General features: G+C 66.2%; 106 protein-coding genes and 1 pseudogene (1 of these 107 running past the window's edge). 69 read left to right on the top strand and 38 right to left on the bottom strand.

Annotation, left to right across the window (positions count from 1 at the left end; translation table 11 throughout):
- The 7 genes from Q0Q02_RS01955 to Q0Q02_RS01925 all read right to left on the bottom strand — a co-directional run.
- A protein-coding gene (locus tag Q0Q02_RS01955; protein WP_293806403.1) for a branched-chain amino acid ABC transporter permease crosses the window boundary here: on the bottom strand, positions 1-488 show its 5' portion. It extends 424 nt beyond the left edge of the window; only the first 488 of its 912 coding nucleotides appear in the window; its start codon is at positions 486-488; its stop codon lies beyond the left edge, outside the window.
- Positions 488-1,351 carry a branched-chain amino acid ABC transporter permease gene (locus Q0Q02_RS01950; protein WP_293806401.1) on the bottom strand — a complete coding sequence of 288 codons (864 nt, stop codon included), beginning with the start codon at positions 1,349-1,351 and terminating at the stop codon, positions 488-490. Before Q0Q02_RS01950 ends, Q0Q02_RS01955 begins: the two co-directional genes overlap by 1 nt.
- The gene (locus Q0Q02_RS01945) at positions 1,348-2,553 is read right to left on the bottom strand and encodes an ABC transporter substrate-binding protein (RefSeq protein ID WP_293806399.1); all 1,206 of its coding nucleotides are present in this window, start codon (positions 2,551-2,553) and stop codon (positions 1,348-1,350) included. The genes Q0Q02_RS01950 and Q0Q02_RS01945 overlap by 4 nt, the downstream gene beginning before the upstream one ends.
- A gap of 280 nt (positions 2,554-2,833) precedes the next feature.
- Positions 2,834-3,556 carry an ABC transporter ATP-binding protein gene (locus Q0Q02_RS01940; protein WP_293806397.1) on the bottom strand — a complete coding sequence of 241 codons (723 nt, stop codon included), beginning with the start codon at positions 3,554-3,556 and terminating at the stop codon, positions 2,834-2,836.
- Positions 3,553-4,317, bottom strand: a complete 765-nt coding sequence (locus tag Q0Q02_RS01935) for an ABC transporter ATP-binding protein (RefSeq protein WP_293806395.1) — start codon at positions 4,315-4,317, stop codon at positions 3,553-3,555. The genes Q0Q02_RS01940 and Q0Q02_RS01935 overlap by 4 nt, the downstream gene beginning before the upstream one ends.
- Positions 4,314-4,907, bottom strand: a complete 594-nt coding sequence (locus tag Q0Q02_RS01930; protein ID WP_293806393.1) for a helix-turn-helix domain-containing protein — start codon at positions 4,905-4,907, stop codon at positions 4,314-4,316. The genes Q0Q02_RS01935 and Q0Q02_RS01930 overlap by 4 nt, the downstream gene beginning before the upstream one ends.
- 270 nt (positions 4,908-5,177) lie before the next feature.
- Positions 5,178-5,870 (bottom strand): D-Ala-D-Ala carboxypeptidase family metallohydrolase, encoded by a 693-nt coding sequence (locus Q0Q02_RS01925; RefSeq protein WP_293806392.1) that lies wholly within the window; start codon positions 5,868-5,870, stop codon positions 5,178-5,180.
- Positions 5,871-6,225: 355 nt separating this feature from the next.
- On the opposite strand from Q0Q02_RS01925, the gene Q0Q02_RS01920 reads away from it, so the two are divergent.
- The 25 genes from Q0Q02_RS01920 (at position 6,226) to queA (ending at position 30,012) form a co-directional block, all read left to right on the top strand.
- Positions 6,226-6,591, top strand: a complete 366-nt coding sequence (locus Q0Q02_RS01920; protein WP_173049551.1) for an NADH-quinone oxidoreductase subunit A — start codon at positions 6,226-6,228, stop codon at positions 6,589-6,591.
- Between the two features lie 65 nt (positions 6,592-6,656).
- Positions 6,657-7,241, top strand: a complete 585-nt coding sequence (locus Q0Q02_RS01915) for an NADH-quinone oxidoreductase subunit B family protein (RefSeq protein ID WP_173046135.1) — start codon at positions 6,657-6,659, stop codon at positions 7,239-7,241.
- Between the two features lie 41 nt (positions 7,242-7,282).
- Positions 7,283-7,888 carry an NADH-quinone oxidoreductase subunit C gene (locus tag Q0Q02_RS01910; protein ID WP_293806391.1) on the top strand — a complete coding sequence of 202 codons (606 nt, stop codon included), beginning with the start codon at positions 7,283-7,285 and terminating at the stop codon, positions 7,886-7,888.
- Positions 7,888-8,328, top strand: a complete 441-nt coding sequence (locus tag Q0Q02_RS01905) for a GFA family protein (protein WP_293806390.1) — start codon at positions 7,888-7,890, stop codon at positions 8,326-8,328. Before Q0Q02_RS01910 ends, Q0Q02_RS01905 begins: the two co-directional genes overlap by 1 nt.
- Complete coding sequence (locus Q0Q02_RS01900) at positions 8,325-9,515, top strand: NADH-quinone oxidoreductase subunit D (protein WP_199092713.1); 1,191 nt, start codon at positions 8,325-8,327, stop codon at positions 9,513-9,515. The genes Q0Q02_RS01905 and Q0Q02_RS01900 overlap by 4 nt, the downstream gene beginning before the upstream one ends.
- A 399-nt stretch (positions 9,516-9,914) precedes the next feature.
- Positions 9,915-11,111, top strand: a complete 1,197-nt coding sequence (nuoE, locus tag Q0Q02_RS01895) for an NADH-quinone oxidoreductase subunit NuoE (RefSeq protein ID WP_293806389.1) — start codon at positions 9,915-9,917, stop codon at positions 11,109-11,111.
- An 11-nt stretch (positions 11,112-11,122) separates the two neighbouring features.
- Complete coding sequence (gene nuoF, locus Q0Q02_RS01890; RefSeq protein WP_293806387.1) at positions 11,123-12,427, top strand: NADH-quinone oxidoreductase subunit NuoF; 1,305 nt, start codon at positions 11,123-11,125, stop codon at positions 12,425-12,427.
- A gap of 4 nt (positions 12,428-12,431) precedes the next feature.
- On the top strand, positions 12,432-14,495 hold the full coding sequence (gene nuoG, locus Q0Q02_RS01885) for an NADH-quinone oxidoreductase subunit NuoG (protein WP_293806385.1): 2,064 nt from the start codon (positions 12,432-12,434) through the stop codon (positions 14,493-14,495).
- Positions 14,496-14,501: 6 nt separating this feature from the next.
- On the top strand, positions 14,502-15,554 hold the full coding sequence (nuoH, locus tag Q0Q02_RS01880) for an NADH-quinone oxidoreductase subunit NuoH (RefSeq protein ID WP_293806383.1): 1,053 nt from the start codon (positions 14,502-14,504) through the stop codon (positions 15,552-15,554).
- Between the two features lie 190 nt (positions 15,555-15,744).
- A complete protein-coding gene (locus tag Q0Q02_RS01875) occupies positions 15,745-15,981 on the top strand; it encodes a hypothetical protein (protein WP_293806381.1) in 237 nt (78 codons plus the stop codon).
- Between the two features lie 20 nt (positions 15,982-16,001).
- On the top strand, positions 16,002-16,490 hold the full coding sequence (gene nuoI, locus Q0Q02_RS01870; protein WP_038367698.1) for an NADH-quinone oxidoreductase subunit NuoI: 489 nt from the start codon (positions 16,002-16,004) through the stop codon (positions 16,488-16,490).
- 277 nt (positions 16,491-16,767) lie between these two features.
- A complete protein-coding gene (locus Q0Q02_RS01865) occupies positions 16,768-17,391 on the top strand; it encodes an NADH-quinone oxidoreductase subunit J (RefSeq protein ID WP_293806378.1) in 624 nt (207 codons plus the stop codon).
- A complete protein-coding gene (gene nuoK, locus Q0Q02_RS01860) occupies positions 17,391-17,699 on the top strand; it encodes an NADH-quinone oxidoreductase subunit NuoK (protein WP_061968159.1) in 309 nt (102 codons plus the stop codon). Before Q0Q02_RS01865 ends, nuoK begins: the two co-directional genes overlap by 1 nt.
- 29 nt (positions 17,700-17,728) lie before the next feature.
- Positions 17,729-19,756, top strand: a complete 2,028-nt coding sequence (nuoL, locus tag Q0Q02_RS01855) for an NADH-quinone oxidoreductase subunit L (protein WP_293806375.1) — start codon at positions 17,729-17,731, stop codon at positions 19,754-19,756.
- Positions 19,757-19,760: 4 nt separating this feature from the next.
- Positions 19,761-21,272: an NADH-quinone oxidoreductase subunit M gene (locus tag Q0Q02_RS01850; RefSeq protein ID WP_293806622.1), complete on the top strand. Its 1,512-nt coding sequence runs from the start codon at positions 19,761-19,763 to the stop codon at positions 21,270-21,272.
- A 9-nt stretch (positions 21,273-21,281) separates the two neighbouring features.
- Positions 21,282-22,709 (top strand): NADH-quinone oxidoreductase subunit NuoN, encoded by a 1,428-nt coding sequence (gene nuoN, locus Q0Q02_RS01845; RefSeq protein WP_293806374.1) that lies wholly within the window; start codon positions 21,282-21,284, stop codon positions 22,707-22,709.
- A 112-nt stretch (positions 22,710-22,821) separates the two neighbouring features.
- Complete coding sequence (locus Q0Q02_RS01840; RefSeq protein ID WP_293806372.1) at positions 22,822-23,586, top strand: biotin--[acetyl-CoA-carboxylase] ligase; 765 nt, start codon at positions 22,822-22,824, stop codon at positions 23,584-23,586.
- A gap of 235 nt (positions 23,587-23,821) precedes the next feature.
- Positions 23,822-25,492, top strand: a complete 1,671-nt coding sequence (locus Q0Q02_RS01835; RefSeq protein ID WP_293806370.1) for a ribonuclease J — start codon at positions 23,822-23,824, stop codon at positions 25,490-25,492.
- A 169-nt stretch (positions 25,493-25,661) separates the two neighbouring features.
- On the top strand, positions 25,662-26,066 hold the full coding sequence (gene mce, locus Q0Q02_RS01830; protein ID WP_293806368.1) for a methylmalonyl-CoA epimerase: 405 nt from the start codon (positions 25,662-25,664) through the stop codon (positions 26,064-26,066).
- Between the two features lie 5 nt (positions 26,067-26,071).
- On the top strand, positions 26,072-26,479 hold the full coding sequence (locus Q0Q02_RS01825) for a RidA family protein (protein WP_293806367.1): 408 nt from the start codon (positions 26,072-26,074) through the stop codon (positions 26,477-26,479).
- Positions 26,476-26,706: a DUF1467 family protein gene (locus tag Q0Q02_RS01820; RefSeq protein WP_293806366.1), complete on the top strand. Its 231-nt coding sequence runs from the start codon at positions 26,476-26,478 to the stop codon at positions 26,704-26,706. The genes Q0Q02_RS01825 and Q0Q02_RS01820 overlap by 4 nt, the downstream gene beginning before the upstream one ends.
- 385 nt (positions 26,707-27,091) lie before the next feature.
- Complete coding sequence (locus Q0Q02_RS01815; protein ID WP_293806365.1) at positions 27,092-27,643, top strand: peptidylprolyl isomerase; 552 nt, start codon at positions 27,092-27,094, stop codon at positions 27,641-27,643.
- A gap of 61 nt (positions 27,644-27,704) precedes the next feature.
- Positions 27,705-28,349 (top strand): hypothetical protein, encoded by a 645-nt coding sequence (locus Q0Q02_RS01810; protein WP_293806364.1) that lies wholly within the window; start codon positions 27,705-27,707, stop codon positions 28,347-28,349.
- On the top strand, positions 28,349-28,819 hold the full coding sequence (locus Q0Q02_RS01805) for a peptidylprolyl isomerase (protein ID WP_293806363.1): 471 nt from the start codon (positions 28,349-28,351) through the stop codon (positions 28,817-28,819). Before Q0Q02_RS01810 ends, Q0Q02_RS01805 begins: the two co-directional genes overlap by 1 nt.
- Positions 28,820-28,920: 101 nt before the next feature.
- On the top strand, positions 28,921-30,012 hold the full coding sequence (queA, locus tag Q0Q02_RS01800) for a tRNA preQ1(34) S-adenosylmethionine ribosyltransferase-isomerase QueA (protein WP_293806362.1): 1,092 nt from the start codon (positions 28,921-28,923) through the stop codon (positions 30,010-30,012).
- A gap of 75 nt (positions 30,013-30,087) precedes the next feature.
- Here the strand turns inward: queA and Q0Q02_RS01795 are convergent, their stop codons facing one another.
- On the bottom strand, positions 30,088-31,122 hold the full coding sequence (locus Q0Q02_RS01795; RefSeq protein ID WP_293806360.1) for a purine nucleoside permease: 1,035 nt from the start codon (positions 31,120-31,122) through the stop codon (positions 30,088-30,090).
- Positions 31,123-31,305: 183 nt separating this feature from the next.
- On the opposite strand from Q0Q02_RS01795, the gene Q0Q02_RS01790 reads away from it, so the two are divergent.
- The 3 genes from Q0Q02_RS01790 (at position 31,306) to Q0Q02_RS01780 (ending at position 34,546) form a co-directional block, all read left to right on the top strand.
- A complete protein-coding gene (locus Q0Q02_RS01790; RefSeq protein WP_293806358.1) occupies positions 31,306-31,968 on the top strand; it encodes a tetratricopeptide repeat protein in 663 nt (220 codons plus the stop codon).
- Positions 31,969-32,051: 83 nt separating this feature from the next.
- Positions 32,052-33,449 (top strand): ribosome biogenesis GTPase Der, encoded by a 1,398-nt coding sequence (gene der, locus Q0Q02_RS01785; RefSeq protein ID WP_293806357.1) that lies wholly within the window; start codon positions 32,052-32,054, stop codon positions 33,447-33,449.
- Entirely contained in the window at positions 33,449-34,546 is a 1,098-nt protein-coding gene (locus Q0Q02_RS01780) for an FAD-dependent oxidoreductase (protein ID WP_293806355.1), read from the top strand. Before der ends, Q0Q02_RS01780 begins: the two co-directional genes overlap by 1 nt.
- A 70-nt stretch (positions 34,547-34,616) precedes the next feature.
- Here Q0Q02_RS01780 and Q0Q02_RS01775 read toward each other — a convergent pair whose 3' ends face one another.
- From Q0Q02_RS01775 to rpsF, 10 genes are all read right to left on the bottom strand, one after another.
- Complete coding sequence (locus tag Q0Q02_RS01775) at positions 34,617-35,357, bottom strand: SDR family NAD(P)-dependent oxidoreductase (protein WP_293806353.1); 741 nt, start codon at positions 35,355-35,357, stop codon at positions 34,617-34,619.
- Positions 35,358-35,520: 163 nt separating this feature from the next.
- On the bottom strand, positions 35,521-36,993 hold the full coding sequence (purF, locus tag Q0Q02_RS01770) for an amidophosphoribosyltransferase (RefSeq protein WP_293806351.1): 1,473 nt from the start codon (positions 36,991-36,993) through the stop codon (positions 35,521-35,523).
- 45 nt (positions 36,994-37,038) lie between these two features.
- On the bottom strand, positions 37,039-37,653 hold the full coding sequence (locus Q0Q02_RS01765; RefSeq protein WP_293806349.1) for a CvpA family protein: 615 nt from the start codon (positions 37,651-37,653) through the stop codon (positions 37,039-37,041).
- Positions 37,654-37,760: 107 nt separating this feature from the next.
- Entirely contained in the window at positions 37,761-39,161 is a 1,401-nt protein-coding gene (radA, locus tag Q0Q02_RS01760) for a DNA repair protein RadA (RefSeq protein ID WP_293806347.1), read from the bottom strand.
- Positions 39,162-39,324: 163 nt separating this feature from the next.
- A complete protein-coding gene (alr, locus tag Q0Q02_RS01755; RefSeq protein ID WP_293806345.1) occupies positions 39,325-40,452 on the bottom strand; it encodes an alanine racemase in 1,128 nt (375 codons plus the stop codon).
- Positions 40,449-41,936: a replicative DNA helicase gene (locus tag Q0Q02_RS01750; protein WP_293806343.1), complete on the bottom strand. Its 1,488-nt coding sequence runs from the start codon at positions 41,934-41,936 to the stop codon at positions 40,449-40,451. The genes alr and Q0Q02_RS01750 overlap by 4 nt, the downstream gene beginning before the upstream one ends.
- 305 nt (positions 41,937-42,241) lie before the next feature.
- The gene (gene rplI, locus Q0Q02_RS01745) at positions 42,242-42,805 is read right to left on the bottom strand and encodes a 50S ribosomal protein L9 (protein ID WP_293806341.1); all 564 of its coding nucleotides are present in this window, start codon (positions 42,803-42,805) and stop codon (positions 42,242-42,244) included.
- A 35-nt stretch (positions 42,806-42,840) separates the two neighbouring features.
- On the bottom strand, positions 42,841-43,788 hold the full coding sequence (locus Q0Q02_RS01740; RefSeq protein ID WP_293806340.1) for a DUF2232 domain-containing protein: 948 nt from the start codon (positions 43,786-43,788) through the stop codon (positions 42,841-42,843).
- Positions 43,789-43,968: 180 nt separating this feature from the next.
- Positions 43,969-44,214, bottom strand: a complete 246-nt coding sequence (rpsR, locus tag Q0Q02_RS01735; RefSeq protein WP_038367644.1) for a 30S ribosomal protein S18 — start codon at positions 44,212-44,214, stop codon at positions 43,969-43,971.
- Between the two features lie 2 nt (positions 44,215-44,216).
- Positions 44,217-44,648, bottom strand: coding sequence for a 30S ribosomal protein S6 (gene rpsF, locus Q0Q02_RS01730; protein WP_293806327.1), 432 nt, complete (start codon positions 44,646-44,648; stop codon positions 44,217-44,219).
- Positions 44,649-44,991: 343 nt separating this feature from the next.
- On the opposite strand from rpsF, the gene fabD reads away from it, so the two are divergent.
- The 7 genes from fabD (at position 44,992) to gmk (ending at position 51,900) form a co-directional block, all read left to right on the top strand.
- Positions 44,992-45,936, top strand: coding sequence for an ACP S-malonyltransferase (gene fabD / locus Q0Q02_RS01725; protein WP_293806326.1), 945 nt, complete (start codon positions 44,992-44,994; stop codon positions 45,934-45,936).
- Positions 45,937-45,990: 54 nt separating this feature from the next.
- The gene (fabG, locus tag Q0Q02_RS01720) at positions 45,991-46,728 is read left to right on the top strand and encodes a 3-oxoacyl-[acyl-carrier-protein] reductase (RefSeq protein ID WP_293806325.1); all 738 of its coding nucleotides are present in this window, start codon (positions 45,991-45,993) and stop codon (positions 46,726-46,728) included.
- A gap of 265 nt (positions 46,729-46,993) precedes the next feature.
- Complete coding sequence (locus tag Q0Q02_RS01715) at positions 46,994-47,230, top strand: acyl carrier protein (RefSeq protein WP_047578895.1); 237 nt, start codon at positions 46,994-46,996, stop codon at positions 47,228-47,230.
- Positions 47,231-47,285: 55 nt separating this feature from the next.
- The gene (gene fabF / locus Q0Q02_RS01710) at positions 47,286-48,557 is read left to right on the top strand and encodes a beta-ketoacyl-ACP synthase II (protein ID WP_293806621.1); all 1,272 of its coding nucleotides are present in this window, start codon (positions 47,286-47,288) and stop codon (positions 48,555-48,557) included.
- A gap of 208 nt (positions 48,558-48,765) precedes the next feature.
- Entirely contained in the window at positions 48,766-50,118 is a 1,353-nt protein-coding gene (gene mltG / locus Q0Q02_RS01705) for an endolytic transglycosylase MltG (RefSeq protein ID WP_293806324.1), read from the top strand.
- A 247-nt stretch (positions 50,119-50,365) separates the two neighbouring features.
- Entirely contained in the window at positions 50,366-51,247 is an 882-nt protein-coding gene (locus tag Q0Q02_RS01700) for a YicC/YloC family endoribonuclease (protein ID WP_293806323.1), read from the top strand.
- A gap of 5 nt (positions 51,248-51,252) precedes the next feature.
- A complete protein-coding gene (gene gmk, locus Q0Q02_RS01695; protein WP_293806322.1) occupies positions 51,253-51,900 on the top strand; it encodes a guanylate kinase in 648 nt (215 codons plus the stop codon).
- Here the strand turns inward: gmk and rsmA are convergent, their stop codons facing one another.
- From rsmA to lptF, 5 genes are read right to left on the bottom strand one after another with little or no spacing between them, the layout of a single operon-like run.
- Positions 51,901-52,749 carry a 16S rRNA (adenine(1518)-N(6)/adenine(1519)-N(6))-dimethyltransferase RsmA gene (rsmA, locus tag Q0Q02_RS01690; protein ID WP_293806321.1) on the bottom strand — a complete coding sequence of 283 codons (849 nt, stop codon included), beginning with the start codon at positions 52,747-52,749 and terminating at the stop codon, positions 51,901-51,903.
- On the bottom strand, positions 52,746-53,804 hold the full coding sequence (gene pdxA / locus Q0Q02_RS01685) for a 4-hydroxythreonine-4-phosphate dehydrogenase PdxA (protein ID WP_293806320.1): 1,059 nt from the start codon (positions 53,802-53,804) through the stop codon (positions 52,746-52,748). Before pdxA ends, rsmA begins: the two co-directional genes overlap by 4 nt.
- Before the next feature lie 21 nt (positions 53,805-53,825).
- Complete coding sequence (locus tag Q0Q02_RS01680; protein ID WP_293806319.1) at positions 53,826-56,387, bottom strand: LPS-assembly protein LptD; 2,562 nt, start codon at positions 56,385-56,387, stop codon at positions 53,826-53,828.
- A 49-nt stretch (positions 56,388-56,436) separates the two neighbouring features.
- Positions 56,437-57,528 (bottom strand): LPS export ABC transporter permease LptG, encoded by a 1,092-nt coding sequence (gene lptG, locus Q0Q02_RS01675; protein WP_293806318.1) that lies wholly within the window; start codon positions 57,526-57,528, stop codon positions 56,437-56,439.
- On the bottom strand, positions 57,528-58,721 hold the full coding sequence (lptF, locus tag Q0Q02_RS01670) for an LPS export ABC transporter permease LptF (protein ID WP_293806317.1): 1,194 nt from the start codon (positions 58,719-58,721) through the stop codon (positions 57,528-57,530). The genes lptG and lptF overlap by 1 nt, the downstream gene beginning before the upstream one ends.
- Positions 58,722-58,875: 154 nt before the next feature.
- On the opposite strand from lptF, the gene Q0Q02_RS01665 reads away from it, so the two are divergent.
- The 4 genes from Q0Q02_RS01665 to Q0Q02_RS01650 all read left to right on the top strand — a co-directional run bounded on the left by Q0Q02_RS01665 (position 58,876) and on the right by Q0Q02_RS01650 (position 62,116).
- Complete coding sequence (locus Q0Q02_RS01665; protein ID WP_293806316.1) at positions 58,876-60,369, top strand: leucyl aminopeptidase; 1,494 nt, start codon at positions 58,876-58,878, stop codon at positions 60,367-60,369.
- A 140-nt stretch (positions 60,370-60,509) separates the two neighbouring features.
- The gene (locus Q0Q02_RS01660) at positions 60,510-60,962 is read left to right on the top strand and encodes a DNA polymerase III subunit chi (protein ID WP_257731949.1); all 453 of its coding nucleotides are present in this window, start codon (positions 60,510-60,512) and stop codon (positions 60,960-60,962) included.
- Positions 60,959-61,369, top strand: coding sequence for a hypothetical protein (locus Q0Q02_RS01655; protein ID WP_293806315.1), 411 nt, complete (start codon positions 60,959-60,961; stop codon positions 61,367-61,369). Before Q0Q02_RS01660 ends, Q0Q02_RS01655 begins: the two co-directional genes overlap by 4 nt.
- Before the next feature lie 408 nt (positions 61,370-61,777).
- Complete coding sequence (locus Q0Q02_RS01650) at positions 61,778-62,116, top strand: hypothetical protein (RefSeq protein WP_293806314.1); 339 nt, start codon at positions 61,778-61,780, stop codon at positions 62,114-62,116.
- A 163-nt stretch (positions 62,117-62,279) separates the two neighbouring features.
- On the opposite strand, the gene Q0Q02_RS01645 is transcribed toward Q0Q02_RS01650, so the two are convergent.
- Positions 62,280-64,151: an ABC-F family ATP-binding cassette domain-containing protein gene (locus Q0Q02_RS01645; RefSeq protein WP_293806313.1), complete on the bottom strand. Its 1,872-nt coding sequence runs from the start codon at positions 64,149-64,151 to the stop codon at positions 62,280-62,282.
- Between Q0Q02_RS01645 and Q0Q02_RS01640 the strand changes: the two genes are divergently transcribed.
- From Q0Q02_RS01640 to Q0Q02_RS01600, 9 genes are all read left to right on the top strand, one after another.
- Positions 64,132-64,431 carry a hypothetical protein gene (locus tag Q0Q02_RS01640; RefSeq protein WP_293806312.1) on the top strand — a complete coding sequence of 100 codons (300 nt, stop codon included), beginning with the start codon at positions 64,132-64,134 and terminating at the stop codon, positions 64,429-64,431. The two genes, Q0Q02_RS01645 and Q0Q02_RS01640, sit on opposite strands and share 20 nt — an antisense overlap.
- Before the next feature lie 207 nt (positions 64,432-64,638).
- Positions 64,639-65,139 (top strand): pantetheine-phosphate adenylyltransferase, encoded by a 501-nt coding sequence (gene coaD / locus Q0Q02_RS01635; protein ID WP_293806311.1) that lies wholly within the window; start codon positions 64,639-64,641, stop codon positions 65,137-65,139.
- A gap of 299 nt (positions 65,140-65,438) precedes the next feature.
- Entirely contained in the window at positions 65,439-66,770 is a 1,332-nt protein-coding gene (proS, locus tag Q0Q02_RS01630; protein WP_293806310.1) for a proline--tRNA ligase, read from the top strand.
- Positions 66,771-66,927: 157 nt separating this feature from the next.
- Positions 66,928-68,220, top strand: a complete 1,293-nt coding sequence (locus tag Q0Q02_RS01625; protein WP_293806309.1) for a lipoprotein-releasing ABC transporter permease subunit — start codon at positions 66,928-66,930, stop codon at positions 68,218-68,220.
- Between the two features lie 4 nt (positions 68,221-68,224).
- Positions 68,225-68,911: an ABC transporter ATP-binding protein gene (locus Q0Q02_RS01620; RefSeq protein ID WP_293806308.1), complete on the top strand. Its 687-nt coding sequence runs from the start codon at positions 68,225-68,227 to the stop codon at positions 68,909-68,911.
- Between the two features lie 695 nt (positions 68,912-69,606).
- Positions 69,607-73,080 carry a DNA polymerase III subunit alpha gene (gene dnaE / locus Q0Q02_RS01615; RefSeq protein WP_293806307.1) on the top strand — a complete coding sequence of 1,158 codons (3,474 nt, stop codon included), beginning with the start codon at positions 69,607-69,609 and terminating at the stop codon, positions 73,078-73,080.
- 11 nt (positions 73,081-73,091) lie between these two features.
- Positions 73,092-73,718 carry a bifunctional nicotinamidase/pyrazinamidase gene (gene pncA / locus Q0Q02_RS01610; protein WP_293806306.1) on the top strand — a complete coding sequence of 209 codons (627 nt, stop codon included), beginning with the start codon at positions 73,092-73,094 and terminating at the stop codon, positions 73,716-73,718.
- Between the two features lie 7 nt (positions 73,719-73,725).
- On the top strand, positions 73,726-74,421 hold the full coding sequence (locus Q0Q02_RS01605; protein WP_293806305.1) for a YafY family protein: 696 nt from the start codon (positions 73,726-73,728) through the stop codon (positions 74,419-74,421).
- Positions 74,422-74,489: 68 nt separating this feature from the next.
- Complete coding sequence (locus Q0Q02_RS01600) at positions 74,490-74,864, top strand: VOC family protein (RefSeq protein ID WP_293806304.1); 375 nt, start codon at positions 74,490-74,492, stop codon at positions 74,862-74,864.
- Between the two features lie 12 nt (positions 74,865-74,876).
- On the opposite strand, the gene Q0Q02_RS01595 is transcribed toward Q0Q02_RS01600, so the two are convergent.
- Positions 74,877-76,031 carry a GGDEF domain-containing protein gene (locus Q0Q02_RS01595; RefSeq protein WP_293806303.1) on the bottom strand — a complete coding sequence of 385 codons (1,155 nt, stop codon included), beginning with the start codon at positions 76,029-76,031 and terminating at the stop codon, positions 74,877-74,879.
- 215 nt (positions 76,032-76,246) lie between these two features.
- On the opposite strand from Q0Q02_RS01595, the gene Q0Q02_RS01590 reads away from it, so the two are divergent.
- The 4 genes from Q0Q02_RS01590 (at position 76,247) to pyrH (ending at position 79,789) form a co-directional block, all read left to right on the top strand.
- On the top strand, positions 76,247-76,630 hold the full coding sequence (locus tag Q0Q02_RS01590; RefSeq protein ID WP_293806302.1) for a pore-forming ESAT-6 family protein: 384 nt from the start codon (positions 76,247-76,249) through the stop codon (positions 76,628-76,630).
- 246 nt (positions 76,631-76,876) lie between these two features.
- Positions 76,877-77,869 (top strand): 30S ribosomal protein S2, encoded by a 993-nt coding sequence (locus tag Q0Q02_RS01585; RefSeq protein WP_293806301.1) that lies wholly within the window; start codon positions 76,877-76,879, stop codon positions 77,867-77,869.
- A gap of 179 nt (positions 77,870-78,048) precedes the next feature.
- Complete coding sequence (gene tsf / locus Q0Q02_RS01580) at positions 78,049-78,972, top strand: translation elongation factor Ts (RefSeq protein WP_293806300.1); 924 nt, start codon at positions 78,049-78,051, stop codon at positions 78,970-78,972.
- 109 nt (positions 78,973-79,081) lie between these two features.
- Positions 79,082-79,789 (top strand): UMP kinase, encoded by a 708-nt coding sequence (gene pyrH / locus Q0Q02_RS01575; RefSeq protein ID WP_293806299.1) that lies wholly within the window; start codon positions 79,082-79,084, stop codon positions 79,787-79,789.
- A gap of 10 nt (positions 79,790-79,799) precedes the next feature.
- Here the strand turns inward: pyrH and Q0Q02_RS01570 are convergent, their stop codons facing one another.
- Positions 79,800-80,213 (bottom strand): VOC family protein, encoded by a 414-nt coding sequence (locus Q0Q02_RS01570; RefSeq protein WP_293806298.1) that lies wholly within the window; start codon positions 80,211-80,213, stop codon positions 79,800-79,802.
- A gap of 515 nt (positions 80,214-80,728) precedes the next feature.
- Between Q0Q02_RS01570 and frr the strand changes: the two genes are divergently transcribed.
- The 11 genes from frr (at position 80,729) to lpxB (ending at position 92,805) form a co-directional block, all read left to right on the top strand.
- Complete coding sequence (gene frr, locus Q0Q02_RS01565; protein ID WP_293806297.1) at positions 80,729-81,292, top strand: ribosome recycling factor; 564 nt, start codon at positions 80,729-80,731, stop codon at positions 81,290-81,292.
- A 60-nt stretch (positions 81,293-81,352) separates the two neighbouring features.
- Entirely contained in the window at positions 81,353-82,111 is a 759-nt protein-coding gene (locus tag Q0Q02_RS01560) for an isoprenyl transferase (protein WP_293806296.1), read from the top strand.
- Positions 82,108-82,935, top strand: coding sequence for a phosphatidate cytidylyltransferase (locus Q0Q02_RS01555; protein WP_293806295.1), 828 nt, complete (start codon positions 82,108-82,110; stop codon positions 82,933-82,935). Before Q0Q02_RS01560 ends, Q0Q02_RS01555 begins: the two co-directional genes overlap by 4 nt.
- 5 nt (positions 82,936-82,940) lie before the next feature.
- Entirely contained in the window at positions 82,941-84,122 is a 1,182-nt protein-coding gene (gene dxr / locus Q0Q02_RS01550) for a 1-deoxy-D-xylulose-5-phosphate reductoisomerase (RefSeq protein WP_293806294.1), read from the top strand.
- A gap of 80 nt (positions 84,123-84,202) precedes the next feature.
- Positions 84,203-85,351, top strand: coding sequence for an RIP metalloprotease RseP (gene rseP / locus Q0Q02_RS01545; RefSeq protein WP_293806293.1), 1,149 nt, complete (start codon positions 84,203-84,205; stop codon positions 85,349-85,351).
- Positions 85,352-85,600: 249 nt separating this feature from the next.
- On the top strand, positions 85,601-88,081 hold the full coding sequence (gene bamA / locus Q0Q02_RS01540) for an outer membrane protein assembly factor BamA (protein ID WP_293806619.1): 2,481 nt from the start codon (positions 85,601-85,603) through the stop codon (positions 88,079-88,081).
- A 130-nt stretch (positions 88,082-88,211) separates the two neighbouring features.
- Positions 88,212-89,273 carry a UDP-3-O-(3-hydroxymyristoyl)glucosamine N-acyltransferase gene (gene lpxD / locus Q0Q02_RS01535; protein WP_293806292.1) on the top strand — a complete coding sequence of 354 codons (1,062 nt, stop codon included), beginning with the start codon at positions 88,212-88,214 and terminating at the stop codon, positions 89,271-89,273.
- A 193-nt stretch (positions 89,274-89,466) separates the two neighbouring features.
- Entirely contained in the window at positions 89,467-89,925 is a 459-nt protein-coding gene (fabZ, locus tag Q0Q02_RS01530; RefSeq protein WP_293806291.1) for a 3-hydroxyacyl-ACP dehydratase FabZ, read from the top strand.
- Between the two features lie 35 nt (positions 89,926-89,960).
- Positions 89,961-90,770: an acyl-ACP--UDP-N-acetylglucosamine O-acyltransferase gene (gene lpxA, locus Q0Q02_RS01525; RefSeq protein ID WP_293806290.1), complete on the top strand. Its 810-nt coding sequence runs from the start codon at positions 89,961-89,963 to the stop codon at positions 90,768-90,770.
- Between the two features lie 44 nt (positions 90,771-90,814).
- Positions 90,815-91,633, top strand: coding sequence for an LpxI family protein (locus Q0Q02_RS01520; RefSeq protein ID WP_293806289.1), 819 nt, complete (start codon positions 90,815-90,817; stop codon positions 91,631-91,633).
- Complete coding sequence (gene lpxB, locus Q0Q02_RS01515) at positions 91,633-92,805, top strand: lipid-A-disaccharide synthase (protein ID WP_293806288.1); 1,173 nt, start codon at positions 91,633-91,635, stop codon at positions 92,803-92,805. The genes Q0Q02_RS01520 and lpxB overlap by 1 nt, the downstream gene beginning before the upstream one ends.
- 287 nt (positions 92,806-93,092) lie before the next feature.
- Here lpxB and gltA read toward each other — a convergent pair whose 3' ends face one another.
- Both gltA and gltX read right to left on the bottom strand, forming a co-directional pair.
- Entirely contained in the window at positions 93,093-94,382 is a 1,290-nt protein-coding gene (gene gltA, locus Q0Q02_RS01510) for a citrate synthase (protein WP_293806287.1), read from the bottom strand.
- Between the two features lie 370 nt (positions 94,383-94,752).
- The gene (gene gltX / locus Q0Q02_RS01505) at positions 94,753-96,174 is read right to left on the bottom strand and encodes a glutamate--tRNA ligase (protein WP_293806286.1); all 1,422 of its coding nucleotides are present in this window, start codon (positions 96,172-96,174) and stop codon (positions 94,753-94,755) included.
- Between the two features lie 153 nt (positions 96,175-96,327).
- Here gltX and Q0Q02_RS01500 point away from each other — a divergent pair, with 153 nt between their 5' ends.
- The 3 genes from Q0Q02_RS01500 (at position 96,328) to Q0Q02_RS01490 (ending at position 100,136) form a co-directional block, all read left to right on the top strand.
- On the top strand, positions 96,328-97,257 hold the full coding sequence (locus Q0Q02_RS01500) for a DUF4131 domain-containing protein (RefSeq protein WP_293806285.1): 930 nt from the start codon (positions 96,328-96,330) through the stop codon (positions 97,255-97,257).
- A gap of 26 nt (positions 97,258-97,283) precedes the next feature.
- Entirely contained in the window at positions 97,284-98,870 is a 1,587-nt protein-coding gene (locus tag Q0Q02_RS01495; RefSeq protein WP_293806284.1) for a recombinase family protein, read from the top strand.
- Positions 98,871-98,951: 81 nt separating this feature from the next.
- Positions 98,952-100,136 (top strand): AAA family ATPase, encoded by a 1,185-nt coding sequence (locus Q0Q02_RS01490; protein WP_293806283.1) that lies wholly within the window; start codon positions 98,952-98,954, stop codon positions 100,134-100,136.
- Here Q0Q02_RS01490 and Q0Q02_RS01485 read toward each other — a convergent pair.
- From Q0Q02_RS01485 to Q0Q02_RS01460, 6 genes are all read right to left on the bottom strand, one after another.
- Positions 100,116-100,961, bottom strand: a complete 846-nt coding sequence (locus tag Q0Q02_RS01485; protein WP_293806282.1) for a hypothetical protein — start codon at positions 100,959-100,961, stop codon at positions 100,116-100,118. The two genes, Q0Q02_RS01490 and Q0Q02_RS01485, sit on opposite strands and share 21 nt — an antisense overlap.
- Before the next feature lie 68 nt (positions 100,962-101,029).
- Positions 101,030-102,250, bottom strand: coding sequence for an AAA family ATPase (locus Q0Q02_RS01480; protein ID WP_293806281.1), 1,221 nt, complete (start codon positions 102,248-102,250; stop codon positions 101,030-101,032).
- A gap of 8 nt (positions 102,251-102,258) precedes the next feature.
- The gene (locus Q0Q02_RS01475) at positions 102,259-103,200 is read right to left on the bottom strand and encodes a hypothetical protein (protein ID WP_293806280.1); all 942 of its coding nucleotides are present in this window, start codon (positions 103,198-103,200) and stop codon (positions 102,259-102,261) included.
- A 127-nt stretch (positions 103,201-103,327) separates the two neighbouring features.
- On the bottom strand, positions 103,328-104,272 hold the full coding sequence (locus tag Q0Q02_RS01470; RefSeq protein WP_293806279.1) for a hypothetical protein: 945 nt from the start codon (positions 104,270-104,272) through the stop codon (positions 103,328-103,330).
- 162 nt (positions 104,273-104,434) lie between these two features.
- Positions 104,435-104,662 (bottom strand): helix-turn-helix transcriptional regulator, encoded by a 228-nt coding sequence (locus Q0Q02_RS01465; RefSeq protein ID WP_293806278.1) that lies wholly within the window; start codon positions 104,660-104,662, stop codon positions 104,435-104,437.
- A 67-nt stretch (positions 104,663-104,729) separates the two neighbouring features.
- Positions 104,730-104,993, bottom strand: coding sequence for a helix-turn-helix transcriptional regulator (locus Q0Q02_RS01460; protein WP_293806277.1), 264 nt, complete (start codon positions 104,991-104,993; stop codon positions 104,730-104,732).
- A gap of 182 nt (positions 104,994-105,175) precedes the next feature.
- Here Q0Q02_RS01460 and Q0Q02_RS01455 point away from each other — a divergent pair, with 182 nt between their 5' ends.
- Complete coding sequence (locus Q0Q02_RS01455; protein WP_293806276.1) at positions 105,176-106,630, top strand: hypothetical protein; 1,455 nt, start codon at positions 105,176-105,178, stop codon at positions 106,628-106,630.
- The gene (locus Q0Q02_RS01450) at positions 106,627-107,661 is read left to right on the top strand and encodes a hypothetical protein (RefSeq protein ID WP_293806275.1); all 1,035 of its coding nucleotides are present in this window, start codon (positions 106,627-106,629) and stop codon (positions 107,659-107,661) included. Before Q0Q02_RS01455 ends, Q0Q02_RS01450 begins: the two co-directional genes overlap by 4 nt.
- Before the next feature lie 114 nt (positions 107,662-107,775).
- Here Q0Q02_RS01450 and Q0Q02_RS01445 read toward each other — a convergent pair whose 3' ends face one another.
- The 4 genes from Q0Q02_RS01445 to Q0Q02_RS01430 all read right to left on the bottom strand — a co-directional run bounded on the left by Q0Q02_RS01445 (position 107,776) and on the right by Q0Q02_RS01430 (position 111,887).
- Positions 107,776-108,777 (bottom strand): hypothetical protein, encoded by a 1,002-nt coding sequence (locus Q0Q02_RS01445; protein ID WP_293806274.1) that lies wholly within the window; start codon positions 108,775-108,777, stop codon positions 107,776-107,778.
- A 116-nt stretch (positions 108,778-108,893) separates the two neighbouring features.
- Positions 108,894-109,895 carry a hypothetical protein gene (locus Q0Q02_RS01440; RefSeq protein WP_293806273.1) on the bottom strand — a complete coding sequence of 334 codons (1,002 nt, stop codon included), beginning with the start codon at positions 109,893-109,895 and terminating at the stop codon, positions 108,894-108,896.
- A gap of 117 nt (positions 109,896-110,012) precedes the next feature.
- A complete protein-coding gene (locus Q0Q02_RS01435) occupies positions 110,013-111,416 on the bottom strand; it encodes an exonuclease domain-containing protein (protein ID WP_293806272.1) in 1,404 nt (467 codons plus the stop codon).
- Positions 111,417-111,428: 12 nt separating this feature from the next.
- Positions 111,429-111,887, bottom strand: coding sequence for a hypothetical protein (locus Q0Q02_RS01430; protein ID WP_293806271.1), 459 nt, complete (start codon positions 111,885-111,887; stop codon positions 111,429-111,431).
- 164 nt (positions 111,888-112,051) lie between these two features.
- On the opposite strand from Q0Q02_RS01430, the pseudogene Q0Q02_RS01425 reads away from it, so the two are divergent.
- Positions 112,052-112,186, top strand: a pseudogene (locus Q0Q02_RS01425) (integrase); the annotation flags it as partial.
- Between the last annotated feature and the right edge of the window lie 163 nt (positions 112,187-112,349).

Below are 112,349 nucleotides of genomic sequence, written 5' to 3'. Positions count from 1 at the left end.
TTCAGCGCCCGGCCATAGGGCGAGGCATCGAGCCGGCGCAGCAGCGCCCAGACGATCAGCAGAACCAGCGTGGCGAGGCCGAGATAGAAATAGGCGAAATTCTGGGTGCCGAGCTCGGCCTTGAGCGGCGCCTTGATGCCGGAGATGCCGTCCGAGCCATTGGTCAGCCAGCGTTCGTTGAGGGCGACGAGGCGGATGACCTCAGCGAAGCCGAGTGTGACGATGGCGAGATAGTCGTCGCGCAAGCGTAGCGTCGCGAAGGTGACGACGAGGCCGACCGCGGCGCCCACGACGAGCGCAGCCCCCCAGCCGATCAGCACGGGCGCACCGGCCCCGGTCGCCAATGCCGAGGCATAGGCGCCGACGGCGAAGAAGCCGGCGAGGCCGAGATTGACGAGGCCGGCGCTGCCCCAGATCAGGTTCAGGCTGAGCGCGAGCAGGCCATAGATCGCGCAGAGCGTCAGGGTGAAGATCAGATAGGACAGCATCAGGCGGCCCTTTCCCCGAGGAGGCCGCGCGGCCGGAAGGTGAGCATCAGCAGGATCGCGACGAAGCCGACGCCGGTGCGATAGGTCGCGGGCACGACGAGCAGTGCCAGCTCCTCGGCGATGCCGAGCATCAGCGCGCCGGCGACTGCCCCGGGAATCGAGCCCAGGCCACCGAGCACGGCCGCGGCGAAGACCGAGAGCAGCACACGATAGCCGGTCAGCGGGTCGATCGAGGTGTCCAATCCGATCAGCACGCCGCCGACGCCGGTCAGCCCGGCGCCGAGGAAGAGCGTCACGATCGCGATCTTGGCGGGGTCGATGCCCTTGAGCCGGGCAAGGTCGGGATTGTCGGCGACGGCGCGCATCGCCTTGCCGAAGCGGGTATAGCGCAGGAACAGGAACATCGCGGCCATGATCACGACGGCGAGCAGCAGGCTCTGCAACTGCTGCGGGCCGATGCGCAGGTCGCCGAAGCGCATGTCGCGCGCGATCGGCAGGTCGTAGCCGCGCATCTCGTTGCCGAAGATGAAGCGGACGATGTTCTCCAGCACGAGATTGAGCGCGATCGAGGCGATGGCCACGATCAGCGCGCCGTTGTTGCGCAGGCGCTTCAGCGAGGTCTCTTCGGCGACGACCCCGACGACCCCCGTCACCGCGAAGGCGACGATGAGCGCGGCCGGTATCGGCAGCGCCATCACCACATTCGCCCACCAGGCCGCGAAGGCGCCGATGGTGGCATAGGCCGCAATGGCGAAGTTCGGGTAGCGTAGCACCGCGAAGATGGCGGAGAAGCCGATGGCCGGGACGGCGATCAGCGTCCCGGTCATCACCCCGTTGACGAGCGCCTGCAGGAGCTGGCTCACGCGATCTTCACCAGCGTCAGCTTGCCGCCCTGGACCTGCTCGTAGCGGAACTGGCAATCGGCGATGTCTCCGGTCTCGGTGAAATCGCAGGGGCCGCTGGCGCCGTCATAATCGATCGCCTGCTTGGCGGCGATCGCCTTGAGCCCGTCGATGGCGTTGTCGACCTTGGCGCCGCCCGGCGCCTGGCTGACCTTGCGCACCGCATCCTTGATCGCGGTGCCCGACGTATCGCCGGCCAGCGCGATCGCCATCAGGACGAGGTTGATCTGGTCGTAGATCTGGGTGGTGTACGGATCGGGCGAGGCGACGCCGATCATCTTGACCAGCCGCGCATAGGCCTTCGAGCCTTCGGCCGGCGAGGGCGCGATGGTGAAGGTCTTGTCGACCACCTCGGCCGGCACGCTCTCGACCAGCTTCTGGTTGACCGAATAACCGAACGCGACCTTCAGCCCCGAGAAGCCGGCACGGTAGGCATCCTTCAACATCACGGCGGTGTCGGGGGTGTAGCCGCTGAAGATGATCGCGTCGGGCTTGAAGCGCATCGCCTCGTCGATTTCGCTGCGATAGGCCGGCTTCTTGTCGTCATAGATCAGCGAGGCGGTCTCGCCGCCGGCCTTCTTCACGGCCTCGGTGATGTTGTCGAACTGGCTCTTGGCGAAGGGCGTCTGCGGCGAGAGGAAGAAGACACGCTTGGCCTTCTCGGCGACGCAGAACTCGCCGAACTTGCGGCCCTGCAGCGTCGTGTTCGGCTGGGTGCGGACCAGGTAACCCTGATGCGGCAGCTGCGTGATCGAATCGGCGCCGGAGACGGTGGCGAGGAAGGTCTTCGATTCCCAGCACAATGGCGCGACGGCGGTGGTGACCGAGGAGGCCCAGGTGCCGAGGATCGCCGAGACCTTGTCGACATCGATCAGCTTGCGGGCCGCGCGCACGCCGGCTTCCGGATTGGTCTGGTCGTCTTCCGAGATCAGCTCGACCTTGCGGCCGAGCACGCCGCCAGCGGCATTGACCTCGTCGATCACGGCCTTCACCGCCTTGACCATGACCGGGCCATAGGGGCCGCCGGCACCGGTGAGCGGCGTCAGCGTGCCGATCCTGATCGGCGCGCCCTGGGCGAGCGCGCGGCCGGGCAGCGCGGAGAGGCCGGCAAGCGCGGCGGCGCCAGCCAGAAGGGTGCGGCGGTCGGTCGTGAACTGCGTCATGATGTTCCCCTGTTGGTTTTGCTTGATCGTGGCTGTTGGGCTCCGAGACCTCTTGCGGACTCGCTTTAGATATTGAGCGCGGAACCTCCGCCGTCATTCCGGGGCGCCGCGCAGCGGCGAGCCCGGAACCCAGAACCGATGCGCTCTGTCATGAAGCGCGTGGGCTGCGTGAGCCTCGTTTTCGAAACCGCATCGGTTCTGGGTTCCGGGCTCGATCCTTCGGATCGCCCCGGAATGACGATGATGGTTCCCGATGCTATCGACATCGCCACATGGCCTCCTAGCCGCCGAGGAAGAGCCGGCGGATTTCGGGATCGGTGGCGAGCGCGGGGCCCGCGCCCTCGCGGCTGTTGCGGCCGGAGACCAGCACATAGCCGCGCGTCGAGATCTGCAGCGCTTCGAGCGCATGCTGCTCGACCATCAGGATCGGCAGACCGCCCTTGTTGAGCGCGACGATCGCGTCGAACAATTCGTCGGCGGCCTTGGGCGAGAGCCCCGCCGTCGGCTCGTCGAGCAGCAGCAGGGCAGGGGCGTTCATCAGCCCCATCGCCATGGCGAGGATCTGGCGCTGGCCGCCGGAGAGCGTGCGCGCCAGCGCCTTGCGCTTCTCCGCCAGCATCGGATAGCGCGCATACATCTCCTCAGCTCGCGCCCCGACCTTGCCGGGCTCCTGGAAGCCGCTGATCTCGAGATTCTCGGCGACCGTCATCGCGCCGAAGACATTGCGCTCCTGCGGCACGAAGCCGATGCCGGCCTTCGCCCGGCCGAGCGCGTTCTCGCGGGTGACGTCGCCGCCCTTGAGCCGGATCGTGCCGTCGCGCGCCTGGACGAGGCCTGCGATCGTCTTGAGCAGCGTCGACTTGCCGGCGCCGTTCGGGCCGATGATCGAGACGATCTCGCCGGGCGCGACCGTGAGCGAGGTGCCCTTCAGGATCTGCTCGGCCGCGCCATAGCCGGCGACGACGCCCTCGACGGCGAGCAATTCGCCTTGTGTCGCGCTCAATGACGCCTCCCGAGATAGGCTTCCTGCACGCGGGTGTCAGTGGCGACCTCGTCGAACGACCCTTGCGTCAGCGTCTTGCCTTCGGCCATGACGATGACCGGCGCGCAGAGCTTCTTGATCAGCCCCATATCGTGCTCGATCAGGCAGATCGTCAGACCGTCGCGATTGAGCGCGACGAGATGCTCGGCGATCTGCTCGGTCAGGCTCGGATTGACGCCGGCCATCGGCTCGTCGAGCAGCAGGATCTTTGGCTCGGCCATCAGCGCGCGGCCGATCTCCACCAGTTTCTTCTGGCCGCCGGAAAGCGCGGTGACGGGGTTGTCGAGCACATGGTCGAGCTTCAGCCGGCGGGCGATGCCGAAGGCCCGCTCGGAGAGTTCCGCCTCGCGCCGCTTCGCCCCGCCCGTGCCAATCAGCCCGGCCAGCAGGCCCTCGCCCGGCTGATCGGCGCCATAAAGCATCAGGTGCTGGAACACGCTGAGCTTGGGAAAACCGCGCGCGAGCTGGAAGGAGCGCACGAGCCCCGCCGCGACGAGCTTCTCCGGCGGCATCCCCGCCGTCTCGGTCGCGCCAAGCCGGACCGAGCCGGCCTGCGGCCGGTAGAGCCCGGAGACTGCGTTGAATAGGGTCGACTTGCCGGCACCGTTCGGCCCGATCAAGCCGGTGAAGGAGCCTTGCGGCACCGCGAAATCGACGCCGCGCAGCACCTGCACGCCGTAGAAGCCGAGCTTCAGCCCCTGGATGGTCAGTGCCGCCGTCATGCCACCGCCGTCTTGCGCCGGCCGGAGGGGGCGGCGGCTGGTTTCATCGGGAAATGCTGCCTGACCTGCTGCTTCCAGAAGCCGAGCAGGCCCTCGTAATAGGCCGGGTCGTTCGGCCGGAGCACGGTCTGGCTGATCATGCCGCGGACCAGGCACATCGTGGCGTTCATCACGGTGCGGGTATGATCGGGGTCGGTGCCGGCACGGGCCGCGAGCGCGGTCCAGACCGCATCGAGCCCGGCATGGAATTCCTTGACCGTCGGGATGAGATCGGCACGGAACGCCGGATTGTGACGGGCCTCCGGCAGGTATTCCATCGTCACATAGAACAGCCGGTCGTCCATCATCCGCCAGGCGTAGTCGACGATCTCGTCGCTGGAGCCGCCGCGCGCCATGAAATCCTCGGCGAAGCGGTGCAGGTCGCGCGCCGCCTTGCCCAGCAGGTCGGCGACGGAGGCGCTGATGATCGCCTCGCGCCCGGCGAAATGATGGGTCAAGGCGCCGCGCGAGACCCCGGCCATGCGGGCGATCTCCGGGGTGGTGGTGCGCGCAAGCCCCTGGTCGTGCAGCAGGTCGATGGTCGCGTTCATCAGCCGCGCGGATGTCTCCGCGCTGCGTTCCTTCTGCGATCGTCGCTTGCTGGTAACCCTCATGCCGAGCTCGCTCCCCCTTGACGATGGGGCAACGGTGTGGCGCGACTTACAAACAGTCAAGCCTGTTTTTTGAATAAGCGAACCTGGGCCGTCATTCTTGGGCGCAGCGAAGCGTAGACCCGAGAATCTCATGACGAGAAGGCATCGGTTTCCGAGATGCTCGGGTCAAGCCCGAGCATGACGGCGTCTTTCCGTGCCAGGCTAACCCTACCAGGGCCGCCGCGGCCCGGTGTCGATATGGATCAGCCCGTTCCAGTAGACATGGTGGCCGCCGACATCGGACATGGCGCGCACCCATTCGAGGACGACGCGCGGCCTCACGCCGGGGACGCGGAAATCCATGGCCTGGCAGCCCTTGTGATAGGAGCCGCGCCGGGCGCGCCAGGGCGGCCGCCAGGTCGAGGTTACCTTCACCGCCCCGTATTTGTCCGCAATCCTGCCGAGGATCTGCTTCAGTTGCTCCGGCAGGCAGGCGATCGAGGTGCCGGGATCGGTCGAGATGCCCGGCCGTTCCGCCTTCTCGTTCGGGTCGAAATCAGGCTCGGCGCCGGCCTTCTGGCCGGGCGTCAGCTTCGGCCACTCGACACCCTCGTCGTCATCCGGCTCTCCGGGCTGGGGTGGAGTGGCTTCGGCCACCGGGGTTTCCGGTGCCGGCGTCGCAGGCGGCGTTTCCTCGGAAGCAGCCGTCATGGGCGTATCGGGTGCGGAGGCGCGCGGCGTCGGCGGCGGCACCACGATCGGCGGTAGCTTCGGCGTGCCTTCGATGTCGAGATCGAACGGCCGCTGCGGCGGCAGCGGGGCGCGCATCGGCTCGCCCTCCTGGGCGCAGACCGCGGCTGTCGAAAGCAGCAAGGCAAGCGTCGGCATAGCGAGTACGCGTGCGAGGCGGGCCGGGCTCATCGCGCCGTCACGCGTCCGCAGCAGAATGGCTGGCGAACGTGTCGGGGATCACGAAACATGGAAGGCCTTTCGGGAAAAGCGCTCGCGCAGCCGGCAACGATTCGGCACGGTGAACGGATTGCTGCCGCTCCCGCAGGCCGAAAGCAGGCAGTTTTGTCGGATTTTAGCCACAGCAGGACAGAGCGGCGGCAAGACATGGCGGGACTTTGCCGCATTCTGCGCTGGGTTCAACCCGGATACGGCGATTGTGCGGCGCGGCGGAGTCTTGCTTCATTCTAATCGAGGGTCTAAGCGACTGGGACAGCGAGCCGCGCCACGGCCGCCGGAAATGAGTTCGACCATGCAAGCTGCCACGGTGCCTTCCATTCTGAGCGATTACCTGCCGCTGGTGCTGTTCATCGGCGTCTCGGCGGTCATCGGCCTGGCCCTGCTGATCGCGCCCTTCGCGATCGCCTATTCGAAGCCGGACGCGGAGAAGCTCTCGGCCTATGAATGCGGCTTCAACGCTTTCGACGATGCCCGCATGAAGTTCGACGTCCGCTTCTATCTGGTCGCGATTCTCTTCATCATCTTCGATCTCGAGGTCGCGTTCCTGTTCCCCTGGGCCGTCGCCTTCGGCGGGCTCGGCTGGTATGGTTTCTGGTCGATGATGGTCTTTCTCGGCGTGCTCACCGTGGGTTTCATCTACGAGTGGCGCAAGGGCGCGCTGGAGTGGGACTGACTGTCGGGTTGCGAGGCGGCGCTCCGCATCCGGTCCGATAGGCAAAGGTTCACAAGGATTAGATCATGGCAGTCACAGCGATCGATCGTGGTGATCCGCTCGTCGCGCAGGCGCCGAGGGGCTTGCTCGGTCCCGACGGCAAGCCGTTGGGCGCGCGTGATCCGTTCTTCGTCGAGATCAACAACGAGCTCGCCGACAAGGGCTTCCTGGTCACCGCGACCGACGACCTGATCAACTGGGCCCGCACCGGCTCGCTGATGTGGATGACGTTTGGCCTGGCCTGCTGCGCCGTCGAGATGATGCAGCTCTCGATGCCGCGCTACGACGTCGAGCGCTTCGGCTTCGCGCCGCGCGCCTCTCCGCGCCAGTCCGACGTGATGATCGTCGCGGGCACGCTGACCAACAAGATGGCCCCCGCTTTGCGCAAGGTCTACGACCAGATGCCGGAGCCGCGCTACGTCATTTCGATGGGCTCCTGCGCCAATGGCGGCGGCTATTACCACTACAGCTACTCGGTGGTGCGTGGCTGCGACCGCATCGTCCCGATCGACATCTATGTCCCGGGCTGCCCGCCGACGGCCGAGGCGCTGCTTTACGGCGTCCTGCTGCTGCAGAAGAAGATCCGCCGCACCGGCACGATCGAGCGCTGAGCGCTCTTTCGGTCGATGCTGCAGGCGATGAAGGTGAGACGATGAGCGAAGCGCTCGTAAAACTCGGCGAAGAGATCAAGGCTGCGCTGCCCGGCGCGGTGACGGAGGCGGTCGTCGCTTTCGAGGAACTCACGATCCATGCCGAGGCGGCTTCGATCGTCGAGGTCTTGCGCGCGCTCTACAGCGACCCGCGCTTCCGCTTCGTGAACTTCACCGATATCGCCGGCGCCGACTATCCCGGCCGCGAGAAGCGCTTCGACGTCGTCTACCATATGCTGGCGCCGCACCATAACCGCCGCATCCGCGTGAAGGTCCAGACCGACGAGGCGACGCCCGTCCCCTCCGTTGTCGACGTCTTCCCGGCGGCGAACTGGTTCGAACGCGAGGCCTACGACTTCTACGGCATCCTGTTCTCCGGCCATCCGGACCTGCGCCGCATCCTCACCGATTACGGCTTCGAGGGTTATCCGCTGCGCAAGGACTTCCCGCTGACCGGCTTCGTCGAGGTCCGCTACGACGACGAGCAGAAGCGCGTCGTCTACGAGCCGGTGAAGCTCAACCAGGAATTCCGCAACTTCGATTTCCTCTCGCCCTGGGAAGGCACGGATTACGTGCTGCCGGGCGACGAGAAGGCGAAGGGGGCGTGATGGCGTCCGGCCACAAACCTTTGTCCGGCGGCTGTCTCTGCGGCGCGGTGCGCTTCACCGCGAAGCCCGAGAAGGCCGAGATGGACGTTTGCCATTGCGGCATGTGCCGGAAATGGAGCGGTGGCGTCTTCATGGCCGTGTCCTGTGGCGACGTGACCATCGAGGACGACAGCCAGCTCGGCAGCTACGTCTCCTCCGACTGGGCGATGCGACAGTTCTGCCGCAACTGTGGTTCGAGCCTGTTCTGGCGCTTGCGCGAGGGTGAGGGCCATGTTGCCGTGGCCTTCCAGAGCTTCGACGACACTGGGCCGTTCAAGTTCCTCGAAGAGATTTTCATTGATGAAAAGCCGGCGCTCTATGCCTTCGCCGGCGAGCGCCCGCGGCTGACGGGTGCCGAAGTGATGGCGCGCTTCCAGGCGCAGCAGGAAGGCCGGTCATGACCGAGCACAATATCCGCAATTTCTCGATCAATTTCGGCCCGCAGCACCCGGCCGCGCACGGCGTGCTGCGCCTCGTGCTGGAGCTCGACGGCGAGATCGTCGAGCGCGTCGATCCGCATATCGGCCTGCTGCATCGCGGCACCGAGAAACTGATCGAGGCCAAGACCTATCTCCAGGCGGTGCCTTATTTCGACCGGCTCGACTATGTCGCGCCGATGAACCAGGAGCATGCCTATGCGCTGGCGGTCGAGCGCCTCGTCGGCGTGACCGTGCCGCGTCGCGGCCAGCTCATCCGCGTGCTCTATTCCGAGATCGGCCGCATCCTCTCGCATCTCTTGAACGTCACCACGCAGGCGATGGACGTCGGCGCGCTGACGCCTCCGCTCTGGGGCTTCGAGGAGCGCGAGAAGCTGATGATCTTCTACGAGCGGGCCTGCGGCGCGCGCATGCACGCGGCCTATGTCCGTCCCGGCGGCGTGCACCAGGACATCCCGGTCTCGCTGATCCACGACATCGCCGAATGGTGCGATCCGTTCCTCAAGGTCTGCGACGACCTCGAAGGCCTGCTCAGCGACAACCGCATCTTCAAGCAGCGCAACGTCGATATCGGCGTGGTCGATCTCGAAACCTGCTGGAAATGGGGCTTCTCGGGCGTGATGGTGCGCGGCTCCGGCGCGCCTTGGGATCTGCGCAAGTCGCAGCCCTACGAGTGCTACGAGGAGATGGAATTCGACATCCCCGTCGGCAAGAACGGTGACTGCTTCGACCGCTACCACATCCGCATGGAAGAGATGCGCCAGTCGGTGCGCATCATGAAGCAGTGCTGCGACAAGCTGCTAGCGCCCGATGGCGGCGGCCCGGTTTCCTCGCTTGACGGCAAGATGGTGCCGCCCAAGCGCGGCGAGATGAAGCGCTCGATGGAAGCGCTGATCCACCACTTCAAGCTCTATACCGAGGGCTACAAGGTGCCGGCCGGCGAGGTCTATGCCGCGGTCGAGGCGCCGAAGGGCGAATTCGGCGTCTATCTGGTCTCCGACGGCACCAACAAGCCCTATCGCTGCAAGATCAAGGCCCCGGGCTTCGCCCATCTCCAGGCCATGGATTTCATGTGCCGCAAGCACATGCTCGCCGACGTCTCCGCGATCCTCGGCTCCCTCGATATCGTCTTCGGGGAGGTCGATCGGTGATGCCGGCATTCGGCTGCATAGCTCGCGTAGCCCTTATTGGCTTCCTGGCTTGCGCCGGAGCCGGCAGCGGGGCTGCGCAAGGAATTTATGGCAAACTCCAAGAGTTGCAGCAGAAATCGAACGAACCTCCACCGCGTACTGTCTCGCTAGAAGAGCAATGCCGGCAGCGGATAACTGATGACAGATCCACGAAGTGCCAAGGGTTCTATGTGGAGCGTGGGTTCAAGACAAAATGGCTTGGCATCGTTCCTTTATCGCATCCTCCGATTGTTGAGGTCATGGAGTTCGGGGAGATCGGCGTGTTTTGCGTTCATTCAAGCGTGATAGATGCTCGAACTCCTTGTTATAATTTGATGCGCCCTCAGGCTTTTGCGGCTCTAGGGTCTGGTAGGTACTGATATGTCCGTCCGTCGTCTCGCCCCTGATCCGGTTCAGCCCGCTTCCTTCGCCTTCACCGCGGCGAACGAGAACTGGATCGACCAGCAGATCGCCAAGTATCCGGAAGGCCGCCAGGCTTCCGCCGTGATTCCGCTGCTGTGGAAGGCGCAGGAGCAGGAGGGCTGGGTCTCGCGCGCCGTGATCGAGACCGTCGCGAAGCGCTTGGGCATGGCGCCGATGCGGGTGCTGGAGGTCGCGACCTTCTACACCATGTTCAATCTGCAGCCGGTCGGCGAGTTCTTCGTCCAGCTCTGCGGCACGACGCCTTGCGCGTTGCGCGGCGCGGAAGCGCTGAAGAAGGTCTGTGAGGACGTCATCGGCCCGCAATCGACCGTCACCGCCGACGGCAAGCTCTCCTGGCTCGAAGTCGAGTGCCTCGGCGCCTGCTGCAACGCCCCGATGGCGCAGATCAATGTCGACTATTACGAGGACCTGACACCGGCCAATTTCCGCCAGCTCCTCGACGATCTCCGCAACGGCCGCGCCACCAAGCCCGGCCCGCAGAACGGCCGCACCGGCTCCGAGCCGGAAGGTGGCCCGCAGACGCTGACCGACAAGGCACTCTATGATGGCTCGATGATCGGCGCCGGCGACTGGCAGAAGCGCATCGTCGAGCAGCGCAAGGCCGCTGCTGAGGCCGCCGCTGCCAAGGCCGCTGCTGAAGCGGAAGCCAAGAAGGCTGCCGAAGCCGAGGCCACGAAGGCCGAGGCGACCCCGGCCGCCGTAGCCACCAAGCCTGCGACCGAGACGGCCGCTGCCGCTCGCCCGCAGCCTTCGGCGCCGACACAGCCCTCCAGCGCTGCGAACGATACGCCGGCCGCCAAGGGCAAGGTCGATAAGAAGGATGTCGCCGAGGCTTCGAAGCCCGCGACCGACGAGAGCAAGCCCGAACTGCTCACCGCCGCGCGCGGTGGCAAGGGCGACGATCTCGAACTGATCTGGGGCGTCGGGCCGAAGCTCGGCAAGATGCTCAACGAGATGGGCGTCTGGCATTACGACCAGATCGCCAAATGGACACCGGCGGAGCTCGCCTGGGTCGATGCGCGGCTGACCGGCTTCAAGGGGCGGGCGCTGCGTGACGACTGGATTGCTCAGTCGAAGAAGCTCGCGACGGGTTGGCGCCCGGAGTCGAAGCTTGGCGACAAGCCGGCAGAGTGAGGCACTAGGACATGCTCGCAGATCGCGATCGCATCTTCACCAATCTCTACGGCCTGCATGACCGTACCCTGAAGGGTGCGATCCAGCGCGGCGCCTGGGATGGTACCAAGTTCATCCTGGAGCAGGGCCGGGACTGGATCATCGACGAGATGAAGAAGTCCGGCCTGCGTGGCCGCGGCGGCGCCGGCTTCCCAACCGGGCTGAAATGGTCATTCATGCCCAAGGTCAGCGACGGGCGTCCGCATTATCTCGTCGTGAACGCCGACGAGTCGGAGCCGGGCACCTGCAAGGACCGCGAGATCATGCGCAACGACCCGCATACGCTGGTCGAGGGCTGTCTGATCGCGTCCTTCGCGATGGGCGCGCATGCCGCCTATATCTATATCCGCGGCGAATATGTCCGGGAGCGCGAGGCGCTGCAGCGCGCCGTCGACGAGGCCTATGAGGCCAAGCTCATCGGCAAGGACAATGTCCACGGCTATCCCTTTGATCTCTATGTGCATCACGGTGCCGGCGCCTATATCTGCGGCGAAGAGACGGCGCTGCTGGAGAGCCTCGAAGGCAAGAAGGGCATGCCGCGGCTGAAGCCGCCATTCCCGGCCAATATGGGCCTCTATGGCTGCCCGACCACGGTGAACAACGTCGAGTCGATCGCGGTCGCCCCGACCATCCTGCGGCGCGGCGCCGCCTGGTTTTCCTCGATCGGCACGCCGAACAATGTCGGCACCAAGCTCTTCTGCGTCTCGGGCCATGTGAACAAGCCCTGCAACGTCGAAGAGGCGATGGGCCTGACCTTCCGCGAGCTGATCGACAAGCATTGCGGCGGCATCCGGGGCGGCTGGGACAATCTCAAGGCGGTCATCCCCGGCGGTTCCTCGGTGCGCATGGTCCCGGCCGAGCAGATCATCGACACGCCGATGGATTTCGACTCGCTCTCGAAGCTGCGCTCCGGCCTCGGCACAGCGGCGGTGATCGTGATGGACAAGTCGACCGACATCGTCCGCGCCATCGCCCGCATCAGTCATTTCTACAAGCACGAGAGCTGCGGCCAGTGCACGCCCTGCCGAGAGGGCACGGGCTGGATGTGGCGCGTCATGGAGCGCATGGCCGAGGGCCGCGCCCAGAAGCGCGAGATCGACATGCTGCTCGACGTCACCAAGCAGATCGAGGGCCACACGATCTGCGCGCTCGGCGACGCCGCCGCCTGGCCGATCCAGGGCCTGATCGCGCATTTCCGTCACGAGATCGAGCAGCGCATCGACGACTATGCCGCCAACCCGCACAGCGAGCCTGTGCGCCTGATGGCGGCGGAGTGAGACCATGACGAAACTCCTCATCGACGGCATCGAGGTCGACGTTCCCGCCGAGTACACCGTGCTCCAGGCCTGCGAGGCCGCAGGCGTCGAGGTGCCGCGCTTCTGCTTCCACGAGCGCCTCTCGATCGCCGGCAACTGCCGCATGTGCCTCGTCGAGGTGAAGGGTGGCCCGCCGAAGCCGCAGGCCTCCTGCGCCATCGGCGTGCGCGACCTGCGCCCCGGCCCGAACGGCGAGCCGCCGGTCGTGCTGACCAAGTCGCCGATGGTCAAGAAGGCCCGCGAAGGGGTGATGGAGTTCCTGCTCATCAACCACCCGCTCGATTGCCCGATCTGCGACCAGGGCGGCGAGTGCGACCTGCAGGACCAGGCGATGGCCTATGGCGCCGATACCTCGCGCTATGTCGAGAACAAGCGCGCGGTCGAGGACAAGTATATCGGCCCGCTGGTCAAGACGACGATGACGCGTTGCATCCAGTGCACGCGCTGCGTCCGCTTCACCACCGAGGTTGCCGGCGCCTCCGATCTCGGCGCCATCGGCCGCGGCGAGGACATGGAGATCACGACTTATCTCGAGCAGGCGATGTCGTCGGAGCTCCAGAGCAACGTCGTCGATCTCTGCCCGGTCGGAGCGCTGACCTCGAAGCCCTACCAGAACAAGGCCCGTCCCTGGGAGCTCTCCAAGACCGAGAGCATCGACGTGATGGACGCGGTCGGCTCGGCCATCCGCGTCGACTCGCGCGGCAAGGAAGTGATGCGCATCCTGCCCCGCCTCAACGAGGCGGTGAACGAGGAGTGGATCTCCGACAAGACCCGCCATGTCGCCGACGGCCTCAAGACCCAGCGTCTCGACCGGCCCTATATCCGCGAGAACGGCCGCCTGCGTCCCGCGAGCTGGAACGAGGCTTTCGCCGCCATCGCCGCCAAGGTGAAGGCTGCCTCGCCTGAGAAGATCGGTGCCATCGCCGGCGATCTCGCGGCCGTCGAGGACATGTTCGCGCTCAAGGCGCTGATCGCGGCGCTCGGTTCCGCCAATCTCGATGCCCGCCAGGACGGCACGAAGCTGCATCCGAAATTCGGCCGCGCCTCCTATGTCCTCAACGCCGGCATCGCCGGAATCGAGGATGCGACCTCGCTGCTGATCATCGGCTCGAACCCGCGCCGCGAGGCGCCGATCCTGAACGCCCGCATCCGCAAGCGCTGGCTGCGTGGCGACTTCAAGATCAGCCTCATCGGCGAGAAGGTCGACCTGACCTACGCTTACGACTATCTCGGCGCTGGCCCGGAGACGCTGGCCGATGTCGTGAAGTCGGCCCAGGCCGCTGGCGGAAAGCCGATGGTCCTGGTCGGGCAGGGCGCTCTCGCCCGCGCTGACGGCGAGGCCGTGCTCTCGCTCGCCGCCAAGACGGCGCAGGCACTCGGCGCCGTCACCGAAGGCTGGAACGGCTTCGGCGTGATCCATACCGCCGCTGCCCGCGTCGGTGCGCTCGATCTCGGCTTCGTGCCGGGCGAGGGTGGTCTGGACGCCGCTGCGATGGTCAAGCCGGGCGCGCTCGACGTGCTCTTCCTGCTCGGCGTCGACGAGATCGAGGTGCCGGAGGGTGCCTTCGTGATCTATCAGGGCACGCATGGCGACAAGGGCGCCCATCGCGCCGACGTCATCCTGCCGGGCGCCGCCTATACCGAGAAGTCCGGCACCTATGTGAACACGGAAGGCCGTGTGCAGATGGGCGACCGCGCCACCTTCCCGCCGGGCGATGCCCGTGAGGATTGGGCGATCCTGCGTGCGCTCTCGGCGACGCTGGGCAAGACGCTGCCTTTTGACTCGCTGTCCGGCCTGCGCAAGGCGCTCTATGAGGCGCATCCGCATTTCGCGGCGCTCGACGGCCTCCCAGTCAACGATGCCTCGGAGATCGGCAAGCTCGCCGGCCTCGGCGGCAAGACCGACAAGGCGGGCTTCGCGCCCGTCGTTGCCGATTTCTATCAGACCAACCCGATCGCGCGTGCCTCCGCCGTCATGGCGGAATGCTCGGCGCTGGCCTCCGGCCGGCATCAGCAGGCGGCGGAGTAAGCGGCCATGAACTGGGACCTCGTCCTCGATATCGCGATCATCCTCGGCAAGAGCCTGCTGCTGCTGGTCTGCCTGCTGGTCTTCATCGCCTATATCCTGCTCGCCGACCGCAAGGTCTGGGCGGCGGTGCAGCTCCGCCGCGGCCCGAACGTGGTCGGACCCTGGGGCCTGTTCCAGAGCTTCGCGGATCTGATCAAGTTCGCGCTCAAGGAGCCGATCATCCCGTCCGGCGCCAACAAGGGCATCTTCCTGCTGGCGCCCTTCATCTCCTGCCTGCTGGCGCTTGGCGCCTGGGCGGTGATCCCGGTGGCGGAAGGCTGGGCGATCGCCGACATCAATGTCGGCGTGCTCTACATCCTCGCGATCTCCTCGCTCGGCGTCTACGGCATCATCATGGCCGGCTGGGCCTCGAACTCGAAATACCCGTTCATGAGCGCGCTCCGCTCGGCGGCGCAGATGGTGTCCTACGAGGTCTCGATCGGCTTCGTCATCATCACCGTTCTGCTCTGCGTCGGCTCGCTGAACCTTTCGGCCGTGGTCGAGGCTCAAGCGAACCGGGGTCTGGCGCATGCGCTCGGCGTGCCGTGGCTCTCGATCCTGAACTGGTACTTCATCCCGCTCTTCCCGATGTTCGTGGTCTTCTTCGTCTCGGCGCTGGCCGAGACGAACCGGCCGCCCTTCGATCTGGCAGAAGCCGAATCCGAGCTCGTGGCGGGTTTCATGGTCGAGTATTCCTCGACCCCGTACCTGCTGTTCATGCTCGGCGAATACGTGGCGATCATGACCATGTGCTCGCTGACCACGATCCTGTTCCTCGGTGGCTGGGCTCCCCCGGTCGCGCTGCCGCCCTTCACCTGGCTGCCCGGCGTGTTCTGGTTCGCCCTCAAGGTCTGCCTGGTGTTCTTCATGTTCGCGCTGGTGAAGGCCTTCGTGCCGCGCTACCGCTACGACCAGCTGATGCGCCTGGGCTGGAAGGTCTTCCTGCCGCTGTCGATCGGTAGCGTGGTGATCGTGGCACTGGTGCTGCAATTGACGGGCTGGGGCCCGGTCGCTGGATGATCAACCCGGCGATCATGGGCCCGGCAGTGGGTATGATCGTCGGTGGAATAGGTTACGTGGTTTGTGTCGGCTTCGCGTTCAGGCGATGGGGCTACACTCCTACGGATGGGTTTGGTGAACTCGCCATCGCGGCTTTCGTCGGTGGGTTCCTCGGATACAAGAGCGTGGGCTGGCTCAGGCTGGTGGCGCCATGAATAGTGCGGGTTTGGTCGGCGCCGTGATCGGCTTGGGCCTGGGCCTGCTGGAATACCGGCTGATGTCGGCCGTGGTGATCGGGGCGCTCCGGCGCACGGATCGCTCGGTGACCGAGGCCGAGAAGGACGATTACGAGCGCCGCATCCGCATCCTGCGGGCGGTGCTGGTGGTGATGACGATCGGCTTGATGCCGACTTTAGGTTTCGTGATCGGCCGGACGGTGTTCGGCTGAGGATGTAAAGGACGAAGGCGATGTCACTCGCGCAAGCCGCAAGGGGCCTGCTGCTGAAGGAGTTCGTCGGGGCTATCGGCCTGTCGATGCGCTATTTCTTCAAGCCGAAGGCGACGCTGAACTATCCGTTCGAGAAGGGCCAACTCTCGCCGCGCTTCCGTGGCGAGCATGCCTTGCGCCGCTATCCGAACGGCGAGGAACGCTGCATCGCCTGCAAGCTCTGCGAGGCGATCTGCCCGGCGCAGGCCATCACCATCGAGGCCGGCCCGCGCCGCAACGACGGCACGCGCCGCACCACCCGTTACGACATCGACATGACCAAGTGCATCTACTGCGGCTTCTGCCAGGAAGCCTGCCCGGTCGATGCCATCGTCGAGGGGCCGAATTTCGAGTTCGCGACCGAGACCCGCGAGGAGCTGTTCTACGACAAGGACAAGCTGCTCGCGAACGGCGCGCGCTGGGAACGCGAGATCGCGCGCAACATCGCGATGGACGCTCCCTATCGGTGAGATGATTTGCCTCTCCGGCGTCATCCCGGACAAGCCGCGAAGCGGCGCCGATCCGGGATCCATCGGAGGGAACGGCGCTTTACGATGGATCCCGGGTCTGCGCTTCGCTTGCCCGGGATGACGTTGCAGGGCGCGATTGAGTTCACAGACCCGCCGCGCGGTTGTCCCGCCCGGCGGGCCTGATTATAGACGCTCCAAATTGCTCGGGGTCCGTTGAGTCCCGGAGTACGAACCAAACGAGGACCGCGCCGAAAAGGGGCGGGAAGGGCTGGCCGAGATGAATGCCGCAGCGGCTTTCTTCTATCTCTTCGCAGGGGTGACCGTGGCATCCGCCTTCATGGTGGTGACCTCGCGCAACCCCGTGCATTCGGTGCTCTACCTGATCCTGGCCTTCGTCAACGCGGCCGGGCTGTTCATGCTGCTCGGCGCCGAGTTCCTCGCGATGCTGCTGGTCGTCGTCTATGTCGGCGCGGTCGCGGTGCTCTTCCTCTTCGTGGTGATGATGCTCGACGTCGATTTCGCCGAGTTCCGCCAGGGCTTCCTCAACTACCTGCCGATCGGCGCGCTGATCGGCTTCATCTTCGCCGTCGAGCTCCTGATGGTGGTCGGCGCCTGGGTCATCGATCCGCAGATCGTCAAGGCGCCGATCGCCGCGATCCCGGCCAATGTCTCGAACACCGAGGCGCTCGGCCGCGTGCTCTACACCCAGTATGTCTACTACTTCCAGGCGGCCGGCCTCGTGCTGCTCGTCGCCATGATCGGCGCGATCGTGCTGACCCTGCGCGACCGTCCCGGCATCAAGCGCCAGCACGTCCCGACGCAGAACGCCCGCACCAAGGACGCGGCGATGGCGGTCAAGCAGGTGCCTTCGCGCGCCGGCGTTCCCGAGGAGATGGCGTGATGACGATCGGACTGGGCCACTATCTCGCCGTCAGTGCTATCCTGTTCACGCTCGGCGTGCTCGGCATCTTCATCAACCGCAAGAATGTCATCGTCATCCTGATGTCGGTCGAGCTCATCCTGCTCTCCGTCAACCTGAACTTCGTCGCCTTCTCGAGCTTCCTGAACGACATCGTCGGCCAGGTCTTCGCGCTGCTCGTGCTCACGGTGGCGGCGGCTGAGGCCGCGATCGGCCTCGCTATCCTCGTCGTCTACTTCCGCAACCGCGGCACGATCGCGGTGGAAGACATCAACATGATGAAAGGCTGAGCGCGCCCCTGCGCCTGGACCTCACTGCCATGTATCACCTGATCGTCTTCCTCCCTCTCATCGGCTTCCTGATCGCCGGCCTGTTCGGCCGGCTGATCGGCGCGCGCGGCTCCGAGATCGTCACGACCTCGCTGCTGATCGTCTCCGCCGTCTTGTCCTGGGTCGCCTTCATCAATGTCGGCTTCGGCTCCGGCACGACGCGCGTGCAGGTCGCGAGCTGGATTTCGTCCGGCCAGTTGCAGGTCGACTGGGCCTTCCGCATCGACACGCTGACGGCGGTGATGCTGGTCGTGGTCAACACGGTCTCCAGCCTCGTGCACCTCTATTCGATCGGCTATATGAGCGAGGATCCGCATCGTCCGCGCTTCTTCGCCTATCTGTCGCTCTTCACTTTCGCGATGCTGATGCTGGTGACGTCGGACAACCTCGTCCAGATGTTCTTCGGCTGGGAAGGCGTCGGTCTCGCCTCCTATCTGCTGATCGGCTTCTGGTACCAGAAGCCCTCGGCCAATGCGGCCGCGATGAAGGCCTTCATCGTCAACCGCGTCGGCGATTTCGGCTTCTCGCTCGGCATCTTCCTCGTCTTCGTGCTGTTCGGCTCGGTCGCCTTCGACGCGATCTTCCCGCGCGCCGGCGAGCTGGTGAACCAGAGCTTCCGCTTCCTCGGCTATGACTGGAACGCGCTGACGCTGACCTGCCTGCTGCTCTTCATGGGCGCCATGGGCAAGTCGGCGCAGTTCCTGCTGCACACCTGGCTGCCGGACGCGATGGAAGGCCCGACCCCGGTCTCGGCGCTGATCCATGCCGCGACCATGGTCACCGCCGGCGTCTTCATGGTCGCGCGCCTGTCGCCGATCTTCGAGTACGCGCCGGTCGCGCTCGCCGTCGTCGTCGTCATCGGCGCCACCACCGCCTTCTTCGCGGCGACGGTCGGCCTCGTGCAGAACGATATCAAGCGCGTCATCGCCTATTCGACCTGCTCGCAGCTCGGCTACATGTTCGTGGCGCTCGGCGTCGGCAATTACGGCGCTGGCATCTTCCATCTCTTCACGCACGCCTTCTTCAAGGCGCTGCTCTTTTTGGGGGCGGGCTCGGTCATCCACGCGATGCATCACGAGCAGGACATGCGCCATATGGGCGGCCTCAGGAAGCATATCCCGATCACTGCCGCCGCGATGACGATCGGCACGCTGGCCCTGACCGGCGTCGGCATTCCCGGCACGATCTTCGGCTTCGCCGGCTTCTTCTCGAAAGATGCGATCGTCGAGAGCGCCTATGCCTCGGTGGGCCATGGCGGCTTCGCCTCGTCCTATGCCTTCATCCTTCTGGTCGTCGCGGCCTGCATGACCTCGTTCTACTCCTGGCGGCTCTATTTCATGACCTTCGAGGGCGCGCCGCGCTGGGGCCATGGCCACGAATCGCATGGCCACGGCCATGACGATCACGCCCATGCTGCTCACGGTCACGACGATCACGGCCACGGCCATGACCACACGCCGCATGAGAGCCCCTGGGTGATGCTGCTCCCGCTCGTCGTGCTGTCGATCGGCGCGATCTTGGCCGGCGTCGTCTTCAAGGAGGCCTTTATCGGCCACGACTTCGAGCATTTCTGGAAGTCGGCCCTGTTCATGGGCAAGGACAACCACATCCTGCATACCATGCACGAAGTGCCGACCTGGGTCGCATTCTCGCCCTTCGCGGCGATGCTGATCGGCTTCGTGCTGGCCTATCTGATGTATGTCCGCTGGCCGGAGATTCCGGGCAAGCTGGCGGCCGCCAACCCGGCACTCTACCAGTTCCTGCTCAACAAGTGGTATTTCGACGAGCTCTACGACTTCCTGTTCGTGCGTCCGTCGAAATGGCTCGGCCGCTTCCTCTGGAAGAAGGGCGATGGCTTCGTCATCGACGGTTTCGGTCCGGACGGCGTCTCGGCCCGTGTGGTCGACGTCACCAATCGGGTGGTCCGGCTGCAGACCGGCTACCTCTATCACTATGCCTTCGCCATGCTGATCGGCGTCGCTGGGCTCGTGACCTGGTATCTCGTGGCGCGCGGGTGAGATGATGTTGGGTTTCGGTATCCTCACCGGTCTTCTGGTCCTGCCGCTGGTCGGCGCTGCCCTGATCCTGGTGCAGCGCGGCGATCAGTCGGCCGTCGATTCCAATGCACGCTGGATCGCGCTGTTCACGACGGTCCTGACCTTCCTGCTCGCCTGCGTGGCGTGGAATCGCTTCGACGTCGCCAATCCCGGCTTCCAGATGGTCGAGACCCATGGCTGGGTTTCGGACGCCATCAGGTTCAAGCTCGGCGTCGACGGGTTCTCCTTCCCTTTCATCGTGCTGACGGCCTTCCTGATGCCGTTCTGCATCCTCGCCTCCTGGACCTCGGTCGAGAAGCGGGTGCGCGAGTACATGATCGCGTTCCTCGTCCTGGAAGCGCTAATGATCGGCGTCTTCGCGGCGCTCGACCTCGTGCTGTTCTACCTGTTCTTCGAGGCAGGCCTGATCCCGATGTTCCTGATCATCGGCATCTGGGGCGGCAAGCGGCGCGTCTACGCCTCCTACAAGTTCTTCCTCTACACGCTGCTCGGCTCGGTGCTGATGCTGCTGGCCGTGATGGCGATGTACTGGAACGCCGGCACGACCGACATCCCGACGCTGCTGGCGCACAAGTTCCCGTCGCAGATGCAGCTCTGGCTGTGGCTCGCCTTCTTCGCCTCCTTCGCGGTGAAGATGCCGATGTGGCCGGTCCACACCTGGTTGCCGGACGCGCACGTCGAGGCGCCGACGGCGGGTTCTGTCATCCTGGCGGCGATCCTGCTGAAGATGGGTGGCTACGGCTTCATCCGCTTCTCGATCCCGATGTTCCCGGAAGCCTCGGCACTGTTCGCGCCGCTGGTCTTCGCCCTCTCTGTCATCGCCATCGTCTACACCTCGCTGGTGGCGCTGATGCAGGAGGACATGAAGAAGCTGATCGCCTATTCCTCCGTCGCCCATATGGGCTTCGTGACGATGGGCCTCTTCACCCTGACGCCGCAGGGCATCCAGGGCGCGATGTACCAGATGGTCAGCCACGGCCTGGTCTCGGGTGCGCTCTTCCTCTGCGTCGGCGTGATCTACGATCGCATGCATACCCGCGAGATCGCGGCCTATGGCGGCCTGGTGAACCGCATGCCGGCCTATGCCGTGGTCTTCATGGTCTTCACCATGGCGAATGTCGGCCTGCCCGGCACCTCCGGCTTCGTCGGCGAGTTTCTGACGCTGCTCGGCGCCTTCCGTGCCAATCCCTGGGTCGCTTTCTTCGCGACCTCCGGCGTCATCCTCTCGGCTGCCTACGCGCTCTGGCTCTATCGCCGCGTCGTCTTCGGCGAACTCGTCAAGCCGGAGCTGAAGGACATCAAGGACCTGAGCGGCCGTGAGGCCTTGATCCTGGTCCCGCTCGTCCTGCTGACGATCTGGTACGGCGTCCAGCCGCACCAGATCCTCGACGCCTTCGCGGCGCCGACCGAGGCGCTCATCAAGAACTATCAGGCAGCTCTCGCCGTCGCGAAGACGGCGCTGGCGGTCGCGCAGTAAGGTCTCGCCATGGCTCTGCCCGCTCTCGGCCCGGCCCTGCCGGAAATCATCCTCGCCATCGGCGCCATCGCCATGGTGCTGGTCGGCGCGATCCAGGGCGAGCGCGCCACGCGCCTGCTCGAAGGACTGGCGCTGGCGCTGCTCGCGGTCGCGCTGGCGCTGGTCGTCTCAGGCACCGGCAAGCTGCTGACCTTCAATAACGGCTTCATCGCCGACGGCTTCGGCCGCTTCATGAAGGTGCTGACGCTTCTGGGCGCCGGGGCCACGATCCTGCTCTCGGCCGATACGCTGCGCCGCCAGGGCACGATGCGCTTCGAGTTCCCGATCCTCGTCGTGCTTTCGACCATCGGCATGATGATGATGATCTCGGCCAACGATCTCATCAGCCTCTATGTCGGCCTCGAACTGCAGTCGCTGGCGCTCTATGTCGTGGCCGCCTTCGACCGCGACAATGCCAAGTCGACGGAAGCCGGCCTGAAGTATTTCGTGCTCGGCGCGCTCTCTTCCGGCATGCTGCTCTATGGCGGCTCGCTGGTCTATGGCTTCACCGGCACCATCACCTTCCCCGGTATCGCGGCTGCGACGGCCGGCGGCCATGCCGGCATCGGACTGATCTTCGGCATCGTCTTCATCGCGGCCGGCGTCGCCTTCAAGATTTCGGCCGTGCCGTTCCACATGTGGACGCCGGATGTCTACGAGGGCGCGCCCACCCCGGTCGCCGCCTTCTTCGCCTCGGCCCCGAAGATGGCCGCCATGGCGATGGTGATCCGCGTCTTCATCGGCGCCTTCCCGGGCGCGATCCATGACTGGCGCCAGATCATCGTCTTCATCTCGATCGCCTCGATGGCGCTCGGCGCCTTCGCCGCGATCGGCCAGCGCAACATCAAGCGCCTGCTCGCCTATTCCTCGATCGCGAACATGGGTTATGCGCTGGTCGGCCTTGCGGCCGGCACGCCGGACGGCGTGCAGGGCGTGATGACCTATATGGCGATCTATCTCGCCACGACGCTCGCCGCCTTCGCCTGCGTGCTGATGATGCGTCGCGACGGCAAGCTGGTCGAGGACATCTCGGAGCTGGCCGGCCTGTCCCGTACCAATGGCTGGATGGCCTTCGCGATGTCGATGATGATGTTCTCGCTCGCCGGCATCCCGCCGCTCGCCGGCTTCTGGGCGAAATGGTACGTCTTCCTCGCCGCGATCAACGCGAAGCTCTATGTGCTTGCCGTCATCGGCGTGCTGACCAGCGTCGTGGGCGCCTATTATTACCTGCGGCTCGTCAAGGTGATGTATTTCGACGAACCGAAGCCGGCCTTCGAAAAGTCGGATCTCGGCGTGCGCACGGTTCTGCTGGTCTCTGCGATCTTTGTGCTGGTGCTGTCGCTGGTGCCGGCGCCGCTCTTCGACTCGGCGGCCGCCGCGGCCAAGTCGCTGTTCTAAGTGAAGAGCTCCGTCATGCTCGGGCTTGACCCGAGCATCTCCTGCCAGAGATTCTCGGGTCTTCGCTGCGCTCCGCCCGAGAATGACGGCCTGCGTCTGGCAGGGTTTTCCCATGCTCGGTGAGACCGCTCGCGCCGCGGGCTATCGTCTGATCATCCGCGACGAGGTCGGCTCCACCATGGAGGAGGCCCGCCGCGCGCTCGATCAGGGCGAGCCGGGCAAGCTCTGGATCGTCGCCCGCAGCCAGAATGCCGGCCGCGGGCGCCATGGCCGGCAATGGGGCTCTCCGCCCGGCAATCTCTACGCCAGCCTGCTGCTGACTGATCCGTGCGAACCGGCCTTGGCGCCGCAGCTCGGTTTCGTCGTGGGGCTCGCCCTGCACGATGCCGCTTCGAAGCTGCTTGGCGAGGCCGCTTCCGGCCTCAGACTGAAATGGCCGAACGACCTGCTCCTCGACCGAGCCAAGACCTCCGGCCTGCTGCTGGAAGGCGAGAGCCGGGCAGGGCGGCTCAACATCATCGTCGGCTGCGGCGTCAACATCGCGTCCTGCCCGACGGACACGCCGTACCCCGCGACCTTCCTCAAGACCGCGGCGCCGCAAGCTACTGTCGAGGCCATGCTGACGGGGCTGAGCGATGCCTTTGCGCAGCGCTTTGCCATCTGGTCGCAACCCGGTGGCTTCGGGCCGATCCGCGCCGCCTGGCTGGAACGCGCCGCCTTCCTCGGCGAGACCATCACCATCCGCCTGCCCGAAGGGCCGCTCACCGGCATCTTCATCGGCCTCGACCCGACCGGGCGCCTCGAACTCGAAACCGGAACCGGCCGCCGCGTGATCGATGCCGGTGACCTCTTCTTCGGCCCGCCCCGGCAGGGTTGAACCGTCATTGCGAGCCCTCGGGTCTTGCCTTCGGCAAGCCCAAGGACAGGCTCCGCGAAGCAATCCAGGGGGACTTGGCTGATACGTTCAACCTGGTCTCCCTGGATTGCTTCGTCGCTCCGTTCCTCGCAATGACGGGTGAGCTCATGCCAACGGACGGATGAGCTTGCCGCTATGGAGGCGCGCCGCGCGCCATGTTAGGGCTGCAACGCCTGCCGATTATCAAGGATACCCCGTGACCCGCTCCTCCGACCAGCTTGTCTTCGTTCCCCTCGGCGGCCTCGGCGAGATCGGCATGAACGCCGCTCTTTACGGCTTCGGGCCCGAGGGGCGACGAAAGTGGATCCTGGTTGATTGCGGCCTGTCCTTCGCCGGGCCGGAGGCGCCGGGCGTCGATATCGTCCTGCCCGACCTGCGTTACATCATCGAGGAGCGGGCGAACCTCCTCGGCATCGTCATCACCCACGCCCATGAGGATCATATCGGCGCGCTCGCCGCGCTCTGGCCCTCGTTGCGCGCGCCGGTCTACTGCACGCGCTTCGCCGCCGGCCTCCTCGCCACCCGCCGCCTCTCCGAGCCCGGCGCGCCGAATGTCGAGATCAATGTCGTGCCGCAGCGTGGGGCGATCACGCTCGGCCCCTTCGACATCGAGTTTGTGCCGGTGGCCCACTCGATCCCGGAATCGAACGCGCTCGCCATCCGCACGCCGGTCGGCCTTGTCGTCCATACCGGCGACTGGAAGATTGACCCCACGCCGCAGGTTGGCCTGCCGACCGACGAGAAGCGTCTGCGCGAGCTTGGCGAGGAGGGCGTTCTCGCGCTGGTCTGCGACTCGACCAACGTCATGCGCGACGGCATCAGCCCGAGCGAGGCGGATGTCGCCGCAAAGCTGAAGGAGCTGGTTCATTCGGCGCCGGGCCGCGTCGCAGTCACCACCTTCGCTTCGAACGTCGCCCGCTTGCGCGCGGTCGCCGAGGCGGCGATGGCTGATCAGCGCGAGGTCGTGGTCGTCGGCCGCGCCATGGACCGTGTCATCGATGTCGCCCGCGAATGCGGCTATCTCGACGGCATCCCCGGTTTTCGCCCGGTCGATGCCTATGGCTACCTGCCGCGCGACAAGGTCGTGGCGCTGCTCACCGGCAGCCAGGGCGAGCCGCGCGCCGCGCTTTCGCGCATCGCTTCGGACGATCATCCCGAGATCGCGCTCTCGCCCGGCGACCGCGTGATCTTCTCGTCGCGCACCATTCCCGGCAACGAGAAGTCGGTCGGCAACATCCTGAACGCACTCGCCCGCGACAAGATCGAGATCATCACGGACCGGACCCATCTGGTCCATGTCTCCGGCCATCCGCGCCGCGAGGAGATGGCGCGGCTCTATGGCTGGCTGAAGCCGCAGATCGCGATCCCCGCCCATGGCGAGGACCTGCATCTCGCCGAGCACGAAACCTTTGCCCGCAGCCTCGGCGTCAAGCATGTCCTGTGCGCCGGCAATGGCGACGTCGTCGCGATCTCGGCCGAGGGCGCCCGCAAGATCGACGAGGCTCCGCATGGCCGGCTCTATCAGGACGGCTCGCTGCTGGTGAACGCGCTGGAGCGGACGATCCAGGAGCGCCGCCGCCTGTCCTTTGCCGGCGTCGTCTCGATCGCGGTCGCGATCGACGAGAAGGGCGGCATCTCCGGCGAGCCGGAGATCGCCGTGCTCGGCCTGCCGCCGCGCACCCGCGACGGCACCGATTTCGACGAGTTCGTCGCCGACACCGTCGGCGATCTCCTCGACAATATCCCCAAGGCCCGCCGGCGTGATCCCGAGGCCCTGCGCAATGCGCTGGAGCGCGGTGTGCGCAGCGCGGTCAACGAGGAGTGGGGCAAGAAGCCGCTCGTGCATGCGCTGGTGGTCGAGGTGTAGGGTACGCTCCCAAATGAACCACACACTGTCATCCCGGGCGTAGCGAAGCGAAGACCCGGGATCCATGCCGGAACGGTTCAGGCATGGATCACGGATCGGCGCCGCGTCGCGGCTCGTCCGGGATGACGCCGTGTTTCTGTGTTGAACGGATGTGATCGGGAAGAGAGACATGATCGGACGCCTGAACCACGTCGCCATTGCGGTGAAGGACCTCGAAGCCTCGACGGCGCTCTATCGCGACACGCTGGGCGCCCGCGTCTCGCAGCCGCAGGCCGAGCCCGAGCACGGCGTCACCGTTGTCTTCGTCGAATTGCCGAACACCAAGATCGAGTTGCTGGAGCCGCTCGGCGCCGACTCGCCGATCGCCAAGTTCATCGAGCGCAACCCTGATGGCGGCATCCACCACATCTGCTACGAGGTCGACGACATCCTGGCGGCGCGCGATCGGCTGAAGGCGCAGGGTGCCCGCGTGCTCGGCTCCGGTGAGCCGCGCATCGGCGCCCATGGCAAGCCGGTGCTGTTTCTGCACCCCAAGGATTTCCTCGGCACGCTGGTCGAATTGGAACAGGCCTGACGACGATGACCGATATCGCTTCGACCGACATTGCTTTCCTCGGCCAACCGGAAGCCGGCTCGCCGCGCCCCTTCAGTGCCGCGACCGTTGCGGGTGAGCTCGTCTTCGTCTCCGGCCATTCGGCGCCGCATGATCCGTCGCGCGGCATCCATCGCGGCCAGACGCCGGCCGAGGAGGTCCGCAATGCGCTCGGCCGCGTTGCCGAGATCCTGGCGGAGGCCGGTAGTTCGCTCGATCGCGTCGTCCAGATGACGATGCTGATCACCGATCCGGCCGACTATGCCGCCTGCAACGCGGAATACGTCAAGCATTTCCCGGGCGGCCTGCCGGCCAGGCATACCGCGCGCTTCGGCGTACCGACCGAGGCGCGGGTCGCCTTTTCCTGCATTGCTCTGGCAGGAGCGGCCAAATGAACTTCGTCGGCGGTCTTGCGCTGTATTTCGTGATCTGGTGGATCACGCTCTTCGCGGTGCTGCCCTTCGGCATCCGCAGCCAGCATGAGTCAGGCGATGTTGTCGCCGGAACCGAGCCCGGCGCGCCGGTCCTGCCGGGTTTGCTGAAGAAGGCCGTCATCACCTCGCTGATCGCGGCGGTGATCTTTGCCGGCGTCTGGTATGTCTGGGTGACCTACGACATCTGAAACTTGGCGCCCCCGTCCGAGGTACTGCCCAAGAAAAAAGGCAAGGCCGATGCCTTGCCTTTGATAGTTCGCTTTTACCGCTGCATCGGCACACGTCTCGAAAGCGTGCGACTCATTTGCGAGGCGGGCGTTTGTTCCTCCCAAGACCTGGTCCGCAGCGCTTCGACTGGCGAGGCGCTCCCAGCGCCGGAAGGATTAGCCGATTGTGACGGCGCTGTCATCAGTTTAGGCAGATTCAGCCTGGAATTTTTGCAAGATTAGTCTCCATTGCACTTGTGCAGTGCAGCAAGGGCAGGCGGTGCATAGAACCGATGCCTTGTTCCGGTCAAAGGATGGGGCTATCGACCGGCATCCGCCGGGCTCACTGGCGGCCATGGAGATCTTCATGCTGCGCAGCTCGCTCGCCGCCCTTGCCGTCGTCGCCTCGCTCGGTTTCGCCCAGGCCCAGACGCCGAAGCCCGATCCGGAGAACACCGTCATCCTCGAGACCAAGGATGGCCCGGTGACGATCCGCCTGCGGCCGGACCTCGCGCCGAAGCATGTCGCGCAGATCAAGGCGCTGGTGAAGCGCGGCTTCTATGACGGCATCGTCTTCCACCGCGTCATCGACGGCTTCATGGCGCAGACCGGCGACCCGACCGGCACCGGCACCGGCAAGTCCGACCTGCCGAACCTGCCCGCCGAATTCACCCCGACGCCCTACAAGGTCGGCTCGCTCGGCATGGCCCGTTCGTCCTCGCCGGATTCGGCCAATTCGCAGTTCTTCATCTGCTACGAGGGCTGCGGCTCGCTGACCGGCCAGTACACGCTGTTCGGCGAGGTCGTCTCGGGCATGGACGCCGTGCGCAAGATCAAGAAGGGCTCCAGCGCCAATAACGGCCAGGTGAGCAGCCCGGACAAGATCGTCCGCATGCGCATGCAGGCCGACGCCAAGTAAGTCGGTATCGAGCAACCAATCGGCACGATTGCGCTCAGGGCGAGCCGGGGAGGGTGCGGCGATGGTTCGGACGGCCCTGATCGGGATTGCCCTGGCGCTGGGCCTGGGCGGAGCGTCTGCGCAGGATACGCGCGATCTCGGCCTGCCGCCGCCCTCCGGCTCGCAGAATCCCGTCCTGCCTCCGCCTTCGGGCTCGCAGAACCCGATCCTGCCGCCGCAGAGCGGCCAGCGCTACAATCCGGGTGTCGGCGGTCCCTTCAGTGGCGGCGACATCCCGGGTCTGGATCAGCGTCGCCTCGATGCGCCCCGCCTGCTGCGCGGTGGCGGCGAGATCGGCCTGATCGGTTCGGTCACGCCGGACGGCCCGAAGGACGGCACGGAAACCGTCGACCGACTCGACCAGGTCGCCCCGGCGCTCCAGCGTTGCTGGACGCCACCACCTCTGCCCGGCGACCTGACGGGCGCGATGGTCTCGCTCCGCTTCAGCCTCCGGCGCGACGGCAGCCTCTTCGGCCAGCCGCGCGTCACCTGGGCGACCAAGCGCGGCGATGCCGCATTCCAGCAGCGCTTCAGCGATTCCGCCGTCGCCGCCATCCGCTCCTGCACGCCGATGAGGTTGTCGGCGGGCCTCGGAGCGAGTATCGCGGGGCGACCCTTCACCATTCGCTTCCACGGCCGTGCGCGGCTCAATGAAAGGCAGACCTGATGTCGCTGGATCCCGAGAACACCATCGTCATGGAAACCACCAAGGGCAAGGTGGTGATCAAGCTGCGCCCTGACCTGGCGCCCGGCCATGTCGAGCGCATCAAGCTGCTCGCCCGCGAGGGCTTCTATGACGGCATCGTCTTCCACCGCGTCATCGACGGCTTCATGGCCCAGGTCGGCTGCCCGCACGGCACCGGCACCGGCGGCTCGAGCTATCCGGACCTGAAGCAGGAGTTCAACGCCGAGCCGCATGTCCGCGGCATCTGCTCGATGGCCCGCGCCCAGAACCCGAACTCGGCCAACAGCCAGTTCTTCATCGTGTTCGACGATGCCCGCTTCCTCGACAAGCAGTACACCGTCTGGGGCGAAGTCGTCGAAGGCATGGACAATGTCGACAAGATCAAGCGCGGCGAGCCGGTGCGCGACCCCGACTCGATCGTCTCGATGAAGGTGATGGCCGACGCGGCCTGATCTTCGGTAGTCTGAGGCGAGCCCTCATCCCGGGAAGCGAGCGGCGCTCGCAGCCAATGGGGTGAGGGCTCGTTCCGTTTGACGAGAAGGACGCTGCGGTCGTGAACGTCGATCTCTTCGATTTCGATTTGCCCGAGGACCGGATCGCGCTGCGGCCCGCGAGTCCGCGCGATGCGGCGCGTTTGCTCGTGGTTCGTCCGGACGCAGCCGAGTTGCTGGAGGATCGTGGCATCCGCGATCTCGTCGCGCTGCTTCAGCCCGGCGACGCGCTCGTCCTCAACGACACGCGCGTCATCCCGTCCCGCCTGCGCGGACGGCGCTATCGCGGCGAGGATTCGGCCCGCGTCGAGATCATGCTGCACAAGCGCGAGCGAGAGGATCGCTGGCTCGCCTTCGCCCGGCCGGCCAAGAAACTCGCCGTCGGCGAGACCGTGGTGTTCGATTCGGAGGCCGCCAGCAATGCCTGCGAGCTCGGCCGCCTGCAGGCCGAAGTCATCGCCAAGGGCGAGGGCGGCGAGGTCGAATTGCAGTTCAGCCTGACCGGTGCCTATCTCGACGAGGCGATCGAACGGCTCGGCGAATTGCCGCTGCCGCCCTATATCGCCGGCAAGCGCCCGACCGACAGCGCTGATACCGCCGATTACCAGACCAATTTCGCCCGCAAGGACGGCGCCGTCGCCGCGCCGACCGCGGGCCTGCATTTCACGCCGGAGCTATTGGCGGCGCTGGAGGCGCGCGGCGTCAGCAGGCATTTCGTCACGCTCCACGTCGGCGCCGGCACCTTCCTGCCGGTGAAAGCGGACGACACCGACGACCACCGCATGCATGCCGAATGGGGCACGGTCTCCCCCGAGACGGCCGCCGCCCTCAACGCCGTCAAGGCGAAGGGCGGGCGCATCGTCTGCGTCGGCACGACCTCGCTGCGCCTGATCGAGAGCGCGGCGGCTGAGGCTGGCACGATCCGGCCCTTCTCGGGCGACACCGCGATCTTCATCACGCCGGGTTACCGCTTCCGCGCGGTCGACCTCCTGATGACGAATTTCCACCTGCCGCGCTCGACGCTGTTCATGCTCGTCTCCGCCTTCTGCGGACTCGACGTGATGAAACGGGCCTATGCCCATGCGATCGCAGCGAATTACCGCTTCTACTCATATGGCGACGGCAGCCTGCTCTTCCGGGCAGATCGATCGTAGAGCGAACCACCTCTGTCATTCCGGGTTCGCGCCTGCGGCACGCCCCGGAATGACAAAGGGCGTGGAAATCAGCTCCTACTTCGCCGGCTGCGGCGGCACGCCCTTCTGCCAGACCGGCCAGTCCGCGACGATGTGGTCGACCAGCTTCGAGCCGACGGCCTCGATATTGGCGACGGTCTCGGCGAAACCGCCGGCCGTCTGGCCGGGCGCCGGATCGAGATGCTGCAGCGTCGTCTCGTTCGGGTTGCCCTGGTCGAAATTGACCGCGCCGCGCAGGCTCATGATCCGGTCGGTGCCGAACTGGCGCTTGATCACCAGCGTGATCGCGGCGGCCTCCATCTCGGTGATGACATAGTCGTCGGCGCCGTAGAGCTTGGCCATGTACTGCGCCTCCTTCGACAGGCCAGGCCCGTGGAAGAAGGTGTCGCCCGTCATATGCGTACCGGTCTGCACGGAGGGCGCGGCCTGCGCCTTCTTGTCGGGGTAGCGCATGCGGTACTGCTTCGCCGAATCTGAGTCCTGCAGGTTCACGCCGGAGCTGAGCTTCACCGCCCAGTTCACCAGCACGGGGTTGAGCTGGAAGACGCGATAGCTCTCATAGCCCTTGCGCGGCATGAAGACCGGCTCGCCCGGCTTGCCTTCCTCCGGCGCCCAGCGATGGCCGAGATCGTAATCGACCAGCCATGTACCCCAGGAGACGTCGCCGATCGTGCCGCGCGAGGGCGGCGTGCCGGCGACGCCGCTCAGCACGAAATAGGCCTGCGAGAAATCATAGGCCGGATCGAGCAGGATCGCCTGCATCGAGGACGAGGAATTGACCTTGCCCATGCCGAGCACGGCGCCGCAGACGCCGTCATCGTTGCAATAGACTGGCTTGAGCGCGCCTTTGGCCTCATGCGGCTGGCTTTTCATCCAGTAACGCTCGTACCAGTGCTGGAATTCGCCCGCCCGGTCGCCGGTGTTCTGGCCGATCTCGAACATGGCGGCGATGAAGACCTTGACCTTGATCGGCTGGGTTTGCGCCGCTGCGGGCGTCGCCAGCGCGCCAGAGGCGAAGGCGGCGAGGGTGAGGGCGGCGAGGCCGGCCCGTCTTGTGATCGTCTGGTTCATGCAAGCTCTCCACGGCCGAAAGCTGAAGGGGCCGTCCGGATCGGGCGCAGCAAGGGCCGGGCCAAATTTTGCCATGGCGGAAGCGCGCCCGTCCATAACGACGCGACGATCCATGCGCTGAACCGGCTCGCATTCCCCCGCTGAAAATGCTACCGGGCTCCCAACAGGGATTTTGACAGTCAAATGGCCGATATTTTTCGCGAGATCGATGAGGAAGTCCGCCGCGACAAGGCAGCGGAGCTCTGGAAGAAATATGGCTGGGTCGTCACCAGCCTCGCCGTGCTGGCCGTGCTGGCCGTCGCCGGCTGGCAGTTCTGGCTGCATCGCGAGAATCAGGCCTCGCAGGCCGTCGGCGCACGCCTCGAAGCCGCGCTGAAGTCCTCGCGCGATGGCGACGCGACCCAGGCCGAGACCATCCTGAAGGAGCTCTCGACCACGGCGCCCGCCGGCTATCGCCTGATCGCCCGCTTCCGCCTCGCCGCCGAGACGGCCAAGCGCGATCCGGCCGCTGGCGCAGCCGCCTTCGATGCGCTCGCTGGCGACGCCTCGCTGGACCAGACCTATCGCGACCTCGCCAGGCTGCGCGCCGGCATCCTGCGCGTCGACCTCGCCCCCCATGCGGAAGTCAAGGCGGCGCTGGAGCCGCTGGCCACCCCGCAGGGCGTCTGGCGCCATTCGGCCCGCGAATTCCTCGGTATCGCCGCGCTCAAGGCCAATCTCTTCGAGGATGCCGGGCGCTGGTTCGATGCCGCGATCACCGATCCGCAGGCGCCGCAGGCTCTGCGCCAGCGTGTCGAACTCTATCTCGCTCTGGTCCGTGGCGGCCCCGTCACGGTGAAGAACTGAACCGGAGCCTCGCTCCAACGGCGCCGCCGCCCCGGCTTCTCGCTTCGGCGAACCGGGACGACGGCGAAAATGTGTGAAATCTGATGACAGCCATCGTCGCCCTGATCGGGCGCCCCAATGTCGGCAAGTCGACGCTGTTCAACCGGCTGGTCGGCAAGAAGCTCGCGCTGGTCGACGACCGGCCGGGCGTGACGCGCGACCGTCGCGAGGGTGACGCCACCCTCGGCCATCTCCGCTTCAAGGTGATCGATACGGCCGGCCTCGAGGAGGCCGACAAGGATTCGCTCGCCGGCCGCATGCGCGCCCAGACCGAGACCGCGATCGCGCAGGCCGATGTCGTGCTCTTCATGATCGACGCCCGCCTCGGCATCACGCCGATGGACCAGCCTTTCGCCGATCTGGTGCGCCGCTCCGGCAAGCCGGTGATCCTGCTCGCCAACAAGGCCGAGGGGAAAAAAGGCACCGACGGCATCATCGAGTCCTATGGGCTCGGCCTCGGCGACCCCGTGCCGTTCTCGGCCGAGCACGGCGAGGGCACCTCGGACCTGCTGGAGGCGCTCGCGCCTTACATCCCCGACGAACCTGAGGACGACGAGGACGAGACGGCCTGGGCCGACGTTCCCGCCGCCGATTCGGAGGACGAGGAGGAGATCGATCCCGATCGCCCGCTGCGCGTCACCATCATCGGCCGCCCGAACGCCGGCAAGTCGACGCTGGTCAACCGCATGATCGGCGAGGACCGGATGCTGACCGGCCCCGAGGCCGGCATCACCCGCGACACCATCTCGGTCGACTGGGAATGGCGCGGCCGCAAGGTCAAGCTCTTCGACACCGCCGGCATGCGCAAGCGCGCCCGCATCGAGGAAAAGCTGGAGAAGCTCTCGGTTGCGGATTCGCTGCGCGCGATCCGCTTCGCCGAGGTCGTCGTCGTGCTGCTCGATGCGACGATCCCCTTCGAGAAGCAGGACCTGACGCTGGTCGACCTGACCGAGCGCGAGGGCCGGGCGGTCGTGATCGGCCTCAACAAATGGGACCTCGTCGCCGACAAGCAGGGCCTGCTGGCCGAGCTCAAGGAGAAGGCCAACCATCTGCTGGCACAGGTCCGCGGCGTGCCGATCATCCCGCTTTCGGGTTTGGCCGGCGAGGGTATCGACAAGTTGATGCAGGGCGTGTTCTCGGCCTACGGGGTCTGGAACCGTCGCGTCTCGACCGCGCGCATCAACCGCTGGCTCGAAGGCGTGCTCTCGGCGCATCCGCCTCCGGCGGTCGCCGGCCGGCGCATCAAGATCCGCTACATGACGCAGGCCAAGGCTCGGCCGCCGACCTTCGCGCTGTTCGGCAACCAGCTCGACCATCTGCCGGTGTCCTACACGCGCTATCTCGTCAACAACCTGCGGGATGCGTTCGAACTGCCGGGGACGCCGATCCGCCTGCATCGCCGCGGCGGCGCCAATCCCTATGACAAGGAGCGCAAGGGCTGATGAAGGTCGCGGTCGTCGGCGCCGGTATCGCCGGGCTTTCCACCGCTTGGTCGCTGAACAAGCGCGGGCATGAGGTGACGCTGTTCGAGCAGGCGCCGCAGATCCCCAACCCCTATGCGGCCTCCGGCGACCAGCACCGCATCATTCGTCGCGCCTATGGCGGCGCCGACGGCTATGCCCGCACCATCACCGAGGCCTTCGAGGCCTGGGGCGAACTCTGGGCCGATCTCGGCAGGCAGCATTACGCGCCCTGCGGCGTGCTCGGCATCTCCCAGACCGAAGGCGACGAGGGCGAGGAGTACCGCGAAGGCCTCGACCGCATGGCCTCGCCCTACGAGCTCTATGATGCGGCTGAGGCCGCCCGACGCTACCCCTTCATCGATCCGGCGACGATCCGCTACGCCTATCTCAGCCCCGAGGGCGGCGCGCTCTTCCCGGCCCGCATCGCCGCCGACATGGTGCGCCTGCTGCGCGAGCGCGGCGTCACCTTGCGCGAGGGGGCGACGGTCGCATCGATTGATCCCGAGAGCGGCCGCATCGGCTTGGCCGATGGCGAGGCGGCGAGCTTCGACCGTATCGTCGTCAGCTCCGGCGCCTGGGTGCTGAAGCTCCTGCCGGAGCTTGCGGACGTGCTGACGACCTATCGCACGGCCGTCGCCTATCTCGACCCGCCTGATGACCTGAAGGCGGCCTGGGAGGCGGCCCCGGTCATCGTCGATGTCGGCGGCACGGTCGACGGCTATGTCCTGCCGCCTGTGGACGGCACCGGCCTCAAGGTCGGCGCCGGCGTCCACAAGCGCCCGCGCCAGCCCGACGAGGAGCGCGAGCCACGGGCAGGTGAGGGCGAGCAGATCCGCGACTATTTCGCGCCGCCCTTCGCGCGCATCGCCGAGTATCGCGTCGAGCGCGTCGTGACCTGCGCCTACACCTTCACGGCGGACCGCAAGTTCCTGTCGCGGCAGTTCGGCCGCGTGACGGCAGTCTCGGCCTGTTCCGGCCATGGCTACAAGTTCGGCGCGGCGGTCGGCCGGCGCGTCGCGGCTGCGGTGGAGAGCGGCGATCAGGTCGGTCTGCTGCGCTGGCTGCGGGCCGAATAACCAAGAAACAAGTCCGTCATTGCTTCGCCGCTTCGCGCCTCGCAATGACGATGCTGAGGGCGGAGTGGCCTCAAACCGGCAACTGCGGGGTCAGCACCTTGCCTTGCGGGAAGTCGAAGATCTTGCCGCTCTCGTTCCAGTCTGGCGAGGCGAGCCGGACCAGATGCGGCGCCAGCTCCTCCGGCGCCTTCAGCACCTTCGGATCTTCGCCCGGCATCGCCTCGGCCCGCATCCGGGTGCGTAAGGGGCCCGGATTGACCAGCATGAGCTTGACCGGGGTTGTCGCCGTCTCGGCCGCATAGGTGCGCCCCAGAGCCTCCACCGCAGCCTTGGAGACCGAATAGGGACCCCAATAGGCCGTGCATTTGTGCGCGGCGCCGGAAGACATCAGCAGGACACGGCCGGCATCCGAGGCGCGCAGCGCCGGATCGAGCGCCTTAAGCAGGCGCCAGTTGGCTGTGACGTTGATGTCGAGCACCTTGGCCCAGTCCTTTTCGGTCACATGGCCGAGCGGGCTGAGGCCGCCGAGGATACCGGCATTGGCGAGCAGGATGTCGAGCTTGCCCCAGCGCTCCGTCACGGCGAGTCCGAGCTTCTCCAGCCCGCCTGCATCGGCGAGATCGAGCGGCACCAGGGTGGCGCTGCCGCCGAGCTCACGAATCTCGTCGTCGAGTTCCTCGAGCGCGCCGGCGGTGCGAGCAAGCGCGATGACATGCGCGCCGGCCTCAGTGAAGGCCAGGGCCGCAGCGCGGCCGATGCCGCGCGACGCGCCGGTGACGAGCGCGACGCGCCCCTGCAATGGTTTGGTCATGATGAGAGTTGTCCCGGTTCCCTTACGCGCCGTCATCCCGGGCAAGCCGCGATAGCGGCGCCGATCCGGGATCCATGCCGGAGCGCTTCCGATGAAGGTTCAGGCATGGATCCCGGGTCTGCGCTGCGCTTCGCCCGGGATGACAGCCCATTCTTTCGAAAGCTCAGCCGGCTTCGGCCAGCAGCGAGATCTGCTGCTTGGCGCTCTCGCCGATCACGTCGGTCAGCGAGGTCGGATAGTCGCCGGTGAAGCAGTGGTCGGTGAATTGCGGCCGGGTCGGGTCACGGCGCTCGTGGCCCATGGCGCGGTAGAGACCGTCCACCGAGATGAAGGCCAGCGAATCGGCGCCGACGAACTGGCGCATCTCTTCCAGCGAATGGGTCGCGGCGAGCAGCTTCTCCCGGTCCGGCGTGTCGATGCCGTAATAATCGGGGTGGGTGATCGGCGGCGAGGAGATGCGGAAATGCACCTCGCGGGCGCCCGCCTCGCGCATCATCTTCACGATCTTGAACGAGGTCGTGCCGCGCACGATTGAATCGTCGACCAGAATGACCCGCTTGCCCTCGACCACCGAGCGGTTGGCCGAGTGCTTCAGCTTGACGCCGAGCTCGCGGACCTTCTGCGTCGGCTCGATGAAGGTGCGGCCGACATAGTGGTTTCGGATGATGCCGAGCTCGAAGGGGATACCGCTGGCCTGGGCATAGCCCAGCGCGGCCGGCACACCGGAATCCGGCACGGGCACGACGACATCGGCCTCGGCAGGCGATTCCTGCGCCAGCACGGCACCCATCGCCTTGCGGCGCTCGTAGATGCTGCGGCCCTTCACGATGGAATCGGGGCGGGCGAAATAGATGTATTCGAAGATGCAGGGCCGCTCCGGCACGGGCGGGAAGGGCTTGTGGCTCTCGATCCCCGCTTCGGAGATGATCACGACCTCGCCGTTCTCGATCTCGCGGACGAACTTGGCGCCGATGATGTCGAGCGCGCAGGTCTCGGAGGTCAGGATAGGCGCGCCATCGAGCTCGCCGAGCACCAGCGGTCGGATGCCGAGCGGGTCGCGGGCGCCGATCAGTTTCTTGTTGGTGATGCCGACGAAGGCATAGGCGCCTTCGATCTGGCGGATGGCCTCGACGAAGCGGTCGACGAATTGCTGCTTGCGGCTGCGCGCCACGAGATGCAGCAGCACCTCGGTGTCGGAAGTCGATTGGTAGATCGCGCCGTCGCGGACGAGGTTGCGGCGAAGCGTCAGCCCGTTGGTCAGGTTGCCGTTATGCGCCACGGCGAAGCCGCCGCCATGCAGTTCGGAGAAGAGCGGCTGCACGTTGCGCAGGATGGTCTCGCCCGTCGTGGAATAGCGGACATGGCCGATGGCCTGCTTGCCCTTCAGCTTGTCGATGACGCTCGCTTCCGAGAAGGCGTCGCCGACGAGGCCGAGGCGGCGCTCCGAATGGAAGCGCTTGCCGTCGAAGGAGACGATACCCGCCGCCTCCTGGCCGCGATGCTGCAGCGCGTGCAGGCCGAGCGCGGTCAGCGCCGCGGCATCGGCATGGCCATAGATGCCGAAGACGCCGCATTCCTCCCGCAGCCGGTCGGCATTGGGATCGAAGGCGGCATCGCGCTCGGTTTGCGAGATCATGTCTGGCTCCAGGCGAGGGGCTTGAGCGAACTGTCTACGCGCTAATTAGGGACGGGCTGGGGCAGGTGCAACCGGCGCCGGCGTCGCGGGGCTGCGCGGCTCCTCGGCCGGGGCCTCGCTGCCTTCCTCGGGCTTCCGCTTTTTAAGCATTTTATCGACGATGACATTCAGATCCTGCGGCAGCATCGCCTGCAGCGAGCGGCCGGTCTCTTCGAGGATCGGCGTGGCCTTGGCGTCCTTGGCCCAGGCCGGCAGCTTCTCGTTGCCGACCAGCGCCGTGAAGAAGACATAGCCGATCACCGCCAGCAGCAGGCCGCGCGCCGCACCGAAGACGAAGCCGAGCGTGCGGTCGAGCGCGCCGATGCGGGAATCTAGCACGAAGTCGGAAATCCGCGCCGTGATCAGCGAGACGACGATCAGCGTGCCCAGGAACAGCGCCGCGATCGAGGCGACCAGTGCGATCGTGCCCTGCGCCGAGCTTGCCGGAATATATTGCTGGATGAAGGGCACGAGCTGCGGATGGAAGAGCCAGGCGACGGCTGCCGCGGCGATCCAGGAGGCAATCGCCAGCACTTCGCGCGTGAAGCCGCGCACGGCCGCGAGCAAAGCCGAGATCAGAATCACGCCGATGACGACGAGATCGAGAATGGTGACAGGCATTGGGAGGGCCGCTTTGCTGTGGTCAGGTACCGACCGGCTGGAGGCAGGGCGGCCGTTTCGGCTTTGCTATACGCGTTCCAGGCCTCTGCGTCACCCTTTCGGCGCTGTCATTTCACATCTCTGCGAGGAGCGCGCGCGGCGATATCGGCAACGAGTTCCGTGACATGGCCGAAACGGCGCAGGTTCAGGCCGTTGCCGTCGCCGTGGTCGGCGCCGCCGGCTGGCATCAGCGCGGCCTCGAAGCCAAGCTTGGCGGCCTCCCTGAGGCGCGCAGCCGCTACGGCGACCGGTCGAATCGCGCCGGAAAGCGCGATCTCGCCGAAATAGACCGCTTCCTGCGGCAGGGTGGCTCCACTGAGCGATGAGACCAGCGCAGCGGCAACAGCGACATCGGCCGCCGGCTCGTTGACGCGCAGGCCACCCGCGACATTGAGATAGACGTCATGCTGGCCCAGTCGCAGGCCGCCATGCGTCTCGAGCACGGCGAGCACCATCGCGAGCCGGCTGTTCTCCCAGCCGACGACGGCGCGGCGCGGCGTGCCGAGCGCGGTCGGCGCGACCAAAGCCTGGATCTCGACCAGGACCGGCCGCGTGCCCTCCATTCCCGCGAAAACGGCGGCGCCCGGCGCCGGCTGATCACGGCCCGCGAGGAAGAGCGCCGAGGGGTTGGTGACCTCGGACAGGCCCTTGCCGGTCATCTCGAACACGCCGATCTCGTCGGTCGCGCCGAAGCGGTTCTTCTGGCCGCGCAGGATGCGGAAGGAATGCGCGCCTTCGCCCTCGAAGGAGAGCACGGCATCGACCATGTGTTCGACCACGCGAGGGCCGGCGATCTGGCCGTCCTTGGTGACATGGCCGACCAGGATCAGGCAGACGCCTGATGTCTTGGCATAGCGGATCAGGGCTTGCGCCGAGCCGCGCACTTGCGTCACCGTGCCAGGCGCGCTCTCGACCTCGCCCGACCACATGGTCTGGATCGAATCGATCACCACGAGGGCAGGGCGCTCGCCCTGGCCCAGCGTCGCGACGATATCCTCGACATTGGTCTCGGCCGCGAGATCGACCGGCGCCTCGGCCAGCCCCATCCGCTCGGCGCGAAGCCGTACCTGGCCCGTCGACTCCTCGCCCGAGACATAGACGACGCGCTTGCCCGCCTTGGCCAGCGCAGCGCAGGCCTGCATCAGCAAGGTCGACTTGCCGATGCCGGGATCGCCGCCGATCAGCAGCACCGAGCCCGGCACGAAGCCTCCGCCGGTGACGCGATCGAGTTCCCCGATGCCGGATGCGATGCGCGGTGCGTCCTGCGTCTCGCCCTTCAGAGTCTCCAGCGCGAAAACGCGGCCGCGCGCCCGGCCGCCGGAGGAGGGCCGGCCGCCGCCCGGAACGGGCGCGGCCTGCGCATCCTCGACCAGCGAGGACCATGTCCCGCAGGCGTCGCATTTGCCCTGCCAGCGGTGATAGACCGCCCCGCAGGCTTGGCAGTGATAGGTCGGACCGCGCTTGGCCATCAGCCGAGGAACTGCACTTGGAAAGGCGCGAAGGTCATTGCAGCAGCGTCATGCTCGGGCTTGACCCGAGCATCTCTTGCCGAAGGAGGCACCGGAGCCTTCGTGTCTTGAGATTCTCGGGTCTGCGCTGCGCTTCGCCCGAGAATGACGGCCTGATGCACGCTCAAAGCCCCACATACCGCCGGTGATAACGCCGGCCGAGGCTGGTCAGGATCTCGTAGCCGATCGTCTTGGCGCCGCCGCCGACGGTTTCCAGGTCGAGCGGCCCGCCGATCAGCGTCACGCTTCCGCCGCGCCTGGCGGCGTCAGCCGGCGCATCGGTCACGTCGATGATGATCAGGTCCATCGAGACCGTGCCGACGAAGGGGCAGGAGACGCCGCCGATCAGCGCCGAGCCGCCGGTCGAGGTGTCGGTCCAGCTGCCGTTGCGCGGATAGCCGTCGGCATAGCCGAGGCAGATCGTGGCGAGCCTGCGCTTGCCCTTGGCCGTCCAGCGCCCGTTATAGCCGACCTGCGTGCCGTCCTGGACCTCGCGGGTCTGGATGATCGTCGCTTCCAGGCCCACGACTGGCTTCATCGGGTTCGGCTGGCCGGGCGTCGGGTTGCCGCCATAAAGCGCATAGCCCGGCCGGGTGAGCTGGTAGGACGGGCAGTCCTTGAGGAAATGGCCGGACGAGTTCTTGAGCGAGGCCGGCAGGTCGGGCAGCGCCGCCGCGATCTCGGCGAAGGCCGCGATCTGGCGGGCATTGGCCGGGGCGGCCTCGTCCTCGGAGGAGGCGAAATGGCTCATCACCAGCCCGATTCCCGCCGCCGCGATCACGCCGGAGCGCTCGCGGGCGAGATTGAGGCCCTCGCCCGGCCAAAGGCCGAGCCGGTTCATCGCGGTGTCGACATGCAGCGCCGCCGGCCGGACCTGCGCTCCAGTCTGCCGGAACGAGGCCCATTCCAGCAATTCCTCATGCGAGCCTAGAACCGGCGACAGGCCATGCGCGGCGAAGGTCTCGGCGGCGCCGGGCAGCAAGCCGTTCAGCACGTAGATCGTGGCATCCGGCGCGACCTTGCGGGCGCGGATGGCTTCCGAGACATGTGCCACGAAGAAGCTCTTGCAGCCGGCTTTGGCGAGCGCCGTCACGGCAGGCTCGATGCCGATGCCATAGGCGTCGGCCTTGACCACGGCCCCGGCCTCGGTGCCGGCGCGCTTCCCGAGCAGGCGCCAGTTCGAGACCAGCGCGTCGAGATCGATGGTCAGCGTCGCCCCAAAGGCGGGATCAGGCAGGTCGGCAGGCATCATTCACGGTCCGGAAGGCGCAACTCGTCGGCGCGGTCGGAGAAGCGTGTCACATCCGCGTCGAACTGCAAGGCCACGGCGCCGGTCGGGCCGTGGCGCTGCTTGCCGATGATCAGCTCGGCGACGCCATGCATGGCTTCCATCTCGATCTGCCACTTGTTGTGCTCTTCGGTGCCGGGGCGCGGCTCCTTGCCCTTGAGGTAATATTCCTCACGATAGACGAACATCACCACGTCGGCGTCCTGCTCGATCGAGCCGGATTCGCGCAGGTCCGAGAGCTGCGGCCGCTTGTCGTCGCGGTTCTCGACCTGACGCGAGAGCTGCGACAGCGCGATGATCGGGACGTTGAGCTCCTTGGCCAGCGCCTTCAGGCTGGTCGTGATCTCGGTCAGCTCCTGCACGCGGTTCTGGCTGTTCTTGGACGAGCCCGAGAGCAGCTGCAGGTAATCGATGAACAGGACGTCGAGCCCCTTCTGGCGCTTCAGGCGCCGGGCGCGGGCCATCAGTTGCGCGATCGAGATGCCGCCGGTCTGGTCGATATAGAGCGGCAGTTTCTCGATCTGGGCGGCGACATCGGTCAATCGGGCGAAATCGCCCTCGGTGATGCGGCCTTGCCTGATCTTGTAGGAGGAGATGCTCGATTGCTCGGCGACGATACGGGTCGCGAGCTGGTCGGCCGACATTTCGAGCGAGAAGAAACCGACGATGCCGCCATCGACCGACTTGATCGAGCCGTCCTCCTGCCGCTCGCCGCGCCAGGCCTTGGCGATGTTGAAGGCGATATTGGTGGCGAGCGAGGTCTTGCCCATGGCTGGACGGCCGGCGAGCACCAGAAGGTCCGAGCGCTGCAGGCCGCCCATGCGCTGGTCGACATCGCGCAGGCCGGTCGAGATGCCCGAGAGGCCGCCGGCGCGCTGGTAGGCACTGGCCGCCATGTCGATCGCAAGGCGCAGCGCCCCGTCGAATTTCTGGAAGCCGCCCTCGTAGCGGCCCTTTTCGGCGAGCTCGTAGAGCCGGCGTTCGGCATCCTCGATCTGCTCGCGCGGCGCCATTTCGACCGGCGCGTCATAGGCGACGTTGACGAGGTCCTCGCCGACGCCGATCAGCTGGCGGCGCACCGCGAGGTCGTAGATCGTGCGGCCGTAATCGGCGGCGTTGATGACCGTCGTCGCCTCGGCGGCGAGGCGGGCGAGATACTGGCTCGGCGTGATCTCGCCGAGATCGATGTCGTTGACGAAGGTCTTGAGCGTGATCGGCGTCGCGATCTTGCCGGCCCGAATCATGCTCGACACGAGCTCGTAGACGCGCGTATGGACCGGCTCGAAGAAATGGTCCGGCTGCAGGAAGTCGGAGACGCGGTAGAAGGCGTCGTTATTGACCAGGATCGCGCCCAGCAATGCCTGCTCCGCCTCGATATTGTGAGGCTGGACGCGGTATTCCGGCTCGCGGTTGTCGAGGCGGGCAACGAGGGCTGTAGCGGTGGCCATGGGCTCTTGTAAGTCAGTCGTGACGGATCGCTTGTGTCGCGGCGGAGACGCTCTCGCGGTGACGACGCGTTATCTCGGCTATGCCCGCATTTCACAAGCGCGAATCGAAAAGGCGCCGCATGAGCATGCGACGCCTTGACTTCGTCGAGGGATGTCAGGAGCGGTCTGTAGAGGCGCCTGAAACACCGTCGCCGTCATTCCGGGCTTGACCCGGAATCCATCATAGAGCGTTGGCGCCCCTCGATGGATTCCGGATCGGCGCCGCTACGCGGCTTGTCCGGAATGACGGCGCGCTTCTTCGGATATTAGAGCTCGACGTCGCCGGCCTCGGCCAGCGCCGCGCCGACCTCGAGGCCGAGATCGTCGAGATCGAACTCCTCGCGGGCCGTGACGTTCTCGCCGGCGGCCTGGCGCTCGGCCTCTTCAGCCGAACGGGCGACGTTGACGGTGATCGAGACCGCGACTTCCGGATGCAGAACGACCGGGACGGTGTGCAGGCCGAGCGTCTTGATCGGGGTGTTCAGGGTCACCTGGCCGCGCGAGACGTTGAAGCCGTCCTTGGTCAGGGCCTCGGCGATGTCACGGGTCGAGACCGAACCGTAGAGCACGCCGGACTCGCCCGACTGGCGCAGGATGGTGACGCTCTGACCGTTCAGGCGCTCGGCGACGGCATCGGCCTCGGACTTCAGCTCGAGGTTGCGGGTCTCGAGCTCGAGCTTCTGGCTCTCGAAGCGCTTCTTGTTGTCCTCGGTGGCGCGCAGCGCCTTGCCGCGGGCGAGCAGGTAGTTGCGGCCGAAGCCGTCGCGGACGCGGACGATGTCGCCCATCTGGCCGAGCTTGGCGACGCGTTCGAGCAGGATCACTTCCATGGGTCTTCTCCTTGATCAGTCTGTTGGTCAGGGTTTCAGGAACGGGTAGGCGGAGGCGGCAGCGCGGCCCGCTTGCGCAGGCCGAGAAGCGTGTCGATGACGCCCGCGATCGTGAGCAGCGGCGTCAGCACGGCCTGCATCAGGATGAGGGCGACATAGATCGAGATCAGCATCGGCATCCGCCAGGAACGGCCGCGCGAGAGGTCGTGCAGGGCGGCGAGCCCGCTGAACATGAAGGCGGCGAGCAGCGCGCCGGCAAAGGCCATAGCGGCGACGCCGATGAAGCCGCCCATCGTCGCGGCGAAACTGGCGGCGATCAGCAAGAGCAGCGCCTGCCGCGGCAGCGTGGTCGACGGGATGAAGGGCCAGGGGCGCGGCAAACGGTCCGACATCTTCACGGCGCGGGCCGCGAGCCAGAGATTGGCGGTGATGGTGGTGACGAAGGAGGCGCCGATGCCGAGCGGCACGGCGGGGGCCAGGCTCTGCGCGAGGTCCTTGACCTGGATGTCGCCGGGCAGCGCGATCAGCTTGCCGCGTACCATCTCGTTCAGCAGGGTCTCGATCATGCGCGCGATCACCGCGCGATAGGTCTCGTAATCGGTGGTCATCACCAGAGCGCTGCCGACGGTGGCGAGCGCGGCGGTGGCAGCGATCCAGAGCAGCAGGTTGCCGAGCGGATACCACTCGACGTGACCGTCAGCGTCGGCACGGGCAAGAAGCGCGAGATAGGCGATCCACCAGGCCGGCAGGCCGATGATCAGGGCAAACGCGATGCCGCCAGTCGGGGCGAGCGCAACCGCGACGGCGAGCGCACCGGCAACCGTGGCGAACAGCCCGGAGCGGTGGTTCCAGCCCAAAGATGCGATGAAGATCGGGAGCGGGGCGGCCGAATACAGCAAAGCGGCCAGCGGCGATCCGGTGATCACCACTGAGAAGAGCAGGGCCGAAACGAGGCCCGCGCCGATGCCGACAATCGGAATCATTAATCCGTCCTGCTGTCCCGCTGCTCACACACCATCCGGTGCGGCAGGGTGAGAGGCCCCTTGGCCTCAACGAACCCGATGGAGTTTCACCGCCGGGCGACTGGTTGATCTTGAAAGCGAGAACCGGAGGCGCGGGAGGCGCCTCCGGAATTTAGTGTCTGCCGGATCCGAAGGAACGGATCAGCGGATGACGTAGGGCAGCAGGCCGAGGAAGCGGGCGCGCTTGATCGCCTGGGCGAGCTCGCGCTGCTTCTTGGCGGAGACCGCCGTGATGCGGGACGGAACGATCTTGCCGCGCTCGGAGATGTAGCGCGAGAGCAGACGCACGTCCTTGTAGTCGATCTTCGGAGCGCCTTCGCCCGAGAACGGGCAGGATTTGCGGCGGCGGAAGAAGGGGCGGCGAGCGCCAGCGGATGCAGTCGACATTCTCAGGCCTCCGCTTCGGCGGTTTCGGTCGCTTCGTCGTCACGACGCGGACGGTCACGGCGCGGGCCGCGCTCGAAACGGTCGCCGCCACGCTCCGGACGGTCCTCGCGGTCACGCTTCTGCAGCATGGCCGACGGACCTTCCTCGAGCTCCTCGACCTTGACGGTCATGAAGCGCAGGATGTCCTCGTTGATGCGCATCTGGCGCTCCATCTCCAGCACGGCGGCGGAGGGAGCCTCGATGTTCAGCAGCGTGTAGTGAGCCTTGCGGTTCTTCTTGATGCGGTAGCCGAGGGACTTGACGCCCCAGTACTCGACCTTGCGGATGGCGCCGCCATTCGCTTCGATCACGCCCTTGAACTGCTCGACAAGAGCTTCGACCTGCTGCGCGCTGACATCCTGCCGCGCGAGCAGCACATGCTCGTACAATGCCATATGTGGCCTTCCTTGTTTCACCCTGCTTCGCCCGGCGCGGAGCCCTCCGAGCCCTGGATAAGGCCCGACAGGATTTCATCGAAGGCGGAGACACGGGATGACGGTTCGGGAAACGAACCTGCGCAGGCCCAAGCGGGCGAGCACCATCCGTTCAGCCTCCGGCCGAACAAGCAGGATGCGGTCGTTACAGTGTCCGATACGTCATGGCAACCGGAATCTGCCGGAAAACGCGGCTTCGGGGGCAGAAAATTCGGGCGCTGCGCTTGACTTGGCGGCGGAAGCGATGTGACAGCCGCGTCATATAAGACGAATGACTGATAATGAAGACCGGGACATTCATAGCATGACCACTGCGTTCATCTTTCCGGGCCAGGGCTCTCAGGCAGTTGGCATGGGCAAGAGCCTGGCCGAGAACTTCCCCGTCGCGAAAGCGGTCTTCGACGAGGTCGATGCGGCGCTGTCGCAGAAGCTGTCGGCGGTGATGTGGGAAGGTCCTTCCGAGGAGCTGACCCTGACGGCCAACGCCCAGCCGGCGCTGATGGCGGTCAGCCTCGCGGTCGTGCGCGTGCTCGAAAGTGAAGCCGGGCTCGACCTGAAGCGCGATGCCGCCTTCGTCGCCGGCCATTCGCTCGGCGAATATTCGGCGCTTGCCGCTGCCGGCACCTTCTCGATCAGCGACGCCGCCCGCCTGCTGCGTATCCGCGGCGACGCCATGCAGAAGGCCGTTCCGGCCGGGCAGGGCGCAATGGCGGCCCTGCTTGGCGCCGAGCTCGATCTCGCCCGCGAGATCGCTGTGGCCGCGGCCCAGGGCGAGGTCTGCGAGGCCGCCAACGACAATGGCGGCGGTCAGGTCGTGCTCTCCGGCGCCAAGGCCGCGATCGAGCGCGCCATCGTGCTTGCCGGCGAGCGCGGCGTGAAGCGCGCCATGCTCCTGCCGGTTTCCGCGCCCTTCCATTGCGCCCTGATGCAGCCGGCGGCCGACGCGATGCACGATGCCCTCGCCAAGGTCTCGATGCAGGCGCCGGTGGTGCCGGTCGTCGCCAATGTCGGCGCCGCGCCGCTGAGCGACCCGGATGCGATCCGGGCCTCGCTGGTCGCCCAGGTCACCGGCACGGTGCGCTGGCGCGAATGCGTGCAGGCGATGGCTGCCGCCGGCGTCACCGATTTCGTCGAGCTGGGCAGCGGCAAGGTGCTGGCCGGTCTCGTCAAGCGTATCGTCGTGGGCGCGGCGCCGGTCTCGATCGGCACGGCCGAGGATATTGCAGCCTATAAGGCCCGCGGCGCGTGACGACGCGGGCCCGGAACGGGCAAAGACGGCAGAATGCCGGAAAAGGGAGCGAACATGTTTGATCTGACCGGCCGCAAGGCCCTGGTCACCGGCGCGACCGGCGGCCTCGGCGGAGCCATCGCCCGGACGCTGCATGCGCAAGGCGCCAGCGTCGCGATTTCCGGAACGCGCGCTGAAGCACTGGAAGCGCTGGCAGCCGAGCTCGGCGAGCGCGTCGTGATCGCGCCCTGCAATCTCTCCGACAAGGATTCGGTCGAGGCTCTGGTGCCGACCGCCGAGGAGAAGCTCGGTGGGCTCGACATCCTCGTCAACAATGCCGGCATCACCCGTGACAACCTGTTCATGCGCCTCAAGGACGAGGACTGGGACAGCGTGCTCGCGGTCAACCTGACGGCGGCCTTCCGCCTGTCGCGCGCCGCCGTGAAGTCGATGATGCGCCGGCGCTACGGCCGAATCGTCGCGATCGGCTCGGTGGTCGGCACCACCGGTAATCCCGGCCAGGGCAATTACGCTGCCGCCAAGGCCGGCTTGATCGGCATGTCCAAGGCGCTGGCCGCCGAGGTCGCGAGCCGCAACATCACCGTCAACGTCGTGGCGCCGGGCTTCATCGAGTCGCCGATGACGCAGGCCCTCAACGAGAAGCAGCGCGAGGGCATCCTCTCCGGCGTGCCGATGGGCCGCTTGGGCGAGGGCGCGGATGTGGCCGCGGCCGTGGCTTTTCTCGCCAGCACGGAAGCCGGTTACGTGACTGGGCAGACCCTGCACGTCAACGGCGGAATGGCAATGATCTAGGCGCGTTAGCGCCTGTTCCAGATCGGTTTTGATAAGTCTGCGGCGCACTCGCCAGCCTGTAAAGGGTGTGTTAACTAGCGCCGTCGCGCTGCAGCCCGGCGATCCGAGGGGGCTTGACGAAACCTCGGTTGTTGCGTTTGTGCAGGCTTCGAGCTTTCCGGATCGCGGACATCGTCACGATGGCGCGGCGGCTCGGAATGAGATCCCTCCATCGCGTCGCACCCCTGCGATGCGATTTCAGTTTCTAAGTCTAAGGAAGAGACCCATGAGCGATGTTGCCGAGCGCGTGAAGAAGATCGTGGTCGAGCACCTCGGCGTCGAGGCCGACAAGGTCGTCGACGGCGCCAACTTCATCGAGGACCTGGGCGCGGACAGCCTCGACACCGTCGAGCTCGTGATGGCCTTCGAGGAAGAGTTCGGCGTCGAGATTCCGGACGATGCGGCCGAGACGATCGTGACGGTTGGCGACGCCGTGAAGTTCCTCTCCGCGAAGAGCGCCTGATCGGCCCGGAAGGCTGATCGACGCAGAAAGAGCCATGGCTTCTCGCAGTTATCCGATGCGGCGTGTCGTCGTGACCGGTCTCGGCATGGTGACGCCGCTTGCTTGCGGCGTCGAGCCGAGCTGGTCGCGCCTTCTGGCCGGTGCCAGCGGCGCCGGCCCCATCACCAGCTTCGACGCCAGCGATCTGCCGGCGCAGATCGCCTGCAACATCCCCCGGGGTGACGGCAGCGACGGGACCTATAATCCCGATGACTGGATGGAGCCGAAGGAGCAGCGCAAGGTCGATGAATTCATCGTCTTCGCGATGGCCGCGGCCACGCAGGCGCTGAAGGATGCGGGCTGGAAGCCGGAAAGCTACGAGGACCAGATCCGGACCGGTGTCGCCATCGGTTCCGGCATCGGCGGGCTGGGAGGCATCTATGAGGCCTCCCTCCTGCTCAAGGAACGTGGACCGCGCCGGCTCTCGCCCTTCTTCATTCCCGGGCGCCTGATCAATCTCGCGTCCGGCTATGTCTCGATCGAGCACGGGCTGAAAGGTCCGAACCATTCGGCCGTGACCGCCTGCTCGACCGGCGCGCATGCGATCGGCGATGCCTCGCGCATGATCGCGCTCGGCGATGCCGACGTCATGGTCGCGGGCGGCGCCGAATCGGCGATCAACCGCATCGGCATTGCCGGCTTCTGCGCCTGCCGCGCCCTTTCCACCGGTTTCAACGAAACGCCCGAGAAGGCCTCGCGTCCCTATGACAAGGATCGCGATGGCTTCGTCATGGGCGAGGGCGCCGGCGTCGTCGTGCTGGAAGAGCTTGAGCACGCGCTTGCCCGTGGCGCGAAGATCTATGCCGAGGTCCTCGGCTACGGCATGTCGGGCGACGCCTATCACATCACCTCGCCGGCCGAGGATGGAGATGGCGCCTATCGCTGCATGCAGGCTGCGCTCGATCGCGCCGGCATCACCGCCTCCGATCTCGACTATATCAACGCCCACGGAACCTCGACGCCGCTCGGTGACGAGATCGAGCTGCGCGCCGTCGAGCGCCTGCTGGCCAACGCCTCCAAGCGCCCATCCATGTCCTCGACCAAATCGGCGACCGGCCATCTGCTTGGCGCCGCCGGCGCGATCGAGGCGATCTTCACCGTGCTCGCGATCCGCGACCAGGTCGCGCCGCCGACGATCAATCTCGACAACCCTTCCGTCGAGACCGAGATCGATCTGGTGCCGCATGTCGCCCGCAAGCGCGAGATCGATTACGCCCTGTCGAACTCCTTCGGCTTCGGCGGCACCAATGCCTCGCTGGTGATGCGGCGCTACCGGCCGGACCAGTAGGGGGCTGCGAAGCAGCGCGGTTTCGCCATAATCTTGGGTAGAGTCTGCGCCACCCTCGGCCGAACGCCTGATTCCGCGTTCACAGCCGCAAGGAAACCGGCTCTAATGCGGTCGTCCGGATCCGGTGCGGCCGACGTCCAATCCGGCAGGCGCGGTCCAGGTTGCACCGTGCCGACATCATCTACCCCGTGCTGCGAGCGTCTTGATCGTGAATGATACGCCCCGCGTCGCCCCGAAGAGTCCGAGCGAGGCCCTCAAGCCCGTAGCGCCGCCGGCGCCGCCGCCCAAGGTCCGCCGGCGTCGGCGCAGCCCCTTCCTGTCGATGCTGAGCGGCCTGTTCACGATTGCGCTCGTCGGTGCCGGCGTGGTCGGTGCCGGGATCGCAATCGTCTCGAACCAGAGCAAGGCGCCCGGGCCGTTGGCCAGCGACCGCGTCCTCATCATTCCGAAGGAGAACGGGCTCACCGAGATCACCGAGCTGCTGCAGCGCGAAGGGCTGATCGAGCATCCGTTGAGCTTCCGCGTCGCGGCGATCATCGGCGGCGACTGGCACAAGCTCCAGGCCGGCGAATACCTGTTCAAGGCCCGCGTCAGCCCGCAGGAGATCCTCGGCATCATCTCCAGCGGTAAGGTGGTCGAGCATTCGATCACCGTGCCTGAGGGGCTGACGAGCGAGCAGATCGTCGAGCGGCTGCGCAGTAACGAATTGCTGACCGGCGAGATCTCCCAGGTGCCGAAGGAAGGCTCGATCCTCCCAGATACCTACCGATTCCCGCGCGGTTTCTCGCGCAAGGCGATGCTCGAGAGCATGGCTGTCGCCCAGAGCCGGCTTGTAGAGCGGATTTGGGCGCGCAAACCCGCCGACCTGCCGATCAAGACGCCGCAGGAACTCGTCGTCCTGGCGTCGATCGTCGAGAAGGAGACCGGCCGCGCCGACGAGCGTCCGCGCGTCGCCGGGGTCTTCATCAACCGTCTCAACCAGAAGATGAAGCTGCAATCCGACCCGACGATCGTCTACGGCCTCGTCGGCGGCAAGGGCACGCTCGGCCGGCCGATCCAGCGCAACGAGATCACGCAGGCGACGCCCTACAACACTTATGTCATCACCGGCCTGCCGCCGGGGCCGATCGCCAATCCCGGCCGCGCCGCCATGGAAGCAGTGGTCAATCACTCGCGGACCAAGGACCTCTATTTCGTCGCCGATGGCAGCGGCGGCCACGCCTTCGCCGAGACGCTGGACCAGCACAACCGCAATGTCGGGCGCTGGCGCCAGATCGAGACGACGCGCAGCCAGCAGCAGGGCGGAAAGCCCCCAGTGGATAGCGTCGACAAGGTCGAGCCGCCCGCAGGCCCTGACAACCGCACGGAAGCGCCTGCCATGACCCAGCCAGCAGCCGATAATGCCGGCTCGGCCGGTTTTCCCGTCGCGCAGCCGACCGGAGGCGTGCCCGGAACGCGCGCGCGCGCTTTCGACGCCTCCGAAGGGACGACGCGCGATCCACTGCTCAACAAGAGCTTCGACCTGAACTCACCGAAGCAGGTGCCGCAGCTCAAGCCCTGAGCGCGCTCGTTTTTCTCCTGAACCGCCTCGTCATCCCGGGCTTGACCCGGGATCCATCGTAAGGCGCCGCCGCTCTACGATGGATCCCGGATCTCCGCTGTGCTCCGTCCGGGATGACGGCGTGTCTGGTCTGAAATCGGCGGGTTCCAAAGGCCCCCCATCCCCATTTTCCGACCGTCGGCCGCTTGCTGTCGCGGGTGTGCGCCACTACGGTCCCGCCCGATCTTGAACAAAGGCGGCAGGGGCGATGGCCATCGAAAGCATGACGGGGTTCGCCCGTGCGGCCGGGACGGCCGGGGTCCATAGTTGGGCCTGGGAAATCCGCAGCGTCAATGGACGCGGGCTCGACCTGCGCGTTCGCGTCCCGCCCGGCTTCGAGGTTCTCGCCGAAGCCGCCCGCAAGAAGCTGGGTGCCGCGTTCTCGCGCGGAACGCTGCACGTCAATCTTGCCGTCACCAGCGATGCCGGCCCACCGCGTCCGCGCGTCAACGAGGCGGTCCTTGCGGCGCTGCTCGAGGCGGTCGAGAGGCTGCCGCCGGCTGCCGGCATCAATCCGCCATCCTATGACGGGCTGCTCGGCATCCGCGGCGTCGTGGACTATGCCGACGAGGCGCCGGATGTGCTGGGCGCGGTCGAGGCGCCGGCTCTTGCTGGACTCGACGCCGTCACCACCGCCTTGAAGGAAGCACGGGCCGCCGAAGGCCGCGCTCTTGAGGCGATCGTCGTTGGCCATCTCGAAACCATCGCCCGATTCGCTGGCGAGGCGGAGCATCATCCGGCCCGCAGCAGCGAGGCGATCCGCGCCCGGATCGCGGCGCAGGTCGAGGCGCTTCTGGGTTCGAATAATGGCTTCGATCCGCAGCGCCTTCACCAGGAGGCGGCGCTGATCGCCGTGCGCGCCGATATCCGCGAGGAGATCGATCGCCTGCATGCCCATGTCGAAGCTCTGCGCGAATTGCTGGCCAAGGGTGGGCCGATCGGCCGCAAGCTCGACTTCCTCTCGCAGGAATTCGGCCGCGAGGCGTCGACGCTCTGCGCCAAGGCGAATGATCCCGGCCTGTCGCGCATCGGGCTTGAGCTCCGCACGGTCGTCGACCAGATGCGTGAGCAGGTCCAGAACGTGGAGTGAGCCGGATGACTGCCGAGACCCTTCACCCGGCCCGTCGCGGCCTGATGCTGATCCTGTCCTCGCCCTCCGGTGCCGGCAAGACGACGCTCACCCGCAACCTCAAGAGCGAGAACAATCTCGACCTGTCGATCTCGGTGACGACCCGCGCCAAGCGCCCGTCCGAGATCGAGGGCGTGCATTACCGCTTCATCGACCGCGCGACCTTCGACGTGATGCGCCAGCATAACGACCTGCTGGAATGGGCGGAGGTCCATGGCAACGGCTACGGTACACCGCGCAAGGAGGTCGAGGCTTCGCTGGCGGCCGGGCGCGACGTGCTGTTCGACATCGACTGGCAGGGCACCCAGCAGATCGTCAAGAAGGCGCGGGCTGATGTCGTCACCATCTTTATCCTGCCGCCTTCGATGGCGGAGCTGCGCTCGCGGCTGATCCGCCGCGCCGAGGATGCCGAGGAGGTCATCATCAAGCGCCTCGCCAATGCCCGTGACGAGATCGCGCGCTGGAGCCAGTACGACTACGTCATCGTCAACAACGATCTTCAGGCGGCCTACGAGTCGATCAAGGCGATCCTGACGGCCGAGCGGCTGAAGCGCAGCCGCGCCGTCGGCCTCAGCGACTTCGTCGACCAGCTGCTGGCCGAACAGCTGCCCTGATCAGCGCTGCCCGGCGAGCGCGTTCGCCAGCTTCACGAAGCCCGAGACCGGGATCTCCTCGGCGCGGGCCGTCTCGGTGAGGCCGGCCGCCGCGATGATCGGCGCCGGGTCCGGCAGCACGGCTTTCAGGCTCTGCCGCAGCATCTTGCGGCGCTGGCCGAAGGCGGCGAGCGTCACCCGCTCCAGCAGGCGCCGGTCGCAGGGCTCCGGCTCTGCACGCGGGATGAGCTGAACGATGGACGAAGTGATCTTCGGCGGCGGCACGAAGGCGCTGCGCGGCACGTCGAACAGGATCTTCGTCTCGCAGCGCCAGTTCGAGAGCACGGCGAGCCGGCCGTAATCGGCGCGCTCTTCCGGCGTTGCGACGATGCGCTCGGCGACCTCGCGCTGGAACATCAGCGTCAGCGAGTCCCACCAGGACGGCCAGGGTTCGAGGCTGAGCCAGCCGACCAGCAGCGGCGTGCCGATATTATAGGGCAGGTTGGCGACGATCCGCGCCCGCTCTCCCGCGAGATAGGGCGAGAGGTCGACGGCGAGCGCATCGCCGTCGACGACCTCCAGCCGGCCCGGATAATGCGCCGCGATTTCGGCGAGCGCCGGCAGGCAGCGCCGGTCCCGCTCGATCGCGATCACGCGCCGGGCGCCGTTCGCCAGCAGCGCTCGCGTCAACCCGCCGGGGCCGGGGCCGATCTCGACCACCGTCTGGCCTTCGAGCGGTCCGGCCGCACGCGCGATCCGGCTCGTCAGGTTGAGGTCGAACAGGAAGTTCTGGCCGAGCGCCTTCTGCGCCATCAGTCCATGGCGCTCCACCACCTCGCGCAGCGGCGGCAGGTCGTCGATCTGGCTCATGAAGCAGTGTCCGTAAGCACTCGCTCGGCCATCCGGGCGGCGAGCTTCAGGGCGGCACAGAGACTGTCGGGCCGCGCGATGCCCTGGCCTGCGATGTCGAAGGCCGTGCCGTGGTCCGGGGAGGTCCGGATGAAGGGCAGGCCTAGCGTCACGTTGACGCCTTCGTCGAAGGCGATCGTCTTGATCGGGATCAGGGCCTGGTCGTGATACATCGCCAGCGCCGCGTCATAGCCGGCCCGCGCGCGGGCATGGAACATCGTATCGGCGGGGTAAGGGCCGCGCGCATCGATGCCCTCTGCCTGCAACTGGGCGATGGCCGGCGCGACGATGTCCCCGTCCTCGTGGCCCATCGTGCCGTTCTCGCCAGCATGGGGATTGAGCCCGCTGATCGCCAGCCGTGGCGCGGCGATGCCGAAGCGGCTGCGCAGCTCCGCCGCGACGATCCGGCCGGTCTCGACAATGAGCGCGGTGGTCAGGAGCTCCGGCACCCGGCGCAGAGGCTCGTGGATCGTCACCGGCACGACGGCGAGCTCTTCGCACCAGAGCATCATCACGGGGCGCGGCTCGACGCCGCCCCGGGCTGCCAGATATGCGAGATATTCCGTATGGCCGGGATGCTTGAAGCCGGCCTGATAAAGCACAGATTTCGCGATCGGATTGGTGACGACGGCAGCGGCCTCGCCGGCGCCGACCGCCGCGACCGCCTGGTTGATCGAGCTGATCGTGCCCGCGGCTGTCGCCGGATCAGGCCTGCCGGAAACAACGGCGCAAGCCGCGGAAGCAAGCGGGACAACTGGCAATGCATCGGTGAAAACGGCGCCAACGTCGCTCCAGCCGCAGGCCTGTAGCGGCACGCTCCAGCCCAGCCGGTCGGAGACATTGGCGAGGTGGTCGATGTTCCCGATGCAGGCGAAGGCGGGAAGCGCCCGCGCGCTGCGTTCCAGCCAGGCACGAAGGGTCAATTCCGGCCCGATCCCGGCCGGATCGCCCTGTGTCAATGCGAGCGGTTTTGCCGGCAAGACGAGCTCCGCGCCCTGAAGAATGAGGCGGCCCATGGTTTCGGGCCGCCGCGACAACTAGTTGGAGGAACTGACGCCGTCGCTCGACGAGCTCGAGCTGAGATTCTGCGAGTAGCTGATCTCGCCCAGCGTGCGCAGCTCCAGGCGGAACATGACCGTGCGCGTGTCCTTCGTCGACCCCGACTGGCGGTCGGCATAGCTCTGCGAATAGCTGATGTCGAAGACCGTGCACTCGTCGGTGTAATTGATGCCGAAGGAGGTCGATGCCGTCTGGAACGGCCCGGTATTCGGATAGACCGGGATCGCCGATACGGTCGGAGCTGCCAGATAGGACGCATAGGCGGTCCGGTAGAGCTCGCGATCGTATTTGTACTTGTCCAGATCGAACAGCACGCCGGCCCGCAAGCGCCAGTTATCGGCGACCTTGAGCGACCCGTTCAGCGAAAGACCCTCGCGGCGGCGGGTGATGCCGAGATCGGGCTGCGGCTCGTAGCGGCCATAGCCGACCGATGCTGTGATGACGCTGTTGGCATAGGTCGCGGCTGCGTCGATGCGCTGTGCCTCGAAGGTCGTCGCATTGAGACGCGTCGCACCGGTCAGGAAGAAGCCCTTGAAGGGCGAAATCTGGGCGCGGGCCACATAGTCGGAGTTGCGGGTATCGAGACCGGAATTCAGGCCGGTGTTGAGCAGGTCTCCGCTGGCATAGGAATTGCGGCCGGCGAGCTGGAAGGACTGGCCGAACAGCATGTTGGCGAAGGCTTCCTTGCCGAAGCGCCCTGTGTAGAGCGCACCGACATTCGCGCGGGTCCCGCCTTCGACGCGATCGAAGCCGGAGAACTTGCCGCTCCACTCGAACAGGTTGTTGGCGTCGAAGACGAGGCTCTGCGCGTCCTCGTTGGCGACGCGCAGGCTGTTGGTCTCGTTCGGGCGGGCGACGATCTGCGCGACCGGCTCGATGATATGGGTGCCCCAGTCGGTCTTGGCGACGAACGGGTAGCGATACATCAGCCCAATGGCCGGCATCACGCGCCCGAAGACCTCGTCCGAGGTATCGGCGATGGTCGCGACGGGCGAATTGATCACACCGCTGGTATTGGGGTTGATCGAGAAGACGTCAGCTCGAACCGAGGCATACGGCGTCCACATCTGCCCGAGCGGATCGATGAAATTGCGCCGCCAGGAGGCTTCGACCGTGGCACGCGAGACATTGCCGGCAAGGCCGCGCACGAGGCAGTGGTTCTTGTCGTAGATGGCGCAGCCGTCATAGAGCGAGTAGCTCGGCGTCGTGATCAGATAGCTCTTCTGCTGCGGCAGTTGCGAGAAGGCGGCGGTGTCGCGATTCAGGCTCGTGACATTGGCGGTGAACGAGAGCTCGCCCCCGAGGAAGGACGGCTTGTTGATGCGCTTGTTGTAGTCCAGCACGGGCAGGACGACAGGCTGCTGCTTCTGCCAGTCCTGATAGTTCAGCGGCTGGAAATAATAGCCGCGCAGGTCGAACCAGGCGTTCTCGCTCTGCCCGTTCAGATAGGCGGTCGAGATCGATTCCTGCAGGTAGGTGGTAGTGCTGAGGCTCTCGTTGCGGATGCGGTAGTTCTTGTAGAACCAGCGATCCGTCGACATCGCGGCATTCCAGCCGATCGTCCAGCGCGGGTTGATAAAGAACTTACCGTTGGTTTCCACTGAGCCGCGGAATTCCTTGTCGCGCGGGCCGAGCGGGCTGGGCAGATAGGCAGCCTGATCTTGCTGGAAAATGCCGGAAGCCCGGATCGCGTAGGAGCCGGTCATCAGGCGGTGCCGCCATTCCACCTGCCCCAGGAAGCCCTGGCGGCTGAGATAGGTGGGCGTAAGCGTCAGGTCGTAATTCGGCGCGAGGTTGAGGAAATAGGGCAGGCCGACGCCGTAGCCGAGCGCGGCAGTGTTCATGAAACGCGGTGACAGGAAGCCGGACTTGCGCTTCACCGTCGAATCCGGCCCCGACATATACGGGATATAGGCCATCGGGATGCCCGCGAACTCGACGCGCGCATCCTCGTAATAGATCGTCTGCTCCGACTTCTTGTGGATGATGCGCGCAGCACGGACCTGCCAGAGCGGCGGGCGCTCGGGATTGTCCTTGCAGGGCTCGCAGGCGGTGTAGATGCCCTTGTCGAAGACGAAGGTCTCGCCGTCCGTCCGCTCGGCGCGCGGCGCCGAGAAGCGGGTCTTGTCCGGATTCACGACGCGTAGCGAGTCGATGAAACCGTCGCGGAAATCATCGGTCAGGTTGAACTTCTCGCCGGTGATGACCGTGCCGTTGGATTCGATGATCCGGGCATTGCCGATGGCGGTGACGCGCTTGTTCGCCTGGTCGTAGATGACCTTGTCGGCCTCGATCGTCCGGCCTTGATAGAGAATCTGGACGTTGCCGACGGCCGCGACCGTCTTCTTGTCGTTGTCGTAGACGAGCTCGGTCGCGTCGACGACCATGCGGTCCTGCGGCTTCGCAGGCGCCGCCGTGGCAGCCGCGGGCTTGGCTTGCGCGCCGGCTGCCCGATTCTGGGCATAGGCCGGCCCGGCCAGCAGATAGGCCAGGCTGGAGGCGAGTGCCGTCGCCGCAGCAAAACGTGCCAGCCGGTTCACTCCTGGACCCATCTTGTAAACTCGAAATTAACCATAGGCACAGTACGTTTCACCCATCTTCCTGATGGAGGAGGGCGAGTGCTCCCAGCATTGCCCCCAATGCTGCAGGCAACCACGCCGCGACGACCGGGTTGACGATTCCCGACGACCCGAGCTCCTCCGACAGTTGTGTCGCCACATAGAGCACGAAGCCAGCCGCGACGCCACCCACCACCAGTTTGGTCACACCACCAAACCTGAAAAATCTTAAAGAAACGGATGCTGCCACCAGAACCATGGCGATGAGCAGTAGCGGCCGTGCCATAAGCGATTGATAACGCAGCTTATATGGCGTCGTGTCGAGGCCGGCGCGCTGTGTCCTGTCGATCACAGTCGGCATGGACCAGAAGCCCACCGCATCGGGTGGGGTGAAGCTCTGGCGCATCTGTTCCGGCTCCAGCGTCGTTGCGAGCGTGTAGCTCTTATAGCTCTGTGGCTCTTCCGTGGCGGAGGTGGTGCGCGCGTCGCTGAGCTCCCAGTGTCCTGGGCGCAGCAGGGCTTGCCTGGCGTCGATTCGTTCCTTGAAGCTGCCGTTCGGGTTGAAGATGAAGAACGCGACCTGCGACAATCCGTCTTCGTCGGGCAAGGCGCCGGCTGCGCGAATGATCGCCTGCCCGTCGACGCTGCGCTGCCGCAGCCAGATTTCCTTGGGCAGGCCGGATTTGCCGCCGGAGCGGACGAACAGGCGCGTCTCCAGCGCCGTAGCCTTGCGCTTCAGCTCGGCCGCGACCGGGTTGTAGATCAGGATCGAGACAAGCCCGATGACGCCCGCCACTGCTGCCGCGGGCTGCAGGAACTGCCAGGCCGAGACGCCGACGGAGCGGGCGACGACGAGCTCGAGCTTCCGGCTCAGCGTCAGCAGCGCGAACATGCCGCCGAACAGCGCGGCGAAGGGGAAGATCTGCTCGGCGACGGCCGGCGCCCGGAACAGCGCGAGCTGAACGATGCGCGGCGTCGTCGCGATCGGGGAATCGCCGGCGCGCCGCATCAGCTCGACGAAATCGAGCGTCCCGATCAGGAAGAAGAACGTGCTGAAGACGCCCAGGATAGCGCGTGCGAAGCGCTTCGTCAGATAGCGCCCGAAGGTCGAGAACAGCAGCATCAGGCGCGCCGGAAACGGGCCGCGAGATTGACCAGCGGCGTGGTGAGGGGAGAGGCGATGCGGGCCATGACGGGTTGGATTCGCGCGCCGTAGAAGATGAGGCTCGTGGCCAGGATGATGGCTGCGATCGGCAGGATGTAGAGCAGCGCGGCCGCGAAGGGGGAGCGCACGCTCGCAGTCCACGCGGCGTAGGCTGCGATGCGGGTGGCGCCCACGATCATGATCGCCGACTGGATCGCCAGCGCCCGTCCCTGGCGGGTCGTGCGCGCCTCGCCGATGGCGGCGAAGGCGATCAGCATGAAGGCGAAGGGATAGAGCGGGGAGGAGAGCCGGTTGTGCAATTCGGCCCGGAAGCGGCCTTCCTGGATCTTGTAATAGGCCTCGTTCGGGTCCTGCCGGAGCAACTCCCAGGTCGAGCGTTCGCGCGGCTTGTAGATCACCTTGTCGCCGTCGCCCTCGCCGGGGCCGCCGCTCGAATCGCCGGTCAGGGCCGACAGATTCAGGGCATAGCGCTCGAAGGAGATAATCGAGGTCGTCGAGGTGTTCTTGGCCTCGCGCTGGATCGTGCCCTTTTCCAGCATGAGGAAGCTCTGGCCTTCGGCCTCGACCGTCCGGCCGCGCTCGGCGAGATAGATCGAGGGCTGCGCGGGGTCGCGCCGGTCCTGCATGAAGATGCCGATCAGCGCGTCGCCGGCCTTCTCGCGATAGTGGAAGGTCACGCCGGAATCGAGCGAGACGAACTGGCCTTCCTTCACCACGTTGGCGACGAAATCGGCGCGGATCAGCGTGATCAGGTCGCGCAGCATGCGGAAGCTCGCCGGCATCACCGAGATCGTCATCCAGGCGACGATCAGCGAGGCCGCGACCGTCAGCACGATGAAGGGGCGCGTGAGGCGTTGCGGCGCCACGCCGGCGGCGTTCATCACGATCAGCTCGGAATCGCCGTTGAGCCTGTTCAGCGTGTAGAGCGTCGACATGAACAGCGCGACGGGCGCGATGCCGGCGATCAGGGCCGGCAGCGAAAGCAGCGTCACGGTCAGGAAGATCAGGACCGTCTGGCCCTTGCCGGTGATGAGATCGACCTCGCGCAGCGCCTGCGTGACCCAGATCACGCCGGTAAGGCCAAGCAGCAGCACGATCGCCGCCACCGCCGCGATCTTCAGGATGTAGCGATCGAGGCGGTTGAGAAGCACGCGTCGGTTCCGGAGCTTGAGGGCGGGTGCCCTCCGAGGTGGTTCGTCGGACACACCCTATGGTATAGGCGCGGCGAGGGCGCAAACGGGAATCGTTTGCCGTCTGCCGTCTAGTGTCCTTCCCCTGTCATTTTCGCAAGATTGTGAGCGGATCATGTCGCAGCGCCTGAAGCTGGAGATCAAAGCCCTGGATGCCGTCGAGGGGCAGGATCTCGTGATCCTCGTCTCGGACGGGCTCGCCGTGCCCGGCGCGGCTCGGGAATGGGCCGGCGCGGGCGCGCAGGCGCTGCTGACGCGGGCCGCCGCCGCCGAGCGCTTCAAGGGCAAGGCGCTGGCCGGGCTGACATTGCCGTCGCCGGAGGGAGCTTCCTACGAGCGTCTGGTCGTCGTCGGCGTCGGGCCGGAGGACGAGCGCGCCAAGCTCGATTTCGTCAAGCTCGGCGGCGCCATCGCTGGCCGGCTCGGCGCCGGTCGCAGCGCCGAGATCGTCCTGGCGCTGCCCGACGGCCGGATCGAGCCGAAGCAGGCCGCCGATATCGCGCTCGGCCTCAGGCTGCGCGCCTATGCCTTCGACCGCTACAAGACCAAGAGCAAGGACAAGGACGAGGCCGAGCCGCTGACGGTCTCGCTGCGCGCGGCCGATCCCTCCGCCGTGAAGAAGGCCGTGAAGACGGCCGATGCCATCGCCGCCGGCGTGATCCAGGCGCGCGACCTCGTGAACGAGCCGCCGAACGTCCTCTACCCGGAAGAATTCGCCGACCGCGCCGCCAAGCTCGAGAAGCTCGGCGTCGAGATCGAGATCCTCGACGAGAAGGCGTTGAAGAAGATCGGCATGCGCGCGCTGCTCGGCGTCGGCCAGGGCTCGCGCCGCGAGAGCCGCGTCGCGATCATGCGCTGGAACGGCGCGAAGAAGGACGAGAAGCCCATCGCCTTTGTCGGCAAGGGCGTGACCTTCGATACCGGCGGCATCTCTCTGAAGCCCGGCGCCAGTATGGAGGACATGAAGGGCGACATGGCGGGCGCGGCCTGCGTCGTCGGCCTGATGCAGGCGCTGGCCGGCCGCAAGGCCAAGGTCAACGCCATTGGCGTGATCGGCCTCGTCGAGAACATGCCCGACGGCAACGCCCAGCGCCCCGGCGACATCGTGACCTCGCTCTCCGGCCAGACCATCGAGATCATCAATACCGACGCCGAGGGCCGCCTCGTTCTCGCTGATGTGCTCTGGTACACGCAGGAGCGCTTCTCGCCGCGCTTCATGATCAACCTGGCGACGCTGACCGGCGCGATTCTCGTTGCGCTGGCGCAGGAGAATGCCGGGCTGTTCAGCAACAATGACGAGCTGTCGGAGCGCCTGACGGCGGCCGGCATCGCCACCGGCGAGACGGTCTGGCGTCTGCCGCTCGGCAAGGCCTACGACAAGATGATCGATTCGAAATTCGCCGACATGAAGAACTCGGCCGGCCGCTATGGCGGCTCGATCACCGCGGCGCAGTTCCTGCAGCGCCATGTCAACGATACGCCCTGGGCGCATCTCGATATCGCCGGAACCGGAATGGCCGCCGCGAATTCGGAGATCAACCGCTCCTGGGGGCCGGGCTGGGGCGTGCGCCTGCTCGACCGGCTGGTCGCGGATCACTACGAGGATTGATGTGGACGCTTCGTCGTTCTCCGATCGAACCGCCGCCGTCATCCCGGACGGAGCGAAGCGGAGATCCGGGATCCATCGAAGGGCTCCGGTGTTCTATGATGGATCCCGGGTCAAGCCCGGGATGACGGCGAGCGCCGCCGATGGCTGAGATTCTGTTCTTTCATCTGCAGTCCCGTCCGCTGGAGCAGGTCCTGCCGACGATCCTCGACCGCGCCCTGTCGCGCGGCCAGAAGGTCGTCGTCGAGGTCGGCGGCCAGGAGCGCCTGAGCGTGCTCGACGATCACCTCTGGACCTATGCGGATGAGAGCTTCCTGCCGCATGTGACGGCGCTGGAGGCGGATGCAGCTAGCAATCCGGTGGTGCTGACGACGCAGGCGCATAATCCGAACGCTGCACAGGTCCGGATCTGCGCCGACGGGGTCCGCATTCCCGACGCAATGCAGGACTACGAGCGCGTCGTCCTGATATTCGATGGCGACGATCCCGAGGCGCTTGCCGCCGCCCGCGAGGATTGGAAGAAGGCCCGGGCCTCGGGCCATGCCGCCAGCTACTGGCAGCAGGACGATGCCGGCCGCTGGGAGAAGAAAGCGTGAGACTGCCTGTTCTGTTGCTCTGCACCGCGGCCCTTGCCGGCTGCTCGGTCGATATGGGCGGTTTCGCCTTCCAGTCCGAAACCAAAGGCGGGGTCACTACGACCAAGACGGCTTCCGCCAGCGCCGGCATCTCGACGCAGGAGCCGGTGCTGACCCCGGAAGGCGAATGCAGCGTCGGTGCCTCGCTTGATCCCTCGACCCGGCCGCTGCCGAAGGAGATCGCGCCGGGCATCACCGAATGCGAGCTGGTGAAGTTGAAGGGCGGGCGCCCGACCGACGTGCTGGTCGGCGAGAGCGGCAAGGGCCAGCGCGAGGTCCAGGTGCTCTATTCCGAGCCCGGCGGCCGCGAGATCTACCTCTTCACCGACAACCGCCTGACGCGGATCGTCAAGCCGGGGCAGGGGTGAGCTGAAAGGAACAGCAAGCTCCTCGCTATGGGAAATGCCCGCTATCGATCCATCAGAGACGTTGACTGAGGCCGATCAATTATCGTCACTTGGTGCTCGTCCCAGGCAACAGACGAGCGCAACCCCACCTGCGAGGAGAACCAGCAATGCAATCGCGATCACAGCGGTATGCTTGTTGGCAGCCTCGTACAGCAAGAAGAACGCGCAAACCCCTGCGAGAATTATCAGGCTCGGACGGGTCTGAACCCGCCACACCCAACCAACCATGGCTTTCAGCATATCCATCTGGGCCTTGGTAAACCAGGCGCATTAACGTCGGCTTGCGAGCCATTGCAGGCATTCTCGGAAGATTAGCCGTCAGGCAATCTGTCGCTTGTTTCCGCCAAATCCGCAACGCATCATCGCGGCATGACGAAATACCTCATCTCCTTCCCGAGCGAGGCGATGGTGCTCACGGAGGAGCAACTGGCCGCCGCCTCTGTCGACTCCCATGCGGTGATCGAGGAGGCGAAGGCGGCTGGCGTCTATGTCTTCGGCGGCGGGATCAACGAGTCGGTCGCCTCCGTGCTCGTCTCTGCGGATGGGGCGGTGTCCGATCGGATCTATCCGGGCAGCCGCCTCAATGGCGGATTCGCGGTGCTGGAGCTGCCGACGCGCGAGGACGCCGTGAAATGGGCCGCGAAGCTCGCGCGGGCCTGCGGCTGCGCGCAGGAACTGCGCGAGTTCATGTATGACCCGGCCAGCTAGCGACCTTGCTTGGCTCTCGGAGAGATACGCCGTCATTCCGGACAAGCCGCGATAGCGGCGCCGATCCGGAATCCATCATAGAACTCGACACCCTACGATGGATCCCGGGTCAAGCCCGGGATGACGCAGCTTTTTCAGCGTAGAACCAGCGCTCTCTGAGCCCTCACGCGCTCTCCAGCTCCTCGCCGAGCAGCAGCCATTCCTCCTCGGCAGCGGCCAGCGCTTCCGACAGTTCCGCGCGCTGGCGCGAGAGCTGCAGTGCCTTGTCCGGCTCGCGTGCGAAGGCGCCGTTGGCTAGCGCGGCATCGACCTTCTCGATCAGCCCCGTCAGCTTGGCGATGCGCGCCTCGGCGAGGTTGAGCTTCTGCCGCAGCGGCCCCTGTGCGGCGCGCTTCGTCGCCGCTTCCTTGCGCTCGTCGGCCTTGGGCTTGGCGGCGGCGTCCGGCGCCGGCTTGCCGCGCTTCTCGGCCTTGGCGGCGCCCAGCACGTAAGTGCGGTAATCGTCCATGTCGCCGTCGAAATTCTTCACCGTGCCGCCGCCGACGAGCCAGAGCCGGTCGGCGCAGGCCTCGATCAGGAAGCGGTCGTGGCTGACCAGGATGACGGCGCCGGGATAGTCGTTGATCGCGGTGACCAGCGCCGTGCGGCTGTCGATGTCGAGATGGTTGGTCGGCTCGTCGAGGATCAGCAGATGCGGCCCATGGAAGGTCGCCAGACCCAGCATCAGACGTGCCTTCTCGCCGCCGGAGAGCAGCTTCACCGGCGTATCGGCCTTGTTCGCGGGGAAGCCGATCTGCGCCGCCTTGGAGCGGACCTTCGCTTCTGGCGCATCGGGCATCAGGTCGCGCAGATGGCCGACCGGCGTATCCTCGATGCGCAGTTCGTCGAGCTGGTGCTGGGCGAAATAGGCCGTCTCCAGCTTGCTCGACTTCTTCATCTCGCCGGACATGGCATCTAGCCGGCCGCCAATCAGCTTGCAGAAGGTCGACTTGCCGTTGCCGTTCGAGCCGAGGAGCGCGATGCGGTCGTCGGGCGCCAGCGACAGGTTGAGCCGTGACAGCACCTTGCGCTCGCCATAGCCGGCGCTGGCATCCTCCAGCACGATCATCGGCGGCGAGAGCGGCTTTTCCGGGCCGGGGAAGACGAAGGGCTGCACGTCGCGGTCGACGATCGCGGCGATGGTCTGCATCTTCTCCAGACGCTTGACGCGCGACTGTGCCTGCCGGGCCTTGGTCGCCTTGGCCTTGAAGCGGTCGACGAAGGACTGGAGATGCTTGCGCTCGGCGTCCTGCTTCTCCTTGGCGCGGGCGAGCTGCATCTGCTTCTCGGCGCGCTGCTTCTCGAAGGAGGAATAGCCGCCGCGATAGAGCGTGAGCTTGCCCTGGTCGAGATGCATGATGTGGTCGACCGAGGTGTCCAGCAATTCGCGATCGTGGCTGATGACGATCACGGTATGCGGATAGCGCTCCAGATAGTCGTAAAGCCAGAGCGTGCCTTCGAGGTCGAGATAGTTGGTGGGTTCGTCGAGCAGCAGCAGGTCGGGCTCGGAGAACAGCACGGCGGCGAGCGCGACACGCATGCGCCAGCCGCCGGAGAAATCGGAGCAGGGGCGTTGCTGCGCCTCCTCGTTGAAGCCGAGCCCGTGCAGCACCATCGCCGCGCGGGCCGGGGCCGAATGCGCGCCGATATCGGCGAGCCGCGTGCCGATTTCGGCGATGCGGTGCGGATCGGTCGCCGTCTCCGCCTCCTTCATCAGGGCGGTGCGCTCGGTATCGGCGGCGAGCACGACCTCGATCAGCGTCTCCGGGCCGCCGGGCGCTTCCTGCGCGACGCCGCCGATGCGCCGCCCCCTCGGCAGGCTGATATTGCCGCTCTCGGTGCCGAGATCACCGGTAATGATCTTGAACAGGGTCGTCTTGCCGGTGCCGTTGCGGCCGACGAAGCCGACGCGCGCGCCGTCGGGGATGGCGGCACCGGTATGGTCGAGCAGCAGGCGCTCGCCGAGACGATAGGTGATGTCGTTGATTGTCAGCATGGCGCGTTCGTTTAGGCGCGAGAGCCCCGAAAAGGCAATCGAAAGCCGGAACCAGCGGCCGATGTCACCGTTTCGTCAAAATCTCGCCTTGGGACGGCCCGCACCGGCCATCACCCAAGGGAAACCGAATAGATCCCGATTCGCCGAGGCTGTCTTCATGGATGCCCGCCTGTCCTATCCCAGTCCCCGCCGTGCTTCCGCTGCGGCTTCGCTCATGGTTCTCGTCTCGATCATCATCGGCAGTGCGGCTGCGCTCGCTACGCTCGTGCCGCTGAGCTGAAGAGCTGTTTGGACATGTGAGCCCTCATCCTGAGGAGCCGCGTCAGCGGCGTCTCGAAGGATGTTCCAGATGTTTCCAGAGCCTCCTGAAGCATCCTTCGAGACGCAGCCTTGGGCTGCTCCTCAGGATGAGGGCTGCGGGGAGTGCGGGCCGCCAAGCCCCTGAGAAGGCTTGTCGTCTTCCGGTCCAGCCGCTAACGCTGGCCGCATGGCACGCATTGCTTTCTACACTGGCTCCTTCGATCCCGTGACCAACGGCCATGCCGACATCATCGCGGCAGCGGCCGGCGTTTGCGACAAGCTCGTCCTGGCGATCGGAGTCCATCCCGGCAAGACGCCGCTGTTGTCGGTCGAACAGCGCGCCGACCTGCTGCGTCAGGTCGCCACGCCCTTGCTGGCGGCGAAGGGCGCCGCGCTCGATGTCGTGACCTTCGACGACCTCGCCGTCGATGCGGCGCGCCGGGCTGGGGCTTCGATCATCATCCGTGGCTTGCGCGACGGCAGCGATCTCGACTACGAGATGCAGATGGCCGGGATGAACGGCACGATGGCGCCGGACGTGCAGACCGTCTTCCTGCCGGCCTCGCCCGGCGTGCGCTACATCACCGCGACGCTGGTGCGCCAGATCGCGGCGATGGGCGGCGATGTCTCGCCCTTCGTGCCGGCGCCGGTGCTCGCTGCTCTGAAGGCGCGCTTCGCCAAGGGCTGAAGCGCAAAATAGGGCGTCATGCTCGGGCTTGACCCGAGCATCTCATGCCGCAGCATGCGCCGGAGCCTCTTCCTTCACGAGATTCCCGGGTCTCCCTCCGGTCGCCCGGGAATGACGGCTGGGGCGAGCCATGCGGCGCATGTCGCCCGCGAAAGGCACATAACTTCGCCATCTTCCGCCGCTTCCTGCTGATTTGGGTTTGCTTTTTGCCGAGAGCGATGGTGTCTCTCAGCAAGGCCGACTCGCTCTTCGATCACCCGGCGCGATTCCGCGCGCAGGGCCCTCCGACAGGTTTTCCGATGCGTCTTTCCCGCTATTTCCTGCCCCTTCTGCGCGATACGCCCAAGGAAGCGGAGATCGTCTCGCACCGGCTGATGCTGCGCGCCGGCATGATCCGCCAGCAATCGGCGGGCATCTATTCCTGGCTGCCGCTCGGCCTGCGCGTGCTCAACAAGATCAGCAACGTCATTCGCGAGGAGCAGAATCGCTCGGGCGCCATCGAGATCCTGATGCCGACGATCCAGTCGGCCGATCTCTGGCGCGAGAGCGGGCGCTACGACGCCTATGGCAAGGAGATGCTGCGCATCAAGGACCGGCATGATCGCGACATGCTCTACGGCCCGACCAACGAGGAGATGGTCACCGAGATCGTCCGCTCCTACGTCAAGTCCTACAAGGACCTGCCGCTCAATCTCTACCACATCCAGTGGAAGTTCCGCGACGAGGTCCGCCCGCGCTTCGGCGTGATGCGCGGCCGCGAGTTCCTGATGAAGGACGCCTATTCCTTCGATCTGGACAAGGATGCGGCCCGCCACGCCTATAACCGCATGTTCACGGCCTATCTGCGCACCTTCGCGCGGCTCGGCCTGAAGGCGATCCCGATGAAGGCCGATACCGGCCCGATCGGCGGCGACCTCAGCCACGAGTTCATCGTGCTCGCCTCGACCGGCGAGAGCGAGGTCTTCTGCCACAGCGACTACCTGAATTTCGAGACGCCGGCCGCCGACACCGATTTCGACAGCGTCACCGGTCTGCAGGGCGTCTTCGACAAGTGGACGAGCCTCTACGCCGCGACCGAGGAAATGCACGACAAGGCCGCCTTCGAGGCGGTTCCGGAAGACAAGCGCGTTTCGGCGCGCGGCATCGAGGTCGGCCATATCTTCTACTTCGGCACGAAATATTCCGAGCCGATGGGCGCGACGGTCGCCGGGCCTGACGGCCAGCCCGTGCTGCTGCATGGCGGTTCCTACGGCATCGGGCCGAGCCGTCTTGTCGCGGCGCTGATCGAAGCCGGGCATGACGATGCCGGCATCGTCTGGCCCGAGGAGATCGCGCCCTTCGACGTCGCGGTCATCAATCTCAAGGCCGGCGATGCGGCGACCGACGGCGCAGCCGAGCGCATCTACAAGGACCTGCTCGCCAAGGGCTACGACGCCCTGCTCGACGACACCGACGACCGGCCGGGCGCCAAATTCGCCACCGCCGACCTGATCGGCGTGCCCTGGCAGATCATCGTCGGCCCGAAGGGGCTGGCCGAGGGCAAGGTCGAGCTGAAGCGCCGCGCGGGCGGCGAGCGCGAGCTTGTTTCGCTGGAGGCCGCGCTCGATCGCTTCAAGGGCAGGGCGGCGTGACGGCGAGCACCATGATCCCGTTCAGCCCTCATCCTGAGGAGCCGCGAAGCGGCGTCTCGAAGGATGTTCCAGATGCCTCCGGAGCCTCCTGGAGCATCCTTCGAGACGCGCCTGCGGCGCTCCTCAGGATGAGGGCTCGCGGGGAAGGAGCCGCCGCATGAGCGCCGTCGCCGACAGCGCCGAAGTCCCGACCGGGACCAAGGCCTTCGCCGGTTTCGAATGGCTGCTTGCCGGGCGTTATCTGCGCACGCGCCGCCGCGAGGGTTTCGTCTCGGTCATCGCCGGCTTCTCGTTCCTGGGCATCATGCTCGGCGTCGCGACGCTGATCATCGTGATGTCGGTGATGAACGGCTTCCGGATCGAGTTGCTCAGCAAGATCGTCGGCGTGAACGGCCATATCTTCGCGACGCCGATCGACCGCCCGCTCGACGATTACGACAGCGTCGCGGCGAGGCTCAGCAAGATTCCCGGCATCAAGCTCGCCATTCCGTTGGTCGAGGGGCAGGCGCTCGCCTCCTCGCAGACCGGCAACAATGGCGTGCTGGTGCGCGGCGTCCGCGAGAGCGACATCAAGGCGATCCCCTTCATCGGCGGCAACATCAAGTCCGGCACGCTCGATGGCTTCGATGGCGGAACGCCCGGCGTCGCCATCGGCCGAAGGCTTGCCAATGCGCTCGGCATCCAGGCCGGCGACATGATGACGCTGGTTTCTCCGCAGGGAGCCTCGACACCCTTCGGCACGGCGCCGCGGATCAAGGCCTATCCGGTCAAGGCGATCTTCGAGATCGGCATGACAGAGTTCGACGGCACCTTCGTCTACATGCCGCTCGCCGAGGCGCAGGCCTATTTCAATCGCGACGGCGACGTGAACGTCATCGAGATTTTCGTCGACAATCCCGACAAGACCCAGGCCGTCCGTGACGCGATCGAGGCCGATGCGCCGCGTCCGCTGGTGCTCTCCGACTGGCGCCAGAGGAATCGCAGCTTCTTCAATGCTCTGGAAGTCGAGCGGAACGTGATGTTCATCATCCTGACGCTGATCGTGCTGGTCGCGGCGCTGAATATCGTCTCCGGCCTGATCATGCTGGTGAAGGACAAGACCGCCGATATCGCGATCATGCGCACCATGGGCTGCACGCGCGGCACGGTGCTGCGCGTCTTCCTGATCACCGGGGCGGCGATCGGCGTCTTCGGCACGCTCGCCGGCCTCGCTCTCGGCGTCGTCTTCGCCAAGAACATCAAGTCGATCATGGCGGCGCTGAACTGGATCACCGGCGCCAATCTCTGGGACCCGACCGTGCGCTTCCTCAGCGACATCCCCTCCGTCACCGACTGGAGCGAGGTGGTGAGCGTGGTGCTGATGGCGCTGACCCTGTCGCTCCTGGCGACGCTCTATCCGGCCTGGAAGGCGGCGCGCCTCGATCCGGTCGAAGCGCTGAGGATGGGCTAAGGCGATGGCACAGGAAATGCCCGCGCTCTTCCTCTCCCAGGTCGAGCGCTATTACCCGCAAAGCGATGCGCCGCTCGAAGTGTTGCGCAAGGCCGATTTCGCACTCTGGCCGGGCGAGGTCGTTGCCCTGGTCGCGCCGAGCGGCACCGGCAAGTCGACGCTGCTGCATGTCGCCGGCCTGCTCGAGAAGCCCGATGCCGGCGAGGTCTTCGTCGGTGGGCTCGCCACGACCAAGCTCGACGACAAGGGCCGCACGCGGCTCCGCCGCACCGAGATCGGCTTCGTCTACCAGTTCCACCATCTTCTGCCCGAGTTCACGGCGCTGGAGAACGTGGTGCTGCCGCAGCGCATCCGCGGCCTCTCGCGCCAGACCGCCGAGGAGCGCGCCTCGGAACTGCTGACCTTCCTCGGCCTTGGCGGGCGGCTCGACCACCTGCCGGGCGAATTGTCCGGCGGCGAGCAGCAGCGCGTCGCCATCGGCCGCGCCGTCGCCAACGGCCCGCGCCTGCTGCTGGCCGACGAGCCGACTGGCAATCTCGATCCGCATACCTCGCAGCATGTCTTCGGCACGTTGATGGCGCTGGCGCGCGCTTCGGGACTGGCGGCGTTGATCGCGACGCATAATCTCGAACTCGCCCGCCAGATGGACCGGCAGGTCACGATTCGAGACGGGTTGGTCGTCAAGCTGTAGGTGGCGGGCGTCCGCCAAGTCGTTTCTTGCCAGCTCTGTCTTTGTCATTCCGGGGCTTCGCGCAGCGAAGAGCCCGGAACCCACGACTAGGTGAGCGGCTTGCATTCGGGCATCGAAGGCATCACCCGGTCGTGGGTTCCGGGTTCAGGCCTGCGGCCTGCCCCGGAATGACAAAGGTGGCTTCTGACCGGGAGCGACCTTGAATCATGCTCGCCCTCGTGGCGAGCATCCCGGTCTTGAACGCCGCCTTCATCGAAGGAAGACGTGGGCGGCGGGACAAGCCCGACCATGACAGGGCGGTGCGATCCCAGAGCGGCGCCCCTGATCGCCGGCACCATCTCAGAATGCAGGTAGCATTTCATTAACCGCCGCGCCGGGAACGCCCTGCCAGCTTCCGTATCGACATTGACGAGAACAAAAAGAGAACTAAGCTGAACTTATCGCGAACACAGGAGGTTCTCATGACTGCAGCGCGTAAATTCGCCGCCGGCCTCGCCGAGATCGCCTCGCTCGGCGTCTTCCTCGGCATGATCTGGCTCTGGGCCGCGATCCTCTCCGGCCCGCATGTCTGAGGACGGCAGGAGCCATCCACAGACGGGGCCGCAAGGCCTCGACGCCGGCCCCGCCCAGGACGCATAAGAGGCGTATAAGGACAGGGTCGACGAGTCGCCCGATCGCGGCGACAGGAGCGGGACATGAGCAGGGAAGCTGGCGAGGCGCGCGTTCTCCAGGAGATCGGCTTCGTCCACCTGCATGTCCATTCGAGCTATTCGCTGCTCGAAGGCGCGATGACGGTCTCGACGCTCGCCAAGATGGCGGCGGCCGACGGCCAGCCGGCGCTGGCGCTGACCGATACGGATAATCTCTTCGGCGGTCTCGAATTCTCCGAGAAGCTGGCGGGATCGGGCCTCCAGCCGATCGTCGGCGTGCAGCTCTCGGTCGATTTCGCCGATGAGGGCGAGGGCAGCCGCAAGCCGACGCAGCCGCAGCGCCTGCCGCATATCGTCCTGCTCGCCATGGACGAGGCCGGCTACGGCAACCTGATGAAGCTCGTCAGCGAGGCGGCGCTGGCGACGGGCGGCTCCGGCCAGCCGGTCACCACGGTCGAACGCCTTGCCGCCTACAATGCGGGGCTGATCGCGCTGACCGGTGGGCAGGGTGGGCCGATCGACGTCGCCCTGCGTCTCGGCCAGCTCCCGCAGGCTGGGTCGCGCCTGGCGACGCTCGCCGGCATCTATGGCGACCGGCTCTATGTCGAGATCCAGCGCTATGGTGGCGATGGCGAGGCGACGCGGGAAGCCCATCTCCTGCGCCTCGCCTATGATGCCGATCTGCCGATCGTCGCGACCAACGAGCCCTTCTTCGCCAAGCCCGCCGATTTCGACGCGCATGACGCGCTGCTGGCCGTGGCGGAGGGCCGCCTTGTTTCAGACGGCACGCGCCGCCGCGTCTCGCCGGAGCATTACTTCGCCTCGCGCGCCGAGATGAAGAAGCGCTTCGCCGACCTGCCTGAGGCGTTGGCGAACACCGTCGAGATCGCGATGCGCTGCCATTGGCGTGTCTCGACCCGCAAGCCGATCCTGCCGCGCTTCGGCGAGGAGGGGCGCGACGAGGCCGAGGAGCTGGAGGCGCAGGCCCGCGCCGGCCTTGCCGCACGGCTGGCCAAGCACGGCCCGGCCGAGCCCTTCACGGTCGAGGATTACGAGAAGCGGCTCGATTTCGAGCTCTCGATCATCACCCGGATGAAGTTTCCGGGCTACTTCCTGATCGTTTCGGACTTCATCAAATGGGCCAAGGCCCACGACATCCCGGTCGGCCCGGGCCGCGGCTCGGGTGCAGGCTCCCTCGTCGCCTATGCGCTGACCATCACCGACGTCGACCCGCTGCGTTTCGGCCTGCTCTTCGAGCGCTTCCTCAATCCCGACCGCGTCTCGATGCCGGACTTCGACATCGACTTCTGCCAGAACCGACGCGAAGAGGTGATCGAGTATGTGAAGCATCATTACGGGCAGGAGCGCGTCGCCCAGATCATCACCTTCGGCACGCTGCTGGCGCGCGGCGTGCTGCGCGACGTCGGCCGCGTGCTCGAAATGCCCTATGGCCAGGTCGACAAGCTGACCAAGCTCGTGCCGCAGAACCCGGCCAAGCCCATCTCGCTGAAGGACGCGATCGAGGGCGAACCGAAGCTGCAGCAGGCGGCCGAGGAGGAGCCGATCGTCGCGCGGTTGCTCGAAATTGGCCAGAAGCTGGAAGGGCTTCACCGGCATGCTTCGACTCACGCCGCAGGTGTGGTGATTGGCGACCGGCCGCTCGAACAGCTCGTCGCGCTCTCGGTCGATCCGCGTACCGGGATGCGCGTCACCCAGTTCAACATGAAATGGGTCGAGCAGGCCGGGCTGGTGAAGTTCGACTTCCTCGGCCTGAAGACGCTGACCACACTGACGACCGCCGTTAAGCTCATCGCCCAGCGCGACATCCATATCGACCTGGCGCAATTGCCTTTCGACGATCCGACCACCTACGCCATGCTGGCTCGCGGCGAGACCGTCGGCGTGTTCCAGGTGGAATCGGTCGGCATGCGCAAGGCGCTGGTCGAGATGAAGGCCGACCGGATCGAGGACCTGATCGCGCTGGTGGCGCTCTACCGGCCGGGCCCGATGGACAACATCCCGACCTATTGCCGCCGCAAGCTCGGGCTGGAGGATCCGACCTATCTCCATCCCGGCATGGAACCCTATCTGCGCGAGACCCACGGCATCATCGTCTACCAGGAACAGGTGATGCAGGTGGCGCAGGCGCTCTCGGGCTATTCGCTCGGCGAGGCAGACCTGCTGCGCCGCGCCATGGGCAAGAAGATCAAGGCCGAGATGGACGCCCAGCGCGACCGCTTCGTGAAAGGCGCGATCGACGGCGGCATCAAGAAGGACATCGCCTCCGAGATCTTCGACCTGCTCGCCAAGTTCGCCGATTATGGCTTCAACAAGAGCCACGCTGCGGCCTATGCGGTCGTCGCCTTCCAGACCGCCTATCTGAAGGCGAATTACCCGGTCGAATTCCTGGCGGCGTCGATGACGCTCGACATGGGCAATACCGACAAGCTCTCGGAATTCCGCCGCGATGCCGAGCGGCTCGGCATCAAGGTCGAGCGCCCGGCGATCAACCAGTCCGGCGTCGAGTTCGACGTGGCCGATGGCAAGATCTTCTACGCGCTCGGCGCCATCAAGGGTGTCGGCCGGGCGGCGGTGGAATCGCTGGTGGCGGCGCGGCAGTCTGCTGGCCCATTCCGCGACCTCGCCGACCTCGCCCGCCGCATCGACACCCGGCTCGTCAACCGCCGCACGCTGGAAGCCCTGATCGCCGCCGGCGCTCTCGACGAGTTGGAAGCGGATCGTGCACGAGCGGTCGCTGCGCTCGACGGCATGCTGGCGCTCTCGAACCGTACACGGGACGAGGCCGCGGCGGGACAGTTCGACCTGCTCGGCGGTGGCGTGGTGCAGGAGGCCTTCCGCATCCCGCAGGTCGAGCCCTGGGCGCCGGCCGAGAAGCTCAAGCGCGAGCATGAGGCGGTCGGCTTCTTCCTGTCCGGCCACCCGCTCGACGATTACGAGCATGTGCTGAAGCGCCTGCGCGTGCAGCGCTATGCCGATTTCGCCCAGACGGTGCGCGCCAACGGCACCGGCGTCGGCAAGGTCGCGGTCTCCGTCATCGACAAGTCGGAGCGGCGGACCAAGTCCGGCTCCAAGATGGGCATCGTCAACCTCTCGGACCCGAGCGGCCAGTTCGAGGCTGTGCTGTTCTCGGAAGGGCTGATGAAATTGCGCGACCTGCTGGAGCCGGGCAGGGCGCTGGTGCTGCGGCTTTCCGCCGTGCTCGACGGCGAAGAGGTGCGTCCGCGGATCGAGGACGCCGAGGAGCTCGACGGCCTCGCCGCGCGCCAGAAGCAGGATCTCGTCGTCTATCTGCGCGACGACAAGGCCGTGGCCTCGGTCGCCGAGCGCATCCGCCCGCGCGAGGCAACGCGCGCCGAAGGCAAGGTCTCGATCATCATGATCATCGACGACGGCGCTCAGGAGGTCGAGATCGAGTTGCCCGGCAAGTTCCCGGTCAACCAGCAGATTGCCAATGCCGTGCGCGCTGCGCCCGGCGTGGTCGATGTCAGGCTGCAATAAGGAGCTTGTCGATGGCCGACGACCGAACCGTGCTGCTCGTCGTCGACGTCCAGAACGATTTCTGTCCGGGTGGCAGCCTCGCGGTGCCGGACGGCGATGCGGTTGTGCCCATCGTCAATGCGCTCGGGCGTCGCTTTCGCCATGTCGTGCTGACGCAGGACTGGCATCCGGCCGGCCACGCCTCCTTCGCCTCCTGCCATCCCGGCCGCAAGCCGTTTGAGGCAATCGAACTGGCCTATGGCCCGCAGGTGCTCTGGCCGGATCATTGCGTGCAGGGCACGACTGGGGCCGCCTTTCACGCCGGGCTCGACCTGCCCCATGCGGAGGCGGTGATCCGCAAGGGCTTTCGCCAGGGCATCGACAGCTATTCCGGCTTCATCGAGGCCGATCGCCGGACGCCGACGGGACTGGAAGGCTATTTGCGCGAACGCGGCATCACGAAGGTCGTCATCGCTGGCCTCGCCACTGATTTCTGCGTGAACTGGACGGCGCAGGACGCCGCCCGCGCCGGCTTCGAGACCATCGTGGTCGAGGATGCCTGCCGCGCGATCGACCTCGACGGCTCGCTCGACCGTGCCTGGGCCGAGATGGCGGCGGCCGGGATCAAGCGCGTCGGCGCCGCGAGCCTGGCGATCTGAGGCGGCAATGTCCCGCGCCCAGCGCCTGCTCGATCTCGTTCAGGTGCTGCGGCGGCATCGCCGGCCGGTCTCCGGCCGCAAGCTCGCGGCCGAGCTTGGCGTCAGCATTCGCACGCTCTATCGCGACATCGTCACGCTGCAGGGGCAGGGCGCGCCGATCGAGGGCGAGCCCGGCATCGGCTACATCCTGAAGCCCGGATTCATGCTGCCGCCGCTGATGTTCAGCGAGGAGGAGATCGAGGCCCTGGTACTGGGCTCGTGCTGGGTCGCGGACCGGGCCGACCCAGCCCTCGCGCTGGCGGCGCGTGACGCCATGGCCAAGATCGTCGCCGTGCTGCCAGCCGACCTGACCCGGCGCGTTGAGGACGCCGCGCTGATCCTCGGGCCGGGGAAGGCAGCCGTCGATGCCCCGCAGCTCGATCTCGCCGCCATCCGCAAGGCCATCCGTTCCGAGCGGCGCGCTTCCATCGGCTATGGCGATGCCGAGGGCCGCATCAGCGAGCGCATCGTCTGGCCGCTGGCGTTGTCTTTCTTCGATCAGGTTCGCGTCCTCGTGGCCTGGTGCGAGATGCGGCAGGATTTCCGCCATTTCCGCACCGACCGGCTGATGCACTTCGAGGCTTTGGAAGGCCGCTATCCGCAGCGGCGCCAGGCCCTGCTCAAAACCTGGCGCGAGAAGGAGGGCATCGCGCCGCCCGCATGACCGATACTGCCGGAAATTGGCAGCATCTGATTCTAGTCTCCCTCATCCAGACCAATCGGGAGGCCACCATGTTCGATGCCCATTTCATCCTGCTCCATGTCGAGAGCCCGGCCGCCAGCGCCGCCTTCTATGCCGACCTGCTCGGCAAGGAGTCGCTGGAGCTGTCACCGACCTTCGCGATGTTCGCGCTGCCCTCGGGCGCGCGGCTCGGCCTCTGGTCGCGCCATACCGTCGAGCCCGCTGCGACCGTGACGGGCGGCGCGGCCGAGATCGCGATGATCGCTCCCAGCGCGGAAGCCGTCGATACGACCTGCGAGGACTGGCGCAAGCGCGGCGTCGTTATCCTGCAGGAGCCGACCGACCTGGATTTCGGGCGCACCTTCACGGCGCGCGATCCCGATGGGCATCGCCTGCGCGTGTTCCACCCCTTCCCGGAAGCCTGAGGGGCTTGGGTTTCAGGCCGCGGGCTTCAGCTGCGCCTGGACGCGGTCCCGGCCGAGCCGCTTGGCGCGATAGAGCGCCTCGTCGGCCTCGACCAGGAGGTCGTCGAGCTCGCGCCCGCCGAGCTCGATCTCGGCCACGCCGATGCTGAGCGTCAGCTGCAGCCGGATCTCGGCGAGATCGGCGAGCTTGTCGCGAAAGGCGCCGCGGAGACGCTCGGCAACCCGCACCGCTTCCCGGGCGCCGACATCGGGGAGGATGATCGCGAACTCGTCGCCGCCCTGCCGGGCCAGGATGTCGGTGCTGCGCAACTGCTCCCGCACCGCGTCGGCAAAGAGGCGCAGGATACGGTCGCCGGCGGCATGGCCGAGCGTATCGTTGAGCGTCTTGAAGTGGTCGATATCGACGAGCAGGAGCGCGGCCTGCCGTTCGCCGCGCGACTGCCGCGCCAGCCATTGTTCCAGCCCGGAGCGGTTCATCGCCCCGGTCAACGGGTCGCGCCGCGCGAGCGTCGCCAGAATCCGGTCGCTGCGTTCGGTTGCGAGCAAGAGCAGGGCCTGGCCTCTCAGGATGATGAAGGCGACGCCGGTCGCGGCGAGCCAGCCGGTCGCCCCCGGATCCGGTGGAAACAATGTCGTGCCGACCTGGTCAAGCGCCGCCAGCGCGATGCGTCCGGCATAGATCACGACCGTCGGCGCGAACAGGATGGCCAGCAGCCAGGCCGAGCGCAGCCGCTCCTTTCGTCCGAGCCGTACGGCCTCGCGGACGATGGCGGCATCGCAGAGCGCCATCACCGTCGCCACGACCATGACGCGTGTCGAATAGCCTTCCGTGCCGGGCGACAGCGCGAGCAATGTCCAGATGCCGAGGAGCACCACTCCCAAGCCGAACCAATTGAGCTCGCGCCCCGCAAAATGCCGGATGCCGAACAGCAGCAGCAGGCAGCCGGCCAGCATGATGGTGTTGGCGAACTCGATCGAGAGGATATCGGGAATAGCGCCGCGGAACGCGGTGCCGAGCAGGCCGGCGCCGATGCACAGGCTGCTGACGCCCCACCAGACCGGGCTGCGGGTGAAGCGGCCGGTGGCGAAGGTCATGAGCTGCATCGTGCCGATGATGAAGCAGGTCAGCGCGCCCGTGACGAAGATCGTTCTCAGGTCGATGATCACGCGGATTTCGGCCTCTCGCGATCGCTCCGGCCGAGGACGCCGATCGGTGCGCCTGCGGCCGCACTAGCCTGCTCGCGCAGCGAAACCGGTCCACCGAGCCGGACAGGCCGCGGCGTTTCGGGTTGTCCGGTCCAGCCCCGCGCGCTAGGCAGGTGGAGGTGGGAGGGAGAGCAGTTTGGCCTGCTTGAGAACATGATGGCTTGAGGATATTCCCGATGAACTTTTATAAGTCGTTGATGACCGTCTCTACGGTCGCGTTTTTGGGCTCGGTCGCCCCATCTTTCGCTCAGGCCCAGGCCGATCAGCTCAAGGTCGCCTATCAGGCCGCCCGCAACCAGCTCGGCATCCTCGGCTATTGCGCCGACAACGGCCATATCGATGGCTCCGCGGCCGGGGTGCAGAAGAAGTTGATTGCGCTCATTCCCGCTCCGGCGGATGGCAGCGGCGGCGATGCGGCCGAGGCGGCCGGCCGCAAGGGCACGGTGTCGGTGATGGGCATCGAGCAGAGCATCGCCGCGGCGCAGGGCGGCCCTCCGGCGGCATATTGCAAGAAGCTCGCCGAGCTGGTGAAGCAGATGGGCGCCAACCTGCCGCAGTAGGGCGAGGCCGGACGCATCGCCTGCCGTCGCGATAAGTGGCCCATGCGGACGCCGCATGGGCCTCATCATATCGCGCCGTCGGTTTTCTCGGCTCAGCCGGCTTGCAATGCGGTCCCATCCCCTGTAAGGCGCAGCGCATCCCACATGGAGCGCATCGCCTCGATGTCCCGAGGCGTTCCGGTGACGTGGCAGCTCATGCCTTGTTCATTCGCGCTCCAGAGGCTCAACCGGAAGGACTAGAACACCATGGCTCTGCCTGATTTCTCCATGCGCCAGCTCCTCGAGGCCGGTGCCCATTTCGGCCACCAGGCTCATCGCTGGAACCCCAAGATGTCCCCGTACATCTTCGGCGTCCGCAACAACATCCACATCCTCGACCTGTCGCAGTCGGTGCCGATGCTGCACCGCGCCCTGCAGGCCGTGTCGGACACCGTCGCCCGCGGCGGCCGCGTCCTCTTCGTCGGCACCAAGCGCCAGGCGCAGGATGCCATCGCCGATGCCGCCAAGCGCTCGGCCCAGTACTATGTCAACTCCCGCTGGCTCGGCGGCATGCTGACCAACTGGAAGACCATTTCGGCTTCGATCCAGCGCCTGCGCAAGGTCGACGAGCTGCTCAACGGCGGCGGCACCGGCCTGACCAAGAAGGAGCGCCTGATGCTGTCGCGTGAGCGCGACAAGCTCGAGAAGGCTCTGGGCGGCATCAAGGACATGGGCGGCACGCCGGACATGATCTTCGTGATCGACACCAACAAGGAAGCGCTCGCGATCAAGGAGGCCCAGCGCCTCGGCATCCCGGTCGCCGCGATCGTCGACTCGAACTCGGATCCGGACGGCATCACTTTCCCGGTTCCGGCCAATGACGACGCCGGCCGCGCCATCCAGTTCTATTGCGATCTGATCGCCCGCTCGGCGATCGACGGCATCGGCCGCGCCTCGGGCGACCAGGGCATCGATGTCGGCGCCGCCGAGGCGCCGGTCGTCGAGGAGGCTCTCGAGACCGCTTCCGGCGCCTTCGAGACGCTGACCGCTCCGCGCGGCGCTCCGGACGATCTGACCAAGCTCTCGGGCATGGGCCCGGACGCGGTCCAGAAGCTGAACGACGGCGGCATCTACCACTTCTGGCAGATCGCGGCGATGACGCCTGCCGACGTGAGCAAGATCGACCACGACCTGAAGCTCGGCGGCAAGATCGACCGCGAAGGCTGGGTCGCCCAGGCTCGCGATCTCGCCGACGCCTGATGCAGGCTGCCTGACTGCGGCGCGTCATCCGCGCGTCGCAATCAGATTCTCGATTGACGCCGACCAACGCCGACGGCCGGAAACGGAGCGTCGGCGTTTCCCCATGCAGGCGTCCGCATAATTCCGATCCGCGGCCGGTCTTAAGGGCCTGCGCCGCACCGACAGCAAGGACAAGACAGATGGCCGCGATCACCGCCGCACTCGTGAAGGAACTCCGCGACAAGACCGGCGCGGGCATGATGGACTGTAAGGCCGCCCTCTCGGCGAATGACGGCAACCTGGAGGCAGCCATCGACTGGCTGCGCGCCAAGGGCCTGTCGAAGGCCGCCAAGAAGGCCGGCCGTGTCGCCGCCGAGGGCCTCGTCGCCGTCGCCGTGCAGGGCAACGAGGGCGTCGTCGTCGAGGTCAACTCCGAGACCGACTTCGTCGCGCGCAACCCGGAATTCCAGGCGCTCGCCAAGACCATCGCCGATGTCGCGCTTGAGCGTGGCGGCGACGTCGAGGCACTGCTCGGCCATCACTATCCGGGCGGCGGCACCGTTCAGGACGCGATCGCCAACGCCATCGCCACCATCGGTGAGAACATGACGCTGCGTCGCGTCGCCTCGCTCAAGGTGTCCTCGGGCGTGATCGGCTCCTATGTCCACGGCGCGATCACCGAGGGCCTCGGCAAGATCGGCGTCATCGTCGCGCTCGAGACGACGGCTAAGTCGGACGAGCTCGCTGTGCTCGGCCGCCAGCTCGCCATGCATGTCGCGGCGACCAACCCGGTTGCGCTCGACCTCGCTTCGGTCGCCCCGGACGTGCTGGAGCGCGAGAAGGCGATCCTGGCCGAGAAGAATGCCGGCAAGCCCGAGCATGTCCTGGCCAAGATCACCGAGAGCGGCCTGAAGAGCTACGCCAAGGAATACTGCCTGCTCGAGCAGGCCTATATCCATGACGGCTCGAAGTCGGTTGCGCAGGTCCTCAAGGAGATCGAGGGCAAGGTCGGCGCCCCGGTCAAGCTCACCGGCTTCGCCCGCTACGCGCTCGGCGAGGGCATCGAGAAGGAAGAGCAGGACTTCGCGGCCGAGGTCGCTGCCGCCGGCGGCACCACGGGCTGACAAGCTCCATCACGAATGAGAGAAAGGCCGCGCATTGCGCGGCCTTTTTTGTAGGAAGATAGGGCTGCGTCGAATCGCAGCCGGCCCCCAACACGACGGAGAGACATCGATGAGACCCCAACGCGTTCTCGTGAAGCTCTCCGGTGAAGCCCTTGCCGGTCCTGTCGGCAACGGGCTGGATGGCGGCACGCTGACGGCGCTCGCAGCCGATATCGCCCATGCCTCGCGCGAGGGCGTCGAGATCGGCATCGTCGTCGGCGGCGGCAACTTCTTCCGCGGCGTCCAGGGCCTCAACAAGGGGCTCGACAGGACCACTGCCGATTCGATCGGCATGCTCGGCACGGTGATGAACGCGCTGGCGCTGGAGCATTCCATCGAGGCGGCCGGCGCCCCGGCCCGCGCGATGTCGGCAGTGCCGATGCCCTCGCTCTGCGAGAGCTATGCCCGCAAGCGCGCGCTCGACCATCTCAGCAACGGCAAGGTCGTCATCCTCGGCGGCGGCACCGGCAACCCGTATTTCACCACGGACACGGGCGCGGCGCTGCGCGCGGCTGAACTCGGTTGCAGCCACCTGCTCAAGGCGACGCAGGTCGACGGAGTCTACAGCGCCGACCCGAAGAAGGACCCGACCGCGACCCGCTACGAGACGCTGACCCACGAGGACGCGATCAAGCGCGACCTCAAGGTGATGGACACCGCCGCCTTCGCGCTCGCCCGCGACGCGAGCCTCACCATCGTCGTCTTCTCGATCGCCGAGCCCGGCATGCTCGCCGCGGTCCTGCGCGGCGAGGGCAGGGCGACTTACGTCACGCCCTGAGGCGCCAGTCTCAGTAGGTTCGCCACAGGCCGGGCGTCGCCAGTTCGAGCAGATGCCCGTCCGGGTCGCGGAAATACAGGCTCGTGCTGCCGCGTTCCCACTGCATGCGTCCTTCGACGACGATGCCGAGTCCCTTGAGCTTCGCTTCCCAGGCCGGGAGCTCGTCTGTGTCTATCGCGAAGGCGATGTGGAGCGGCCCGCTCCCGTCATGCGGCGGGATCGTTCCACCGGGCGAGCTCTGCGTCTGCAGCGAGGCGCCGCGCTGGAACAGCAGAAGCACATTCGCGCCGCCAACATCATAGGCGAGGAGCGTCTTCGTCCTGAGCAGGGGCGCGAGGCCGAGCTTGTCCTCGTAGAAGGTACGGGCGCGGTCGAGGTCATCGACATAGAGCGCCGTCTCGACGATGCGGTTGAGGCGAGGCACGTCTTTTCTCCGTCATTCCTTGCTCCCGGCGCAGCCCGAAGCCGTGCCGATCCACACAACGGACATGGGCATCCCGCAGCCGCGGAACAGCGGGCAGGGGCGCTACTCCGCCATGTTCGGCGCGCATCGACGCTTTTCCCTTGCTCATCGCGGGGGAAAATGCTGTTCGAGGATGTAAGAGGCTCTAACACAACCCGGAGGGGTCTCGATGGGCTTTGGAGGAGCCGCATGCCAGGAGGAGCGTGCAGCCGATATCCATCGATATCGGCAAGTCGTTCCGACGCCGCAGGCGGCCCTCCAAAGCCCACCTTCGGCGCCGGGAATTCGACCGCCCGCGGCGTCGCGGCGCTTGCCGATACCAATGGTATCGGCTTCACCGCCGCTCCTGGCGGAGCGGACGAATTGCCGGCGTCGAGGCCCCTCCGGGTTGTGTTAGAGGCTCTTGATCTTGACCCTGCGCGGCCTCGCCGCCATGGTCGCGCCGATTTTGAATTATCTGCAAGGTCCCGATTGAAATGGCCCAGACGACGTTCGACCTCGCCGACATCAAGCGCCGCATGGCCGGTGCGGTGCAGTCCTTCAAGGGCGATCTCGCCTCGCTGCGCTCCGGCCGCGCCTCCGCCAACATGCTCGACCCGATCATGGTCGAGGCCTATGGCGCCCGCACGCCGCTGAGCCAACTCGCCACGGTCAGCGTGCCGGAGCCTCGCCTGCTCAGCGTCCAGGTCTGGGACCGCTCGATGGTGAACGCCGTCGACAAGGCGGTGCGCGAATCCGATCTCGGCCTCAACCCTCAGACGGAAGGCCAGGTCCTGCGCATCCGCATCCCGGAGCTGAACGAGCAGCGCCGCAAGGAGATGGTCAAGGTCGCGCACAAATACGCTGAAGAAGCCAAGGTCTCCGTGCGCCATGTCCGCCGCGACGGCATCGACGTCGTCAAGAAGCTCGAGAAGGACGGCGACATGACCAAGGACGATGCCGCCCGCAACTCCGACCTCGTCCAGAAGGCGACCGACCAGCACATTGCCGAGATCGATCAGGCGCTCGCGGCGAAGGAAAAGGAAATCCTGCACGTCTGATCTCCGGCGCGGGAGATCCCCCCGCGCCCCTTCGTCCGAGGCCGAGCGAGGCTCATCCGCATGTCATCCGGTCAGCGCGACGCAGATGTGTCCAACCCGGCCCATGTCGCCATCATCATGGACGGCAACGGGCGCTGGGCGCAGATGCGCGGCCTGCCGCGGCAGGAAGGCCATCGCCGTGGCCTCGAGGCGCTGCGGCGCACCGTCCGCAATGCCAGCGATCTCGGTATCAAGGTCCTGACCCTCTACAGCTTCTCGACCGAGAACTGGCGCCGCCCCTATGCGGAAGTCACCTTCCTGATGGGGCTGCTCAAGCATTTCGTCGAGAAGGATCTCGCCGAGCTTTCGGTCGCCAATGTCCGGGTGCGGATCATCGGCAGCCGGGACGATCTCGCGGCCGACCTGCGTCGCCTTGTCGAACATGCGGAAACCAGCACCCGCAACAATACCGGTCTCGTGCTGGTGATCGCCTTCAATTACGGCTCGCGCGACGAGATCGTGCGGGCGACGCGCCGGCTGGCGGTCGAGGCGGCTGCGGGGCGGATCGATCCGGCCACGATCGACGAGGCTGCGATCGCGGGCCAACTCGACACCCACGACCTCCCGGACCCCGAACTGGTCATCCGGACTTCTGGCGAGACCCGCATCTCGAACTTCCTGCTCTGGCAGGCGGCCTATGCCGAGTTCATCTTCGCGCCGGTGATGTGGCCGGATTTCGACCGGGCCGCCTTCGAGGAAGCTCTGGCCCAGTACCGCCAGCGCGAGCGCCGCTTCGGCGGCCTGTCCACCTCCTCTGACCGCAGCGTGGGCGTCGCGTGAATGCGCCGAATCCCTCTGCGCCGCGCGCGAACTCCGAGCTGAAGCTCAGGGTCGCCTCGGCGCTGGTTCTCGGCGCGCTGATCCTGCTCGTCACGCTGTGGGGCGGCTGGCCTTTCCGATTGGTCTGGATTCTGGTCGCCGGGCTCGTCGCCTATGAATGGCTGGCGATCATCGGCCGCGGCAATGCGATCCCTGCCGGTATCGCGGTGGTCGTGGCCGGTATCGCGCTGGCCTTCTCCCCGGCGAGCCCAGTCGCGATTGCGGGAACCGCTTCGGCCATGGCACTTCTCGGCGCCGTCATGACGCCTTTCATGCGCTCGCGCCTGGCGCTCGAGCTCTGCGGCGTCGCCTATGCGCTGGCCTTCGCTCTGGTTACGCCGGCGCTGCGCGATCTCGCGGGGGTAGGCCTCGCCCTGATCCTGTGGAGTTTCGCCGTCGTCTGGCTCACCGATATCGCCGCCTATTTTACCGGCCGCAAGCTGGGCGGGCCCAAGCTGATGCCGGCGGTCAGCCCCAAGAAGACCTGGTCCGGCGCGATCGGCGGCGCCGTGGCGGGAATGCTCGGAGGCTATCTCGTCTGGCGCTTGATGCCGGCGCTGCAGGGTATGACGGCAGTCGGGCCGGTGGTGACGGCTTCGCTCGCGGGTTCGATCGTCAGCCAGGCGGGAGACCTGTTCGAATCCGCCCTCAAGCGCCGTTTCGACGCCAAGGATTCAAGCAAGCTCATCCCCGGTCACGGCGGCTTCCTCGACCGGCTCGACGGCTACTGGGCGGTGCTGGTGCTCGCCGGTTTCGCGCTCTTCGCCCTGCACCTCAACGTCTGACACCAATGTCCTTGCGCAGAGTCACGCTTCTGGGGGCGACCGGCTCCGTCGGACGCTCGGTCCGCGACATCGTCGCCGAGAATCCCGAGCGCCTGTCGATCGCGACCGTGGTCGGTGGTCGGGACGCGCAGGCGCTGGCCCGGACAGCGATCGAAACGGGAGCGTCCTTCGCCGCGCTCGCCGATCCGGCTGGCGAGGAAGCCCTGAAACAGGCGCTCTCCGGTACGGGGATCGCCAGCGGGGCAGGGCGCTCCGCGGTGCTGGAGGCGGTGAACCGCCCTGCCGATATCGTCGTCAGCGCGATCTCCGGTGCGGCCGGGCTCGAGGCGACCTTCGCCGCGCTCCTGCCTGGGCGAACCATCGCGCTCGCCAACAAGGAGAGCCTGGTCTGTGCCGGCGCGGCGGTGATGGCGCGGGCGGCCGAGGTCGAAGCCCGCCTGCTGCCGCTCGATTCCGAGCACAACGCCCTGTTCCAGGTGCTCGGTGCCGAGCCGCTCGCTTCGGTCCGCAGCATGACGCTGACCGCTTCCGGTGGCCCGTTCCGGACCTGGAGCGCCGAGCGCATCGCCGCGGCCACGCCCGAGCAGGCATTGAAGCACCCGAACTATGCGATGGGCGCCAAGATCACGATCGACTCCGCCAGCATGATGAACAAGGGGCTCGAACTGATCGAGGCTCGCTTCCTGTTCGATCTGCAGCCGGACCAGCTCGACGTGCTCGTCCACCCCCAGCAGATCGTCCATGGCCTCGTGACCTTCCGCGACGGCTCTGTCAGCGCCGGCCTGGCGGTGCCGGACATGCGGGTTGCCGCGGCACATTGCCTCGGCATCGACGGCCGGCTCGACGCGCCGCCGCCGCGCTTCCTCGATCTCGCCATGGCGGCCCCCCTCAGCTTCGAGCGCCCCGATCTCGTCCGCTTTCCGGCGCTCGGCCTCGCCATGGCTGCATTGCGCGAAGGCGGCGCCATGCCGGCGGTGCTCAACGCCGCCAACGAGGTCGCCGTCGCGGCCTTCCTGGAGCGTCGGCTGCGCTTTTCCGATATCGCCGTGCTGGTAGAAACGGTCTGCGCCGCATTCCCCGCCGGAGTGCAGGCTCCGCGCCATGTTGCGGACGCGCTCGCCATTGACCAAGATTCGAGACGGCGGGCTGCCTCGCTCTTGTCGCAAGCGCGGTTCACTGCCACCTAAAGCGACACGCCAATCCGGTTGGCCTGTTGCCCTGTCGATGTCCGGCTCTAGAGGCCGTCGGGACCCTGGGAGATCGTTTGATGGAATTCGCAGCGTCGTTTTGGAATGCCGGGCATTTCCTGCTCAGCTATCTGCTGCCGTTCCTCTTCGTCCTGACCATCGTCGTCTTCGTCCATGAGCTCGGACATTTCCTGGTCGGCCGCTGGTGCGGGGTCGACGTCAAGACCTTCTCCATCGGCTTCGGCCGCGAGCTCTTCGGCTTCAACGACCGGCATGGCACGCGCTGGCGCTTCGCGTTGATCCCGCTCGGCGGCTACGTGAAGTTCTCGGGCGATGCCGATGCCTCCAGCGCGCCCGACGATGCGGCGGTGAGCCGGATGTCGGCGCAGGAGCGCGCGCGTTCCTTCCCGGCGCAGTCTCTCGCCGAGCGGGCCGCGATCGTCGCCGCCGGCCCGATTGCCAATTTCCTCCTGGCGATCCTGATCTTCGCCGGCTCGGCCTTCTTCTTCGGCAAGCAGGTGCTGATCCCGCGCGTCGAAACGGTCGTCGCCGGCAGCGCGGCGGAGAAGGCCGGGCTGAAGGCGGGCGACATCGTGATCGCCATCGACGGCCAGAAGGTCACCAGTTTTTCCGACATGCAGCGGATCGTCTCGACCCGCCCCGAGGAGCGGCTGGAGGTCTCGATCGAGCGCGACGGCGGCACGGTGACCTTGCCGGTGACGCCCTCGCTCACCGAGATGAAGACGCAGCTCGGGACGCAGCGTATCGGCGTGATCGGCGTCAAGGCTTCGCCCCGTCCGGAGGATTGGAGGACCCAGCGATTCGGATTGCTCGAATCCGCCAAGTCGGGCTTCGTCGAGACTTGGTTCGTCGTGACGCGGACCTATGACTACATCGCCAAGCTTCTGAGCGGGCGTGAATCCACCGACCAGCTCTCAGGTCCGATTCGGATCGCGCAGGTCTCCGGCATCGTCGCTTCCAGCGGCGGCTTGCTGGGGCTGATCAATCTCGCCGCGATCCTCTCGGTTTCGATCGGCCTGATGAATCTCGTGCCGGTTCCCATGCTCGATGGCGGCCATCTGCTGTTCTATCTCTATGAGGCCCTGCGCGGCCGGCCCCTGAGCCCGCGGGCCCAGGAAATCGGTTTCCGGGTCGGCCTCGCGCTGGTGCTGATGTTGATGCTGTTCGTGACCTGGAACGACATCGTTCACGTGCGCGGCATGCTCTGAAGCCGCCTGCGGCGCCGCGCTTTGCGGCGGAAAAGCGGCGTGCCGCGTGGCGCGTCGGCAACGAGATTCCTAAAAACGCTTTATTAACGATGATCGCGGTTTGCACCCTGCCGGAAACTTTGTAGAAGCGATTGAACCGCAATGTCCCCGTGCTGCCGTCCTGAGATGGCGGTCCCCGTTTGGGGTGGTGACCAGAGAGATGGAATAGGCGACCCGATGACGTCGACCCAAAAGAGCCGGACGAGCAAGATGCGGCTCTCTCGATCGATCGGACTTTCGGCTTTGATGCTGGCCGTGAGTGGTGGTGTGGCGTTCGCGCAGGCCGTGGTTGTCCAGGGCAACCGGCGCGTCGATGCGGAGACGATCCGCTCCTACGCCGTTGGTCGGGAGAATCCGCAGGAAATCCGCGAGAGCCTGATGGCGACCGGCCTGTTCTCGAATGTGCAGGTCAATCGTCGCGGTTCGCAGATCGTCGTCGCGGTCAAGGAGCAGAGCGGCACGGCCAATCGTGTCGCTTTCGAGGGCAATCGCAAGCTGAAGGGCGAGCAGCTGTCCCAGATCGTGCAGTCGCGCCCCGGCGGTCCCATCAGCCAGGCGCTGATCAACTCCGATGTCGAGCGCCTGCGCGAGGCCTACAAGCGTTCCGGCTATGGGCTGTCCTCGGTCAGCGGTCGCATCGCTCCTCTTCCGAATGGTCGTGAGGACATCGTCTTCACCATCAACGAGAGCAGCAAGACCGGCATCAAGTCGATCAACTTCACCGGCAATCAGGCCTATTCGGCCGGGCGTCTGCGCGGGCTGATGACCTCGACGGAGTCGAACTTCCTGAGCTGGATCAAGACGTCCGACGTCTATGATCCCGATCGGGTCAATTCCGATATGGACCTCATCCGCCGCTTCTACCTGAAGAACGGCTACGCCGATTTCCAGATCACGAACAGCAGCGCCCGCTTTGATGACGCGGCCGGCGGCTGGGTCGTGGACATCCAGGTCGAGGAAGGTCCGCAGTATCAGGTCGGCAACGTCTCGGTCGATTCGTCGCTGCGCGACGTCGATGCTGCTGCCCTCCAGCGTTATGTCGCCACCTCGCGGGGCGATACCTACAATGCCGAGGCGGTCGAGAAGTCGCTGGTGGCGCTCACGACGGAAGTGGCGCGCCGTGGTCATGCCTTCGCGCAGGTTCGCCCGCGCGGCGATCGTGATTCTTCGGGTCGTCAGATCGGCATCACCTATGTCGTCGACGAGGGGCCGCGCGTCTATGTCGAGCGCATCAACGTGCGCGGTAACACGCGTACTCGTGACTATGTCGTTCGCCGCGAGCTCGACCTCGGTGAAGGCGATGCCTACAACAAGGTCATGGTCGACCGCGCCGAGCGTCGCCTGAACAATCTGGGCTTCTTCAACAAGGTTCGCGTCACCAACGAGCCGGGCTCCGCTCCGGATCGCGTGATCGTCAACATCGATGTCGAGGACAAGGCGACCGGCTCCTTCTCGATCGCTGGCGGGTACTCGACCTCTGACGGCGTTATCGGCGAAGTCTCGCTGTCGGAATCGAACTTCCTCGGCCGCGGCCAGTTCGTTCGCATCGCCGGCACGATGGGTCAGCGGACGCAGGGCGTCGATTTCTCCTTCACCGAGCCCTATTTCCTGGGCTACCGCGTGGCGGCCGGCTTCGACCTGTTCTCGAAGTACAACGACAACTACAACACCGGCCGCTATGAGAGCCGCGTGACGGGCGGGCAGGTTCGCTTTACCTTCCCGATCACCGAAGAGTTCTCGGTCACGCCGCGGTACTCGATCTATACGACCGAGATCAAGATTCCGAACACGACCAGCCGTCCCTATAACGACTGTACCTATGCAATCCCCGGCATCACGCCGGTCGGCGCGACTGCGGCCAACGCGTATAACTGCGTGACCAATGGTGAGGCGACGGTGGCGGTCAAGGAGGCTCAGGGCTCCACCTTGACCTCGCTCGTCGGCCTGAACTTCAACTACAACTCGCTCGACAGCTACCAGAACCCGCGCAACGGCTTCTCGGCCGAGCTGAAGCCGGAATTCGCCGGCGTCGGCGGCGACTCGAAGTTCCTCCGCATCGCGGCGGACGCTCGCTACTACCGCGAGATCTTCGACGACGTCGTCGGCTTCCTGCGCGTCCAGGGCGGCCACGTCCAGGCGACCAGCGGCAACCTGCGCATGGTCGATCACTACTTCCTTGGCCCGTCGCTGGTGCGTGGTTTCGCGCCCTCCGGTATCGGTCCGCGCGACGTCCTGAACGATCCCACGGCCAACGCGGTCGGTGGCACCACCTATTTCGGCGGTACGGTCGAGCTGCAGTTCCCGATCTGGGGTCTGCCGCGTGATATCGGCCTGCGTGGCGCGGTCTTCGCCGACGCTGGTACGCTGTTCAACTATGACGGCGGCTCGAGCGTCATTGCGAACGGTGCCTTCGCGGGCTGCCCCGCTGGTTCTTCTGCGCGCCAGTACAATGTCGTGACCGGGGGGGCTCAATCGAGCATCGGCTGTATCCGCGACAAGAACGTCATCCGCTCGTCGGTGGGCGTGAGCTTGCTCTGGCAGTCGCCGCTCGGACCGATCCGGTTCGACTATGCCTACGCCCTGACCAAGGATGACGGCCAAATCGGCGTCAACCCTCAGACTGGTCTCGCCGGCAAGTATGGTGGCGACCGTCTCCAGGCATTCCGCTTCTCGGGCGGTACCCGCTTCTGATACAGCGGGGCTAGGCATCGACCGGGAAGCGGCTTCTGCTTCCCGGAAGAAGTCGATGCGATAACAACGACATGGATCGCCATCTTCGCGTCTGGTGAGATGCGCGGCGATCCGCGCTCCGGACCGGATCATGGCAGAGCCAGTTTTCTTTCCCTTCGCGACCTCGCTGGACTTCGGCGAGGTCGCAGCCATTTCAGGCAGCACCTTGCCGGAAGGCGTGGAGCCGACCCGCAAGCTCGACGGCATCGCAGCCCTCGAGACGGCCGGCCCGACCGACCTCGCCTATATGGACAATCCGAAATATACCGAGGCTCTGGCGGCGACCAAGGCGGGCCTGTGCATCGTTTCGTCCCGTTTTGTCGAGCGCGTTCCCGCCGGAACGGTGGCTTTGGTGTCGCCCGCGCCCTATCACGCCTTTGCAAAGGTGATGGCACGTTGCTTCCCGAATGCTCTGAAGCCTGAATCGGTCTTCGCCTCGCAGGGCGTCGCGCCCGGCGCCATCGTTCATGCGACGGCCGTCCTCGAAGCAGGCGTCACCGTCGATCCGGGCGCGGTCATCGGCCCCGGTGCCGAGATCGGCGCCGGCACGGTTGTCGCCTCGCATGCGGTCATTGGCCCGCAGGTCCGGATCGGGCGCAACTGCTCGATCGGCGCGGGCAGCACGATCCAGGCCTCTCTGATCGGCAATCGCGTCATCATCCATCCCGGTGCGCGGATCGGCCAGGATGGCTTCGGCTTCGCGATGAGTCCGAAGGGGCACATGAAGGTGCCGCAGATCGGCCGTGTCATCATCCAGGATGATGTCGAGATCGGCGCCAACACCACGATCGACCGTGGCGCCAGCCGCGACACGGTGATCGGGGAGGGCACCAAGATCGATAACCTCGTCCAGATCGGCCATAACTGCGTCATCGGGCGCCATTGCGTGATCTGCGCCCAGACCGGCCTCGCGGGGTCCTCGACGCTCGAGGATTTCGTCGTGCTCGGCGGCCAGGTTGGGCTCGCCGGCCACCTCACCATCGGTGTCGGTGCGCAGATCGCGGCACAGAGCGGCGTTGCCGGCGATGTCCCGCGCGGCGCGCGCTATGGCGGTTACCCGGCTCAGCCGGCGCTCGGCTGGGCGCGCGAAACGGCGCTGCTCAAGACGCTGGTGGCCAATCGCGGCAGGAAGCCCGGCGCGGGGCAGGACTGACCCAGCGTTTCGGCTGCCGGACGTGCTCTTTCTGCCTTGGATGTTGAGAATTATGTTGCCGAACCCGCTCTGTTTCCGGCAAAGCGGCGGAAGATTTTGAAATCGTGGCAAGTTGCAGGAGCGTTGCCTGCTTCCGGCCACTGAAGTGAATGCAAGGCGCTGCCCGGCGACGGCACGCGGGAGAAGACAGACCATGAGCGAGGCGACGACTGCACTGGGTGTGATCGACATCCAGAAGATCATGGCCAGCATCCCTCACCGCTATCCGTTCCTGCTGGTCGATCGCGTCGTCGAGATCGACGGCGACACGTCGGGCGTCGGCATCAAGAACGTCACGGTCAACGAGCCGCAATTCACCGGCCACTTCCCGGAGCGCCCGGTGTTTCCGGGCGTCCTGATGATCGAGGCGATGGCCCAGACGGCTGGCGTCCTGGTCGTGAACGCGCGTGGCACGGACGAGAAGCCGGTCCAGACCGTCCTCTTCACCACGATCGACAAGGCGAAGTTCCGCAAGCCGGTCACGCCAGGCGATCAGATCCGCTTCCACCTCACCAAGCTCGCCCGCAAGCGCAATATCTTCTTCTACCGTGGCGAGGCCCGCGTCGATGGCGCGCTGGTGGCCGAAGCCGAAATCTCGGCGATGGTCATTTGAGCGCCGGGTCGATTCAAGATCAGGGTCACGTCTCGATGAGCGTCACCATTCATCCCATGTCGCTGGTCGACCCGAAGGCGCAACTCGGCGCCGGCGTGAAGATCGGGCCGTTTTGCATGGTCGGTCCCGATGTCGTCCTCGGCGAGGACGTCGAGCTTGTCAGCCATGTCGTCATTGCCGGCCGTACCACGATTGGCCCGCGCACGCGGATCTTTCCCTTCGCCTCGATCGGTCACCCGCCACAGGACGTGAAGTATCGCGGCGAGCCTTCGACGCTCACGATCGGCGCGGATTGCCAGATCCGCGAAGGCGTCACCATGAATCCGGGCACGGAAGGCGGCGGCATGATCACCAGCGTCGGTGATCGCTGCTTTTTCCTCGCCAATTCGCATGTCGGCCATGACAGCCGCCTCGGCAGCAACATCATTTTCTCGAACAACGTGATGTGCGCCGGCCATGTCACGATCGGGAACTACGTCATCGTCGGGGGCGGCGCCGGCCTGCAACAATTCGTGCGCATTGGCGACCACGCTTTTATCGGCGGCGGGGCCGGGGTGTTGAGCGATATCATTCCCTTCGGCACCGTACGGGACAACCCTGCCCATCTGGTTGGGCTCAATCTCATCGGCCTCAAACGGCGTGGTTTCACGCGCGAGCAGATCCACGAGTTGCGCCGTGCCTATCGTCTGCTCTTCGCCGATGAAGGCACGCTGGCCGAGCGTGTCGAGGACGTTGCGGCGGAATTCTCGACGCATCCGTTGATCGACGAGATCCTGAACTTCATCAGGGAGGGCGGCGACAAGCCGCTCTGCACGCCGCGGGACGCCACCGCAGCGGAGCGGTGAGCGGCGATACGCCAGGAGTGGCCGCTGCACGCGGACCGCTTGTGATGATCGCGGGGAGCGGTGACTATCCGCTCCAGCTCGCGCGCATCGTGACTGCTAATGGCGAGCGCCCTTATATCGCGGCGCTGGACGGTGCGGTCGATCCCGCAGCTTTCGGCGAAGGCGCGGATGTCAGGAAGTACCGCCTGGGCCAGCTCGGCAGCCTGCTCGAAGAGCTGCGCCGGCGCGGCATCGTCGATATCGTCATGCTTGGGGCCTTGCCGCGGCCGAGCTTCGGTTCGCTGCGCCCCGAGGTCTCGACGTTGAAATATTTGCCGCATTTCGCCAAGGCCTTTCAGGGCGGGGACGATCATCTCCTGCGCGGCGTGGTCGGCTTTTTCGAGATGCAGGGCTTTCGCGTCCACGGACCGGCCGACATCGCCCCCGAGATGACGGCGCCACGCGGCGCATTGGGCCGCAAGCAGGCCAATCCTGAACAACGCGCAGAGCTCGAGCGGGGCTTCGCCTTGCTGGCGACCTTGTCGCCCTTCGATGTCGGGCAGGCCGCGATCCTCGCCGATCACCGCGTCGTCGCGATCGAGGCCGCCGAAGGCACGGACGCGATGATCCGCCGGGTCGCCGACATGGTGGCGCGCGGGCGCCTCAAGATCGGCAAGGGCGACGGCTTCCTGGTGAAGGTCCCCAAGACGGGGCAGGACCTGCGCGTCGACATGCCCGCCATCGGGCCGGACACTTTGCGGAACATCGCCGAGGCCGGACTCTCCGGCATCGGCGTCCGGGCCGGCGAGGTCCTTGTCGGCGATCGGGCGGCGCTCGGCCGGCAGGCCGACCAACTCGGTCTCTTCGTCGAAGGCTTTCCCTGATGCGGCCGTTCCGCTTGGGCGTCATCGCGGGCGAGGCGTCGGGCGATGCTCTGGCCCTGCGCTTCCTCGCCGCGCTGCGCGAGCGATTGGGGGAGCGCCCGATCGAACTTTGCGGCGTGGGTGACCACGGCCTGCCGGAAGCCGGACTAAAATCCCTCTTTCCTCAGGCCGATATCGCCGTCATGGGATTCGGCCCGGTGATCGCGCGCTTGCCTTTGCTGCTGCGGCGGATGGAGGATGCGGCGCGCGGCATCGCAGCCTTCGAACCCGACCTGCTCCTGACGATCGACAGCCCGGATTTCTGCCTGCGCGTCGCGAAGAAGGTGAGGGCGCGGGCGCCTTCCATTCCGATCGTGCACTGGGTCTGCCCCAGCGTCTGGGCCTGGCGCTCCGGCAGGGCGCGGCGGATGGCTCCGCATGTCGACCGCATCCTGGCCCTTTTGCCGTTCGAGCCCGCCGCGCTCGCCCGTCTGCACGGCCCCGAGACCGTCTATGTCGGCCATCCCCTGATGGAACGGCTCGCCGAAATGCGCCCCGATGCGGGAGAGCAGTGTCGGCGCGACGATACCGAGCGGCCGACCATCCTTATCCTCCCTGGTAGTCGGCGTTCCGAGATCCATCATCTGATGCCGGTCTTCGGCGAGGCAGTGGCGAAGGTGGCGGCAGCTACGCCGGGGGCGCGGTTCGTGCTGCCGGCGGTGCAGCGGCTCCAGCCGATGATCGACGAGGCCGTGGCGCGCTGGCCGGTCGCGCCGGAGATCGTGACGGGCGAGGCGGCCAAGCTTGCGGCGTTCCGCGGAGCGCGTGCAGCGCTCGCGGCATCGGGCACCGTGACGCTGGAACTCGCCCTGTCGCAAGTCCCGACGGTCGCGGCCTATCGCGGCGCCAACTGGGAAGCCTTTCTGGCGCGGCGCCTCGTCAAGCTGCCGAGCGTGATCCTGCCCAACCTGATCCTCGGCCGGAGCATCGTCCCGGAATTCATCCAGGAGGAAGCGACGCCGGACGCGCTGAGCAGCCATCTCCTCGCTGCCATGGCGGAGGGCGGCAAGCGCCAGGGACAGCTCGACGGCTTCGCCGAGGTCGAGACGATCATGCGCTCGGCTGGGCCGAGCCCGGCCGCCAACGCGGTCGAGGCGGCGCTGGCACTCTTGCCGGGCGGGCGGGGCGGCTAAGCGCTCCCGTCACCTATCGCCGCGGCTTCGAACCAAACGCTTGTCATTCCGGGGCGCGCCGCAGGCGCGAACCCGGAACCCACGACCGGGTGAGACATTCTGTGTCCGGTTGTTACCCGCTCGCCCAGTCGTAGGTTCCGGGTTCTTCGCTTGCGCGAAGCCCCGGAATGACAAATGTGGTTGCCTCCCGGATCGCGATCACCTCGACGATCACAACCGTCACACCCCAAGAAAAAAGGCGCGAGGCTTTCGCCGCGCGCCTTTCCGGATAACCGATGCCGCTGGGCTCAGCGGCGGCCGATCGGGGTGTAGTCGCGCTGCGGCGAGCCGGTATAGAGCTGGCGCGGGCGGCCGATCTTCTGGGACGGATCCTCGATCATTTCCTTCCACTGCGCGATCCAGCCGACCGTGCGGGCAACCGCGAAGAGCACCGTGAACATCGAGGTCGGGAAGCCCATCGCCTTGAGGGTGATGCCCGAATAGAAATCGATGTTCGGATAGAGCTTCTTTTCGATGAAGTACTCGTCCGACAGCGCGATGCGCTCCAGCTCGACCGCGACGTCGAGCAGCGGGTCGTCCTTGATCCCGAGCTCGTTCAGGACCTCATGCGTGGTCTTCTGCATGATCTTCGCGCGCGGGTCGTAGTTCTTGTAGACCCGGTGGCCGAAGCCCATCAGGCGGAACGGATCGTTCTTGTCCTTCGCCTTGGCGATGTATTTCGGGATGTTGTCGACCGAGCCGATCTCCTCGAGCATCTTGAGCGCCGCCTCGTTGGCGCCGCCATGGGCGGGGCCCCACAGGCAGGCCGTGCCGGCCGCGATGCAGGCGAAGGGATTGGCGCCGGAGGAGCCGGCAAGGCGCACCGTCGAGGTCGAGGCGTTCTGCTCATGGTCGGCGTGCAGAATGAAGATGCGGTCGAGCGCGCGCGACAGCACAGGATTGACCTTGTACTCCTCAGCCGGCACCGCGAAGCACATGCGCAGGAAGTTCGAGGTGTAGTCCAGAGAGTTCAGCGGGTACACGAAGGGCTGGCCGACGGTGTACTTGAACGCCATCGCGGCAAGAGTCGGCACCTTCGCGATCATGCGCATCGAGGCGATCATGCGCTGATGCGGGTCGGAGATGTCGGTGGAGTCGTGATAGAAGGCCGACATTGCGCCGATCGAGCCGACCATGACGGCCATCGGGTGGGCATCGCGGCGGAAGCCTTGGAAGAAGCGGGCCATCTGCTCATGCACCATGGTATGGCGCGTGATGCGATAGTCGAAATCGGCCTTCTGGGCGGCCGTCGGCAATTCGCCTTCGAGCAGCAGGTAGCAGGTCTCAAGGAAGTCGCCATGCTCGGCGAGCTGTTCGATCGGGAAGCCGCGATAGAGCAGAACGCCCTTGTCGCCGTCGATATAGGTGATCTGCGACTCGCAACTCGCGGTCGAGGTGAAGCCGGGGTCGTAGGTGAACATGCCCGTTTGGGCGTAGAGCTTGGCGATGTCGATGACGGCGGGGCCGACTGACCCCTCCTTGATCGCCATGTCGACGGTCTTGCCGCCGACCTGGAGCTGGCTGGTATTTCCGCTCATCGATACCGATCCTTTCAAGGCTCGCTGCTGTTCAGCCCCGGTTTCGCCTCTCCGCGCCTGCGCGCCGGGCATCTCGTATCCGAAGGCCGCGATGTGTCGGCCAAGCGTCGGAAGGAGACGGGGAGAAGCGGCCCATGTGACTGATCTACAAGCAATATTCGTGCACGCCTGCGTTGCCGCACCGCAATGCACTTGCGCGTCACTAGACCATTTGCGCAGTGCATTCAACCGAGCCAAAAGGCGGTTGGAACAGCGTTCCGCTCATATCGGCGCGTGCAGCCCCGCCGCTGCCTTTTTCAGGACGGCGGCGGGGGCATCGGAGGTGGAGTTCGAAGACTTTCCGGGCTGGCGAAAACCGCGGCTGGGGGATTCAGGCCGCCTGGTCGGCGAGCCGTGCCAGTGTCTCGTCGCGACCGAGAACGGCCATGACGTCGAACAGGCCCGGCGACATCGCCCGGCCGGTCAGCGCCGCGCGCAGCGGCTGCGCCGCCTGGCCGAGCTTCAGCCCGCTCTCCTCGACATAGGCGCGAACCGCAGCTTCCAGCGGCGCCGGCGACCAGTCGCTGACCGCGGCAAGCTTCGCCGCGATCTGCGGCAGGCGCTGGCGTGCGGCCTCGTCGAGCAGGCCCTTGGCCTTGTCATCGAGCTGCAGCGGGCGCTGGGCATAGAGATAGAAGGCGCTGTCGAGCAGTTCGATCAGCGTCTTGGCGCGCTCCTTGAGGCCTGGCATGGCGGCGAGGAACTTCGCCTCCAGCTCCGGCGACAGCGTGGCACCGAGCCCGCGCGCCGGTCCGATCTCCGGCAGGATGACCTTGAGCGCAGCGAGCAGGTCGGCATCGCTCGACTGGCGCATGTAGAGCCCGTTCAGGTTCTCCAGCTTGGCGTAGTCGAAGCGCGCCGGCGAGCGGCCGATCGAGGACAGGTTGAAGGCGTCGATCATCTCCTGCGTCGAGAAGACCTCCTGGTCGCCATGGCTCCAGCCCAGCCGCACCAGATAATTGCGCAAGGCCGCCGGCAGATAGCCCATCGAGCGATAGGCATCGATGCCGAGCGCGCCATGGCGCTTCGAGAGTTTGGCGCCGTCCGGCCCGTGGATTAGCGGGATATGCGACATGCTCGGCACGTCCCAGCCGAGCGCGTCGTAGATCTGGGTCTGGCGGGCGGCATTGGTCAGGTGGTCGTCGCCGCGGATGATATGGGTCACGCCCATGTCGTGATCGTCGACCACCACCGCGAGCATATAGGTCGGCGTGCCGTCGGAGCGCAGCAGCACGAGGTCGTCGAGATTCTCGTTCTGCCAGACGACGCGGCCCTGGACCTCGTCATTGACCACGGTCTCGCCGGTCTGCGGCGCCTTGAGGCGGATCACCGGCTTCACACCTTCCGGCGCGGCCGACGGGTCGCGGTCGCGCCAGCGGCCGTCATAGCGCAATGGCTTGCCCTCGGCGCGCGCCTTCTCGCGCATCTCCTCGAGCTCGGCCGGGGTCGCATAGCAGTAATAGGCCTTGCCGTTGGCGAGCATCTGCTCGGCGACCTCGCGATGCCGGGCTGCGCGCTGGAACTGGTAGACGGTCTGGCCGTCCCAATCGAGGCCAAGCCATTCCAGCCCGTCGAGGATCGCGGCGATCGCCGCCTCGGTTGAGCGTTCCCGGTCGGTATCCTCGATGCGCAGCAGCATCTTGCCGCCTTGCCGGCGGGAATAGAGCCAATTGAACAGCGCGGTCCGGGCTCCGCCGATATGCAGGAATCCGGTGGGCGAGGGCGCAAAGCGCGTGACGACGGCGTTGCTCATGGGAGGAAACTCCGGCCGGGCGGCGCGGCCGTCCGGGGCAAGACAGGGGATGGCGCCAGGTCGGACATGACAACCGGCGCGCGCCCTGTAACATGGCTTTGCCGGAAACGCTAAGCGGTCAAATCGCAGCGCCGGCAGGGGGGAGAGCGGGCGATGCAGCCGGCGCCGCCGGGGCAGGGGCAGGCACAGGGCCGGCGCGGCGCGCGCGTCGATGCCTTGCCGGCTCGTCTCGGCTCACCGGTCACGCTGGCGGCAAGTCTAGGCTCGTTGCTTCGGCAGCTTTGGCTTCGTCTGCAGCAGGGATTCGCGCTGGAGGTCGAACGGCGCCGCCCGTTCCTCTGGCTGCCCATCGCGATGGGCGTCGGCATCTTGCTCTACTTCGCCGCCGATCGTGAGCCGGCATTATGGGCGCCCCTGCTCGGCCTGGCCCTGAGCGGGGCGGCGGCCTTCGCCTTGCGCCTGCGCCGTTTCGCATCGATAGCCTGCCTCGCGGCGGCGGCCGCCTTCGCGGGATTCGCTGCCGGGGTCTGGCGCACGGCCGATATCGCCGCGCCGATGCTGGAGCGCTCGCGCATCGGCAAGCTCTCGGGCTTTGTCGAGAACGTCGAAGCCCGCGACAGCGGCGCGCGGATCGTGCTGCTGGTGACGGATCTCGCCAATGTGCCTCAGGACCAGCGGCCGAAACGCGTCCGTGTGAGCATGCGTTCCGGCGCGGTGGCACCCGGCGACCATATCGCGGCGACCGCGCGGTTGCTGCCGCCACCGGGGCCGGCGCGAGCGGGCGGTTATGATTTCGGCCGCGATGCCTTCTTCCGCGGGATCGGCGCCGTCGGCAGCATTTCCGGCAAGATCGCGCTGGCGCCGGCGCCTTACCCGATGCCGACGCGCCTCGCCATCGACGTGATGATCGACCGGGCCCGCAATACCTTGACCCGGCGCATCGCCGATGTCGGAGGCGGGCAGGGCGGGGCGGTCGCCGCCGCGCTCGTCACCGGCAAGCGCGGCCTGATCACCGAGGCCACCAACAACGACCTGCGCGCCGCTGGCATCTACCATATCGTCACAATTGATGTGGTTTTCTGACCTTCAAAATTATGCTACGCAAAGATATGAAAACCAGGGCTTTCTCTTATATTCGAATGAGTTCCAGCCGGCAGCTCAAGGGAGACTCGCTGACCCGCCAGCTTGAGCTGTCCGAGGCATTTGCCGCCCGGCATGATCTCGAGCTCGACTCTTCGCTCAGAGACCTTGGTGTCTCGGCTTTTGACGGGTCGAACAGCCAAAGTGGGGCACTGGCGGCATTTCTCGCAAAGACGAGAGCAGGAGAAATTCCGAAGGGTTCGTACCTTTTGGTCGAATCGCTTGATCGCCTGTCGCGGGGGACCGTCGCGACCGCACTGACGATGTTCATGGAGATCATCAATGCGGGCATCACCATCGCGACAGTTGGCGACGACTACATTTTTTCGAAGGACAGGATCGACCGTGATTGGACTCAGCTCGTTATCAGTCTCGCCGTCATGTCGCGCGCCCATGAGGAAAGCGCCAGGAAGTCCCACCGGCTACGAGCGTCATGGGTGAGAAAGAGGACGAACACCGAGCGAAAGATGACCGCACGATCGCCGTCGTGGCTCACTCTTGCGGATGATAAGGTGCATTTTCAGATCATACCTGAGCGTGCGGCGGTCGTCGTTCGAATTTTCAGCGAGCTCGTGGAGGGTTTTGGACGCGACACGATCGCCCGCCGCCTCAACAAGGATGGAATTAAGCCTTGGGGCGGAGGCCGGCAGTGGCACGGAGGCACTGTCCAAAAGATCACCGACAGCGAAGCTGTGATCGGGCGGTTCCAACCAAAGAGCACGCACAAGATCGTCGAAGGCGGACGCGTAAAAACCGTACGCTCGTCGGTCGGGGACGTGATTGAGGATTATTACCCTCCCGTCGTTCCTCGAGCGCTATGGCTGGACGCCAGGCGGGCCTCCGACGCCAGACGCCGATCAGGACCTGGGAACGCTGGTGGAAGGCGGGGGACGTTGTTCAGCAACCTCCTGTCGGGGCTGGCTTATTGCGACGTTTGTGGGTCACCCATGAATTATCGCGACCGCGGATCTCGGTCTTCGCCTGTGCTGAGATGTTCCGGCGAGCGGAGTGGAAATTGTGTTAACCGCCGAACCATCCCCTATGCGCAAGCGGAGGTCGAAGTGCTGCGCACGGGAATGATGTACGAGCCGAAATGGGATCCGGTGGAAGATCGGGAGATCCGGGAAAAGATTGCGGTTCTCGAAATGCGCTGCCAGTCGCTCGACGTGACAATCGACCGCCTGCTCGACGCTCTTGAAGTGGGAGAAAGCCAGAATGTGCGGCATCGCTTGAATCAACGCGAGGACGAGCGCAGCATCGCAAAGCAAGCCCTAATTGATGCCCAGCAGGAATTGGAAGCTGCTCAGCAAGAGCCATCCGCTTCAAATCGACGGAGCATATTGCGCGAGGCCGCAAAAGCGCACCGACTGCCTGCTGAACAGCGCTTTGCTCTCCGCGCGGCAGCGAACCAGGTTCTCAAGGATCTGATGTTCCAGCTGCGGTGCAAGCAAGATGGGACCCTGGCGCTCATTTTCAATAAGATCGACGTCGAACTGAGGACACCGGCATCGCTCGAGATACTGGGAACACTGACCTCGAATAGCGATTGGCTATAACCGTCGCATTTTAGGCAACTGTCACCATCACTTTTTATCCGCATCTGCCACGGTCATGCCGACGTGCGGGAGTGGAATTCGATGGAAGCAGCCGGAGTGGCAACGACAGATGGGCCGATCAGCGCAGACGAGCTGAAGCAGCGGGCGTTCGCCCCGCTCAAGTTCATTGTCGAGGGACTGATTCCGACCGGTTTGACCATCCTGGCGGGGGCTCCGAAGGCCAGGAAGAGTTGGCTGGCGCTGGATATCGCCTTGTCGGTCGCCCGTGGTGTCGCCTGTCTCGACGAGCGGAAAAACCGTTGTGCGAAGGGAGCGGTCCTCTATCTCGCCCTCGAGGACAGCCAGAGGCGGCTGCAGCATCGCATCGAGCAGATGCTGGGGGCGGGGCCGGCTTGGCCAGCCAACCTGTTCTTCGAGACGGAGTGGCCACGGATGGACGCCGATACGGTCCCCCGGCTTCGCCAATGGATCGAGGGAACGCCCGAGGCGCGCTTGATCATCATCGATGTCTTCCAGAAAATCCGTGCGGGCCATGGGCCGCAAGCGGGTTATGCCAGAGACTATGACGACCTTACCGCGTTGCAGAAGCTCGCGCGGGAGAGGGATATCGGCATCCTGCTGATCCACCATCTGCGCAAATCGGGCGGTGACCCGTTCGAGCGCATGACGGGCTCGGCAGGGTTCCAGGGTGCATCGGATACCTTGATCGTGCTCGACAAGGGCCGAGGCGGGACCCGTCTGCTCGCGCGGGGGCGCGACATCGACGAGGTCGAGTCAGAGCTGGCTTTCGACAATCTGGCGAAGCGCTGGCGTCTGGCCCAGCCTAGCCCGGCGACCAGCGCCCATCCCGAACGCGATCGGATCAAGGTCTTGCTGGCCGAGAGCCCGAGTCCGCTATCCGCAAAGGAGGTCGAGGACGCGACCGGGCAGGGGGCTGACGCGGTGCGGCAGCTTCTCAAATCCATGGTGGATAACGGTGAGATCGTCCGGGTTGCGCGCGGGCGCTACAGCCTCCGCACGGAGACGTCGGCATGGCGGGGCGCTGGCGATCACAGCAATCACAACGATCACAATGCTCACGAAGAGCGCCTGGCGACCGAGAGAGACTGTGCCGAACGCGAGGAGTTTGAACGCCAGGCTATGAATGCTCCTGAGCCTGAGGACACCAGCGCCGCAGCTGAGACGATGCGGTTTCTGCACGATGCCTTCGAGCAGACATTGTCACGCATGTCGGCTGTACACCGGTCAGGCGGTGCCGCGTCCTGACCAACGCCGGGAATACTGGCTGCGATCGCGCCAGCTGGCGGGCAGGCGAGCGATCCTGCCTATGACCCAGTCATGGATGAGGCGCTCGAGGATGATGAGGAGCCTGTCTGAATCCTCGCCGTCGGGGCGGAAGATGTAGAGCTCCTCGGCCTTGTCGATGCGCGCAGTCCGGCCGAAGCGGTAGATCGTCCAGCGCTGCTGCTCTTCGGGCACGAGGCCGAGCATGGCGCAATGCTCGCGCCCGGCCGGCGTCAGGAGGAAGCTGTTCAGGCTCGCATTCCGCATCCGGTAGTGCAGCAGCTTCTCGAAGACGCGCTTGCTGAGATCATGGGGGCGCCGCAGCGCGAAGAGATGGCCATCGAGGCTGACCGGCGAGCCGGGCAGGGGCTCCCGGCGGGGCAGGAACTGCTGGAACGTCCAGTCCTGGAAGCCCGGCTGCCGCTCGTAACCCTCGGATTTCAGGACATGGGAGGCATAGCGCATCCGGTTCAGAGCTTCGAGCCTGCGGCGCGGATCGGCGAGTTCTGTCGCCGAGAGCTTGTAGATTGGCATATGCAACCGGTCGGCGACACTCTTCAGGCCGCTCGCCAGCTCGGGCCTGTCGAAATCCGCTCCGCAGCACGCGAGATAGGGATAGGTCCAGATCCCCGGTTCGTAGCGCTCGATGAAGGCCGCATTGGTGAAGGCAGTATCGGGGAGGGGGCGGATGCCGGGGCCGCCGATGCGGGGCCATTGGGTCCTGACGTAGCAGGTGACGGCGGCGGCGCTGCCGATCGGCTGGATCCTGCGGAGAGGGCGGGGCGTTGTGCCCGGAATGCTGGTCATCGTCATCGTCTTCGTCGTCTATCTTCTTTGCTCTTGTCGGCCGAGGTTTCCCGGGGGCATTCCCGTTCTCACCCACATTCCCGTTCGCCTTCGCCCTTCCGCCTTGGCGGGATGAACCCGATCGGCTTCCTCGCGCCCTCCATGCCGGCGAGCAGGATCGCCTCGGCGGCTTCTATGTCGGTGGTGACGACATAGCGGCGTCCGGCCTCGGCGGCGAAGCCGAGCGCGAGGGTGACGAGCCGGCGTATTCCGCGCGGATTGGCGCTGGCGAGCCGCGCCACGACGCGATCATCCGGCTGAGCAAAGGCGTGACCATGCGCGGCGATGATGTCGGCGGCGATGCGGCTGGCGATCGCCCGCAGTATGGTGCCGTCAGGCGGCGTCACCGTCACCACCAGGAAGCGGTCCTGGATGAAGCCCGGCAGGAGATCGATATCGTTGGCGGTCGCGACGATCAGGCAGCGCGAGAGGTCAAACGGGATGCGCAGATACTCATCGACGAGAGCGCAGGCGTTTTCCGGCTCGAGCACCGCGAGAAGGCTGTTGTAGGGCTTCTCGGTCGAATGGGTGACGAACTTGTCGATTTCATCGAGGACAATCAGGGGATTTCCGGTCTCGCCGCTGAGCAGCGCTTCGGTCAGCACACCCATCCGGGCCCCGCGCCAGGTTGGCGGGTGACCGATGAGAAGCGCCTGCGCGTCGGAGTTGGTCGCACAGCTGAAGGCATGCTGCTCGACACTGAGCGCAGCAGCGAGCCGGCAGGAGAAGTGGGTCTTGCCCAGCCCAGGTGGGCCGACGAGCAGGAGCGGCGGGAAGGCGATGCCGGTACCGGCGATGGCGGAGAGCGCGACGGCTCGCTCGACCAGGGCGATGACTCCGCTGAAGCCGGGGCATTCCTCGCGCAATCGGGCGAGGCGCTCGCGCATGCCGGCGTCGGCGACCACGAGGCGGCGCAGCGGATCCACGTTGGCGAGCGCGCGCAACTGCGCCAGCCGCGGCTGCTCGTCGCTGGAGACAGAGGCGACGGGTGCTTCGTCCTCGGCAGACGGGTGGCCATCGGCAATCCTAATCTGCTTGAGCAGCGCGGCCCTGTCGAAGATTGCGATCGAGGGACCACTCGGTGGAACGGCCAAAGCCGGCTCAGGGGCGGGCTTGTGCTGTTTAGGCTCAGGGCCGTCGGCACGTTGCCGGCGCAGATGGCTGAGCAGGACCCGATTCTCGTGATCGCGCCAGGACCGGACGAACTCGGCCTCGTCGTCCTCGGATGTGGTTGGCGTCACGCTGCTCATGACCGGCCTCACAGCTCGACGCCGCCGAGAACCGTCACGAAGGGCGGCCCCTGCCGGGCGATGCGGCGCCCGACGCCGAGCGCGATCTCGACGAGGGCCCGCATGAAATCGGGATCGGCGGTGCGTCCGGAGACGAGCCGCTCTACCTCCATCTTCGCGACCAGGTGGCCGGAGCTGCGTGCCGGCCACAGCCCGATGCGGCAGAGCCGGGCATAGGCGAGGATCAGAGCACCGCGCCGGGCCGCGTACCAGGACGGCCCGGGCTGCACGGGCTCCGACCAGGCGTCGATGGCGGCGAAGAGGCGCCATGTATTGTCGAGCAAGGCTGTGAGATCCGGAGGCGCGTTGAACCAGGTCTCCAGCGCATGCGCGTCTTCGAGGTGGTAGACGCCGGGACCGGTCTCGTTCTCGTCCCGTTCCGGCAGGACTTCCCCGCGGAAGCGTCGTGCCGCCATCTCCATGCCGACCGGAATGCGCGCGCCGATCACCAGCCGCATGCCGCCCGACCGAACGGTCGCCCGCAGCGCACGTTTCATCAGCGCTGGATCGTGACGGCCGTCGCCATCGGCGCGGTACTGTCGGGCCCGCTCCTTCGCCAGCATGGCTCGTGCGAAGTCGTCCTCGGGAGAGCCCGGCGGCACGAGCAGCATCGCAATCTCCGCGGCATGCGAAAGGATTGCGAGCGCATTACCGGTGTTGACGCGGTCCTCGAGGGCGGAGGGATCGGCCTCGGCGAGCGCGAGGAAGCGCTCGTACTGCTGCGCATGAACCAACGCCCGGCCGCGCAGATCGAGGAGTGGCGGGAGCCGCTCGAGCAGCGCGGCATGGCGCTCCTGATCATCAGGTATGTCTGGAAGCTGCGTCTCGAGCCGGGCGAGCTCGTCGAGAATGGGACGCAACCTCGTCGTTGCGAGCGTCAGATCGCGGAGGGTACCGGCGGTATCCGTCATGGTCTTGAACCTATTGTCCTGAGGGGTCGGCCTGTCCGCCCCTTCACCTCCCGTCTTCGCCATGACGAAAGGCGCGCCACGCAGGCGCGCCTTCCTATTCTTTCCTGCTGAGCTGTTGGCGCGGCTGTCAGTCGTGCTCATCGACATGGAGGAAGCGGCTGCTCTGCCCGGCGATAGTCTCGCCCTGGCCGAAGGCGATCTCCCAGAGCGCACCGAGATGGCCTGGATCGGCATCGCGGGCGCGGACGAGATCGCGCGCGGCGATCTTCGCGGAGACGTCGTCGTAGTAGCGTGCCGGCCAGAGCGCGACGCGGATCAGCCTGGCATAGGCCAGGATCAGCCCGCCTTCGATCGCATCGGCAGTGACAGCGTCCGGCTCGGCAATGCCGCGCAGCCGGTCGACCAGCGCCAGCACCCTCTGGGCGCCGCCGAACAGGCCGGCGAGATCAGGCGCGGCATCGAAGTAGACCTTCAGGCTCTCGGCCTGCTCCAGCGTGTGGACGCTCGGAGCGCCGGGATCGGCCGCCTCCGGCTTCGGCTGCAGCGCGCCGGCACGCCGCGCAAGCGTCTCGATCATCTCGGCAACCGCCTCGATGCCGGTCGGCAGCGTCAGATGCCCCGGCTTGGACGACAGCTCGCCCACCGCACGGCGGGCCAGCGCGATCTCCTCGCCGTCGCCGTGCTGACGCGCGTGACGCAGCAGGTTGCGGCCGAACTGCTCGCCCGCCCAGACGTCGTCTTCCGAACGCGCCGGCAGCAGGAGCAGCGCCAGATTCGACGCGTTGGTCATGATCGTCAGCGCGTTGGCGACGTCGATCCAGCGCTCGACCTGGTCTTTCTCGCGGGCGAGCAGCCCGATCAGGCGGCGAACCTGCTCGGTATGAGCCTGGCCCCGACCACGGACCTCCAGGAGACCCGGCAGCTGGCGGCGGAAGATGGCGAGGCTTTCGATCTCGCTCGGCGCCGCGGGGACGAGGCGTTCGAGCGCCGCGAGATCGTCGATGACGGGATGCAGGGCCGGGTCGATGACGATGGTGCTGAGCAGCTCGTTGCGGCGGGTGGTGGTCTTCATGGTGTTTCCTTCGAGTCCTGAGGGGTGACGGTCTCGTTCCGTCGAATTTCTCCTCTCTCCCGCTGATCCGCCGCGCGGCCGGCCCAGAACTCGAAAGGGCAGCGCCCGTGAAGACGCTGCCCTGGTTCTGCTGGTTCGGAGCGACTGTCAGGCGCTCCGGCCTTACTTGGTCGCGAATAGCGCGGCGATGCGCACGCCGAGCCCGAGCGCGAGGAGGCTCACCTCGTCGAGGTGAGCCTGAGCGGTTGCCATCTCGATCGCGGCAAGCCGAGACGCGGCGATGCCGGTCGCGCGGCTGAGATCGTCGATCGTCAGGCCGTGCTGCTCGCGCAGGCGCCGGAGATTGCGCGCGAGCACCTCGGCGGCCGAAAGAGGCTTTGCTGGATTCATGAGGGGTTCCCTTTCCGTTGGATCGGGAGAGCCCTTTTTTCTGCTCTTTCCGGTGTGAACCGGCCGCTCAGATTCTCGGCTTGCGTCCTGCTTTCAGCGGCAGCGGCGCGGTGTCGTCCAGCCCGGGCTCGGCAAACATCTCAGCGATCGGGACACCGAGCGTCAGCGCCAGTTTCTCGACGATGGCGATGGAGGGGTTCTCGATCCGCCGCTCGAGCCGGCTGACATAGGTCCGGTCGATCCCGCTATCTAGCGCCAGCTTCTCCTGCGACAGGCCGCGCTCGACCCGCAGCCGTCTCATGTTCCAGGCAAGGAGTTCGCGCGCGTCCACCCGCCGATGTCGACCGCAGCAAGGTCGATTTATCCACGGTAATTAGACCCATTATTAAACCTGACTCATCTTTCGGGCGATGCACGAGCATCGTGCGACGCCGGATTCAGCGTCGATTAAATCAGATGTCTATAGGCCTATATTTATATCGGCCGAACGATGGCGCCTGAGGATAGATCCACATGACCCGGCAACTCCTGTCCCGCTTCCTGATCGCCGCGAGCCTTTGCTTGGTCGCAACAGCGTCGTCAGCCTTCCCGGATGCTGGACTCCGCTTTCGGGACAACGGGGCCGCGGCCCAGGCCAAGGCGTTGCAGCAGCGTCTCCAGCAGCTCGGCGGCGAGCGCGGCGCCGACACACAAGCCACCCGACTTTCGGGCGAGGTTGCGCGCATGATCGGGCTTCTCGACCTGTCGCGCCCGGCGATCCCTAAATCCGCGAATGTCTGTTCCGAGCTGCTCGGACCCTGGTATTCGGCGGGGCCGCCGTTGCTGGACACTAACGCGGCGCAGGTCGACGCCCGCACGCGCGCGGCTCGCGGCCTGACCATCGGCTGCTGGAATACCGTCAATTCGCATCTTCTGGCGAACAAGGACGCGATCGTCACCGGCATGCTCGGCTGGATTGCAACTTGGGCCGCGAAAGAGCCGATCGGCACTGCGAAGGGATGGTGCACGGGTTTTGGCGCACAGGACAATTGGTGGCCGCTGCGCAGCTTCTATCCGGATGACCTGATCAATGCCGTCATCGCCGGCTGCACGGCTCGGGCCGACGCGGTGCTGGCCAAGGCGGCTGAGACTCGCATCCAGGCCGCGATCGCAGCGGCCGAACGCACCGACCGGACGCTGGAGGCGATGGTCGCGGCCAAATGGCTGCCAATGCCCGACCTGCGCATCGGCGATCCCGCCTTGGCCCGCAGCATGAAGGAACGCTACGAGGCTGCCGTCCTGCCGATCCGACGTCAGGTCACCGATGAGATCGTCGAGAAGCTTGAGGAAGCCTATGGCCGCAAAACCGTCGCGGACAAGCTGATCCGCACGGCCCGCCAGGCCTGCAACGAGGTCTGGTCGAAGACGCTGTTCTCCAGCCCGGACGACGGCATGCGTGCCATCGACGCCTCCTGCAAGAATATGGAAGCCGCCTTTATACAGCGCGCCTGCAAAAGCGCGCTCGACAAGGCCGGGATCGAGACACTCGGTGGCCCTAAACTGATGGCGGTGCCACGCGCCAACGGCAGCCTTGGCCCGGTCGACTACAACACCGTGGTCTGCGCCGCCGCGATCGACGGCTTTGCCGTCACGGCCAGCACCTCCTGGTTCGGCTCGCCCTCGATCACGATCGGGCCGGCACGGGGCGGCGCCTCGGCGACCATGAAGCTGCGCAAGGTGACCCGCGAGGGGGGCGTCGAGATCTGGGCGATCGGCGACCTCGAAGGCAGGATCCCGCTGACCACCACCTCGGATCTGCTCGGCTGCCTGGCGACGACGCTCGATCGCAACGACCCGACGCCGGTCGTCCGGGGGCTCGGCTTCGCGACCGGCGCCGTCGTGACGCTCGCCGACCTGATGAGCGGCAGCAGCCTCACCACCTTTGCCTGCCGCGACGCCAAGCTGCGCTGGCTGGAGAACGCATCATGATGCGCTCTCCCCTCCGCTTCATCGGCATTCTGGCGGTGCCGGTTTGCATGCTGGCCGGCATCGGCCAAGCCGCAGCCGAGGCCACCGAGCACTTCGCTGATCCGCAGGGCGCGCTTGGCGTTGCACGGGGACCTGCGGCGGCAGAGGTTCGCGCAGCGCTGACCGCCAGAACACAAGACTGCACCAGCATGGAGTTCAAGCCGACCCGCTGCGCGCTCGCCGACAACGCGCTCAATGCCGATATCCACTATGGCGCGAAGCATAGGGATCGCAGATGGGCCTTCGTCTCCGTGCGCTGGCAATCCGATCCGACCGGCAATGCCGTCGAGGTCAAGGGGCTGGTGTTCGTCGCGGAGAATGGTTCTGGATTTCGCCTGTTCGGCCAGATCGATCTCGTGGGCGACAGCGTCAGCGACGTCGTCTTCGAACTAGGGCGAATCACCTACGCCACCAACTATCTGCGGACGGATGATTCTCGCAGCAATCCGACCGGCCGACGCCGCTATGAGATCCGGCTGGGAGCGAACGGGACCGGCCCTGTCGCGATCCAGCGGACGGGCTTTGGCGCCGCCACGTTAGTTCAATCACCGCCGCAACCGGATGAAGCGCTTCAGCTCGTCAAACGACTCTACGAGGCGGGAGAAGACTATGCGGCGATCTTCGGCGGCAGCGCTGCGGCGAGCGCCATGCTCTCCCCCGGTCTCGCGAAGGTCGTCCGTGAAGCGATGTCCCTGTCGCGGCGCTGCCCGATCTATGACGGCGATCCGCGCCTCGGTGGCGCGCAGGGCGCCGGCGGTCCGACCCGAATGCGCTACGACGTCGAAGCGGGCCGGAATACGGTCGATCGGCGGACGGTTATGGTCACCGCCGCTCAGGCCGAGGCTCCCAAATCGATCTCGCGCACGCGCGTTGTGTTGATCCCAGCGCCAGGCGGCTGGCGCATCGACGATCTGGTGACCGAGGGTATGCCGGGCTACCGCGCCACGCTTGCTGATGCTAGCGCCCGATGCCGGTCTGCGCGATCGCGCTGAAGGCGACGACATCACCAACTGCGCGACAACGGCCAGTCGGCGGAACACATGCAATAGGAAAGGCAGCGTCAATGAAGGCGCTGCCTTGTGGTGATCATGCCGGTTGCCCGTCTCTTAGACGATCTCGCTCCAGCCGAAGACGAGATCGTCGCGGGCATCGACCGGCAGCGACTTAATCCAGGCGGCATCCGCCGTGACGTGGCGGATCGCCGCTTGCATGTGGAAGGGATCGCCGATCTCGCCGCGCAGGTTGACCAGCGTGACGATCTCCTTCTTGAGAGCGAGCGCCGACCGGTTGTGCACCGGCCAGATCATGATCTGCGCAGCAGCGAGGTAGCCGGCGATCCGCGCGCCCTCCGCTGCGACCATCAGCTCGCTGGCGTTCTCGGGGCCGCGCTGCGCCAGCGTGAGCAGCCGGTCGCAGGTCTCGAACATCTTGCGCGCGCGAGCCAGCAGATGCTCGAGATCGGGCGCGGCCCTGGCGAAGCCGACCCAGTTGCCGATCTGCGTGTGGGCGAAGGCCGGCGGTCCGCCACGCAACGGCAGGCCGGCAACGAGATCCCAGCGCTCCAGCGGCCAAGCTGCGAGCCCGCGGCTGTCGCCCTGCGGCGCGGTGGGGCCCAGTGGCAGCATCAGCTCGGGTACCGCGAAGGCGGCGCGCTTCCAGCGCAGCCGACGCGCATGGGGCGCCCCCATCGACGAGACGTAGTCCTTCTCGTGACGATGATGCAGCGCGCCGGTGCGCTCGGCGAGCGCGAGCTTCGCCTCGGCCTGGTCGAGGTCGTCGGCCGGCCAGGTCGTAACCAGCGCGACGAGGCTGAGGGCCATGATCTGCAGGCCGGCGCAGGCGAACTCGTATTGGTCGTCGCCCAGCTCCTTGCTACGTCTGAGACGGAACTCCTCGTTCTGGAGGGCCTTGGCATGGCGCGCCGCCGCCTTCAGGTCGATCGGCTGGCGCCGGAAGGCCACCAGCTCATCGACGCTGGGATCGTCGCCCGCGATCACACGCGTTACGAGCGCGATCGGATCGTGGAGCGCGGTGTCGTTCGGCTCATCCACCGGCCCACTGGTGCGCGGGGCGAGCGAGCGCCCGCCACCCTGATGTTTCTTGGTCATGTCGGGACCTTTCATTGGGGTTACGACCATCTGGTCGCGTTTCCCCCGCTCCCGGAATCGAAAGAGGCGTCCGATCAGGACGCCTCCGTCATCTGCTGTGCGGGTCGTGCCGTCGCTCAGACGATCGGGATCCAGTCCGGGTCCAGTTCGAGCGTGGCGCCGAACCTGAACCCCTTGGCGATCCAGTTCGCCTGCGAGACGACATGACGGATCGCCGCCTGCATGTGCAGCGAATCCGGTCGCGAGGCCCGCTCGTTGACGAGCGCGACCAGCCTGAGCTTCGCCTCGGCATCGGCCGAGTAGCGCATCGCCGGCCAGATCGCGGCCCGCGCCGCCGCGAGATAGGCAAGGATGCGGGCGCCCTCGGCCGCGCGGCGCAGGAGACGGGGATCATCACTCGTCGTGTCGGCTACGACCATCAGACGGTCAGCCGTCGCGATCAGCCGCGCGAAGCGATCGACCAGATCGGAGAGCGTGGGATAGGCGTCGACGAACCCGGCCCAGCGCGCGATCTGCGCGCTGGCGAGCGATGCATCGCCTCCAGCGAGCGGCACAGCATCGACGAGGTCGAAGCGCGATAGCGGCCAGCTGGCCAGACCGCGATCCGCCATGGAGGGAGCGACCGGGCCGGGCGGTACGATGAGCTCGCCGACAGCGAAGGCAGCCCGGTGCAATCTGATGCGTGCTGCATCCTCGACCGAGAGCATCGGCGCGATTCCATAGTCGGTGTCGTCGCCATGCAGCCGGGTCTCGCGGGCGAGCGCCCGCTTGGCGTCGGCATCCGCGACCGTGTCGACCGGCCAGATCGCGACCATCGCGGTGCAGCTCAAAGCCACGATCCTGAGCCCAACCCGTGCCATCTGAACCTCATGGGTCTGTTCGCGGCCATAGGGCAGCCGTGCCGCCTCGTCGTCGCAACGCTTCGCCTCACGGGCGAAGAGCGTGAGGTCAGGCGCGCCGTCGCGGAAGGCGATCAGCTCGGCGAGCGAGGGATCGTTGCCGAGCGCGTCGGTCACCGCGGCAAGCGGATCGCGGATCGCACCGAGCCCGCCGCCGCCTCCATCCTGTCCATCGCCGGCCAGCGGCGCGAGGCCACGATCCTGATTGGTCTTCGTCATCTCGGGAACTTTCTCAGTGGGGTTACAGCCATCCCGGCTGCGCCTCCCTTCCGGTCCCTGAAACGACGAAGGCGCCGTCTCCGGCGCCTTCGTCATCATCGCCGCTGTCTCGTCGCCTCAGGCTGCGAGCCTGAAGAACTCGCTGCGCGCGGACAGCCAGCGCTCGATCCCGTCGAGATGGACGCGACCGCCGATGTCTTCGGGCGGGAGCGCCTGACGCAAGGTCGTTACCTCGCCGAGCGCCTTCGGCAGCGTCAGCCACTGGACATCGGCCTCGGTCGTCAGCCGATCGCGCAGCCAGGTCTGGCCTTTCCGCCACGCTGCCGGCGAAAGCGATTGCGGCGCCTCCAGCAGGGTCAGCCGGTTGGCAAAAGCCTTGAGCCGCTCGTCGCTGAACCCGACCGCGATCGCGGGGCGGTCCGTCCAGGACGAGCCATGCCAGCGGGCACAGGCACGGGCATCGTCGTTCGAGATGAACCCGCCGGAATAGAGCGTCGCCTCATGGTGCGGCGACGGCGCGCGATCGGCGAAGCGGTTCGCCAGGGCGGCCGCAAGGTTCGCCCGGAATCCGGCATGATCCCGGATACGGGCTGCGCGCTCGTGGTAGAGCGGGCTATCGCGATGTTCGGGCGACAGGGCGTGGCAGCCCTGCTCGTATGCCAGCAGGATCGGCTGGGCATTGGTCTTGACCATCCGGATCGGACGGGGGCCTGATCCCGAGACGAGCTTGCCGATCTCGTCCGCCGCGAGATCGAGATAGCTCGCCGGATCGATGCTGAGGTCGGCCACCGCCCAGGACGTTGCGACGTTCGGGTTCGGCGTCACGCCGGCGACCGGCGCCAATCGCGATGAACCGCCGAGCACGAGAACCTCGCCGCCGGCGAGCCTGCGGTTCGCGACCGCCTTGTCGGCGAGGCTCAGCAGGGTTGCGACAGTTATGGGCGCGACCTCGCGCAGATGCCGGAACAGGGCAAGCGTCGCCTTCGCGTCGGCGAGGGCATCATGGGCCGCCTCCTCGGACAGGGCGATACCATTGGCCCGACAGACCTCACCGAGCTTGAAGCTCGGCTTGCCCATGGTGTTCAGCGGTATCGAGATCACGTTCGGCTCCAGCATCGCTACCGCCCTGACCATGGTCAGGAGATCGGCGCGGCGGTGGCCATTCAGCTGCGTGCCGTATGGCGGCAGCAGATGGGTGAAGAAGGCGTGCCGGAGGATTTCCTCATCATACCTGATCGTGTTGTAGCCGATGATCGTCGCCGGCGCCCAGGACTCCAGGGCCTTGGCGATGATGCAGAGCATCTCGGTCGAGGAGAGCGGCCCCTGCTCGAGCTGTTCGGGTCTGATGCCGGTGGTCATCAGCGCGCCGGGCGACGGCACGATATGACCCGGCAAGCGGCAGCGCAGCGAGAGCTCGCCCAGGCAGGCGAGGTTCTCATCGGTGTGGAGGAAGGCCGCCTGGAGCAGCACGTTCCATTGCGGTTCGAGACCGGTGGTCTCGAGATCGTAGATCACGAACATGGGGCCGCGTCCTCAGTGCCGGCTCTCGGTGCCGGGCGTCACCGGCACCTTGGTCAGGTTGATACCGAGTTCGTGCGCATCCTGCTGCATCGCGGCCTCGACCATCCAGGGGGTGCGCGAGCGGCGGAACTCATCCTCGTCGAAGACCATCGCCTCGTAGACCATGATCTTGGCCTCGAAGTGCTCGGTCTCCCGCGCCGGCGCCTCCGCCAGCATGAAGGCGAAGAAGCGCGCGGTCGCCCGCGCCCCTTCCGCCAATTGCAGACCTGTCAGGTCCCCGTGCTGCGGATAGCTGCGCTCCGGCTGCTGCTCCAGCAGCAGAGCATGCGCCATCGCCTCCTGCCAGAGCCAGTAGAACCGTTCCGGCCGATCAGTCGTCATCCGGTAGCTGCGCTGGTAGCGCGCGAGATGCGCCTCATCCGGTCGTGCCTCATCCCAGGCGGTGTCATCCGCCCCTTCATTCCTCGTCATCCCAATATCCGTCCGGGCTCACATGACCCGGAACGGCTTGTCGGCTCAGGTTCGCGGGGGTTCCCGGTAGCGGGTTCCGACCCTCTCGTTCTCCCTGAATCTCTCCGACCACCCGATACGCCCAACGCGCAACTGCGGCCCATTGCAGACATTGCGAGGGTCCGCTCCTGGATAAGCGCACAGGCAACCTGCGGGCCTGTCAGTTGCCACTGGGCCACTCCAAGCTGGAAAGCACGGTGCGCTACCTCGGCATCGAAGTTGATGATGCCCTGCTCCTGTCTGAGCAAACAGATCTGTGACCAGTCCGGCGCGGCGGCAGTCGTCGCGCCGGAATTTGCGCCAGGCTATGTCTTCATTCAACGCACGCTGGAGCTGTCGACACACCATCTCGGCGATAATCGATCGGGGGGCGACCTTCCCAGCGCAGGAACGCGCGGTTGAAATGCGACGGTGCCGAGTAAC

Origin of the sequence: uncultured Allobosea sp., assembly GCF_945956895.1 — a bacterium.
In the GTDB taxonomy this organism is placed as follows: domain Bacteria; phylum Pseudomonadota; class Alphaproteobacteria; order Rhizobiales; family Beijerinckiaceae; genus Allobosea.
The sequence above is the reverse complement of the archived record's forward strand: the minus strand, read 5'-3'. Positions and strand labels throughout refer to the sequence as shown.

Excerpts from the sequence above, each read along its gene's own strand:
- Q0Q02_RS01945 (WP_293806399.1), bottom strand. The coding sequence starts at position 2,553 with ATGACGCAGTTCACGACCGACCGCCGCACCCTTCTGGCTGGCGCCGCC.
- Q0Q02_RS01935 (WP_293806395.1), bottom strand. The coding sequence starts at position 4,317 with ATGACGGCGGCACTGACCATCCAGGGGCTGAAGCTCGGCTTCTACGGC.
- Q0Q02_RS01930 (WP_293806393.1), bottom strand. The coding sequence starts at position 4,907 with ATGAACGCGACCATCGACCTGCTGCACGACCAGGGGCTTGCGCGCACC.
- Q0Q02_RS01925 (WP_293806392.1), bottom strand. The coding sequence starts at position 5,870 with ATGAGCCCGGCCCGCCTCGCACGCGTACTCGCTATGCCGACGCTTGCC.
- Q0Q02_RS01915 (WP_173046135.1), top strand. The coding sequence starts at position 6,657 with ATGGCAGTCACAGCGATCGATCGTGGTGATCCGCTCGTCGCGCAGGCG.
- Q0Q02_RS01910 (WP_293806391.1), top strand. The coding sequence starts at position 7,283 with ATGAGCGAAGCGCTCGTAAAACTCGGCGAAGAGATCAAGGCTGCGCTG.
- Q0Q02_RS01905 (WP_293806390.1), top strand. The coding sequence starts at position 7,888 with ATGGCGTCCGGCCACAAACCTTTGTCCGGCGGCTGTCTCTGCGGCGCG.
- Q0Q02_RS01900 (WP_199092713.1), top strand. The coding sequence starts at position 8,325 with ATGACCGAGCACAATATCCGCAATTTCTCGATCAATTTCGGCCCGCAG.
- nuoE (WP_293806389.1), top strand. The coding sequence starts at position 9,915 with ATGTCCGTCCGTCGTCTCGCCCCTGATCCGGTTCAGCCCGCTTCCTTC.
- nuoF (WP_293806387.1), top strand. The coding sequence starts at position 11,123 with ATGCTCGCAGATCGCGATCGCATCTTCACCAATCTCTACGGCCTGCAT.
- nuoG (WP_293806385.1), top strand. The coding sequence starts at position 12,432 with ATGACGAAACTCCTCATCGACGGCATCGAGGTCGACGTTCCCGCCGAG.
- nuoH (WP_293806383.1), top strand. The coding sequence starts at position 14,502 with ATGAACTGGGACCTCGTCCTCGATATCGCGATCATCCTCGGCAAGAGC.
- Q0Q02_RS01875 (WP_293806381.1), top strand. The coding sequence starts at position 15,745 with ATGAATAGTGCGGGTTTGGTCGGCGCCGTGATCGGCTTGGGCCTGGGC.
- nuoI (WP_038367698.1), top strand. The coding sequence starts at position 16,002 with ATGTCACTCGCGCAAGCCGCAAGGGGCCTGCTGCTGAAGGAGTTCGTC.
- Q0Q02_RS01865 (WP_293806378.1), top strand. The coding sequence starts at position 16,768 with ATGAATGCCGCAGCGGCTTTCTTCTATCTCTTCGCAGGGGTGACCGTG.
- nuoK (WP_061968159.1), top strand. The coding sequence starts at position 17,391 with ATGACGATCGGACTGGGCCACTATCTCGCCGTCAGTGCTATCCTGTTC.
- nuoL (WP_293806375.1), top strand. The coding sequence starts at position 17,729 with ATGTATCACCTGATCGTCTTCCTCCCTCTCATCGGCTTCCTGATCGCC.
- Q0Q02_RS01850 (WP_293806622.1), top strand. The coding sequence starts at position 19,761 with ATGTTGGGTTTCGGTATCCTCACCGGTCTTCTGGTCCTGCCGCTGGTC.
- nuoN (WP_293806374.1), top strand. The coding sequence starts at position 21,282 with ATGGCTCTGCCCGCTCTCGGCCCGGCCCTGCCGGAAATCATCCTCGCC.
- Q0Q02_RS01840 (WP_293806372.1), top strand. The coding sequence starts at position 22,822 with ATGCTCGGTGAGACCGCTCGCGCCGCGGGCTATCGTCTGATCATCCGC.
- mce (WP_293806368.1), top strand. The coding sequence starts at position 25,662 with ATGATCGGACGCCTGAACCACGTCGCCATTGCGGTGAAGGACCTCGAA.
- Q0Q02_RS01825 (WP_293806367.1), top strand. The coding sequence starts at position 26,072 with ATGACCGATATCGCTTCGACCGACATTGCTTTCCTCGGCCAACCGGAA.
- Q0Q02_RS01820 (WP_293806366.1), top strand. The coding sequence starts at position 26,476 with ATGAACTTCGTCGGCGGTCTTGCGCTGTATTTCGTGATCTGGTGGATC.
- Q0Q02_RS01815 (WP_293806365.1), top strand. The coding sequence starts at position 27,092 with ATGCTGCGCAGCTCGCTCGCCGCCCTTGCCGTCGTCGCCTCGCTCGGT.
- Q0Q02_RS01810 (WP_293806364.1), top strand. The coding sequence starts at position 27,705 with ATGGTTCGGACGGCCCTGATCGGGATTGCCCTGGCGCTGGGCCTGGGC.
- Q0Q02_RS01805 (WP_293806363.1), top strand. The coding sequence starts at position 28,349 with ATGTCGCTGGATCCCGAGAACACCATCGTCATGGAAACCACCAAGGGC.
- Q0Q02_RS01795 (WP_293806360.1), bottom strand. The coding sequence starts at position 31,122 with ATGAACCAGACGATCACAAGACGGGCCGGCCTCGCCGCCCTCACCCTC.
- Q0Q02_RS01790 (WP_293806358.1), top strand. The coding sequence starts at position 31,306 with ATGGCCGATATTTTTCGCGAGATCGATGAGGAAGTCCGCCGCGACAAG.
- der (WP_293806357.1), top strand. The coding sequence starts at position 32,052 with ATGACAGCCATCGTCGCCCTGATCGGGCGCCCCAATGTCGGCAAGTCG.
- Q0Q02_RS01780 (WP_293806355.1), top strand. The coding sequence starts at position 33,449 with ATGAAGGTCGCGGTCGTCGGCGCCGGTATCGCCGGGCTTTCCACCGCT.
- Q0Q02_RS01775 (WP_293806353.1), bottom strand. The coding sequence starts at position 35,357 with ATGACCAAACCATTGCAGGGGCGCGTCGCGCTCGTCACCGGCGCGTCG.
- purF (WP_293806351.1), bottom strand. The coding sequence starts at position 36,993 with ATGATCTCGCAAACCGAGCGCGATGCCGCCTTCGATCCCAATGCCGAC.
- Q0Q02_RS01765 (WP_293806349.1), bottom strand. The coding sequence starts at position 37,653 with ATGCCTGTCACCATTCTCGATCTCGTCGTCATCGGCGTGATTCTGATC.
- radA (WP_293806347.1), bottom strand. The coding sequence starts at position 39,161 with ATGGCCAAGCGCGGTCCGACCTATCACTGCCAAGCCTGCGGGGCGGTC.
- alr (WP_293806345.1), bottom strand. The coding sequence starts at position 40,452 with ATGATGCCTGCCGACCTGCCTGATCCCGCCTTTGGGGCGACGCTGACC.
- Q0Q02_RS01750 (WP_293806343.1), bottom strand. The coding sequence starts at position 41,936 with ATGGCCACCGCTACAGCCCTCGTTGCCCGCCTCGACAACCGCGAGCCG.
- rplI (WP_293806341.1), bottom strand. The coding sequence starts at position 42,805 with ATGGAAGTGATCCTGCTCGAACGCGTCGCCAAGCTCGGCCAGATGGGC.
- Q0Q02_RS01740 (WP_293806340.1), bottom strand. The coding sequence starts at position 43,788 with ATGATTCCGATTGTCGGCATCGGCGCGGGCCTCGTTTCGGCCCTGCTC.
- rpsR (WP_038367644.1), bottom strand. The coding sequence starts at position 44,214 with ATGTCGACTGCATCCGCTGGCGCTCGCCGCCCCTTCTTCCGCCGCCGC.
- rpsF (WP_293806327.1), bottom strand. The coding sequence starts at position 44,648 with ATGGCATTGTACGAGCATGTGCTGCTCGCGCGGCAGGATGTCAGCGCG.
- fabD (WP_293806326.1), top strand. The coding sequence starts at position 44,992 with ATGACCACTGCGTTCATCTTTCCGGGCCAGGGCTCTCAGGCAGTTGGC.
- fabG (WP_293806325.1), top strand. The coding sequence starts at position 45,991 with ATGTTTGATCTGACCGGCCGCAAGGCCCTGGTCACCGGCGCGACCGGC.
- Q0Q02_RS01715 (WP_047578895.1), top strand. The coding sequence starts at position 46,994 with ATGAGCGATGTTGCCGAGCGCGTGAAGAAGATCGTGGTCGAGCACCTC.
- fabF (WP_293806621.1), top strand. The coding sequence starts at position 47,286 with ATGCGGCGTGTCGTCGTGACCGGTCTCGGCATGGTGACGCCGCTTGCT.
- Q0Q02_RS01700 (WP_293806323.1), top strand. The coding sequence starts at position 50,366 with ATGGCCATCGAAAGCATGACGGGGTTCGCCCGTGCGGCCGGGACGGCC.
- gmk (WP_293806322.1), top strand. The coding sequence starts at position 51,253 with ATGACTGCCGAGACCCTTCACCCGGCCCGTCGCGGCCTGATGCTGATC.
- rsmA (WP_293806321.1), bottom strand. The coding sequence starts at position 52,749 with ATGAGCCAGATCGACGACCTGCCGCCGCTGCGCGAGGTGGTGGAGCGC.
- pdxA (WP_293806320.1), bottom strand. The coding sequence starts at position 53,804 with ATGGGCCGCCTCATTCTTCAGGGCGCGGAGCTCGTCTTGCCGGCAAAA.
- lptG (WP_293806318.1), bottom strand. The coding sequence starts at position 57,528 with ATGCTGCTGTTCTCGACCTTCGGGCGCTATCTGACGAAGCGCTTCGCA.
- Q0Q02_RS01665 (WP_293806316.1), top strand. The coding sequence starts at position 58,876 with ATGTCGCAGCGCCTGAAGCTGGAGATCAAAGCCCTGGATGCCGTCGAG.
- Q0Q02_RS01660 (WP_257731949.1), top strand. The coding sequence starts at position 60,510 with ATGGCTGAGATTCTGTTCTTTCATCTGCAGTCCCGTCCGCTGGAGCAG.
- Q0Q02_RS01650 (WP_293806314.1), top strand. The coding sequence starts at position 61,778 with ATGACGAAATACCTCATCTCCTTCCCGAGCGAGGCGATGGTGCTCACG.
- Q0Q02_RS01640 (WP_293806312.1), top strand. The coding sequence starts at position 64,132 with ATGTCGTTGATTGTCAGCATGGCGCGTTCGTTTAGGCGCGAGAGCCCC.
- Q0Q02_RS01645 (WP_293806313.1), bottom strand. The coding sequence starts at position 64,151 with ATGCTGACAATCAACGACATCACCTATCGTCTCGGCGAGCGCCTGCTG.
- coaD (WP_293806311.1), top strand. The coding sequence starts at position 64,639 with ATGGCACGCATTGCTTTCTACACTGGCTCCTTCGATCCCGTGACCAAC.
- proS (WP_293806310.1), top strand. The coding sequence starts at position 65,439 with ATGCGTCTTTCCCGCTATTTCCTGCCCCTTCTGCGCGATACGCCCAAG.
- Q0Q02_RS01625 (WP_293806309.1), top strand. The coding sequence starts at position 66,928 with ATGAGCGCCGTCGCCGACAGCGCCGAAGTCCCGACCGGGACCAAGGCC.
- Q0Q02_RS01620 (WP_293806308.1), top strand. The coding sequence starts at position 68,225 with ATGGCACAGGAAATGCCCGCGCTCTTCCTCTCCCAGGTCGAGCGCTAT.
- dnaE (WP_293806307.1), top strand. The coding sequence starts at position 69,607 with ATGAGCAGGGAAGCTGGCGAGGCGCGCGTTCTCCAGGAGATCGGCTTC.
- pncA (WP_293806306.1), top strand. The coding sequence starts at position 73,092 with ATGGCCGACGACCGAACCGTGCTGCTCGTCGTCGACGTCCAGAACGAT.
- Q0Q02_RS01605 (WP_293806305.1), top strand. The coding sequence starts at position 73,726 with ATGTCCCGCGCCCAGCGCCTGCTCGATCTCGTTCAGGTGCTGCGGCGG.
- Q0Q02_RS01600 (WP_293806304.1), top strand. The coding sequence starts at position 74,490 with ATGTTCGATGCCCATTTCATCCTGCTCCATGTCGAGAGCCCGGCCGCC.
- Q0Q02_RS01590 (WP_293806302.1), top strand. The coding sequence starts at position 76,247 with ATGAACTTTTATAAGTCGTTGATGACCGTCTCTACGGTCGCGTTTTTG.
- Q0Q02_RS01585 (WP_293806301.1), top strand. The coding sequence starts at position 76,877 with ATGGCTCTGCCTGATTTCTCCATGCGCCAGCTCCTCGAGGCCGGTGCC.
- tsf (WP_293806300.1), top strand. The coding sequence starts at position 78,049 with ATGGCCGCGATCACCGCCGCACTCGTGAAGGAACTCCGCGACAAGACC.
- pyrH (WP_293806299.1), top strand. The coding sequence starts at position 79,082 with ATGAGACCCCAACGCGTTCTCGTGAAGCTCTCCGGTGAAGCCCTTGCC.
- frr (WP_293806297.1), top strand. The coding sequence starts at position 80,729 with ATGGCCCAGACGACGTTCGACCTCGCCGACATCAAGCGCCGCATGGCC.
- Q0Q02_RS01560 (WP_293806296.1), top strand. The coding sequence starts at position 81,353 with ATGTCATCCGGTCAGCGCGACGCAGATGTGTCCAACCCGGCCCATGTC.
- dxr (WP_293806294.1), top strand. The coding sequence starts at position 82,941 with ATGTCCTTGCGCAGAGTCACGCTTCTGGGGGCGACCGGCTCCGTCGGA.
- rseP (WP_293806293.1), top strand. The coding sequence starts at position 84,203 with ATGGAATTCGCAGCGTCGTTTTGGAATGCCGGGCATTTCCTGCTCAGC.
- bamA (WP_293806619.1), top strand. The coding sequence starts at position 85,601 with ATGCGGCTCTCTCGATCGATCGGACTTTCGGCTTTGATGCTGGCCGTG.
- lpxD (WP_293806292.1), top strand. The coding sequence starts at position 88,212 with ATGGCAGAGCCAGTTTTCTTTCCCTTCGCGACCTCGCTGGACTTCGGC.
- fabZ (WP_293806291.1), top strand. The coding sequence starts at position 89,467 with ATGAGCGAGGCGACGACTGCACTGGGTGTGATCGACATCCAGAAGATC.
- lpxA (WP_293806290.1), top strand. The coding sequence starts at position 89,961 with ATGAGCGTCACCATTCATCCCATGTCGCTGGTCGACCCGAAGGCGCAA.
- Q0Q02_RS01520 (WP_293806289.1), top strand. The coding sequence starts at position 90,815 with ATGATCGCGGGGAGCGGTGACTATCCGCTCCAGCTCGCGCGCATCGTG.
- lpxB (WP_293806288.1), top strand. The coding sequence starts at position 91,633 with ATGCGGCCGTTCCGCTTGGGCGTCATCGCGGGCGAGGCGTCGGGCGAT.
- gltA (WP_293806287.1), bottom strand. The coding sequence starts at position 94,382 with ATGAGCGGAAATACCAGCCAGCTCCAGGTCGGCGGCAAGACCGTCGAC.
- gltX (WP_293806286.1), bottom strand. The coding sequence starts at position 96,174 with ATGAGCAACGCCGTCGTCACGCGCTTTGCGCCCTCGCCCACCGGATTC.
- Q0Q02_RS01500 (WP_293806285.1), top strand. The coding sequence starts at position 96,328 with ATGCAGCCGGCGCCGCCGGGGCAGGGGCAGGCACAGGGCCGGCGCGGC.
- Q0Q02_RS01495 (WP_293806284.1), top strand. The coding sequence starts at position 97,284 with ATGAAAACCAGGGCTTTCTCTTATATTCGAATGAGTTCCAGCCGGCAG.
- Q0Q02_RS01490 (WP_293806283.1), top strand. The coding sequence starts at position 98,952 with ATGGAAGCAGCCGGAGTGGCAACGACAGATGGGCCGATCAGCGCAGAC.
- Q0Q02_RS01485 (WP_293806282.1), bottom strand. The coding sequence starts at position 100,961 with ATGACCAGCATTCCGGGCACAACGCCCCGCCCTCTCCGCAGGATCCAG.
- Q0Q02_RS01480 (WP_293806281.1), bottom strand. The coding sequence starts at position 102,250 with ATGAGCAGCGTGACGCCAACCACATCCGAGGACGACGAGGCCGAGTTC.
- Q0Q02_RS01475 (WP_293806280.1), bottom strand. The coding sequence starts at position 103,200 with ATGACGGATACCGCCGGTACCCTCCGCGATCTGACGCTCGCAACGACG.
- Q0Q02_RS01470 (WP_293806279.1), bottom strand. The coding sequence starts at position 104,272 with ATGAAGACCACCACCCGCCGCAACGAGCTGCTCAGCACCATCGTCATC.
- Q0Q02_RS01465 (WP_293806278.1), bottom strand. The coding sequence starts at position 104,662 with ATGAATCCAGCAAAGCCTCTTTCGGCCGCCGAGGTGCTCGCGCGCAAT.
- Q0Q02_RS01455 (WP_293806276.1), top strand. The coding sequence starts at position 105,176 with ATGACCCGGCAACTCCTGTCCCGCTTCCTGATCGCCGCGAGCCTTTGC.
- Q0Q02_RS01450 (WP_293806275.1), top strand. The coding sequence starts at position 106,627 with ATGATGCGCTCTCCCCTCCGCTTCATCGGCATTCTGGCGGTGCCGGTT.
- Q0Q02_RS01445 (WP_293806274.1), bottom strand. The coding sequence starts at position 108,777 with ATGACCAAGAAACATCAGGGTGGCGGGCGCTCGCTCGCCCCGCGCACC.
- Q0Q02_RS01440 (WP_293806273.1), bottom strand. The coding sequence starts at position 109,895 with ATGACGAAGACCAATCAGGATCGTGGCCTCGCGCCGCTGGCCGGCGAT.
- Q0Q02_RS01435 (WP_293806272.1), bottom strand. The coding sequence starts at position 111,416 with ATGTTCGTGATCTACGATCTCGAGACCACCGGTCTCGAACCGCAATGG.
- Q0Q02_RS01430 (WP_293806271.1), bottom strand. The coding sequence starts at position 111,887 with ATGACGAGGAATGAAGGGGCGGATGACACCGCCTGGGATGAGGCACGA.